The 114040-nt window shown below is 59.1% G+C and carries 109 protein-coding genes and 1 pseudogene (2 of these 110 cut by a window edge); 65 read left to right on the top strand and 45 right to left on the bottom strand.

Features of this window, described 5'->3' with window-relative positions; all coding sequences use genetic code 11:
- From ctaD to ACZZ0G_RS12160, 3 genes are all read left to right on the top strand, one after another.
- A protein-coding gene (gene ctaD / locus ACZZ0G_RS12170) for a cytochrome c oxidase subunit I (protein ID WP_463556284.1) crosses the window boundary here: on the top strand, positions 1–362 show its end. 1225 nt of this gene lie to the left of the window's left edge; only the last 362 of its 1587 coding nucleotides appear in the window; the start codon falls outside the window, past its left edge; it ends in the stop codon at positions 360–362.
- A gap of 114 nt (positions 363–476) precedes the next feature.
- Complete coding sequence (locus ACZZ0G_RS12165; RefSeq protein ID WP_180698126.1) at positions 477–1028, top strand: cytochrome c oxidase assembly protein; 552 nt, start codon at positions 477–479, stop codon at positions 1026–1028.
- Positions 1029–1053: 25 nt separating this feature from the next.
- Positions 1054–1941: a cytochrome c oxidase subunit 3 gene (locus ACZZ0G_RS12160; RefSeq protein WP_064389743.1), complete on the top strand. Its 888-nt coding sequence runs from the start codon at positions 1054–1056 to the stop codon at positions 1939–1941.
- Positions 1942–1996: 55 nt separating this feature from the next.
- On the opposite strand, the gene ACZZ0G_RS12155 is transcribed toward ACZZ0G_RS12160, so the two are convergent.
- Complete coding sequence (locus ACZZ0G_RS12155; RefSeq protein WP_034152251.1) at positions 1997–2200, bottom strand: twin transmembrane helix small protein; 204 nt, start codon at positions 2198–2200, stop codon at positions 1997–1999.
- A 71-nt stretch (positions 2201–2271) separates the two neighbouring features.
- On the opposite strand from ACZZ0G_RS12155, the gene ACZZ0G_RS12150 reads away from it, so the two are divergent.
- The 5 genes from ACZZ0G_RS12150 to ACZZ0G_RS12130 are packed head-to-tail and all read left to right on the top strand — an operon-like array spanning position 2272 to position 6180.
- Positions 2272–3012 carry an SURF1 family protein gene (locus ACZZ0G_RS12150; RefSeq protein WP_463556283.1) on the top strand — a complete coding sequence of 247 codons (741 nt, stop codon included), beginning with the start codon at positions 2272–2274 and terminating at the stop codon, positions 3010–3012.
- A complete protein-coding gene (locus ACZZ0G_RS12145) occupies positions 2978–3571 on the top strand; it encodes a hypothetical protein (RefSeq protein WP_463556282.1) in 594 nt (197 codons plus the stop codon). Before ACZZ0G_RS12150 ends, ACZZ0G_RS12145 begins: the two co-directional genes overlap by 35 nt.
- Positions 3572–3581: 10 nt before the next feature.
- Positions 3582–4661: a COX15/CtaA family protein gene (locus ACZZ0G_RS12140; RefSeq protein ID WP_095113101.1), complete on the top strand. Its 1080-nt coding sequence runs from the start codon at positions 3582–3584 to the stop codon at positions 4659–4661.
- Positions 4649–5548 carry a heme o synthase gene (cyoE, locus tag ACZZ0G_RS12135; RefSeq protein WP_463556281.1) on the top strand — a complete coding sequence of 300 codons (900 nt, stop codon included), beginning with the start codon at positions 4649–4651 and terminating at the stop codon, positions 5546–5548. Before ACZZ0G_RS12140 ends, cyoE begins: the two co-directional genes overlap by 13 nt.
- Positions 5545–6180, top strand: coding sequence for an SCO family protein (locus tag ACZZ0G_RS12130; RefSeq protein ID WP_007911741.1), 636 nt, complete (start codon positions 5545–5547; stop codon positions 6178–6180). The genes cyoE and ACZZ0G_RS12130 overlap by 4 nt, the downstream gene beginning before the upstream one ends.
- An 826-nt stretch (positions 6181–7006) precedes the next feature.
- Here the strand turns inward: ACZZ0G_RS12130 and ACZZ0G_RS12125 are convergent.
- From ACZZ0G_RS12125 to ACZZ0G_RS12115, 3 genes are all read right to left on the bottom strand, one after another.
- Entirely contained in the window at positions 7007–7777 is a 771-nt protein-coding gene (locus ACZZ0G_RS12125; RefSeq protein ID WP_463556280.1) for a MetQ/NlpA family ABC transporter substrate-binding protein, read from the bottom strand.
- A 76-nt stretch (positions 7778–7853) separates the two neighbouring features.
- Positions 7854–8528, bottom strand: coding sequence for a methionine ABC transporter permease (locus ACZZ0G_RS12120; protein WP_008081214.1), 675 nt, complete (start codon positions 8526–8528; stop codon positions 7854–7856).
- On the bottom strand, positions 8528–9535 hold the full coding sequence (locus ACZZ0G_RS12115) for a methionine ABC transporter ATP-binding protein (protein ID WP_463556279.1): 1008 nt from the start codon (positions 9533–9535) through the stop codon (positions 8528–8530). The genes ACZZ0G_RS12120 and ACZZ0G_RS12115 overlap by 1 nt, the downstream gene beginning before the upstream one ends.
- 260 nt (positions 9536–9795) lie before the next feature.
- Here ACZZ0G_RS12115 and katE point away from each other — a divergent pair, with 260 nt between their 5' ends.
- Positions 9796–11937 carry a catalase HPII gene (gene katE / locus ACZZ0G_RS12110; RefSeq protein ID WP_463558848.1) on the top strand — a complete coding sequence of 714 codons (2142 nt, stop codon included), beginning with the start codon at positions 9796–9798 and terminating at the stop codon, positions 11935–11937.
- Between the two features lie 82 nt (positions 11938–12019).
- On the opposite strand, the gene ACZZ0G_RS12105 is transcribed toward katE, so the two are convergent.
- From ACZZ0G_RS12105 to ACZZ0G_RS12090, 4 genes are read right to left on the bottom strand one after another with little or no spacing between them, the layout of a single operon-like run.
- Complete coding sequence (locus ACZZ0G_RS12105) at positions 12020–12733, bottom strand: PA5502 family lipoprotein (RefSeq protein WP_463556278.1); 714 nt, start codon at positions 12731–12733, stop codon at positions 12020–12022.
- A gap of 37 nt (positions 12734–12770) precedes the next feature.
- The gene (gene znuB, locus ACZZ0G_RS12100) at positions 12771–13559 is read right to left on the bottom strand and encodes a zinc ABC transporter permease subunit ZnuB (protein ID WP_016986450.1); all 789 of its coding nucleotides are present in this window, start codon (positions 13557–13559) and stop codon (positions 12771–12773) included.
- Positions 13552–14337, bottom strand: a complete 786-nt coding sequence (gene znuC / locus ACZZ0G_RS12095; RefSeq protein WP_007911759.1) for a zinc ABC transporter ATP-binding protein ZnuC — start codon at positions 14335–14337, stop codon at positions 13552–13554. The genes znuB and znuC overlap by 8 nt, the downstream gene beginning before the upstream one ends.
- The gene (locus ACZZ0G_RS12090; RefSeq protein WP_007911760.1) at positions 14337–14819 is read right to left on the bottom strand and encodes a Fur family transcriptional regulator; all 483 of its coding nucleotides are present in this window, start codon (positions 14817–14819) and stop codon (positions 14337–14339) included. Before ACZZ0G_RS12090 ends, znuC begins: the two co-directional genes overlap by 1 nt.
- A gap of 66 nt (positions 14820–14885) precedes the next feature.
- On the opposite strand from ACZZ0G_RS12090, the gene ACZZ0G_RS12085 reads away from it, so the two are divergent.
- Entirely contained in the window at positions 14886–15806 is a 921-nt protein-coding gene (locus tag ACZZ0G_RS12085) for a zinc ABC transporter substrate-binding protein (protein WP_463556277.1), read from the top strand.
- Positions 15807–15934: 128 nt separating this feature from the next.
- Here ACZZ0G_RS12085 and ACZZ0G_RS12080 read toward each other — a convergent pair whose 3' ends face one another.
- Both ACZZ0G_RS12080 and ACZZ0G_RS12075 read right to left on the bottom strand, forming a co-directional pair.
- Positions 15935–16888: a homoserine kinase gene (locus tag ACZZ0G_RS12080; protein WP_463556276.1), complete on the bottom strand. Its 954-nt coding sequence runs from the start codon at positions 16886–16888 to the stop codon at positions 15935–15937.
- A 61-nt stretch (positions 16889–16949) separates the two neighbouring features.
- Positions 16950–17246, bottom strand: a complete 297-nt coding sequence (locus tag ACZZ0G_RS12075) for a DUF2782 domain-containing protein (protein ID WP_008081231.1) — start codon at positions 17244–17246, stop codon at positions 16950–16952.
- A 74-nt stretch (positions 17247–17320) separates the two neighbouring features.
- Between ACZZ0G_RS12075 and polA the strand changes: the two genes are divergently transcribed.
- Positions 17321–20125 (top strand): DNA polymerase I, encoded by a 2805-nt coding sequence (polA, locus tag ACZZ0G_RS12070; protein WP_463556275.1) that lies wholly within the window; start codon positions 17321–17323, stop codon positions 20123–20125.
- Positions 20126–20532: 407 nt separating this feature from the next.
- On the opposite strand, the gene yihA is transcribed toward polA, so the two are convergent.
- A complete protein-coding gene (gene yihA, locus ACZZ0G_RS12065) occupies positions 20533–21177 on the bottom strand; it encodes a ribosome biogenesis GTP-binding protein YihA/YsxC (protein ID WP_122604724.1) in 645 nt (214 codons plus the stop codon).
- Between the two features lie 191 nt (positions 21178–21368).
- On the opposite strand from yihA, the gene ACZZ0G_RS12060 reads away from it, so the two are divergent.
- From ACZZ0G_RS12060 to ACZZ0G_RS12030, 7 genes are all read left to right on the top strand, one after another.
- A complete protein-coding gene (locus tag ACZZ0G_RS12060; RefSeq protein WP_038365005.1) occupies positions 21369–21659 on the top strand; it encodes a c-type cytochrome in 291 nt (96 codons plus the stop codon).
- 43 nt (positions 21660–21702) lie between these two features.
- A complete protein-coding gene (locus ACZZ0G_RS12055; protein ID WP_008081240.1) occupies positions 21703–22314 on the top strand; it encodes a c-type cytochrome in 612 nt (203 codons plus the stop codon).
- Between the two features lie 187 nt (positions 22315–22501).
- Positions 22502–23143, top strand: coding sequence for a thiol:disulfide interchange protein DsbA/DsbL (locus ACZZ0G_RS12050; protein WP_034152237.1), 642 nt, complete (start codon positions 22502–22504; stop codon positions 23141–23143).
- Positions 23144–23157: 14 nt separating this feature from the next.
- Positions 23158–24036: an endonuclease/exonuclease/phosphatase family protein gene (locus ACZZ0G_RS12045; RefSeq protein WP_339453894.1), complete on the top strand. Its 879-nt coding sequence runs from the start codon at positions 23158–23160 to the stop codon at positions 24034–24036.
- Positions 24033–26108, top strand: a complete 2076-nt coding sequence (locus ACZZ0G_RS12040) for a GGDEF domain-containing protein (protein WP_463556274.1) — start codon at positions 24033–24035, stop codon at positions 26106–26108. Before ACZZ0G_RS12045 ends, ACZZ0G_RS12040 begins: the two co-directional genes overlap by 4 nt.
- 101 nt (positions 26109–26209) lie before the next feature.
- Complete coding sequence (locus tag ACZZ0G_RS12035) at positions 26210–26992, top strand: N-acetylmuramoyl-L-alanine amidase (RefSeq protein ID WP_463556273.1); 783 nt, start codon at positions 26210–26212, stop codon at positions 26990–26992.
- A 76-nt stretch (positions 26993–27068) separates the two neighbouring features.
- Positions 27069–28682, top strand: coding sequence for an EAL domain-containing protein (locus tag ACZZ0G_RS12030; protein ID WP_463558847.1), 1614 nt, complete (start codon positions 27069–27071; stop codon positions 28680–28682).
- Here ACZZ0G_RS12030 and ACZZ0G_RS12025 read toward each other — a convergent pair.
- Both ACZZ0G_RS12025 and algB read right to left on the bottom strand, forming a co-directional pair.
- The gene (locus tag ACZZ0G_RS12025) at positions 28679–30469 is read right to left on the bottom strand and encodes a KinB sensor domain-containing domain (RefSeq protein ID WP_463556272.1); all 1791 of its coding nucleotides are present in this window, start codon (positions 30467–30469) and stop codon (positions 28679–28681) included. The genes ACZZ0G_RS12030 and ACZZ0G_RS12025 overlap by 4 nt on opposite strands.
- A gap of 10 nt (positions 30470–30479) precedes the next feature.
- A complete protein-coding gene (algB, locus tag ACZZ0G_RS12020; protein ID WP_007954049.1) occupies positions 30480–31826 on the bottom strand; it encodes a sigma-54-dependent response regulator transcription factor AlgB in 1347 nt (448 codons plus the stop codon).
- 427 nt (positions 31827–32253) lie between these two features.
- Between algB and ACZZ0G_RS12015 the strand changes: the two genes are divergently transcribed.
- From ACZZ0G_RS12015 to ACZZ0G_RS11990, 6 genes and pseudogenes are all read left to right on the top strand, one after another.
- On the top strand, positions 32254–32538 hold the full coding sequence (locus ACZZ0G_RS12015) for a hypothetical protein (RefSeq protein WP_463556271.1): 285 nt from the start codon (positions 32254–32256) through the stop codon (positions 32536–32538).
- 73 nt (positions 32539–32611) lie between these two features.
- On the top strand, positions 32612–32776 hold the full coding sequence (locus ACZZ0G_RS12010; RefSeq protein ID WP_003177151.1) for a DUF1328 domain-containing protein: 165 nt from the start codon (positions 32612–32614) through the stop codon (positions 32774–32776).
- A gap of 2 nt (positions 32777–32778) precedes the next feature.
- Positions 32779–33243, top strand: a complete 465-nt coding sequence (locus tag ACZZ0G_RS12005) for an inhibitor of vertebrate lysozyme family protein (protein WP_122842092.1) — start codon at positions 32779–32781, stop codon at positions 33241–33243.
- Between the two features lie 702 nt (positions 33244–33945).
- The gene (gene gltP, locus ACZZ0G_RS12000; protein WP_463398204.1) at positions 33946–35277 is read left to right on the top strand and encodes a glutamate/aspartate:proton symporter GltP; all 1332 of its coding nucleotides are present in this window, start codon (positions 33946–33948) and stop codon (positions 35275–35277) included.
- 201 nt (positions 35278–35478) lie between these two features.
- Positions 35479–36708, top strand: coding sequence for a nucleoside recognition domain-containing protein (locus ACZZ0G_RS11995; protein ID WP_463556270.1), 1230 nt, complete (start codon positions 35479–35481; stop codon positions 36706–36708).
- Positions 36687–36806: pseudogene (locus ACZZ0G_RS11990) on the top strand (metal ABC transporter ATP-binding protein); the annotation flags it as partial. The gene ACZZ0G_RS11995 and the pseudogene ACZZ0G_RS11990, both read left to right, overlap by 22 nt.
- Before the next feature lie 17 nt (positions 36807–36823).
- Here ACZZ0G_RS11990 and ACZZ0G_RS11985 read toward each other — a convergent pair.
- The 9 genes from ACZZ0G_RS11985 to ACZZ0G_RS11945 all read right to left on the bottom strand — a co-directional run bounded on the left by ACZZ0G_RS11985 (position 36824) and on the right by ACZZ0G_RS11945 (position 47320).
- Positions 36824–37447 (bottom strand): ABC-type transport auxiliary lipoprotein family protein, encoded by a 624-nt coding sequence (locus ACZZ0G_RS11985; RefSeq protein WP_463556269.1) that lies wholly within the window; start codon positions 37445–37447, stop codon positions 36824–36826.
- Positions 37444–38382: an MlaD family protein gene (locus ACZZ0G_RS11980; RefSeq protein WP_016986431.1), complete on the bottom strand. Its 939-nt coding sequence runs from the start codon at positions 38380–38382 to the stop codon at positions 37444–37446. Before ACZZ0G_RS11980 ends, ACZZ0G_RS11985 begins: the two co-directional genes overlap by 4 nt.
- Position 38383: 1 nt before the next feature.
- Positions 38384–39187 (bottom strand): ABC transporter ATP-binding protein, encoded by an 804-nt coding sequence (locus tag ACZZ0G_RS11975; RefSeq protein WP_463556268.1) that lies wholly within the window; start codon positions 39185–39187, stop codon positions 38384–38386.
- The gene (locus tag ACZZ0G_RS11970; protein ID WP_463556267.1) at positions 39184–40332 is read right to left on the bottom strand and encodes an ABC transporter permease; all 1149 of its coding nucleotides are present in this window, start codon (positions 40330–40332) and stop codon (positions 39184–39186) included. Before ACZZ0G_RS11970 ends, ACZZ0G_RS11975 begins: the two co-directional genes overlap by 4 nt.
- A gap of 54 nt (positions 40333–40386) precedes the next feature.
- Positions 40387–41415 (bottom strand): DUF5924 family protein, encoded by a 1029-nt coding sequence (locus ACZZ0G_RS11965; protein ID WP_463556266.1) that lies wholly within the window; start codon positions 41413–41415, stop codon positions 40387–40389.
- A gap of 190 nt (positions 41416–41605) precedes the next feature.
- The gene (locus tag ACZZ0G_RS11960) at positions 41606–42997 is read right to left on the bottom strand and encodes a M16 family metallopeptidase (RefSeq protein ID WP_463556265.1); all 1392 of its coding nucleotides are present in this window, start codon (positions 42995–42997) and stop codon (positions 41606–41608) included.
- A 176-nt stretch (positions 42998–43173) separates the two neighbouring features.
- The gene (locus tag ACZZ0G_RS11955; RefSeq protein WP_122596873.1) at positions 43174–44832 is read right to left on the bottom strand and encodes a Na/Pi cotransporter family protein; all 1659 of its coding nucleotides are present in this window, start codon (positions 44830–44832) and stop codon (positions 43174–43176) included.
- 327 nt (positions 44833–45159) lie between these two features.
- Positions 45160–45927, bottom strand: a complete 768-nt coding sequence (locus tag ACZZ0G_RS11950) for a TerC family protein (RefSeq protein ID WP_034152222.1) — start codon at positions 45925–45927, stop codon at positions 45160–45162.
- A gap of 85 nt (positions 45928–46012) precedes the next feature.
- On the bottom strand, positions 46013–47320 hold the full coding sequence (locus ACZZ0G_RS11945; protein WP_034152221.1) for a CitMHS family transporter: 1308 nt from the start codon (positions 47318–47320) through the stop codon (positions 46013–46015).
- A gap of 321 nt (positions 47321–47641) precedes the next feature.
- Here ACZZ0G_RS11945 and ACZZ0G_RS11940 point away from each other — a divergent pair, with 321 nt between their 5' ends.
- A complete protein-coding gene (locus ACZZ0G_RS11940; protein ID WP_463556264.1) occupies positions 47642–48043 on the top strand; it encodes a GFA family protein in 402 nt (133 codons plus the stop codon).
- Here ACZZ0G_RS11940 and ACZZ0G_RS11935 read toward each other — a convergent pair whose 3' ends face one another.
- On the bottom strand, positions 48044–48370 hold the full coding sequence (locus ACZZ0G_RS11935) for a DOPA 4,5-dioxygenase family protein (protein WP_463556263.1): 327 nt from the start codon (positions 48368–48370) through the stop codon (positions 48044–48046).
- Positions 48371–48453: 83 nt separating this feature from the next.
- Here ACZZ0G_RS11935 and ACZZ0G_RS11930 point away from each other — a divergent pair, with 83 nt between their 5' ends.
- On the top strand, positions 48454–49116 hold the full coding sequence (locus ACZZ0G_RS11930) for an NAD(P)-dependent oxidoreductase (RefSeq protein WP_463556262.1): 663 nt from the start codon (positions 48454–48456) through the stop codon (positions 49114–49116).
- A gap of 4 nt (positions 49117–49120) precedes the next feature.
- Here ACZZ0G_RS11930 and ACZZ0G_RS11925 read toward each other — a convergent pair whose 3' ends face one another.
- Positions 49121–50071: a choline sulfate utilization transcriptional regulator gene (locus ACZZ0G_RS11925; RefSeq protein ID WP_463556261.1), complete on the bottom strand. Its 951-nt coding sequence runs from the start codon at positions 50069–50071 to the stop codon at positions 49121–49123.
- A gap of 114 nt (positions 50072–50185) precedes the next feature.
- Between ACZZ0G_RS11925 and betC the strand changes: the two genes are divergently transcribed.
- From betC to ACZZ0G_RS11910, 3 genes are all read left to right on the top strand, one after another.
- A complete protein-coding gene (betC, locus tag ACZZ0G_RS11920) occupies positions 50186–51700 on the top strand; it encodes a choline-sulfatase (protein ID WP_463556260.1) in 1515 nt (504 codons plus the stop codon).
- 16 nt (positions 51701–51716) lie between these two features.
- On the top strand, positions 51717–52637 hold the full coding sequence (choX, locus tag ACZZ0G_RS11915) for a choline ABC transporter substrate-binding protein (protein ID WP_463556259.1): 921 nt from the start codon (positions 51717–51719) through the stop codon (positions 52635–52637).
- Between the two features lie 255 nt (positions 52638–52892).
- On the top strand, positions 52893–54461 hold the full coding sequence (locus tag ACZZ0G_RS11910; RefSeq protein WP_463556258.1) for a SulP family inorganic anion transporter: 1569 nt from the start codon (positions 52893–52895) through the stop codon (positions 54459–54461).
- A 90-nt stretch (positions 54462–54551) separates the two neighbouring features.
- Here the strand turns inward: ACZZ0G_RS11910 and aroE are convergent, their stop codons facing one another.
- On the bottom strand, positions 54552–55373 hold the full coding sequence (gene aroE, locus ACZZ0G_RS11905; protein WP_463556257.1) for a shikimate dehydrogenase: 822 nt from the start codon (positions 55371–55373) through the stop codon (positions 54552–54554).
- A 9-nt stretch (positions 55374–55382) separates the two neighbouring features.
- Entirely contained in the window at positions 55383–56297 is a 915-nt protein-coding gene (hemF, locus tag ACZZ0G_RS11900) for an oxygen-dependent coproporphyrinogen oxidase (RefSeq protein WP_463556256.1), read from the bottom strand.
- 149 nt (positions 56298–56446) lie between these two features.
- On the opposite strand from hemF, the gene ACZZ0G_RS11895 reads away from it, so the two are divergent.
- Entirely contained in the window at positions 56447–57424 is a 978-nt protein-coding gene (locus ACZZ0G_RS11895; RefSeq protein ID WP_463398220.1) for an NADPH:quinone reductase, read from the top strand.
- A gap of 35 nt (positions 57425–57459) precedes the next feature.
- Here ACZZ0G_RS11895 and ACZZ0G_RS11890 read toward each other — a convergent pair whose 3' ends face one another.
- From ACZZ0G_RS11890 to ACZZ0G_RS11855, 8 genes are all read right to left on the bottom strand, one after another.
- On the bottom strand, positions 57460–58782 hold the full coding sequence (locus ACZZ0G_RS11890) for a phenylacetate--CoA ligase family protein (protein WP_463556255.1): 1323 nt from the start codon (positions 58780–58782) through the stop codon (positions 57460–57462).
- A complete protein-coding gene (locus tag ACZZ0G_RS11885) occupies positions 58772–60040 on the bottom strand; it encodes an aminotransferase class I/II-fold pyridoxal phosphate-dependent enzyme (RefSeq protein ID WP_463556254.1) in 1269 nt (422 codons plus the stop codon). The genes ACZZ0G_RS11890 and ACZZ0G_RS11885 overlap by 11 nt, the downstream gene beginning before the upstream one ends.
- Positions 60037–61131: a DUF3419 family protein gene (locus ACZZ0G_RS11880; protein WP_463556253.1), complete on the bottom strand. Its 1095-nt coding sequence runs from the start codon at positions 61129–61131 to the stop codon at positions 60037–60039. The genes ACZZ0G_RS11885 and ACZZ0G_RS11880 overlap by 4 nt, the downstream gene beginning before the upstream one ends.
- A 42-nt stretch (positions 61132–61173) precedes the next feature.
- Positions 61174–61908, bottom strand: coding sequence for an iron-containing redox enzyme family protein (locus ACZZ0G_RS11875; RefSeq protein WP_463556252.1), 735 nt, complete (start codon positions 61906–61908; stop codon positions 61174–61176).
- Positions 61886–62554 carry a hypothetical protein gene (locus ACZZ0G_RS11870; protein ID WP_463556251.1) on the bottom strand — a complete coding sequence of 223 codons (669 nt, stop codon included), beginning with the start codon at positions 62552–62554 and terminating at the stop codon, positions 61886–61888. The genes ACZZ0G_RS11875 and ACZZ0G_RS11870 overlap by 23 nt, the downstream gene beginning before the upstream one ends.
- Before the next feature lie 268 nt (positions 62555–62822).
- Positions 62823–63380: an L-threonylcarbamoyladenylate synthase type 1 TsaC gene (gene tsaC / locus ACZZ0G_RS11865; protein ID WP_127925283.1), complete on the bottom strand. Its 558-nt coding sequence runs from the start codon at positions 63378–63380 to the stop codon at positions 62823–62825.
- A gap of 55 nt (positions 63381–63435) precedes the next feature.
- Entirely contained in the window at positions 63436–64533 is a 1098-nt protein-coding gene (gene dprA, locus ACZZ0G_RS11860; protein ID WP_463556250.1) for a DNA-processing protein DprA, read from the bottom strand.
- A gap of 83 nt (positions 64534–64616) precedes the next feature.
- Entirely contained in the window at positions 64617–65642 is a 1026-nt protein-coding gene (locus ACZZ0G_RS11855) for a LysM peptidoglycan-binding domain-containing protein (RefSeq protein WP_463556249.1), read from the bottom strand.
- Between the two features lie 160 nt (positions 65643–65802).
- On the opposite strand from ACZZ0G_RS11855, the gene def reads away from it, so the two are divergent.
- From def to ACZZ0G_RS11830, 5 genes are all read left to right on the top strand, one after another.
- Positions 65803–66309: a peptide deformylase gene (gene def / locus ACZZ0G_RS11850; protein WP_122855361.1), complete on the top strand. Its 507-nt coding sequence runs from the start codon at positions 65803–65805 to the stop codon at positions 66307–66309.
- Positions 66310–66367: 58 nt separating this feature from the next.
- The gene (fmt, locus tag ACZZ0G_RS11845; protein WP_463556248.1) at positions 66368–67327 is read left to right on the top strand and encodes a methionyl-tRNA formyltransferase; all 960 of its coding nucleotides are present in this window, start codon (positions 66368–66370) and stop codon (positions 67325–67327) included.
- Positions 67324–68634 (top strand): 16S rRNA (cytosine(967)-C(5))-methyltransferase RsmB, encoded by a 1311-nt coding sequence (gene rsmB, locus ACZZ0G_RS11840; protein ID WP_463556247.1) that lies wholly within the window; start codon positions 67324–67326, stop codon positions 68632–68634. The genes fmt and rsmB overlap by 4 nt, the downstream gene beginning before the upstream one ends.
- Before the next feature lie 22 nt (positions 68635–68656).
- A complete protein-coding gene (gene trkA / locus ACZZ0G_RS11835) occupies positions 68657–70033 on the top strand; it encodes a Trk system potassium transporter TrkA (RefSeq protein ID WP_007911861.1) in 1377 nt (458 codons plus the stop codon).
- Between the two features lie 135 nt (positions 70034–70168).
- Positions 70169–70483 (top strand): tetratricopeptide repeat protein, encoded by a 315-nt coding sequence (locus ACZZ0G_RS11830; protein ID WP_463398230.1) that lies wholly within the window; start codon positions 70169–70171, stop codon positions 70481–70483.
- A 1-nt stretch (position 70484) separates the two neighbouring features.
- On the opposite strand, the gene ACZZ0G_RS11825 is transcribed toward ACZZ0G_RS11830, so the two are convergent.
- From ACZZ0G_RS11825 to ACZZ0G_RS11815, 3 genes are all read right to left on the bottom strand, one after another.
- The gene (locus ACZZ0G_RS11825; RefSeq protein ID WP_127925277.1) at positions 70485–70724 is read right to left on the bottom strand and encodes a PilZ domain-containing protein; all 240 of its coding nucleotides are present in this window, start codon (positions 70722–70724) and stop codon (positions 70485–70487) included.
- 73 nt (positions 70725–70797) lie between these two features.
- On the bottom strand, positions 70798–71685 hold the full coding sequence (locus ACZZ0G_RS11820; protein WP_008084359.1) for a lysophospholipid acyltransferase: 888 nt from the start codon (positions 71683–71685) through the stop codon (positions 70798–70800).
- Between the two features lie 40 nt (positions 71686–71725).
- Positions 71726–72283 (bottom strand): DNA-3-methyladenine glycosylase I, encoded by a 558-nt coding sequence (locus tag ACZZ0G_RS11815; RefSeq protein ID WP_053125317.1) that lies wholly within the window; start codon positions 72281–72283, stop codon positions 71726–71728.
- Between the two features lie 81 nt (positions 72284–72364).
- Between ACZZ0G_RS11815 and glyQ the strand changes: the two genes are divergently transcribed.
- The 4 genes from glyQ to ACZZ0G_RS11795 all read left to right on the top strand — a co-directional run bounded on the left by glyQ (position 72365) and on the right by ACZZ0G_RS11795 (position 76776).
- The gene (gene glyQ, locus ACZZ0G_RS11810; protein WP_025112261.1) at positions 72365–73318 is read left to right on the top strand and encodes a glycine--tRNA ligase subunit alpha; all 954 of its coding nucleotides are present in this window, start codon (positions 72365–72367) and stop codon (positions 73316–73318) included.
- Entirely contained in the window at positions 73315–75369 is a 2055-nt protein-coding gene (glyS, locus tag ACZZ0G_RS11805; protein WP_463556246.1) for a glycine--tRNA ligase subunit beta, read from the top strand. The genes glyQ and glyS overlap by 4 nt, the downstream gene beginning before the upstream one ends.
- A 4-nt stretch (positions 75370–75373) precedes the next feature.
- Entirely contained in the window at positions 75374–75913 is a 540-nt protein-coding gene (gmhB, locus tag ACZZ0G_RS11800; RefSeq protein ID WP_463556245.1) for a D-glycero-beta-D-manno-heptose 1,7-bisphosphate 7-phosphatase, read from the top strand.
- 83 nt (positions 75914–75996) lie between these two features.
- Positions 75997–76776 carry a lysophospholipid acyltransferase family protein gene (locus ACZZ0G_RS11795; protein ID WP_463556244.1) on the top strand — a complete coding sequence of 260 codons (780 nt, stop codon included), beginning with the start codon at positions 75997–75999 and terminating at the stop codon, positions 76774–76776.
- Positions 76777–76944: 168 nt separating this feature from the next.
- On the opposite strand, the gene ACZZ0G_RS11790 is transcribed toward ACZZ0G_RS11795, so the two are convergent.
- A complete protein-coding gene (locus tag ACZZ0G_RS11790) occupies positions 76945–78477 on the bottom strand; it encodes a sensor histidine kinase (protein ID WP_463556243.1) in 1533 nt (510 codons plus the stop codon).
- Positions 78478–78646: 169 nt separating this feature from the next.
- Between ACZZ0G_RS11790 and ACZZ0G_RS11785 the strand changes: the two genes are divergently transcribed.
- On the top strand, positions 78647–79366 hold the full coding sequence (locus ACZZ0G_RS11785; RefSeq protein WP_463556242.1) for a response regulator transcription factor: 720 nt from the start codon (positions 78647–78649) through the stop codon (positions 79364–79366).
- Between the two features lie 96 nt (positions 79367–79462).
- On the opposite strand, the gene gyrB is transcribed toward ACZZ0G_RS11785, so the two are convergent.
- Genes gyrB through dnaA form a run of 4 tightly spaced genes read right to left on the bottom strand, consistent with a single transcriptional unit; the run spans position 79463 to position 85673 of the window.
- Positions 79463–81880, bottom strand: a complete 2418-nt coding sequence (gene gyrB / locus ACZZ0G_RS11780) for a DNA topoisomerase (ATP-hydrolyzing) subunit B (RefSeq protein ID WP_007911885.1) — start codon at positions 81878–81880, stop codon at positions 79463–79465.
- Between the two features lie 5 nt (positions 81881–81885).
- Positions 81886–82989, bottom strand: a complete 1104-nt coding sequence (gene recF, locus ACZZ0G_RS11775) for a DNA replication/repair protein RecF (protein ID WP_463556241.1) — start codon at positions 82987–82989, stop codon at positions 81886–81888.
- Positions 82990–83003: 14 nt separating this feature from the next.
- Positions 83004–84107 carry a DNA polymerase III subunit beta gene (dnaN, locus tag ACZZ0G_RS11770; RefSeq protein ID WP_007911887.1) on the bottom strand — a complete coding sequence of 368 codons (1104 nt, stop codon included), beginning with the start codon at positions 84105–84107 and terminating at the stop codon, positions 83004–83006.
- Positions 84108–84146: 39 nt separating this feature from the next.
- Positions 84147–85673, bottom strand: a complete 1527-nt coding sequence (gene dnaA, locus ACZZ0G_RS11765; protein WP_463556240.1) for a chromosomal replication initiator protein DnaA — start codon at positions 85671–85673, stop codon at positions 84147–84149.
- 567 nt (positions 85674–86240) lie between these two features.
- Between dnaA and rpmH the strand changes: the two genes are divergently transcribed.
- From rpmH to mnmE, 5 genes are all read left to right on the top strand, one after another.
- Complete coding sequence (rpmH, locus tag ACZZ0G_RS11760) at positions 86241–86375, top strand: 50S ribosomal protein L34 (RefSeq protein WP_003213577.1); 135 nt, start codon at positions 86241–86243, stop codon at positions 86373–86375.
- Between the two features lie 16 nt (positions 86376–86391).
- The gene (gene rnpA / locus ACZZ0G_RS11755) at positions 86392–86793 is read left to right on the top strand and encodes a ribonuclease P protein component (protein ID WP_016984072.1); all 402 of its coding nucleotides are present in this window, start codon (positions 86392–86394) and stop codon (positions 86791–86793) included.
- Complete coding sequence (gene yidD / locus ACZZ0G_RS11750) at positions 86786–87031, top strand: membrane protein insertion efficiency factor YidD (protein ID WP_010465488.1); 246 nt, start codon at positions 86786–86788, stop codon at positions 87029–87031. The genes rnpA and yidD overlap by 8 nt, the downstream gene beginning before the upstream one ends.
- Positions 87032–87033: 2 nt before the next feature.
- Positions 87034–88716: a membrane protein insertase YidC gene (yidC, locus tag ACZZ0G_RS11745; protein WP_463556239.1), complete on the top strand. Its 1683-nt coding sequence runs from the start codon at positions 87034–87036 to the stop codon at positions 88714–88716.
- Between the two features lie 81 nt (positions 88717–88797).
- Complete coding sequence (gene mnmE / locus ACZZ0G_RS11740) at positions 88798–90168, top strand: tRNA uridine-5-carboxymethylaminomethyl(34) synthesis GTPase MnmE (RefSeq protein ID WP_463556238.1); 1371 nt, start codon at positions 88798–88800, stop codon at positions 90166–90168.
- A 43-nt stretch (positions 90169–90211) separates the two neighbouring features.
- On the opposite strand, the gene ACZZ0G_RS11735 is transcribed toward mnmE, so the two are convergent.
- The 3 genes from ACZZ0G_RS11735 to ACZZ0G_RS11725 form a co-directional block, all read right to left on the bottom strand.
- On the bottom strand, positions 90212–92647 hold the full coding sequence (locus ACZZ0G_RS11735; protein WP_463556237.1) for a TonB-dependent siderophore receptor: 2436 nt from the start codon (positions 92645–92647) through the stop codon (positions 90212–90214).
- Positions 92648–92766: 119 nt separating this feature from the next.
- On the bottom strand, positions 92767–93714 hold the full coding sequence (locus ACZZ0G_RS11730; protein WP_463556236.1) for a FecR domain-containing protein: 948 nt from the start codon (positions 93712–93714) through the stop codon (positions 92767–92769).
- Positions 93714–94220 (bottom strand): sigma-70 family RNA polymerase sigma factor, encoded by a 507-nt coding sequence (locus tag ACZZ0G_RS11725; protein ID WP_463556235.1) that lies wholly within the window; start codon positions 94218–94220, stop codon positions 93714–93716. The genes ACZZ0G_RS11730 and ACZZ0G_RS11725 overlap by 1 nt, the downstream gene beginning before the upstream one ends.
- 571 nt (positions 94221–94791) lie before the next feature.
- On the opposite strand from ACZZ0G_RS11725, the gene mnmG reads away from it, so the two are divergent.
- The 20 genes from mnmG to ACZZ0G_RS11625 all read left to right on the top strand — a co-directional run.
- Complete coding sequence (mnmG, locus tag ACZZ0G_RS11720) at positions 94792–96690, top strand: tRNA uridine-5-carboxymethylaminomethyl(34) synthesis enzyme MnmG (RefSeq protein WP_016984066.1); 1899 nt, start codon at positions 94792–94794, stop codon at positions 96688–96690.
- Entirely contained in the window at positions 96687–97331 is a 645-nt protein-coding gene (gene rsmG, locus ACZZ0G_RS11715) for a 16S rRNA (guanine(527)-N(7))-methyltransferase RsmG (RefSeq protein ID WP_463556234.1), read from the top strand. The genes mnmG and rsmG overlap by 4 nt, the downstream gene beginning before the upstream one ends.
- An 18-nt stretch (positions 97332–97349) precedes the next feature.
- On the top strand, positions 97350–98147 hold the full coding sequence (locus tag ACZZ0G_RS11710) for a ParA family protein (RefSeq protein WP_007911909.1): 798 nt from the start codon (positions 97350–97352) through the stop codon (positions 98145–98147).
- 9 nt (positions 98148–98156) lie between these two features.
- On the top strand, positions 98157–99029 hold the full coding sequence (locus ACZZ0G_RS11705; RefSeq protein WP_034152184.1) for a ParB/RepB/Spo0J family partition protein: 873 nt from the start codon (positions 98157–98159) through the stop codon (positions 99027–99029).
- A 148-nt stretch (positions 99030–99177) separates the two neighbouring features.
- Positions 99178–99585 (top strand): F0F1 ATP synthase subunit I, encoded by a 408-nt coding sequence (locus ACZZ0G_RS11700; RefSeq protein WP_003229783.1) that lies wholly within the window; start codon positions 99178–99180, stop codon positions 99583–99585.
- Positions 99586–99601: 16 nt separating this feature from the next.
- Entirely contained in the window at positions 99602–100471 is an 870-nt protein-coding gene (gene atpB / locus ACZZ0G_RS11695) for a F0F1 ATP synthase subunit A (RefSeq protein ID WP_463556233.1), read from the top strand.
- 133 nt (positions 100472–100604) lie between these two features.
- On the top strand, positions 100605–100862 hold the full coding sequence (gene atpE, locus ACZZ0G_RS11690; protein ID WP_003097235.1) for a F0F1 ATP synthase subunit C: 258 nt from the start codon (positions 100605–100607) through the stop codon (positions 100860–100862).
- Positions 100863–100921: 59 nt separating this feature from the next.
- On the top strand, positions 100922–101392 hold the full coding sequence (locus ACZZ0G_RS11685; RefSeq protein WP_003229781.1) for a F0F1 ATP synthase subunit B: 471 nt from the start codon (positions 100922–100924) through the stop codon (positions 101390–101392).
- Between the two features lie 12 nt (positions 101393–101404).
- Complete coding sequence (locus ACZZ0G_RS11680) at positions 101405–101941, top strand: F0F1 ATP synthase subunit delta (RefSeq protein WP_007911956.1); 537 nt, start codon at positions 101405–101407, stop codon at positions 101939–101941.
- Between the two features lie 21 nt (positions 101942–101962).
- Positions 101963–103507 carry a F0F1 ATP synthase subunit alpha gene (gene atpA, locus ACZZ0G_RS11675; RefSeq protein ID WP_016984064.1) on the top strand — a complete coding sequence of 515 codons (1545 nt, stop codon included), beginning with the start codon at positions 101963–101965 and terminating at the stop codon, positions 103505–103507.
- Between the two features lie 50 nt (positions 103508–103557).
- Positions 103558–104418, top strand: a complete 861-nt coding sequence (atpG, locus tag ACZZ0G_RS11670) for a F0F1 ATP synthase subunit gamma (protein ID WP_008084419.1) — start codon at positions 103558–103560, stop codon at positions 104416–104418.
- Positions 104419–104445: 27 nt separating this feature from the next.
- Positions 104446–105825, top strand: a complete 1380-nt coding sequence (gene atpD / locus ACZZ0G_RS11665; protein WP_007911961.1) for a F0F1 ATP synthase subunit beta — start codon at positions 104446–104448, stop codon at positions 105823–105825.
- Positions 105826–105870: 45 nt separating this feature from the next.
- Positions 105871–106296, top strand: a complete 426-nt coding sequence (locus ACZZ0G_RS11660; RefSeq protein ID WP_053125284.1) for a F0F1 ATP synthase subunit epsilon — start codon at positions 105871–105873, stop codon at positions 106294–106296.
- A 118-nt stretch (positions 106297–106414) separates the two neighbouring features.
- Complete coding sequence (gene glmU, locus ACZZ0G_RS11655) at positions 106415–107782, top strand: bifunctional UDP-N-acetylglucosamine diphosphorylase/glucosamine-1-phosphate N-acetyltransferase GlmU (RefSeq protein ID WP_463556232.1); 1368 nt, start codon at positions 106415–106417, stop codon at positions 107780–107782.
- A gap of 229 nt (positions 107783–108011) precedes the next feature.
- Positions 108012–108788 (top strand): DeoR/GlpR family DNA-binding transcription regulator, encoded by a 777-nt coding sequence (locus tag ACZZ0G_RS11650; protein WP_064116539.1) that lies wholly within the window; start codon positions 108012–108014, stop codon positions 108786–108788.
- A gap of 2 nt (positions 108789–108790) precedes the next feature.
- Positions 108791–110623, top strand: coding sequence for a glutamine--fructose-6-phosphate transaminase (isomerizing) (gene glmS, locus ACZZ0G_RS11645; RefSeq protein WP_463556231.1), 1833 nt, complete (start codon positions 108791–108793; stop codon positions 110621–110623).
- 212 nt (positions 110624–110835) lie between these two features.
- Positions 110836–112035, top strand: coding sequence for a Fic family protein (locus ACZZ0G_RS11640; protein WP_463556230.1), 1200 nt, complete (start codon positions 110836–110838; stop codon positions 112033–112035).
- 10 nt (positions 112036–112045) lie between these two features.
- Positions 112046–112972: a LysR family transcriptional regulator gene (locus ACZZ0G_RS11635; protein ID WP_463556229.1), complete on the top strand. Its 927-nt coding sequence runs from the start codon at positions 112046–112048 to the stop codon at positions 112970–112972.
- Positions 112973–113077: 105 nt separating this feature from the next.
- A complete protein-coding gene (locus ACZZ0G_RS11630) occupies positions 113078–113704 on the top strand; it encodes a glutathione S-transferase family protein (protein ID WP_463556228.1) in 627 nt (208 codons plus the stop codon).
- A gap of 45 nt (positions 113705–113749) precedes the next feature.
- Positions 113750–114040, top strand: the 5' end (the start) of a protein-coding gene (locus tag ACZZ0G_RS11625; protein WP_463556227.1) for a pyridoxamine 5'-phosphate oxidase family protein. Its footprint extends 1740 nt past the window's final position; 291 of the gene's 2031 nt are visible here — the first part of the coding sequence; its start codon is at positions 113750–113752; its stop codon lies off the right edge, out of view.

Genomic DNA, 114040 nt, shown 5'->3' with positions numbered 1-114040 from the left:
ATTACTGGTTGCCGAAATGGACCGGGCACATGTACGACGAAACCCTCGGCAAACTGCATTTCTGGCTGTCATTCGTCGGCATGAACCTGACCTTTTTCCCGATGCACTTCGTCGGTCTTGCGGGGATGCCGCGACGGATTCCGGACTACAACCTGCAGTTCGCCGACTTCAACATGGTCTCCTCGATTGGTGCGTTCATGTTTGGCGCCACGCAGATCTTCTTCCTGTTTATTGTGATCAAAACCATTCGCGGCGGCCCGCCGGCACCGGCCAAGCCTTGGGATGGTGCGGAAGGTCTGGAGTGGAGCGTGCCGTCGCCGGCGCCGTATCACACCTTTACCACACCGCCGGAAGTGAAATGACTGTGGGAGCGAGCTTGCTCGCGAAGAACGATAACTCGGTTTCACTGAGAAACCGCAGCGCCTGCTTCGCGAGCAAGCTCGCTCCCACAGAGATTCAGGTGGAGGCTGAAAATCATGGCTGATTCGGTATCGATGAAAAAACTCGTCACCCGCCTGCTCGGGGTGGTGGTGGCGATGTTTGTCTTCGGCTTTGCCCTGGTGCCGATCTACGACGTGATGTGCAAAGCCTTCGGCATCAACGGCAAGACCGCCGGGCAGTACGAGGGTGAGCAAGTGGTCGATACCTCGCGCCAGGTGCGCGTGCAGTTTCTGTCGACCAACACCGCCGATATGCCATGGGACTTCTACCCCAAGCACGACGAACTCACCGCCAACCCCGGCGCGGTCAACGAGATGATCTTCATCGCGCGCAATCCGACCGACAAACCGATGAGTGCCCAAGCCGTGCCTAGCATCGCGCCGAGCAACGCGGCGGCTTATTTCCACAAGACCGAATGCTTTTGCTTTACCCAGCAGGTGCTGCAGCCCGGTCAGCAGATCGAGATGCCGGTGCGCTTCATTGTTGACCGCGACATGCCCAAGGATGTGAAGCACCTGACGCTGTCCTACACGCTGTTCGATATCACCGCCCGACATCCGCCGGTGGCTGTAAACACTGGCGGTTGAGCGTGCCCGATAAGGAGAACAATAAATGGCAACTCATGAGCACTATTTCGTTCCGGCCCAGAGCAAATGGCCGATCATTGCCACGGTCGGGATGTTCGTCACCGTGTACGGCCTCGCCACCTGGTTCAACGATCTGAAGGCAGCGCGCCCGGAATCCCACGGCCCGCTGATCTTTTTCGTCGGTGGTCTGCTGGTGGCGTACATGCTGTTCGGCTGGTTCGGCACGGTGATCAAGGAAAGCCGCGCGGGACTTTACAGCGCACAGCTGGATCGCTCGTTCCGCTGGGGCATGAGTTGGTTCATCTTCTCCGAGGTGATGTTCTTCGTCGCCTTCTTCGGCGCGTTGTTTTATGTGCGGCACATCTCCGGTCCGGCGCTCGGCGGCGAAGGGCCGAAAGGCATCGCCCATATGCTCTGGCCGAACTTCCAGTTCACCTGGCCGCTGCTGCATACGCCAGATCCGAAACTGTTCCCGCCGCCGAAAGAAGTGATCAGCCCGTGGGGGCTGCCGCTGATCAACACGATTCTGCTGGTCAGCTCCAGCGTGACCATCACCATCGCCCACCATGCACTGAAGAAAGGCCATCGCGGTGCGCTGAAAATCTGGCTGGCGATCACTGTGCTGCTGGGCTGCGCGTTTCTCGGTTTCCAGGCTGAGGAATACATCCACGCCTATCACGAACTGGGCCTGACCCTCGGCTCGGGCATTTATGGCGCGACGTTCTTCATGCTCACCGGGTTCCACGGCGCCCACGTGACCATCGGCACGATCATTCTGTTTGTGATGCTGATGCGCATCATGAAGGGCCACTTCGACAACGAGCACCAGTTCGGCTTCGAAGCGGCGAGCTGGTATTGGCACTTCGTCGACGTGGTGTGGATCGGCCTGTTTATCTTCGTTTATGTGCTCTAAAAACAGCCGCGAGCTTCAAGCTCCAAGCTTGCAGCTCAAAGCTAGAAGCTCGTAGCTACCATGTCACGTGCGACACCAATTGGCCGCTGTAGAAACCCCAGGCGATCAAGCCGACGGTGACTGCGGCCAATGCCACCCGAACACTCAAGGCGATGACCAGGCGATTGGAACTGCTGTCGTCCTTGACCAGGAAAAACAGGCCGCTGAACAGGCTGATCACCGTGGCAATCAGCATCAGGACGATCGCTGTTTTGAGCATGGGAAGAACTCCGGGGGACAGGCGATGCAGTTGAGTATAGCGAGCGCAACGACTGACTTTGTGGCGCAGCCATGAAGCGCTTTCGTCCGGGCGTGATACCGACCGTGGTGGTCGCGTTATTGCTGCCGTTGCTGGTGTCTTTGGGCTTCTGGCAACTGAGCCGTGGCGCCGAGAAAACTGCGCTGCTCGCCAGTTACGATGAACGCCGCGCCGCTGAACCGATGGCCAGCAACGAGTTGCTTAACAGTGCCGATCCGGCTTATCGCCGCGTGCACCTGCACGGCCAGTTCGATGCCGCGCACAGTCTGTTGCTGGATAACCGCCAACGCAACGGCAAGGTTGGCGTCGAGCTACTGCAACCGTTTCAGGATCAACGCAGCGGTTTGTGGCTACTGGTCAATCGCGGCTGGTTGCCATGGCCGGATCGCCGCGTACCGCCGCAATTCACTACGCCCACTGAGGCGTTGAATATCGATGCCTGGGTCTACGTCGCCCCCGGCGCGACGTTCCAGTTGCACGCCGACCCGGTCAGCAGCACCTGGCCGCAAACCATCACCGCTGTCGACCCAGCCAGACTGTGGCAAACCCTCGAACGCGACGGCTTCGCCTACGAATTACGCGCCGAATCCGGCCCGGCCAGCTACGAGGCCGATTGGCCGGTGGTCGCCATGGGCCCGGAAAAACACCTCGGTTACGCCGTGCAGTGGTTCGCCATGGCCACCGCCCTGCTCGGCCTCTACATCTATTTGGGCTTGCACAACGCAAAGGAGAAACACCATGGGAACGGCCATGAATCCACCCAGCATGTCTGAGGCGAAACCTGCTGCCAGCCGCCGTCGCGGGCGCATTCAGTTGTTGCTGATTGTGCTCGGCGTGGTCGGCCCGATGCTGCTCGCCACCGGCATGTACAAATTGCAGTTCTGGGTGCCCGAAGGTCGCAGTTATCACGGCGAACTGATCGGCAACGGCCAGACCCGCGCCGACCTCGGTGTGCAGGCCGATGAACAACGCTGGCAGATGCTGGTGACCGCGCCGAAGGACTGCGCGGTGGATTGCCAGCAATTGGTTTATCTGGCGCGGCAGATCCAGATCGGTCTCGGTCGCGAGGCCGGCCGCGCCAGCCATGCCCTCGCCGTCGCGCAACCAGTGAGCGCCGATTACGAGGCCAAGCTGACCCGTGAATATCCACAGCTGCAACGCTATCCACTGGACGCTGGTGTGTTCAGCAAAACCACTGGCGACAAAGCCACACCACAACTGTGGATCATCGACCCCCACGGCAATCTCGTGCTGCGTTACGAGCCAAATGTGAAAGGCAAGGAACTGCTCAACGACCTGCGTCACCTGCTGAAACTGTCGAACATCGGATAAGGGCATCGTCATGGCCAAACCTGGATTTCGCCTCGCGCTGTTTGCCACCCTGCTGGCCCTGATTGTGGTGCTGCTCGGCGCGTATACGCGCCTGACCCACGCCGGCCTCGGTTGTCCGGACTGGCCGGGCTGCTACGGTTTTATCAGCGTGCCGAAAAGCGAAGCCCAACTGGCCCATGCCGAACTGCATTACCCCGACTCGCCGGTGGAGGCGCACAAGGGCTGGAACGAGATGATCCACCGCTACTTCGCCGGCACCCTCGGCCTGCTCATTTCAATTCTAGCCGGGCGTGCTTGGGTCAATCGTCGTCATCCGGGGCAGCCGTTGAAGCTGCCGCTGTTCCTGCTGGCGGTGGTGTTTGCGCAAGCGGCGTTCGGCATGTGGACGGTGACGCTCAAGCTCTGGCCTCAGGTGGTCACCGGGCATTTGCTCGGCGGTTTTGCGACGTTGAGTTTGTTGTTTTTGCTGACGCTTAGATTGTCCGGCGTGCTACCGGCGCTGACCGTGCCCAAGCGTTTGCAATATTGGGCGACGGCGGGATTGCTGCTGGTGATTGGTCAGATCGCGCTGGGGGGCTGGGTCAGTTCCAACTACGCAGCGGTGGCGTGCATCGACTTCCCCACCTGTCACGGCCAATGGCTGCCGCCGGCAGATTTCGCCAATGGGTTTCATCTGACTCAACACATCGGTCCGAATTATCTGGGCGGGCAACTCGACAGTGATGCGCGCACGGCGATTCACTTGACCCACCGGATCGGCGCTTTGCTGGTGACGTTGGTTCTGCTCGGTCTGGCGTGGCAATTGAAAGTGGTCGGCATGACACGGCTGGCCGGTCTGGTGCTGATTGCCCTCGCGGCGCAGATCACCCTCGGCATCAGCAACGTGCTGTTTCATCTGCCGCTGCCCGTGGCGGTCGCGCATAACGCTGGCGGTGCGGCGCTGCTACTGACGATGGTGCTGGTCAACTATCACGCGCGCACCAGTCTCGTTCGGGTGAAACAACCGGTGCTCGCACGCTGGCGCTTGAGCCCGCGCAAACACGCCGCCGCGCCCATCACAATAAAAGGAGAAACGCCGTGGCGATTCTGATTGGCGAACGTCCCGCCCAAGCGCTGTGGCGTGACTATCTGGAGCTGACCAAACCGAAAGTCGTGGTGCTGATGCTGATCACCTCGCTGGTCGGCATGTTCCTCGCCACCCGCGCCGGGGTGCCGTGGACGGTGCTGGTGTTTGGCAATCTGGGGATTGCCCTGTGTGCGGGCGGCGCAGCGGCGGTCAATCATGTGGTGGATCGGCGCATCGATGCAGTGATGGCGCGCACGCACAAGCGGCCGCTCGCCGAGGGCCGGGTTTCGCCGGCGGCGGCACTGACGTTTGCACTGGTGTTGGCGCTGCTCGGCCAGGCCCTGCTGCTGACGTTCACCAATCCGCTGACCGCATGGCTGACCTTGGCTTCGCTTCTTGGTTACGCCGTCATCTACACCGGATTCCTCAAACGCGCGACGCCGCAGAACATCGTCATCGGAGGCCTCGCCGGCGCCGCCCCGCCGCTGCTCGGCTGGACCGCTGCCACCGGCCACGTCAGCGCCGAACCGTTGTTGCTGGTGCTGATCATCTTCGCCTGGACGCCGCCGCACTTTTGGGCGCTGGCGATCCATCGCAAAGAGGAATACGCCAAGGCCGACATCCCGATGCTGCCGGTCACCCACGGCGAGCACTACACCAAAGTGCACATTCTGCTGTACACCTTCGCGCTGCTGGCGGTGAGTCTGCTGCCGTACGTGATTCATATGAGCGGCGTGCTCTACCTGATTTGCGCACTGGGTCTGGGCGCTAGGTTTCTGCAATGGGCCGTGGTGCTGTACCGTGGCACTCGGCCGCACGCGGCGATCAACACCTTCAAGTACTCTATTTGGTACTTGTTCCTGTTGTTCATCGCCCTGCTCGTAGACCACTACTTACTGTTGAACCTATGACTCGAACCCAGAAAACCGTCTTCATCCTCGTCGCCGTGATCGCGCTGATCCTGGGACTTACCGTCAACAAAGTGCTAAGCGGCAAGGGCCAGGGCGACCCCACCGCGCTGATCGACGCCGGCATCATCCTGCTGCCGCAGAGCCGTAATTTGCCGGACGTGACGATGACCGATCAGGACGGCAAACCGGTGGCGATCAACGAGCTGAAAGGTAAGTGGAGTCTGCTGTTCTTCGGCTACACCTTCTGCCCGGACATCTGCCCGACCACGTTGGCGCAGCTGCGTCAGATCAAGAGCGAGTTGCCCAAAGACGCTGTGGACAAGTTACAGATCGTGCTGGTCAGCGTTGACCCGAACCGCGATAACCCCAAGCAGTTGAAGCAGTATCTGGGTTACTTTGATCCGCAGTTTGTCGGCCTGACGCCGACTTCGATTGAAGAGCTGCAGAAGGTGGCGAATGCGGTGAGTATTCCGTTTATTCCGGCGGATACGAGTAAGCCGAATTACACGGTGGACCATAGTGGGAATCTGGCGGTGATCGGGCCGGACGGGACGCAGCGTGGGTTTATTCGGGCGCCGTTGAATAACGCCAAACTGGTTGCGCAACTCCCGGTGATGCTTAACCGCAAGTAATTTTTTTCAAAGGCAAAAGCCCCTCACCCTAGCCCTCTCCCAGAGGGAGAGGGGACTGATTGGGGGATATTCGAGAGTTACGCCGACCTGAAAGTTATCCGCTGAATCCATAATCAACTCGGTCTGTCAGGTCGATGTAGAACGCCAGACACCTCGGTCGGCCCCTAAAAGCCCTCACCCTAGCCCTTTCCCCAGAGGGAGAGGGAACTGATTGGGGGATATTCAAGAGTTACGCCGACCTGAAAGCTATCCGCTGAATCCATAATCAACTCGGTCTGTCAGGTCGATGTAGAACGCCAGACACCTCGGTCGGCCCCTAAAAGCCCCTCACCCTAGCCCTCTCCCAGAGGGAGAGGGAACTGATTGGGGGATATTCAAGAGTTACGCCGACCTGAAAGCTATCCGCTGAATCCATAATCAACTCGGTCTGTCAGGTCGATGTAGAACGCCAGACAGCTCGGTCGGCCCCTAAAAGCCCCTCACCCTAGCCCTCTCCCAGAGGGAGAGGGAACTGATTGGGAGATATTCGAGAGTTACGCCGACCTGAAAGTTATCCGCTGAATCCATAATCAACTCGGTCTGCCAGGTCGATGTATGACGCCAGACAGCTCGGTCGGCCCCCTCTCCCTCGGGGAGAGGGCTGGGGTGAGGGGCGGCTTCACAGCAGGTCCAAAGCCAAACACCCGACACAAAAAAGGGGACGCTCATGGCGTCCCCTTTTTCTTTGATCGTTCCCACGCTCTGCGTGGGAATGCAGCAAGGGACGCTCTGCGTCCTAGGATGCATGCCCACGCGGAGCATGGGCACGATCAAGCCGAAAGAGCGATCAGAACGCCGGCAATACCGCGCCTTTGTACTTCTCGGTAATGAATTTCTTCACTTCCGGACTGTGCAGCGCAGCGGCCAGTTTCTGCATCGCGTCGCTGTCCTTGTTGTCCGCACGGGACACGAGGATGTTCACATACGGCGAGTCGTTGCCTTCGATTACCAGCGCATCCTTGGACGGATCGAGCTTGGCTTCCAGCGCGTAGTTGGTGTTGATCAGCGCCAGATCGACCTGGGTCAGCACGCGCGGGATAGTCGCGGCTTCCAGTTCACGGATTTTCAGTTCTTTCGGGTTTGTCGCGATGTCTTTGACGGTCGACAGGATGTTGGTCGGATCCTTCAGCGTAATCACGCCAGCCTTGGCCAGCAGCAACAGCGCACGGCCGCCGTTGGTGGCGTCGTTCGGGATCACCACGTTGGCACCGCTTGGCAGATCCTTCAGATCCTTGAGCTTGCTCGAGTAGGCGCCCAGTGGCTCCAAATGCACGCCGGTCACGGCGACCAGGCTGGTGCCTTTGGCTTTGTTGAACTCATCGAGGTACGGCTGGTGCTGGAAGAAGTTGGCGTCCAGACGCTTTTCAGCGACCTGTACGTTCGGCTGAATGTAGTCGGTGAAGACCTTGACCTTCAGATCCACGCCTTCTTTGGCCAGGGCTGGCTTCACGAACTCGAGGATTTCTGCGTGCGGCACCGGAGTGGCGGCAACGGTCAGGGTTTCGGCGTGGGCCGAGAATGCTGCAACGGCAGCGAAAGCAGCGATCAGTTTTTTCATTCAGCTAACTCCTTATGAGGCGCCCGTCTGGCGCCTGCCAGCGAATGGCCGGCTCATCTGTTCAATACAAAACCGCTTATTTGCGCGAGAAATGCACGACCAAACGGTCGCCCACCATCTGCAGCACTTGCACCAGAATCAGCAGCAACACCACGGTGACGATCATCACGTCAGTCTGGAAACGCTGGTAACCGAAACGGATCGCCAGGTCACCCAGACCACCGGCGCCAACCACACCGGCCATTGCCGTGTAGGACACCAGTGTAATCGCCGTCACCGTAATCGCCGCGAAGATGCCCGGACGGGCCTCCGGCAGCAAGGCGTTCATGATGATCTGCCGGGTGGTCGCGCCCATCGACTGGGTTGCTTCGATAATGCCGCGGTCGACTTCACGCAACGCCGTTTCCACCAGCCGCGCGAAGAACGGCGTGGCACCGACGACCAACGGCGGAATCGCACCGGCCACGCCCAGCGACGTGCCGGTAATCAGCACGGTGAACGGGATCATCACGATCAACAGAATAATGAACGGCAGCGAACGCAGGATGTTCACCGCCAGCGACATGAACGCGTACAGGCCACGGCTTTCCAGGAGTTGACGCGGACTGCAGAGGAACAGCAACACGCCCAACGGCAGGCCGAGCAACACGGTGAACAGCAGCGAACCGCCGAGCATCAGCATCGTGTCGCCGGTGGCCAGCCAGATTTCGTACCAGTCGATGTTGGTGAAGAAACTGATCAGGTCTTCCATTAGCGCAATACCTCCATGTGAACGTCAGCGGCGGTGAAGCGGGCGAACGCCGCTTCCATGTCGCCACCGGTGACGGCGAGGGTCAATTGCCCGTACGGAATGTCTTTGATGCGGTCGATGCGACCGGCGAGGATGCTGTAGTCGACGCCGGTTTCGCGGGCGACGGTACCGAGCAGCGGCGCGTAGGTCGCTTCGCCCTGGAACGTCAGACGGACGATGCGGCCCGGCACGTGAGCGAAGTCATCGCGCTGCTCGCTCTCGTCGACCTGCTCGCTTTCCTGAACGAAGCGCTTGGTGGTCGGGTGCTGCGGATGCAGGAACACATCGGCCACTGAACCTTGCTCAACAATCACGCCAGCATCCATCACCGCCACTTGGTCGCAGACGCGACGGATCACATCCATCTCGTGGGTGATCAGGACGATGGTCAGTTTCAGTTCGCGGTTGATCTCGGCCAGCAGTTGCAGCACCGAGGCCGTGGTCTGTGGGTCGAGGGCACTGGTGGCTTCGTCGCACAGCAGAATTTTTGGCTTGGTCGCCAGAGCGCGGGCGATGCCGACGCGCTGCTTCTGACCGCCGGACAATTGCGCCGGGTACTTCTTGGCGTGGTCGGACAAACCGACGCGCGCCAGCAGTTCAGCCACACGCTGATTGATCTCGCTGGTCGACAATTCACCAGCCAGGGTCAGCGGCAACGCAACGTTGTCGGCCACGGTTTTGGAGGCGAGCAGGTTGAAGTGCTGGAAGATCATCCCGACTTGCTGGCGGAAACGGCGCAGGCCGTTGGCGTCCAGCGCGGTGACTTCTTCGCCGTCGACGATGATCTTGCCGCCGCTGGAGTTCTCCAGGCGATTGATCAGACGCAGCAGGGTACTTTTACCCGCGCCGGAATGGCCGATCAGGCCGAACACCTGCCCGTTCTCGATGGAGAGACTGGTCGGGTGCAGCGCGGGAATGTCCTTACCGGCGACGCGGTAAGTCTTGTGGACGTTTTGAAACTCGATCACGTAGCGAACCTTGTGGGGCGCGTTAGAAAAGGATCAGCGGTTAGCCGGGCGCGCATTTTAGCCTGTCCGTATAGAGGTTCTTAGCATTTATTTCGCAATTAACCTTCGATTTGGCAATAACAAGATCAAAGGTCATAAAAAAGGAACGCCCCGAGTGCCTCATCAGTCACTAAGTAAGCGACTTGAAAACCCTGGGTGCCGTGCCTGGGAACCACTCAAGAGTCCCCGGCAAACATCGGGGTCAACCGAGGAGTTTACGACTGATGAGCAAGAAGCCTACGACCGATAAAAGCCAGATGGCCGGAACCGATACCCCGGATCGCGCCAACACCAACGCCAAACTCGACAGCCTGGAAAAATTTCGCTCCGATGCCACCGGCCAGGCCCTGCGTACCAATCAGGGGGTCAAGGTTGCTGACAACCAGAACACCCTCAAGGCCGGGCCGCGTGGGCCATCGCTGCTTGAAGACTTCATCATGCGTGAAAAAATCACGCACTTTGACCATGAACGCATCCCGGAACGCATCGTCCACGCACGCGGCACTGGCGCGCACGGTTTCTTTCAGGCCTACGAGAACCATTCGACGCTGACCAAGGCGGGTTTCCTACAGGATCCGGGGAAAAAGACGCCGGTGTTCGTACGCTTTTCCACGGTACAGGGGCCGCGGGGTTCCGGTGATACCGTGCGAGACGTGCGTGGTTTCGCGGTGAAGTTCTTCACCGATGAAGGCAACTTCGATCTGGTCGGCAACAACATGCCGGTGTTCTTCATTCAGGACGCGATCAAGTTTCCCGACTTCGTCCACGCGGTGAAACCCGAGCCACACAACGAAATCCCTACCGGCGGCTCGGCGCACGATACCTTCTGGGACTTCGTCTCACTGGTGCCGGAATCGGCACACATGGTCATCTGGGCGATGTCCGACCGGGCGATCCCGAAAAGCCTGCGCAGCATGCAAGGCTTCGGCGTGCACACCTTCCGGCTGATCAACGCCGAAGGCAAATCGCGCTTCGTCAAATTCCACTGGCGCCCTACTGCCGGCACTTGCTCGCTGGTGTGGGACGAGGCGCAGAAGCTCGCCGGTAAAGACACCGATTACCACCGTCGCGACCTCTGGGAAGCGATCGAGATGGGCGACTACCCGGAATGGGAACTCGGCGTACAGATCATCGAGGAGGAAAACGAGCACGACTTCGATTTCGACATCCTCGACCCGACCAAGCTGATCCCCGAAGAAATCGTGCCAATCACGCCGCTGGGCAAAATGACCTTGAACCGCAACCCGGACAACTTCTTCGCCGAGACCGAGCAGGTTGCGTTCTGCCCTGGCCACATCGTGCCGGGCATCGACTTCTCCAACGACCCGCTGCTGCAAGGTCGACTGTTTTCCTACACCGATACGCAAATCAGCCGACTCGGTGGGCCGAACTTTCATGAGCTGCCGATCAACCGTCCGGTTGCGCCGTTCCACAACGGCCAGCGCGATGCGCAGCACCGTACGGTGATCGACAAGGGTCGCGCTTCTTATGAGCCGAACTCGATTGATGGCGGCTGGCCGAAAGAAACCCCACCTGCCGCGCAGGACGGTGGTTTCGAGAGTTATCCAGAGCGCATCGATGCGAACAAGATCCGCCAGCGCAGCGAATCGTTCAGCGATCACTTCTCTCAGGCGACGTTGTTCTTCAACAGCATGAGCCCGCACGAGAAGGAGCACATCATCGCGGCCTACAGCTTCGAGTTGGGCAAGGTGGAGCGTGAATTTATTCGCGCGCGCGAGGTGAACGAGATTCTGGCCAACATCGATCTGGAACTGGCCAAGCGTGTAGCGGCCAACCTGGGTCTGCCTGCGCCTACCAAAGGCACGGTGGATGCGCGCAAGGTGTCGTTCGATCACTCGCCAGCGCTGAGCCAGGCGAATCTGCTGCCAGAGAACATCAAAACCCGCAAAGTGGCGATTCTTGCTGCCAACGGTGTCGATGGTGCGGCGATTGATGCGATGAAGAAGGCATTGGCGGCGGAAGGTGCGCATGCCAAGTTGCTCGGCCCGACTTCGGCGCCGGTGAAAACTGCGGACGGCAAAATGTTGCCAATGGACGCTTCGATGGAAGGCATGCCGTCGGTGATTTTCGATGCGGTGTTTGTGCCGGGCGGCGCGGCGTCGGTCAAGGCCTTGAGCGGTGACGGCGTGGCGTTGCACTACGTGCTGGAGGCTTACAAGCATTTGAAGGCGATTGCGTTGCAGGGTGATGCCAAGCAATTGCAGGATCTGCTGAAACTGGAAGCTGATGCCGGGTTGTTGCAAGGCAAGGATGTACCGGGGCTGACCAAGCCGTTCTTCGCTGCGATTGGGCAGCATCGGGTTTGGGATCGTGAGCCTAAGGCGAAAGCGATTCCAGCTTAAAAAGCAAAAGATCGCAGCCTTCGGCAGCTCCTACAGGGTGTACCTCAATCCCATGTAGGAGCTGCCGCAGGCTGCGATCTTTTTACGGTTTACGCGGACTCAAAACCATCTGCGCCGGCACCGTGCGCACGATCTGCTTCTCGATTTTCAGATCAAAATCCGGGTTGAGCTTCTTGACCCGCTTGGTCAGCAACGTCGACAACCAAGGATAGTCATTCGTCCGTGGTGCCTGAATCGTCACCCCACACTCATAATTCACCACATCGGCGGCGATCGCATCCAGTTGGCGGCGAAGTTTGTGGCTATCGGTGATATTCAGCGCAACCGTGGTGCTCTCGGCGGTCGGATCGATCACCTTGGCTTTCGGCTTGGCCTCAGCGGCCAGCAGCGCTGCTTCGGCCTTCTCCAGCTCAGCCTTGCGCGCTTCAGTAATCGCGCCGTTGACGCCACCGGTCAGCGCCGGGGCTTTCGGCATCAGTGCGCGGGCACGGCTCAACGCTGTGGCGGCCGCATTCACATCTCCCTTCTGCAGCACGATCTGGCTGCGACGCAGATACGCTTCGGCCAATTGCCGCTGGTATTGCTCAAGGGATTGATCGTTTGGAGTTTCTTTCTGCAAAGCGGCCAATTGGTCTTCAGCGGTGGCCAGTTCGCTGCTGGCCAGGCTTTGCTCCAGCTGTGCGATGGCCGTAGCCCGCGCATCGGGGGTTTCAACCACCGGTGGGGTACTTTGGCAGGCGCCCAGTAGCACTGAAAATGCGACAAGGAGCAGATAACGGGAGGCGAACGGCTTCATTCCTGCGACTCTCTATTTGCGCAAAAAGCGGCCAAGTCTACACCCCGCGACGGGGCAGAACAAAACTCAGCAGAAACAGTGCGGCCGCCGTCACAACGATTGACGGCCCGGCCGGGGTGTCCTTGAACCACGACAGCGCCAGCCCGCCACACACAGCGAGCATGCCCAGCAGGCTCGCGCCGAGAGCCATCTGCTCCGGCGAACGGGCGTGACGCTGTGCCGCAGCCGCCGGAATGATCAACAGCGAAGTAATCAGCAACACACCGACGATTTTCATCGCCACCGCGATCACCACTGCAATCAACAGCATCAGCGCCATACGCAGGCCCGCCACCGGCAGGCCTTCGACTTTGGCCAGTTCCTCGTGCACGGTGATCGCCAGCAATGGCCGCCACAGCGTCACCAGCAACACCAGCACCGCCGCGCTGCCGCCGAGGATCCACGCCAGATCGGTCGGGCTGATCGCCAGCAGGTCGCCGAACAGATAGGCCATCAGGTCGATCCGCACTTCATGCATGAAGCTTAGTACCACCAGCCCAAGAGAGAGCGTGCTCGGTGCGAGAATTCCCAAAAGCGTGTCAGAGGCCAGCGGTTGGCGCTGTTGCAGCGTGACCAGCAGCACCGCCAGCAGCAGACAGCCTACGGTGACCGCGACCGTCGGGCTGACATCCAGCAAAAAGCCCAGCGCCACACCGAGCAACGCGGCATGGGACAAGGTGTCGCCGAAATAAGCCATGCGTCGCCAGACCACAAACGAACCGAGCGGCCCGGCCACCAAGGCCAGCGCCAGACCTGCAAGCAGGGCATACAACAGAAAATCAGCCATGCTTGCAGTTGTCTCCGTGAACGTGAGGTTGGCCAATAACCGGCCCTTTGACCACCGAACCGTGCAGGTCGTGAGCGTGGTCGTGATGGTGGTGATAGACCGCGAGGCTCTGCGCGTTCTTGCCGAACAACTCGACGAACGCCGGATCGCCGCTGACCTGCTCGGGATGCCCGGAGCAGCAGACGTGACGATTGAGGCAGACCACCTGGTCGGTGGTGCTCATCACCAGATGCAGATCGTGGGACACCATCAGCACGCCGCAACCATGGCGGTCGCGCAGCCGGGTGATCAGGCTGTACAACTCGGCCTGGCCGGCGACGTCGACGCCTTGGACCGGTTCGTCGAGAACCAGCAATTCCGGTTCACGCAACAGTGCGCGAGCCAGCAGCACACGCTGCATTTCACCGCCGGAAACACTTTGCACCGGGCTGTCGATGACGTGTTCGGCGCCGACTTCTTTCAGCGCTGCCAATGCACGCGGACGATCCACGCCCGGCACCAGCCGCAGAAAGCGCAGCACCGAAAGCGGCAACGTCGGATCGACATGGAGTTTTTGCGGCATGTAGCCGACGCGCAGTTTCGGCTTGCGCCAAACGCTGCCGCTGTCCGGCTTGAGCAAGCCAAGCACGGCGCGCACCAGTGTGGTTTTGCCGGCGCCGTTGGGGCCGATCAGGGTGACGATCTGCCCCGGCTCGACGCTCAGTTCGATGTTGTCCAGCACAGCCTGCCCGGCAAATGTGACGGCGACCTGTTCCAGACGGATCAGCGCATTGCTCATCAAGCCCCCTGGCAACCGGAGCACAGGCCGACGACTTCGACGGTCTGCGCTTCGACGATGAAGCCAACGTCTTTGGCGCTGTTGATGATCGCGTCGCTGATCACTTTTTGCTCAAGTTCGATGGCGGCGTGGCAATCACGGCAAATCAGGAACTGACCCTGATGCGCGTGTTCCGGGTGCACGCAGCCGACGAAGGCGTTGAGCGAGGAGATGCGGTGTACCAAGCCGTTTTCCAAGAGGAAATCCAGCGCGCGGTACACGGTTGGCGGCGCGGCGCGGCGGCCGTCCTGCTCGCTGAGCACGGCAAGAATGTCGTAGGCGCCCAGCGGCTTGTGGCTCTGCCACACCAATTCCAGCACCCGGCGGCGCAACGCGGTCAGGCGCAAGCCTTTCTGGGCGCACAAGGTATCGGCCTCGGACAAAGCGCTGTGCACGCAATGAGAGTGGTCGTGGGGACGGCTGGCAATCGGTGTAATAGGCATGGGCGGCGACGAGTTTTGATAGAGACGTTATTATGTTACCCGTTCTCGCCTCCTTGAGTGGTCATCGTGTCCCGACTTTTTTCTGTTTTTGTGGCTTTTGTCGCCAGTTTTCTGCTGATCGGTTCGGCTCAGGCCGAGGTCAAAGTCCTCACCAGCATCAAGCCGTTGCAGCTGATTGCAGCGGCCGTGCAGGACGGCGTGGCGATTCCCGAAGTGCTGCTGCCACCGGGTGCCTCGCCGCACAATTACGCCCTGCGCCCATCCGACGTACGGAAGGTGCAGTCGGTCGATCTGCTCTACTGGATCGGCCCGGACATGGAGGGTTTCCTGCCGCGCGTGCTGAACGGCCGTACACTGCCGAGCGTTGCCGTGCAGGATCTGCCGGGCATGAAACTGCGGCGCTTTGCTGAAGACAGCCACTCCCACGCCGAAGACGCTGACGAGCATGACCACGATCATCGTCCGGGCACGCTGGACGCGCATTTGTGGTTATCGCCGGTGAATGCGCGGGTAATCGCCGACAAAATGGCCGCAGACTTGAGCGCCGCAGATCCGGCGAATGCCGGACGCTATCAGAGCAACGCCAAGGCATTTGATGAGCGTCTGGACGCGCTGGATCAGCGTTTGAAGCAGCGTCTGGCCAGTGTTGAAGGCAAGCCGTACTTCGTCTTCCACGAGGCGTTTGATTATTTTGAAGAGGCTTACGGCCTGAAGCACACCGGGGTGTTCAGCGTGGCTGCCGAAGTGCAGCCGGGCGCGCAGCATGTCGCGGCGATGCGCAAGCGTTTGCAGGAAGTGGGCAGGACTTGTGTGTTCAGCGAGCCGCCATTGCGTCCGCGTCTGGCCGAAACCTTGGTTGCAGGTTTGCCGGTGAAACTGGCGGAGCTGGACGCGTTGGGCGGGTACACCCCGGCGACGGCTCAGGGCTATGAGCAGGTGCTGGAGAAGTTGGGTAATGATTTGGCCGGGTGCCTGGAATCGTTGTAACAACTCAAACCCTGTGGGAGCGAGCTTGCTCGCGAAAGCGGTGGGCCAGTCAACGAATATGCTGAATGTGCCGTCGCATTCGCGAGCAAGCTCGCTCCCACAGGTTCGAGGTAGCGTCCAGAATTAACTCAGAGGGCGAAAGGTAGCGGTGTGTGTACCTGCTGCCGCTGCGCCAAGCGCTGCTCGAACTCTTTCGGATCGTGAATCAACACGTCCTGCCCGGCAAACTGCTCCGCCGCGATCAATCGCGACAGCCAGAACCGCACACACGCCACGCGCAGCATCGTCGGCCACAACTCGGCCTCTGCCGCCGTGAACGGTCGCAGCGCCGCATAGGCGCCGAGAAACGCGCGAGCACGCGGGCCATCGATCAAACCGTCCTCGTCCGAACACCAGTCGTTCAAGGCAATCGCCACGTCGTACAGCATCGGCCCCGAGCAGGCGTTGTAGAAGTCGATCAGCCCGGTCAGGTGCGTACCTTCGAACATCGCGTTATCGCGAAACAGGTCGGCATGAATGTTCGCCCGGGGCAGCGCAAGAATCTTGTCTTTGCGCTCGGTGATTTCATTCAGTGCCTTTTGCAGCAAGGCACGCGGCTCATCGCTCAGGTGCGAGAGCAACTCGTTGCCCTCCTCCAGCATCCAGTCCAGACCACGATCAGTCTTGCGCTTGATCATGCGCTCGCCCTGGGTCGCCAGGTGCAGATGCGCCTGCAATTCGCCGACCTGCACGCAATGCTGAGCATTGGCGACCTTGATGTGCTTGCCGGACAGGCGCGGCTGCAGCAGCGCCGGTTTGCCTTTCAGCTCACGCAACGCCACGCCGTCAGTGGTGCGCAGTGCGTACGGCACCGGCAGATCGGCTTCGTGGAGCACGTCGAGCAGGTCGATGAAGAACGGCATCTCCTGCACCGGGCCGCGCTCGACCAGGGTCAGGACAAATTCGCCCTGCTCCAGGCTGATGAAGAAGTTGGTGTTTTCGCTGCCGGCGGCGATCCCCTGGAAATCAAGCAGACGGCCAAGCCCGTAAGGGGCGAGAAAGGTTTCCAGCTCGGGCCGAGCCAGGGGAGTGAACACAGACATGGTTAAAAACTGCTCAGTTCAGGCGTCGCGCTCAGGCGACGCCGATTAAAAGTCGGGAATCTTACTTCCAGGTAAAGATTTCCCACGACGGAATCAGCATATCCGGCTGGTCGGATCGAATGTAGTTCGCGTCCGTACCATCAGCGCGCACCAGGAAATACGGTTTGCCACCCTTCGGCGTGACCTTGATCGCATAGACGAAGCCACTGCGACTGTATTCCTGAATGACCTTGTCGCCTTCCGTGTGAGTGTTGATCGTAACTTCCGGCTCCGAAGCGGGCGCATCATCCGCCGCCATCGCGGCCAACGGTGAGGCAGCAATCAGACCGACCAGCAGCAAGCGATTTAACGTACGCATGATAACCTTGTCCCTTTGTCGTCAACGGTCCCGCTATTCTAGCGCCGGACCCGCCGAAAAGGTTGATCCTGCTCATGAGCCAAGCCCCCCTCGTCCTGGTGGACGGTTCGTCTTACCTGTACCGCGCCTTTCACGCGCTGCCACCACTGACCACCTCCAAAGGCCTGCCGACCGGTGCGGTCAAAGGCGTGCTGAACATGCTCAAGAGTCTGCGCAAGCAGTACCCGGACAGCCCGTTCGCCGTGGTGTTCGACGCCAAGGGCGGGACATTTCGCGATGAGATGTACGCCGAATACAAAGCCAACCGCCCAAGCATGCCCGACGACATGCGCGTGCAGATCGAGCCGCTGCACCAGAGCGTGATCGCCCTCGGCTTCCCGCTGCTGTGCGTGGAAGGCGTCGAAGCCGACGACGTCATCGGCACCCTCGCCCGCAGCAGCGCGGCGGCGGATCGCCCGGTGATCATCTCCACCGGCGACAAGGACATGGCGCAACTGGTCGATGGCCACATTACCTTGGTCAACACCATGTCCGGTAGCTCGATGGACGTTGAGGGCGTGAAGGAGAAATTTGGCGTCGCTCCGGAGCAGATCATCGATTATCTGGCGTTGATGGGCGATTCGTCCGACAACATTCCGGGCGTTCCGGGCATCGGCCCGAAAACCGCGTCCGGCCTGTTGGTCGGGGTCAACGGCGGCCTCACCGAGCTGTACGCCAATCTCGACATCGTCCCGACCCTGCCGATTCGCGGCGCGAAAACCCTGCCGGCCAAGCTCGAAGAGCACAAGGAGATGGCTTTCCTCTCCTATCAACTGGCGACGATCAAGATCGACGTGCCGCTGGACATCGAACTCGATGACTTGCAGATGGGCGCAGAAGACCCGGCCAAGCTCTATGAGCTGTACTCGCTGCTGGAATTCAAAAGCTGGATCAATGATCTGGATCGCGACGCCAAGCGTCTGGAATTGAGCGCAGCCGCCGAGCCTGCGCCGGCCGGCGATCTGTTCAGCGCGCCAGCGGACGAAGCGCCCGCCACTCCTGCTGAAGCCGCTTACGAAACCATCCTTGATCAGGCGCGGTTCGACGTCTGGCTGGAAAAGTTGAACAACGCCAAGCTGTTCGCTTTCGACACCGAAACCACTGGCATCGACGCGCAGCAGGCGCAACTGGTCGGCCTGTCGTTCGCCGTGCAGGCCAACGAGGCCGCGTACATTCCGCTGACCCACTCCTACATCGGCGTGCCGGAGCAGCTGGATCGCGACACCGTGCTGCGCGCACTCAAGCCGATTCTCGAAGACCCGAGCAAGCTCAAGGTAGGCCAGCACGCCAAGTTCGACATGAATATCCTGGCCAACTGCGCCATCGGTGGCGATCAGAGCCAAGGCATCACCGTGCGCGGCATCGCTTTCGACACGATGCTTGAGTCCTACGTGCTCAACTCCACCGCCACCCGCCACGACATGGACAGCCTCGCGCAGAAGTACCTGGATCACACCACCGTGAGCTTCCAGGACATCGCCGGCAAAGGCGCCAAGCAGCTGACCTTCGACCAGATCGCCCTGGAACAGGCAGGCCCGTACGCCGCCGAAGACGCTGACATCACGTTGCGTCTGCACCAGACCCTGTTCGAAAAACTCAGCGCCATCCCGAGTCTGGCCAGCGTGCTGACCGACATCGAAATCCCGCTGGTGCCGGTGCTGGCGCGCATCGAGCGCCAAGGCGCGTACGTTGATGCGGCACTGCTGGGCGTGCAGAGCATCGAGTTGGGCGACAAAATGGTCGCGCTGGAGCGCGAAGCGTTCGAGATCGCCGGCGAAGAATTCAACCTCGGCTCGCCGAAGCAGTTGGGCGTGATTCTCTACGAGAAACTCGGCCTGCCGGTGCTGAAAAAGACCGCCAAAGGTCAGCCGTCCACTGCTGAAGAAGTGTTGGCGAAACTCGCCGAAGACGATCACCGCTTGCCGAAGGTGCTGATGGAGCACCGTTCGATGAGCAAGCTGAAAAGCACCTACACCGATCGCCTGCCGGAGCAGATCAACCCGCGCACCGGGCGTATCCACACTTCGTATCACCAGGCTGTGGCATCGACCGGTCGCTTGTCTTCCAGCGATCCGAACCTGCAGAACATTCCGGTGCGTACCGCTGAAGGCCGGCGTATCCGCCAAGCGTTCGTCGCGCCGAAGGGCTACAAACTGCTGGCGGCGGACTATTCGCAGATCGAACTGCGGATCATGGCGCACCTGTCCAAGGACGAAGGCCTGATGAACGCCTTCCGCAACAACCTCGACGTGCACACCGCCACCGCTGCCGAAGTGTTCAAGGTCGAGCTCAACGAAGTGAGCTCGGACCAGCGCCGTGGCGCCAAGGCGATCAACTTCGGTCTGATCTACGGCATGGGCGCGCAGAAGCTCGGCAAGGACATTGGCGTCGATACCAAGACAGCCAAGGCTTACATCGACACCTACTTCGCCCGCTATCCAGGCGTGCGTGAGTACATGGATCGCACCCGCGCGCAGGCGGCGGATCAGGGTTATGTCGAGACGTTCTTCGGGCGTCGTCTGTACCTGCCGGAGATCAACTCGAACAAGCCGCAGGAACGCGCCGCCGCCGAACGCACGGCGATCAACGCGCCGATGCAGGGTACGGCTGCCGACATCATCAAGAAAGCCATGGTCGCGGTGGATAATTGGCTGGCGACATCCGGGCTGGACGCCAAAGTCATTTTGCAGGTGCACGATGAATTGGTGCTGGAGGTTCGTGAGGATCTGGTCGAACAGGTCAGCGCCGAGATTCGCGTACACATGAGCGAAGCGGCGAAACTGGATGTGCCGCTGCTGGTCGAAGTCGGTGTGGGCAACAATTGGGATGAGGCTCACTGAGCCATTGATCTCGGTCTGCCGCGACCCGTTGTCGCGGCAACGCCGGTAATACCTGCTTATTTCGAAAAACGCTGGAGATTATTCCAAAGCTTTTTGAAAAAAATCTGAACTAATCTGGAAGGACACCACTCAGAGATACTGAATGGCTGGTGAAGCCCTTCGATGCTCCTATGTTGTGTTAAGTGTTGGCAGATATCTGAACCCCGCCCTAGCGGTTCGGAACTTAAACCCCGGAACTTCTCCCTCCCCAATGAAGTCCGGGGCTTTTTTTGCCCCAAAACTGTCTGTGATGCCGTCATGCTGCGTTAAAAGCACCGCTAAAAATGCTCATTTAGGTACCCTAAACTCCGCTTTTTAGCGGTGCTTTCGCCTTGCCTGACAGCACCACAGACAGTTTTGAAATTGTCTTACTCGGCTGCCGCCTCGGCGCCTTTGTCTGCGAGTTCCATCCAGCCTGCCAATACAGTGTAGGCCTCTTCCAGGCCCATGCGTTTTGGCGCGGAGAACAGCTGGATGGTGACTTGGTCGCCCCAGCCTTTGCGAATTTCCGACTGCACTTTGAGCAGGGTGTTCTTGGCTGCGCCGTAGGTCAGTTTGTCGGCCTTGGTCAGCAGGATGTGCATCGGCATGCCGGCGGCAACGGCCCAGTCGAGCATCAGCAGGTCGAAGTCGGTCATTGGATGACGGATGTCCATCATCAGAATCAAGCCCTTCAAACTCTCGCGGCCACCGAGGTAAGCCTCAAGGTGACGCTGCCAGTGCATCTTCAGCGGGATCGGTACTTTTGCGTAACCGTAGCCCGGCAGGTCGACCAGACGCCGATCTTCGTCTAGCTTGAAGAAGTTCAACAGCTGTGTGCGCCCCGGAGTTTTCGAGGTGCGCGCCAGGCTGGCGTGAGTCAGGGTGTTCAGCGCGCTGGATTTGCCGGCGTTGGAACGGCCGGCAAACGCTACTTCAAAGCCTTCGTCGTCAGGGCATTGATCGACTTTGGCGGCACTGAGCATGAACGTGGACTGTTGGCACAGGCCGAGGATGGGATTCTTGAGTTGCATGGGATTTCCGATGTGGGCGGCGCCGGGATTGGGCGCGGAACGCGGTGTCGCTTCCGTTTCAGTGACGCCAGTATATAATGCCGCAGATTTTGTGTGTGCTTTGTCCCAGCGTAGGATGAAGTTCACGAGAGCGACAGACCTTGATTGCGCATTAGAACGCAGAACGCTCTCAACCCTGAAAAGGTCGTTTTATGACGAAATGGCTGCTGGCTGCCGGAGTCTTGATGCCGCTTTACAGCGCACAGGCTACACAGGATCCGGAAGCTGTGTACAACCGTGTTTGTGGTGCCTGTCATTCCGGCCAACTACCCATGGCGCCCAAAAGAGGCGATCAGGAAGCTTGGACGCCGAGGTTGGCGAAAGGTATGGGGACGCTGGTGCAACACGTGACCCAGGGTTTCAAGGCGATGCCGCCGCGTGGTTTGTGCATGGACTGCAGTGCCGAGGATTACCAAGCCATCATCCTTTGGATGAGCGAGTAAGCCCGGTCCATAACTTAACCCTTAGCCGTAGTTGGATTAGCTGATGAACAAATTGATCGTGAGTCTGCTGTTGACCGTGGGAATCTCAGGCTTCGCCCATGCTGCCGGTGATGCCGCAGCGGGCCAGGCAAAAGCCGCCGTTTGTGGAGCCTGCCATGGCCCGGACGGCAACAGCATGGCGCCAAACTTTCCAAAACTGGCCGGTCAAGGTGAACGCTACCTGACCAAGCAGTTGCACGACATCAAGTCGGGCAAGCGCACCGTTCTGGAAATGACCGGGCTGCTGACCAACCTGAGCGATCAGGACCTGGCCGACATCGCCGCCTACTTCGCCAGCCAGAAAGGCAGCGTCGGCGCCGCCGATCCGAAGATCGTCGCACGCGGTGAAGCACTGTTCCGTGGCGGCAACCTCGCCAAAGGTCTGCCCGCCTGCACCGGCTGCCATTCGCCAAATGGCGCCGGCAACGCCGCTGCCGGCTTCCCGCATCTGGGTGGCCAACACGCTCAATACATCGCCAAGCAGTTGACCGATTTCCGCAAGGAAGAAGGCGGCCGCACCAACGACGGCGATACCATGACCATGCAGACCATCGCCAAGCGCTTGAGCGACGAAGACATCGCAGCGGTCTCCAGCTACATTCAGGGTCTGCACTAAGCGCACTTTGCAGCGATAGATCTCGCGCAACGTTAACGCTCGATTAATCCGTCGCAGCAAGTATAAAAAGGGTGGCTTTAGCCGCCCTTTTTTGTGGCCGCTACCGTTACACTACAGAACTCATGCCCGCCAGGATCTGTCTGAAAACAGGTCGCGCGAGGCGACCAAAATTGTCCAGGAGTAAAGCATGCGTAATCTGATCATCAGCGCCGCTCTCGTCGCTGCCAGCCTGTTCGGCGTCACCGCCCAAGCCGCCGAAGCCCCAGCCGCCCCTTACGTGGAACTGGCCAACCCGGTACCGGTTGCAGAGCCTGGCAAGATCGAAGTGGTCGAGCTGTTCTGGTACGGCTGCCCGCACTGCTACGCCTTTGAGCCCGTGATCAATCCATGGGTTGAGAAACTGCCTTCGGACGTCAACTTCGTGCGTATCCCGGCCATGTTCGGCGGCCCGTGGGACGCTCACGGTCAAATGTTCCTGACCCTCGAAGCCATGGGTGTCGAGCACAAGGTTCACGCTGCCGTATTCAACGCGATCCAGAAAGAACACAAGAAGCTGACCGACAAGAACGACATGGCTGACTTCCTCGCCACCCAAGGCGTGGACAAGGACAAATTCCTCGCCACTTTCGACTCGTTCGCTATCAAGGGTCAGATCGTAAAAGCTCGCGAACTGGCCAAGAAGTACGAAATCACTGGCGTGCCAACCATGATCGTCAACGGCAAGTACCGCTTTGACATCGGCTCTGCCGGTGGTGCCGAGCAAGCGCTGCAACTGGCTGATCAACTGGTCGCCAAAGAGCGAGCGGCAACCAAGGCTGCTGCCAACTAAGCGCGGCAACCGCCATGCGCCGCTGGAAGTCTGAACGCATCGTTGGCCTGCATGATCCGCAGGTCAACGAGCATCACCTGGCATCCACGGGCTTGCCCGCAGACCAGCGTCTGCGCTTGCTCAGTTTCAATATCCAGGTCGGCATCAGCACCGAGCGCTATCGGCATTACCTGACCCGCAGTTGGCAGCATCTGCTGCCGCACACCGGGCGCTCAGGCAATCTGCAAAAGATCGGCGACCTGCTGGGCGATTTCGATCTGGTCGCTCTGCAGGAAGCCGATGGCGGCAGCCTGCGCTCAGGCTACGTCAATCAAGTCGAACACCTGGCGCACCTCGGCGCCTTCCCCTACTGGTATCAACAACTCAATCGCAACCTCGGTCGACTGGCCCAGCACAGCAATGGCGTGCTCAGTCGCCTGAAACCGTGGGCGATCGAAGATCATCCGCTGCCCGGTCCGAAAGGTCGCGGCGCGATCCTGCTGCGCTTCGGCGAAGGCCCGGAAGCGCTGGTGGTGGTGATGATGCACCTGGCCCTCGGCGCGCGTACGCGCAGTCTGCAACTGGGCTACATTCGAGAGCTGATCGGCGGCTATAAACATCAAATATTGATGGGTGACATGAACACCCACGCCAGCGATCTGCTACAACAGTCACCGTTACGCGATCTCGGTTTGCTGGCCCCGCAGGTGGAAGCGACATTCCCCAGCTGGCGCCCTCAGCGTTGCCTTGATCATATTTTGCTCAGCCCGACCCTGACCCTGGAAAAGGTCGAAGTGCTGGCCCAACCGATTTCCGATCACCTGCCGGTCGCGGTAGAGATTCGTCTGCCGGGTTCGCTCACGGCCGATGCATTGCCCGCGTTGAGTCCTGCCCCTCGCGGAACCCCTGAATGAGCGACGACGCCCAGCGCTGGAAAGAGAAGTACCTCAAAAGCATCGAACAGCAGGACAAACTCGAACGCCGCTGGGCCGCCAGGCTCGACTTGCTGCGGCGCGGTCTGGTGCGCAGCACACTGGCAGCCGAGGGCACCGATAAAGTCGTCGATCAGTGCATGAAAGAGATGCGCGATGTGGTGCGCACCGACGACATGGACGCTGGGCTCGCCGCCCTGTTGCCGCGCCTGGAAAAAGCCGTGCTCGATTCCGAGCAGCGCCGCGAAACCCGCATCGATCAGGTCAGTACCGCGCTGACGTCGCTGGTCAGCCAGTTGCAGGCGTTGCCGCTGCCGCGTGAAGTCGCCCAGCCGCTGAAAAAATTCGCCAAGCAACTGGATAGCCGCGTCGGTTCGGCGCGGGAAATGCCATTGCTGCTGAGTGAGCTCAGCGGCTTGCAAGGCAAGGCGTTGAGTCAGCTGGAAACGCCCGCCGAACCGGGACGCCCGGGCTTGCTGCAGCGTTTGTTTGGGACTCGTGACAACGAAGAAGCGCCAGCTCCGAACGCAGAAACGCCCGTGCTGGCGCCGGTAACGCGTGAAGTGCAAACGCCAGCCGCGTCAGAAGCCGAGCCAGAACCAGCGCCCGCGCAGACTGCCGCTGTTGCAGAGCCGGTCATCGCCGCTGCCGTTATCAAACAGCCCGAGCCCGCGACTGAGGCGCCCTCGCCGCTCTCAGAGCCCCAGGCGGAACCTGACGTGGCTGCGTTTGAACCACCCGCCAGCGCCCGCGAAGCAACGGATGTTGCGGCTGAAGCAACGACCGACGAGGCCGAGACTGCAGCCGTCAGTGCGCCAACTGCCGCCCCGACGCCGACTGTAGCCGCCAGCTTCAACCCCGACGAATTGATCCACCCCGGCGACCCGACGCCGCTGATTCTCGACAGCCTGCCCCTACCCGAACCGATGGCACAGGCCTTGGCAGCCATCGACCCGGAACAATCCGAGCACGACATCCTCTTCGCCCTGCCGGATTCCCCGGAGCCGTCCTACAGCTCCGTGGCCAAACACATCGAAGACACCCTGATCGGCCTGCTCGACGACCTGACCCTGCCCGAGCGTCACCGTCCGCAAGCCGAAGCGATGCGCGAGCGCCTCAAACACGGTTTGAACTGGTACGAACTGATCCCGATCCTCGACGATCTCGCAACGTTGATGCTGGCGATCACCGACAGCGGTCAGCATGAATTTGAAGCCTATCTGCAACAGCTCAACGAACGCCTCGAAGCGTTCCAGAGCAATCTGCAAGCCGCCAGTGAAGGTCACGCCGACAACAGCTCGGCAGCGCGGGCGATGGACACACAGATCCGTGAGCAGGTCGACGGTTTGCAGACCAGCGTCCAGGAAGCGGCGGATCTGGATGACCTCAAGCAAGTGCTTGAGAATCATCTCGAGGGCCTGCTCGGCACCATGGATCAGCACCAGAAGCAGCGCGACGCTCGCGAGCAGGAAGTGGCGACACGGCTCAAAAGCCTGTCCGAGCGCGTGTCGCATATGGAACAGGAAGCCCAGGGTTTCCGTGAACACCTGGAAGTCCAGCGCCAGAAAGCCATGATCGACCCGCTCACCGGCCTGCCCAACCGCGCCGCGTGGAGCGAACGCCTCGAACAAGAAATCCAGCAGTGGCAACAACACGGCAACACCCTGAGCCTGGCCATGCTCGACCTCGATCACTTCAAACGGATCAACGACAACTATGGCCATCTGGCCGGCGACAAAGTGCTGAAGATCATCGCCACCGTGCTGCGCAAACGCCTGCGCGGTTCCGATTTCATTGCTCGTTTTGGCGGCGAAGAATTCGTGTTGTTGTTGCCGGCCACGCCGCCAGCAGTCGGCGCAAAACTGTTGGAAACGTTGCGCGCGGCCATCGAAGCCTGCCCCTTCCACTTCAAGGGCGAGCGCGTGACCATCACCATTTCCATGGGACTGGCCTCGTTCCGTGCCGGAGAACACAGTGATCTGGTGCTGAAAAGAGCCGATCAGGCGCTATATAGGGCAAAAAACGCGGGACGCAACCGGGTCGAACTGGGCTAAGCAAATTGTTCCATTTTGTTTAAATCCGCCCGCTGACCGTCGAGACGCAAGGCAGTACGTTACACTGTTGCATTACTGTCTTGCGTGTACTCTCCTCTGCCATGAAATTCTTTGCCCTCCTCGCTTCGCTGCTCGTTCTGGCTGGTTGTGCCAGCGGCCCGCGTTACGACACCAGCCATCCTTCGGCCAATTACGACAGTCGTATTCAGTTCGTGATCGTCCACTACACCTCGACATCGCTGGAGCGCTCGCTGCAATTACTGACTCACGGCGAAGTCAGCAGCCATTACCTGATCGGCGACGACAACAGCGGCACCATTTACAAGCTGATGGACGAAAACCAGCGCGCCTGGCACGCCGGCGAAAGCCAATGGCAGGGCCGCACCTGGCTCAATTCCAGCTCGATCGGCATTGAAATCGTCAATCCGGGTTTCAAGGACACACCGACCGGGCGCCTGTGGTATCCGTACAGCGAAGCGCAGATTCAATCGCTGATCGTCCTGCTCAAGGACATCAGCAAACGCAACGGCATCAGCCCGCGTCACATCATTGGCCATAGCGACATCGCGCCGTTGCGCAAACTCGATCCGGGTCCGTTGTTCCCATGGAAGCGTCTCGCCGCCGAAGGCTTGGGCCTGTGGCCAAACGAACAGGCGGTAGCGCGTCAGCAAATGCTGTTCAACAGCAGCGAATTGCCGAGCATCAGCTGGTTCCAGGCACAGTTGGCGCACTTGGGCTATGACACACCGCAAACCGGCGAACTGGACGTTGCGACGCGCCACGTCCTCGCCGCGTTCCAGATGCACTTCCGGCCTTCGCGCTTTGACGGCACGCCGGATGCGCAAACCGCAGCGTTGTTGCTGGTGCTCAATCAGACAAAATAATGACGCCCGCCCGACGGTCAGGGCGAAATTGCAATCAGCAGCTATAACTCATTGGTAATTCTTCGGATATTCCATGATGGTTGCTACCCGAGCGACGCTGCGTAGCTGGTTTTATCGCCCCTGGTTTTTGGCGATGATCGCGGCTGTCCTCAGTGCCAGCCTGCTGATCGCCGGTGGTATGTTCGTGGCGATGCGTCAGGTCGAGCAAAGCGAAAGTCAGGAAATGAACGCGCAAGGCGAGCGTTTCCTCGCCCGCCTCGAACAATTGTTCGGCCAGTTACGCGAAAGTCTCGACGATCTTGAAGCGCAGCCATTGCGCAGTTGTGACGATGAAATGATCGCCACCCTGCAGCAAGTCACCTTCAACTATCGCTTCGTCTACGAAGCAGCCTATATGGACGCCTCGCGGATCTGTTCCAACCGCCCGCGCCAGGAAGGCCTGTCGGTGGTCCGCGCCCCCGATATCAAAGGCCCGACTTACAGTTATTGGCTAAACACCACTACCGAACCCGATGAAAACCGCGCAGCGCTGATGCTCGGGCGCGGCAATTTCCGCGTCGCGACCTCACGCGGGCACCTGACCGACATGGTTGATCTGTCGCCCGGCAGCAGCCTTTTGGTGGTGCTTGACCACGGCACCCGAGCCATCCCGGTGCTGGGCACGGAACAGGCCTGGCCGCCCACGGAACATTGGCCACCGAAAAGTCGTGAGGCCTTGCAGGTGACGCAAACCCGGCTGATCTATCGCATGCCCACCGACAATCCCGAATACCAACTGGTGCTCATCACCCCGCGCAGCGGCATGCACATCCCCGCTGTCTGGTGGTGGATGATCCCGGTCTGCCTGATCGCCGGTGCCATTGTCGGCTTTCTGGTGTTCGTGCTGGTACGTCAACGCCAGTCACTGGATGCCGAACTGCAGGGCGCGATTCGTCGCGGTGAGTTGCAGGTGCTCTATCAGCCGATCTTCGATCTCGACAGCCGCAACTGCGTCGGTGCCGAAGCCCTGCTGCGCTGGCGTCGCCCGGACGGCACGTTGACCAGCCCAGATCTGTTTATCCCCATGGCGGAAAATACCGGGCAGATCCGGCAGATGACCGATTTCGTCCTGCAGCGCCTGCTGGAGCAACTCGGCCAATTGCTGCGCGCCAATCCGCAGTTGTACATCTCGGTCAACCTTGCAGCGTGCGACGTGATGGTGCCGCGCATTGGTCAGGTCATGGCGCGCCTGCTCACGCTCCATCGGGTGGCCGCGCGGCAGATTGCCTTCGAGGTCACCGAGCGTGGCTTGATTGACGTGGTGGTGGCGCGGGAAAACCTGCAAGCCTTGCGCGATGTCGGCCATCAGGTGTTGATCGACGATTTCGGCACCGGCTATTGCAGCCTCGCCTACTTGCAAACCTTGCCTGTGGACTGCTTGAAGATCGACAAAGCGTTCATCGATGCGCTGGGCCATGACGCGGCCAGCAGCGGCGTCGCCCCGCACATCATTCACATGGCCCAGGCGCTGGATCTGAAGGTGATTGCCGAAGGCATCGAACTCGAATCCCAAGCGCAATTGCTCAGCAGTGAAGGGGTGAAGTTCGGTCAGGGCTGGTTGTTCGCCCATGCGCTGAGCGCGGTGCAGTTCATTGAGTTGATCACCCGTGGCCGGCGCCTGGCCGGTCGGCGCATGGACGACGAAGCCTAAACGGCGAGCGCCATGTAGAACTGCGTGCCCTGCCCCGGCCGCGAATAAACGCCCATACGTCCGCCATGCAACTGGACGATTTCCTTGCACAGCGCCAGACCCAGCCCGGCGCCGCCCTTTTTGCGTCCGACCTGCACAAACGGTTCGAAGATTCGTCCTTGCTGACCGTAGGCAATGCCTTCGCCGTTGTCCTCGACGCTAATGATCACTCGCTCGCCATGTCGGCGCGCCTGCAAACGGATCTGACCGTCGCGGGCGGTGTGGCGCAGTGCGTTGTCGATCAGGTTGTCGAGCACGCGATCGAGTTGCGCCTGATCGGCCTGCAAACGTGGCAACGGCCCCTGCACTTCAACATTCAGGGCGATGCCCCTGGCCGCCGCCGAATCGGCAAAACGCAATTGCGCCTGTTCCAGCAAATCTTCGATTGAGCATGGCGCCAGGGTGAGTTTCTGCAAGCCGTTCTGATAACGCGAGAAGTTGAGCAAGTCATTGATCAACTGCATCAGGCGCTGCATTTCCTCGTTCACGGTGTCGAGCAGATCAGCCTCGCGTGACTCCGCTGGAAACTTCGCCCGCTCGCGGAACAAGCCGAACGCCATGTGCATGCCGGTGACCGGCGTGCGTAGCTCGTGGGAGGCGCGCAAGACGAATTCGCTGCGTACCCGTTCAAAGGCGCGCTGCTCGGTGACATCGTGCAACACCATCACCGCGCCGACGATATGGCCCTGCGTGTGGCTGACCGGGGTCAGGCTATACGTCAGCAAGCGTGATTCGCCATCGACCTCGATACTCAAATCTTCCGGCGCCCGCTCCAGCGTGCCGCCGCGTAGCACCAGTTGCAGCTGCGCATCCAGCTCTGGGCGTTCCAGCGCAGTGCCCAGCCCCTGGCCGAGACGGTCATCCTCCCAGCCCAATTGTCGCTGAGCCACTGGATTGAGGTGCTCCAGATGTCCCTGACGGTCGATCATCAGCAAGCCGTCATCGATGCTGTCGAGCACTGCTTGCAAGCGTTGCTGGCCGGCAAGCAATTCATCGACGTTGGTCGCCTGATGCTCGCGGAGCGCCTCGGCCATCAGGCCGAAACGTTTGGTCAGCAGGTTCATTTCCATCGCCGAGGAAATCGGCAGGGTCACTTCGAAATTGCCCTGGCCGATATTGTCCGCCGCTTTCGCCAGCGCCTCGATCGGTGCGCCGAAACGCCGGGCAATGCCGTGGGCCGTGATGAAACCGATGATCAGCACCGCCAATCCGACGAAACCAAGCAGACCGGCGATCAACAAGGCACGGTCGCGCGCCTCATGCTGTACCGCGTTGATGTTGTCCAGCGCATGTTTGTGTTCGGCGATCAGCCCGTTGCGCAGTGTATTGAAGCGCTCTCTGAAGTCTGCACTGCTGCTCATCGAACTGGCAGGTTCACGGGACAGATCGAATGATTGCAGGAAGTTCAGGTAATCCGCTTTGGCCTGACTGAACCCGTATTGGCGGCCATCCCCCTCCCGTTCTTGGGCGATGCCCTCATCCAGCAGCTGGAAGTAATGCTGCTTTGACGCTTCGAACGCTACCGGGTCGGGCTTTTCCGCGAGCATGATGATCAGTTGATCACCCAAGGTCTGGCGCAGCTTGAGACCCAGATCAAGGGTGATGAAGTTGCTGCGTACCAAGGCTTCCTGAGTACCGGTCATCTGCATCACGCTGACCAGCCCGAGCAGCAGCCCGAGCAAGGCCACGGTGATCAGCGCGGAAATACTCAAGAACAAACGGGTCCGCAACTTCATCGCCAGTTTCATCGCCGGGCGCTCACAGGTTGTACTGCTTGCGCTTGCGGTACAGGGTCGATGCGTCGATGCCCAGGGTTTTGGCTGCCTGGTCCAGGGTGCCGGCGGTGGCGAGCACCGCGCCGATGTGAGCTTTCTCCAATTCGTCGAGACTCAACGCCGCACCGACTCGAGGTGCGTTGTTGGCCGGTTGTTCGGCCATGCCGAGGTGGCTGATTTCCACGCGTTCCTGCGGGCAGATGATGCTCGCCCGCTCGACCACGTTACGCAGCTCACGAATGTTGCCCGGCCAGCGGTAGCCAAGCAGCGCCTCACGTGCCTCATCGCTGAAGCCCCGCGCCGGACGTGCGTACTCTTTGACGAAGCGCGCGAGGAAGCGGTCAGCGAGGGTCAGGATGTCCTCGGCACGTTCGCGCAACGGCGGCAGGTGCAGGGTGATGACGTTCAGACGGTAAAGCAGGTCTTCACGGAAACGCCCGTCACGGACCATGTCTTCCAGATTGAGGTTGGTCGCCGCGAGGATGCGTACATCAGCACGACGCGTGACCGGATCGCCTACCCGCTCGTATTCCTTGTCTTGAATGAAACGCAGCAACTTTGGTTGCAACGTCAGGGGAAAATCGCCGATCTCGTCGAGAAACAGCGTACCGCCATCGGCCTGATTGACTCGACCCAGCGTACTTTCGCTAGCACCGGTGAAAGCGCCCCGACTGTGGCCGAACAATTCGCTTTCCATCAATTCCGCCGTCAGCGACGGGCAGTTGATGGTCACGCAGGATTTCTTCTCGCGCTTGCTCCAGCCATGAATCGCTCGGGCCAGCTCACCTTTACCGGTACCGGACTCGCCGAGGATAAGAATGTTGGCGTCGGTGCCGGCAACCTGGCGTGCTGTTTCCAGTACTACTTTCATTGCCGGGCTGTGGGAGTCGAGACCGTCCTTCGGTTTACGGATCTCGCCTTCAAGCGCTTCGAGACGGGCCGACAGTTGACGCACCTCCAGTTGCTTGGCGGTGGCCAGACGCAATTGATCCGGGCTGCATGGCTTGACCAGATAATCGGCGGCGCCGGCCTGAATCGCATCAACCGCAGTATCGACAGCCGAATGCGCGGTGACGATGACCACACGCATCCACGGCGCCTGAATGCGCATCTGCGCCAGTACGTCTAGACCGTTGTCTTCGCCCAGACGCAGGTCAAGGAAGCACAGGTCAAAGACCTGACGTTGCAGCAAGGCGTCGGCCTGAGCCGCGCTGTTGGCTGTGGCAACCGTATAGCCCTCGTCTTCGAGGCAATAACGGAAAGTACGCAGGATGGCAGATTCGTCGTCCACCAGCAGAATGCGGCCTTGATGCTCAGTGGCAGATTCCATTTTTCCTACGCTCCATAGTGATTGGTCTTGGTTTAGTCCCGGAAAAATCGGGCAAGTTGCATGGTTGATTCTGAACGATGCCAGCCATAGGAGGGTAGCCCTCTCCTGCCTTTACGGCCAATACGTTGATTTTGTTGGTTTTTTAAACAATCACCGATTTGCAGGGCATTCCCTGCGTACTTTTCTGACATCTGCGCCCTGCTCTCAATTCCATAAGAATGAAATCTCCTACGAAAAAATCGTGCATTGCGCACGATCCCAAATGACCCATCGTGCAGGATGCGTCGCCAACGATTTTCTCATCACTTTTAAACCATTGATTTTATTGAATATTTTTCAATTAAAAAACTGGCATGCAGGCTGCAATACCTCACTCAGCCCGGGCAGATACGAACTGCCCCAACCGAATAAGAGTGAGGAACCCAGGATGACTCGCCCACGTGCCGCCCAAGTGCGTATCTCGCCACTGCACATCCAGCAAGGTCTGTTTGGCGTATTGGCGCTGTTGATCACCCTGATTGCTTGCCAGCAATACCTGCGCTGGGAAAACAGCCAGCAGGTTGAGCCGCTGATTTCGATCCAGCACAACACGCAAACGCACTTCAGCGCCGTCAGCAGCAGCCAGGCCGAGAGCACCTCGATGCGCATGATGGATGTTGATCAGCCGCAGCCGCTGGACCAGGTGCCACGTGAAGAGCGTTGGGTTTTCTGACTGATTGAATGAATTCGGGCGCGCAGCGCCGGAACACGCAACACCCCTAAATAGAGAAGTAAGGAGAATCACCATGTTGAGCTGGGCAATTACATTCTTGATCATTGCCATCATCGCTGCAGTACTGGGCTTCGGTGGTATCGCGGGCACCGCCACGGGTATCGCCAAGATTCTCTTTGTCGTGTTCCTGGTGATGTTCATCGCTTCCTTCTTCTTTGGCCGTCGCGGCCGAGGTTAACGATGAGTGCTTTAAAGACACTGGCAGCCGCCCTGCTTCTGGGCGGTAGTGCCATGGCGATGGCGGCCAATGACGGCCAGGCGCGGGTCAACGAATTGCTCGCCTCTGACGAGCAGTACCGTGAAACCTGGGAAGGCGTGATCAAGAAGGAAGAGCGTGTACCGGAATGGGTGATCAACCTGTCCGGAACTTCTGAACAACAGATGAACGCGGTTACTGAAGACGGCGACAAGTACTTGGTCGGCCCGCTCTGCGAGAATCAGGACAAGTGCCTGAACCACCGTTTGATCGTCGCATTCAGTTTCGACAAGGATGACGCCTACGCCATGCTGGTTGATGTGCCTGAAGGCCTGCCGCAAGACAAGTCGCCGACGCGACATGCGACCTATCGCTTCTTCGGCAAACCCGATCAGGGCATGCAGGATCTGCTGATGGAAACCCTGAAGAAAGATCCGAAGTGGTACTGATTTGAACATGAAGGCAGCAGCCCTGCTGCCTTCCATTGCGCCCACCTGAGGAAGGCAGGCGCATGACCAAGGGGCCGGGATGTTCTGACTGTTTCAGGGTCGGAGTGACCTACGGGTACAGGGAGTGCCTGCGCAAGGGCCGGGTCAGGGTAAAAGCTGCGTCGCAGGTTCGCCGGCCCCCAGTGGCTCGACGGACCTGCGCTGAGCTTTCAAACACGCAAAACATTGATCCAGAGCGTCCAGCTCATCCTTTTTATCGCTGACACTGCGCGCGAAAACATTACGCGGTGTTTCACGGCGACCGTATATCGACAAAGAGACCGTTTAAACAGTAGGACTTCTAGTCTTCCTGCGTAGGCTTTTTCCTAAGATTTTTGTCGATTTTTCTCGTTCAAAAAATAACCAACCTACGCTGCAATGGCCGGTTCACGGCACTTATGCCGGCCGAAATGTCACAATCGAACCGGTTGGGACGCCAGTTTCATTTAAAAAAGCTCATGCCGATTCGGCATAGGGTAGGCGTTTACGGCATTAGACGGCGCAACCTTGCATCGGAATAGTTGCGCCTTTTTTCGCCTGCCGAAGAGCCGTAAATACGCGCTTCGGGGCACCTTATACGGAGGCAGATGCACAGACTTTTCCGCTAAAGAGCGTTCCAGTTCCTGCATGTGCCTGAGTCAAACGCAAGTAAGGGTAAAGATAATGAAGAAGGCAAAAATTAGCCTCGCCTGGCAGATCCTCATCGGTCTGGTTTTGGGTATTGCAATTGGTGCGTTGCTCAACCACTTCAGTGCCGAGAAGGCCTGGTGGATCAGCAACGTCCTGCAACCGGCAGGCGATATCTTTATCCGTCTGATCAAGATGATCGTGATCCCGATCGTCATCTCTTCCCTGATCGTCGGCATCGCCGGCGTGGGCGACGCCAAGAAGCTCGGGCGTATCGGCCTGAAGACGATCATCTATTTTGAAATCGTCACCACCATCGCCATCGTTGTCGGCCTGCTGCTGGCCAACCTGTTCCACCCGGGCACCGGCATCGACATGAGCACGCTGGGCACTGTGGACATCTCCAAGTACCAGGCGACCGCCGCCGAGGTACAGCATGAACACGCGTTCATCGAGACCATCCTCAACCTGATCCCGTCGAACATCTTCGCGGCCATGGCCCGCGGCGAAATGCTGCCGATCATCTTCTTCTCCGTGCTGTTCGGTCTCGGTCTGTCGAGCCTGCAGTCGGACCTGCGCGAGCCGCTGGTGAAGATGTTCCAGGGCGTCTCGGAAAGCATGTTCAAAGTCACCCACATGATCATGAACTACGCGCCGATCGGCGTATTCGCACTGATCGCGGTGACCGTGGCCAACTTCGGTTTCGCCTCGCTGCTGCCGCTGGCCAAGCTGGTGATCCTGGTTTACGTCGCCATTGCCTTCTTCGCCTTCGTGGTGCTGGGCCTGATCGCCAAGCTGTTCGGTTTTTCGGTGATCAAGCTGATGCGCATCTTCAAGGATGAGCTGGTGCTGGCCTACTCCACCGCTTCTTCGGAAACCGTGCTGCCGCGCGTGATAGAGAAGATGGAAGCCTACGGCGCACCGAAAGCCATCTGCAGCTTCGTGGTGCCGACCGGTTACTCGTTCAACCTCGACGGTTCGACCCTGTACCAGTCCATTGCGGCAATCTTCATCGCTCAGCTGTACGGCATCGATCTGTCGATCAGCCAGCAACTGCTGCTGGTGCTGACCCTGATGGTCACGTCCAAAGGCATCGCCGGTGTACCGGGCGTGTCCTTCGTGGTGCTGTTGGCGACTCTGGGCAGCGTGGGTATTCCGCTGGAAGGCCTGGCGTTCATCGCCGGTGTCGATCGCATCATGGACATGGCGCGTACCGCTCTGAACGTGATCGGTAACGCGCTGGCCGTACTGGTTATCTCGCGCTGGGAAGGCATGTACGACGATGCCAAAGGCCAGCGCTACTGGAACTCCTTGCCGCACTGGCGCAGCAAGGAAAAACTGCCAGCGGGCGAAATTTCCAAGAACTGACACAAATCCTGTGGGAGCGAGCTTGCTCGCGAAGAGGCCGGCACATTCAACAACTATGTTGATTGACACACCGCCTTCGCGAGCAAGCTCGCTCCCACAGTGATTGATGCAAGGCCTACCAACAAACCCCGGAGAAATCCGGGGTTTGTCGTTTCTGACGACCCCGCTATCATTCGCCGCATTCTTCGGGGGATTTGACTGATGCTTAATGGCCTGTGGCTTGGCTTCTTCATCGTGGCAGCCGTGTCGGCGCTGGCGCAGTGGCTGATCGGCGGTAACGCCGGGATTTTCGCGGCGATGGTGGAAAGCATTTTCGCCATGGCCAAGCTCTCGGTCGAAGTCATGGTGCTGCTATTCGGCACCCTCACCCTCTGGCTGGGTTTTTTGCGCATTGCCGAGAAGGCCGGGATCGTCGAATGGCTGGCGAAAGTCCTCGGCCCGCTGTTCCTGCGGCTGATGCCGGAAGTCCCGCCCGGCCACCCTGCCCTTGGCCTGATTACCCTGAACTTCGCCGCCAACGGCCTCGGTCTCGATAACGCAGCCACGCCCATCGGCCTGAAAGCCATGAAGGCGCTGCAAGAGCTCAATCCCAGCTCCACCATCGCCAGTAACGCGCAAATCCTCTTCCTGGTGCTCAACGCCTCCTCCCTGACCCTGCTGCCGGTGACGATCTTCATGTACCGCGCCCAGCAAGGCGCGCCGGACCCGACGCTGGTGTTCCTGCCGATCCTGCTGGCGACCAGTTGCTCGACGATTGTCGGCTTCCTCTCGGTGGCGTTCATGCAGCGTCTGCGGATCTGGGATCCGGTGGTGCTGGCCTATCTGATTCCCGGTGCGCTGATTCTCGGTGGATTCATGGCGCTGTTGGGTACTCTTTCGGCAACGGCTTTGGCGGGATTGTCGTCGATCCTCGGCAACCTCACGCTGTTCGGGCTGATCATGCTGTTTCTGATCATCGGCGCGTTAAGGAAAGTGAAGGTTTACGAAGCGTTCGTTGAAGGCGCCAAAGAAGGTTTCGACGTTGCGAAGAATCTGCTGCCGTATCTGGTGGCGATGCTCTGCGCGGTCGGCGTGCTGCGTGCGTCCGGGGCGCTGGATTTTGGTCTGGACGGCATTCGTCATCTGGTCGAGTGGGCCGGTTGGGACACACGCTTTGTCGATGCGCTGCCGACGGCGATGGTCAAACCGTTTTCCGGCAGCGCGGCGCGGGCGATGTTGATCGAGACGATGCAGACATCGGGCGTCGACAGCTTCCCGGCGCTGGTTGCGGCGACGGTGCAGGGCAGTACCGAAACGACGTTCTATGTGCTGGCGGTGTATTTCGGCGCGGTGGGGATTCAGCGGGCGCGGCATGCGGTGGGGTGTGCGTTGCTGGCGGAGTTTGCTGGTGTCGTGGGTGCTATCGCGGTCTGCTACTGGTTCTTCGGCTAAGCACACACCCTGTGGGAGCGAGCTTGCTCGCGAAGGCGTCCGGTCAGTCAACATCATCGCTGAATGACCCGCCGCATTCGCGAGCAAGCTCGCTCCCATAGGGTCTTGCGTGGGTTCAGGGTTTTTGGGGGGCCAGTTTCTGGCCTTGATCGACGACCCAGGCGACGACTTTCGCGGTCAGGCGATCACTGGCCTGGCCAAAACCTGCGACCACCGCCGGCACCTGCACATCGCTCAACGACTGGCGCTCTTCAAAGCGGCGACTGGCCAGAATTCGCTGGTCATAGCCACGCACCAGCAACGCATCAACCCGCACCACAACGCTGGCCTGCGTGCCTTGGTACTCGGTCTGAAACGCCTGCAAACTCCCGCCCAATTCCAGATCCGCGGCAAAGTTGCTGTCATCGGTACTGAGCAACGTCACCCGACCATCACGCTGAAATCCGTCCAACAAGCGATTACGCACCAGCACTGGCGCCGGATCGCTCCATCGCGAGCCCTTGTAGCTGCTGATCACATCGCCCTGCGGAATCACCGCAATTGTCGGCCGGTTCAATGCTTCACTGGCCTGCAACTTGTTCAGCCGCAACGACCAGGACTGAGTCGCCGCCGAACTGGCCGAGGCGGGCGCCTGTGCGGTCGGCAGGCGATAGACATCCGACGGCTCGGATTTGGGCAGAATCGAACAGGCGCTGATCAGCGTGAAGCCGGCGAGGAGGGCGAGTCGAGTCAGCTTCATGGCGTGAATTCCTTGTTCTTGTCACGGCCCAACAGGTAGCCGCTGGGGTTGGCCTCAAGGCGTTGCGAGATGGCCCGCAGTGAAGTCAGCGTCTCACGCAGTTCGCGGATCGCCGGGGCAAGGCCATTGAGGCCCTGCATGCCGTTGTCGAGGGAGTTTTCGTTTTTGCTGAGCAAGGTGCTGATGGTCGTTGTGCTTTGTTCCAGCGACTTCATCGCTTGCTCGGCGCTGCCCAGTGCCTGTTTGCCTTGGTCGTTGATCAAACCGTTGGCGTTGCGCATCAGCAACGACGTCTGTTCGAGCATGCTGCCGGCCTGTTTACCGACGGTCGCCAGTTGCTGCATGGCCTGTTTGATGTCGCCGCGCTGATCGTTGATGGTGCCAGTGGTTTGCTCCAGATGGGCGAGGGTTTTGCTCACACGCTCGACGTTCTCGGCAGAGAACATCTGGTTGGCGTTCTGCAGCAGCGCAGTGATGCCGGTCATCAAATCGTTGGAGTCATTGAGCAAGCGTGAAATAGGCGAGGGCGAGGCGACAATAGTCGGCAGATTACCGTCATGCCCGCGCAGTTTCGGGCTCTCGGGTGTACCACCGCTGAGCTGGATGATCGACGTCCCGGTGATCCCGGCCAGCGCCAGTTTGGCCTGGGTGTCTTCCTTCACCGGCGTGTCACCGGCCAGACGAATCCGCGCCAGCACCCGTCGAGGGTCTTTCGGATCAAGGCGCAGGTTGATCACATCGCCAACCTTGATCCCGCTGTACTGCACCGGGCTGCCCTTGGACAAGCCACTGACCGCCTCGCTGAAGACAATCTCGTAATCCTTGAACTCGGTGTCGACGCTGGACTTGGCCAGAAACAGACCGAAGAGCAGGGCGCCTGCCACCACAATTACGGTGAACAGGCCGATCAACACATGATGCGCTCGGGTTTCCATGTCAGACCTCGTTGAGCAATTTGGCGGCGTCCAGCGCCGAGCGGCCGCGCGGGCCGTGGAAGTATTCGTGAATCCAGGCGTCGTCGGTCTCCGAAACGACGTCGATCGGGCCGGCGACCAGCACTTTCTTCTGCGCCAGCACCGCCACGCGGTCGGTGATGGTGTAGAGCGTGTCGAGGTCGTGGGTCACCAGAAACACGCTGAGGCCGAGCGCATCGCGCAGGGTCAGGATCAATTGATCGAACTGCGCCGCGCCAATCGGATCGAGGCCAGCGGTGGGTTCATCGAGAAACAGAATATCCGGATCCAGCGCCAGCGCCCGGGCCAGCGCGGCGCGCTTGATCATGCCGCCGGACAGCGACGCCGGGTATTTGTCCGCCGCCGACAGCGGCAACCCGGCCAGCGCCAGCTTCACCGCCGCCAGGTGCTCGGCGTCGTTGCGGCTCAATCCGGCGTGTTCGATAAGGGGCAGGGCAACGTTCTCGGTGACCGTCAGCGAGGAGAACAGCGCGCCTTTCTGAAACAACACACCGAAGCGTCGCTCGACCAGCGAGCGCTCGTGCTCGGACAGGTTCGGCAGGTTCTTGCCGAAGACCTTGACCATGCCTTCGCTGGGCCGGTTCAGGCCGACAATGCTGCGTAGCAGCACCGACTTGCCAGTGCCGGAACCGCCGACCACAGCAAGGATTTCGCCTTTGTACACATCCAGATCGAGGTTCTCGTGCACGCTCTGGCTGCCGAAGCGATTGCACAGGCCGCGGACTTCGATCACCGCCTCCGAGGGCGCGCGGGGTAGACGACTCACCAGCCCATCTCCATGAAGAACAGCGCAGCCACCGCGTCGAGCACGATTACCACGAAAATCGACTGCACCACGGCGGACGTGGTGTGGGCGCCGACCGACTCGGCACTGCCGCTGACCTTGAAGCCTTCCAGGCAACCAATCGCGGCAATGATGAAGGCGAAGATCGGCGCCTTCACCAAGCCTACGAGAAAGTGCTGCACGCCGATGTCCGACTGCAACAGCGTCAGGAACATCGCCGGCGAGATGTCCAGCGACACCGCGCAGACCACACCGCCGCCGATGATCCCGCAGAGCATCGCCAGAAACGTCAGCATCGGCAGCGCCACCAGCATCGCCAGCACACGCGGCACCACCAGCAGCTCCATCGGGTCGAGGCCGAGGGTGCGGATCGCGTCGATTTCTTCGTTGGCCTTCATCGAGCCGATCTGCGCGGTGAAGGCACTGGCGGTGCGCCCGGCCATCAGAATCGCCGTGAGCAGCACGCCGAATTCGCGCAGGAACGAGAACCCGACCAGGTCCACAGTAAAAATCGTCGCGCCGAAACTGGCCAGCACCGTGGCGCCGAGGAACGCCACCACCGCGCCCACCAGAAAAGTCAGCAACGCCACGATCGGCGCGGCGTCGAGGCCGGTCTGTTCGATGTGCGCGATCATCGGCGTAATGCGCCAGCGCTTGGGCCGGAACAGGCTGCGAGCGATGGTTTCCATGATCAGGCCGACGAAGCCGAGCAGTTGCAGGGTGTCTTGCCAGACCGTGTCGACGGCGCGGCCGATGCGCGTGAGCAATTGCACGCTGACGCTGATTTCCGGCTCCTTGATCGGCACGCAGAAGTCGGTCATCGAGCAGTACACGGTTTGCAGCAGCGCGCGATCGGCGGAGGTCAGCGTGCAATCGGGGTGTTCAGCGGATTGGCCGAGGCGCTCGGAGCCGAGCAGTTCGACCAGCAACGAAGCGCCAGCGGTATCGAGGGCGCCGAGGCTGTTCAGATCGATCGGCGTGTTGGCGTCGTACTGGCCGTGGAGCTTTTCGCTCAGTTGCTTGAGCTCGGCGTAATGGGCAAGCGTCCAGTCCCCGGTGACCCGCAGGCGGGCAGGGCTGATGGACGTGTCCAGTTGGGCATTCCCGCTGATCGAGCTGCTGGTCATAAGCTCCGTGCTTGTTCGGCCTTTATGCGAACTAACGTAATAGCACGAACCGGGTTACTTTTCTTTGATCGCTGTGCTGTCCGTGATTTCGAAACGCAGCACGCCGATCACCTGGCCATCTTCAGTCAGTACCCGCACCTGCCATTTGCCCGCCGGGTTGCCAGGGAAGTTCTGCTTGTGCGTCCACGCGCGGTAGCCTTCCTTGCGCCCACCATGAATGTCGAGGGGAATGCGGTCGACCTCTTTGCCGTTGAACTGCCAGACGTGATAGATCCGCTCATCCAGCCCGCGCGGCGCGTTGATGGCGGTGTAGGCGTACAGGCCATCGCCACGAATCTGCTCGGCGCTGACCGTGTCGAGGCTGGCGCCGGGGGTGCGATCCTGCATTTGCGTGCTGATCGCCACGTCGGTCATCCACAGCGTCGCCGGCGGCACCCACGAACGCAGCGCCCAGCCAACGCCACCGATGCCGACGGTGATGCACAGAATGGCCAAAGCGTTGCGCACCGTGCGGATCGGGAAGATCGACGCCAGACTCGGGAACGACAACAGCACGGCAATCCCCAGCGCCCATTTGAAGCTCTGCGCGGTGGTCAGGTGCATGATCACCGGCAACGCGGTGAGCAGGGCGGCGAACAGGGTCAGCGTGTGCAACGCGAGGAACGCCCAGCGCCGTGGCGCCAGCCATTTGTAGTAGAGCGGATCGACGATGGAGATCAGCGCCGCGACGCTGAGCAGGCCGGTGAAGAACAACTGGCCGCTGTTCCACGTCGTGGTGATAAAGAAAAACGGCAGAACGAAGAACAGACTCTCCTGATGGATCATCTGCGTCGCATAACGCAGCAGCGGCTGGGGAATCTCGCGTTTGAACACGCGGGTGAAGAGGCCGGTCAGGGTGTTTTCCAGCATCAGCCAGATCCAGCTGAGCAGCATGATCACGGTGATCCAGCTCGCCAGGCCCTGCTGACGATCGACCATGATGAAACTGCCGACCCCGGAGATGAAACCGCCAAGCGCAATGACCCCGGGATAGCGCTTCATCAGTTCGAGGATGCGCTGGATCAGGAGCTGTATTTTCGGCATTTGGACGGTTCACGACTGGATAGGAAAAAACCTCGACAGAGTAGCGCCCACCGGGCGCTGTGGCGAGGCTGCCGGTCAGTAAATTCACCACCTTCCCTGAGGGAGCGAGCTTGCTCGCGAAGGCGGCGGGTCAGTCAGCACATTTGTTGAATGACACACCGCTTTCGCGAGCAAGCTCGCTCCCACAGGGTCAGTGTTCGGCGGGTTTTCGGCGGTGATGCACGCGCCAGCCGATCAGGATCAGCAGCAGTAAGCCCAACCCACCCGCGCTCAACCACAACACCTGATCATCACTGAGCAACGGCTTTTCAATCCGCAAATACCCCGGCTGCAGCAACAACTCGCGCATGGCTTTGTTCGCCGCCTCCAGCGTCACCCCTTGCAGCTCCCGCGCCGGGTTGGCGAAGCGGCCGTCCTGGTAATCACTCAGGGCACTCCAGTAGTAATCCGCCATCGCGCTATTGCCCTGCACCGCCCACGCCTGATGGGCGATCGAAGCCTGTTTGATCCGCGCAAAGGTGTCCGGGTCGAGGCCGTTTTTCAGCAGATCGGCCTTGAGGTCTTCGAGCACCTGAATGGCTTCGTCGATGTCATCGCGATCAAGGTCGGCGTTCAGGCTCATGAAGCCGACGCCGCCAAACACTTCACGTTCGGCCCACGGCCCGTAGGACAAGCCGTGGTTGAGGCGGATCTGTCGGTACAACGCCCAGTCGAGGTAGTCCTTGAGAATGTCGAAGGTCTGGTCGTACTGATCATCGATCACCGGCTCCGGCACCAGCCAATGCAGCTTGGCGCTGTCGCCGATGAATCCACGGGTGAGGGTGCGCTCATGGGCGGCGCTGGTGCGGATATCCGGCAGCGGCCGATGCTCGCTTGGATCAACCGCTTCGAGGGCGCCCCAGGTACGTTCCAGATAGGCCGGCAGCAGTTTGTCGAGTTCGCCGACGACAATCAGGGTCATGTTGTTCGGCGCGTACCAGGCCTTGCGTACCTTCTCCAGTTGCTCCTGAGTCAGGTGGCCGACCTCGGCCCGCTGCGGGCATTTCAGGCCCAGTTCGACGGCGAGCTGATTGCTAGCGGTATGGCCGAGATCCTGGCGGTCGAGGAAGCGTTGCAGACGAGTGTAGTGACCGCCATCCTCGCGTTCGACCACACGTTTGGCGGCGTTGATCGCGTTTTCGTCGATGCGCGTTTGCGTGAGCAGGTCGAGCAGCAGGTCGAGCACCTTGCGCTGATTCTTCGCCGGGGCTTCGATGACGAACGTAGTGTCGGCATTGCTGGTGAAGGCGTTCCAGTCACCGCCCAGCGCTTGCATGCGTTCTTCCAAACCGCCTTCGCCCGTGGCGTCGATGCCGCTGAACAACAAGTGCTCAAGCAGGTGCGGCAACTCTTTGTCATCGCAATCGAAATCATCGAGGCCGACACCGACCACCAGCCGGATCGCCACATGCCCGCGCTCGGTGCCGGGTTTTAGCATCAGCTGCAAACCGTTGGGCAGCGCATAGCCTTCGACCTGAAAGCGATCCAGGGCAAAGGCGGGCAGGGAACCGAGCAACAGACAGGCGAACAACAGGCAACGCATAACAGGCTTCCATACGGCTGATTTGGAGATCCGTGTCGTCAGTCAGATCGCTTCGCGAGCAAGCTCGCTCCCACAGTGATTTTCGCCGAACACAAAACCCTGTGGGAGCGAGCTTGCTCGCGAAGGCGCCCCTGAGGCCGAACTCTGAGTTACTGACTGGCCCCAGCCCCAGACGTTCAAGGCGAATGCGTTATATCGGCAATATCATCCGCCGCCAGCGCCCCGGTATCTGCCGTTTCCAGCACCACATAGGCACTGCCGCAAAACAGCGAATTGAGCCGCTTCATGTCGGCAATCAACTCCAGATGCAGCGAACTGGTCTCGATACTCTGGACGATCTTGCGTTGCAAACGACTGACATGCGCGTGGGCCAACCGCCGTTCCTGCGCGCGAAAGCGGCGCTTTTCGCGCAACAACTGGCGGGCACTTTCGCGGTCACCGCTAAGAAACACCGACAAGCCCAAACGCAGGTTAGAAATCAATTGCTGCTGCAGCCCGGCCAGATCCTCCAGACCTTCCTCGGAAAACGAACGGCGCTGCGAGGTCTTCTGCTGCTGGATCTTGCGCAGCATGCGTTCGATCAGGTCGCTGGCCAGTTTCAGGTTGATCGAAAGCTCGATGATTTCGGCCCAGCGGCGACTGTCCTGCTCGCCGAGGTCTTCGCGGGGCATCTGCGCCAGGTACAGCTTGATCGCGCTGTACAAGGATTCGATGTCATCGGTCAACCGCCGTATTTCCTGGGTGACGGCGGTCTGCTTACCGCGCAGCACATCTAGCGTGGCGTCGAGCATGTTCTCCAGCAGATCGCCCATGCGCAGGGTTTCCCGCGCGGCGTTGGCCAGCGCCAGACTCGGCGTGACCAGTGCAGTGGCGTCGAGGTGGCGCGGCTTGGCCGTACCGTTGACCTCCGGCCGCTCCGGCAGCAGCCACGCGCAGAGCCGCGCCATCGGCCCGACGCTTGGTAGCAGAATCAGGCAGCGTGCGGTGTTGTAGAGCAGGTGGAAGCCGATGACCATTTCCTGCGGGCTGAAATCGAGGCTGTCGATCCAGTGCACCAGCGGATCGAGCACCGGGATGATCAGCAGCAGGCCGATCAGTTTGTACAACAGACTGCCCAGCGCCACTTGCCGGCCGGCGGCGTTCTGCATGCTGGTGCTCATGAACGCGAGAATGCCGCTGCCGATGTTGGCGCCGATTACCAGACCGATAGCCACCGGCAGGCTGATCACACTGGCGCCGGCGAGGGTCGCAGTGAGCAGCACGGCGGCGAGGCTGGAATAGGAAATCATCGCGAACAGCGCGCCGACCAAGGCGTCGAGGAGGATGTCGCCGGTCAGCGAAGCGAAAATTACTTTTACGCCTTGGGCGTGGGTGATCGGCGCGGCGGCCTCGACGATCAATTGCAGCGCAAGAATGATCAGCCCGAGACCGATGGACACCCGGCCCATCTGCCCGAGACGCGTCTGTTTGCGCGACAGAAAGAAAATCACCCCGAGGAAAATCAGCAGCGGCGACAGCCACGACAGATCGAACGTCAGCACCCGCGCCATCAGCGCGGTACCGACGTCGGCACCGAGCATGGTCGCCAGTGCCGGGGTCAGCGCCATCAGGCCCTGACCGACGAAGGAAGTGACGAGCATCGCGGTGGCGTTGCTGCTCTGCACCATCGCGGTCACGACGATACCGGCCACAAAGGCCAGCCAGCGCTTGGACATGTTCTGGCCGATCACATGGCGCAGGTTGGTGCCGTACACCCGCAGGATGCCGGTTCGGACAATGTGCGTGCCCCAGATCAGCAGGGCCACGGCGGAAAGCAGATTGAGCAGGGTGAGCATGCAGACCCCCTGTATTAGCAGTGCCTCAGAGAGGCAAGTTGACGGTACCGCGCGGTTTCTACGTTTTTGATACTTAAGCTGTAGTTGGCTAACGGTCTGGGCGCCAGCATTGCACAGCTAAAGTGTGGATTGAAACAAAAGTGTCATGAAAACGGGTTCATTCACCCATTCGAATCCGACACGTTTCTCCTGTGTTACCCAAAACAAATGTGGGAGCGAGCCTGCTCGCGAAAGCGGTGGGCCAGCCAACATTTCTGTCGACTGACACTCCGTCTTCGCGAGCAGGCTCGCTCCCACAGGGGTACTGCGTATTGCCGGAATAGCGGATTACTGGCCCGGGATGTCCTTGCGCAGTTTCACCGGGTCTTGCTGCTGTTTTTTCTTGGCCATTGCGCCGCGCAGCTTGATGTTGATCGCTTCCACCGCCAGCGAGAACGCCATGGCGAAGTAGACGTAGCCCTTCGGCACATGCACGTCGAACGACTCGGCAATCAGTACGGTACCGACCACCAGCAGGAACGACAGCGCGAGCATCTTCAGCGACGGGTGCTTGTCGATGAACTCGCTGATCTTGCCCGAAGCCAGCATCATCACCAGCACCGCGACAACGATCGCCGCGACCATCACTGGCACGTGGGAAACCATGCCGACAGCGGTTATCACCGAATCCAGCGAGAAGACGATGTCGATGATCGCGATCTGGATGATGGTGTAGAGGAAGTTGCCGCCCTTGCCGCCGGGGGTGTCGTCGCTTTCGTCTTCGCCTTCCAGCGCGTGGTACATCTCTTGCGAGCTCTTCCACAGCAGGAACAGACCACCGAAAAACAGGATCAGGTCGCGACCGGAAATGCCTTGGCCGAACACTTCGAACAGGTCGGCGGTGAGGCGCATGACCCAGGTGATCGACAGCAGCAACAGGATGCGGGTGATCATGGCCAGGCCAAGACCGAAGATCCGGGTGCGCTGCTGCATGTGTTTAGGCATGCGGCTGACCAGGATCGAAATCATGATGATGTTATCGATGCCCAGAACGATTTCCAGGGCGGTCAGGGTAAAGAAGGCAACCCAGATTTCGGGGTTGGTCAGCCATTCCATGTGTATTCCTTTGAGCAATTGTTAAACCGAAAAAGGTCCGGGCTTCAAACCGCGAAGCCAGGACCCGAAACGGTGAGTCTTGGGCTTATAGAGTGCTGAACACCGGGAAAGTCCCCAACAGCAGTGCAGCAATCAGAATGCAGATGCACACCAGGATCGCCCATTTCAGGGTGAAACGCTGGTGGTCACCGAAATCAATACCGGCCAGGGCCACCAACAGATAGGTCGATGGCACCAACGGGCTCAGCAAGTGGACGGGCTGACCGACGATCGAGGCACGGGCCATTTCCACTGCGGTGATTCCATAGTGGCTGGCGGCTTCGGCCAACACCGGCAACACGCCATAGTAGAACGCATCGTTGGACATGAAGAAGGTGAACGGCATGCTCACCAGCGCCGTAATCACCGCTAGGTACGGGCCGAGGAAATCCGGAATCACCGCCAACAGGCTCTTCGACATCGCATCGACCATGCCGGTGCCGCTCAGGATACCGGTGAAGATACCGGCGGCAAAGATCAGTCCGACCACTGCCAGCACACTGCCAGCGTGAGCGGCGACGCGATCCTTCTGCATTTGCAGGCAAGGGTAGTTGACGATCATGGCGATACTGAACGCCACCATGAACAGCACCGGCAGCGGCAGCAGGCCAGCGATCAGGGTGCACATCAGGCCGAAGGTCAGCGCGCCGTTGAACCAGATCAGTTTCGGACGTCGGGCATCCGGGAATTGCGAGACGCTGATTTCGCTGTGATCGATTTCGTCGCCGGCCAGGTGCAGCTCACCGAGACGCGCACGCTCACGTTTACCGTAGAAGTAGGCAATCAGCAAGATCGCCACGACACCGGCAGCCATGGCCGGGATCATCGGTACGAAAATGTCCGACGGATCGACATGCAGCGCACTCGCCGCACGGGCGGTCGGGCCACCCCACGGGGTCATGTTCATCACGCCACCGGCGAGGATGATCAGACCGGCCATGATCCGCGGGCTCATGCCGATGCGGCTGTACAGCGGCAGCATGGCGGCCACGCAGATCATGTAAGTGGTCGCGCCGTCACCATCGAGGGAAACGACGAGCGCCAGTACGGCGGTGCCGACCGAAACCTTCAGCGGATCACCCTTGACCAGTTTGAGAATCTTGCGCACGGCCGGGTCGAACAGACCGGAGTCGATCATCAAGGCGAAATAGAGAATGGCGAACATCAGCATCACGCCGGTCGGCGCAAGCTTGGTGATGCCTTCGAGCATCATCGGGCCGATCTTCGGTGCAAAACCGCCGAACAGGGCGAAGACGATCGGGATAATGATCAGGGCGATCAGCGCGGACAGGCGCTTGGTCATGATCAGGAACATGAACGTGATGACCATGGCGAAGCCAAGGAAAGTCAGCATGGGAATACTCCAGGCGTAGCGCGGCTAGTTGAGTGAGCGGATCGGGTCGATCAGCGCAGAACGGGAAGCACGAGACGTACGGGCGGAGTCAGAGCGAGGAGGCGGGCTACAGAGGACATCAGAATCACCATTGTTGTTGTTAATTGGGCCGTTCGTGCGCGGTATCACACGCATTGGCCAACCGGTCTGTTGCCGGAAGTGAGGCGATCCTAATCGCGGAAGCTTTCAGCTACCTTTCGCTGCAGAAAGCTTTGAATGAACGGTCAACCGACCGTCGGATGCGAACTAGAGTCAATGGATACGGGAAGGAGGAGCTTGGCCATGAGCGAACTGCACAGCGGCGGCTGCCACTGCGGACACATTCGTTATCAGTTCAGCGGGGCGTTGCAGGATATCGCCCATTGCCATTGTTCGATTTGCCGCAAGGTCAGTGGCGGGATCGTCACGACGTGGATCACCGTACCGGCGGCGAATTTCCAATGGCTGGCCGGCACGCCGGCGCGTTATGACTCATCGCAGAGTTGCGCGCGGTTCTTCTGCCCTGACTGCGGCGCGCAACTAGCGCTGGTGACATTGCTCAGTCCCGAGAGCATCGACGTAACCATTGCTACGCTGGATCACCCGGAACTCGCGCCCGCCGAACGCCACATCTGGACTGACAGCCAATTGCCCTGGCTGCATCTGGACGAACATTTGCCGGGCGAAGCCGAAGAAACGATCTGATTAAAAAACAGACAGATCCAGCGGTCGCATCGCGCCCATCCAGATCGCGTGTGCAGTGTGGTCGAGCAGGTCATCGCCCGTATCCGGGTGCAGAAACACCACCAGGCCTTGGCGATTGAGCGCCAGCCACGGCAACACATCGCCGATCAACTCAGGGCCGAAAGCCAACTGGCAACTCCAGTCCGGATGCGGCCCGACCAGGCGCTCGTGAACGCGGCCCATTTTCAATGGAAACAACTGCGCGGCCCGCTCGCACAAGGTCCGCGCCTGCTCGATGGTGCTGGCATCGAAATAGACGTGGGCGTGGTAGCCCTTGATCGCTTGCATCTGAAACCCTCGGAAATCGGTTCGAACCCTCGGCGTTGCCCGTGTGTCACACGCCATATAAGGGATAACAAAAAGGATCAGCCATGAAAAATGCCGAAACCCCGGCGGTAAAAGTGGTGCTCTATGGTGCCATGAGTAGCCTGGGCAGCGCGTTGATGGCTGAGTTGCTGCGCCGTCAGCATGAAGTCATCGCCATTCTCGACGATCTGACCGCACTTGCGCCGCGTCCGGGATTGCGTACCAAAACCGGTGATTTGTTCGACCTGGAACGGATCAATCAGAGTGTGGCCGGCAGTTCGGCGGTGATCTGCCTATTGGATGCGCCGGGTTTACCGTTCAGTAGCGATCACGTTGAACGTTCGGTGGTGCTCGGGCCAGTCGAGCAAGTGCTGGCCGTCGACGCTCTGGTCGATGGGTTGCAATTGGCCAACGTTTCGCGGCTGTTTCTGGTGGGGGACTTTGCCGTGCTCGATGAGCCGGATGTCGATGATCGTCTGCAGCGCCATGCCGCCGAGGAAATTCGTGAAGCCGTGCAAAGCAGCCCGCTGCACTGGACGCTGGTCAACGCACCGCACGGCGTGGCCGGGCTGACCATTGAGCATTTCAGTCAGGTCGGCGGCAATCTCGAACCAGGCCTGGCCGAACCGTTGGAACGTCTGAATCGCGTGGCGGTGGGCATAGCCGATGAGCTGCGGCTGAATTTGCATGTGGGGCAGCATGTGAATTTCGTTGCGGCCGGCGAGTAGGCTTCTATACAGCTAAAGAAGGCAGTGCGAGTCCATTGAGGGATTCAGCGCTGCTTGCCTGTTCTGCCATCAACCAATCGACAAACTGTTGAATCAACGCGCCTCGACGTTTTCGCTGCGGCAACACCACGTAGTAACCCAAGCGCGACAGCGTCGTTTCAGCGATCGGCCGGCACAATAACCCTTGGCTCAGCAAGTTATCCACAAGGTGGCGCCACCCGATCGCCACGCCTTGACCGCCAATCGCCGCTTGAATCAATAGCGTGTAATTGTCGAAACGCAATTGCCCCGGTGCCGGTGGGGTGGTGATGCCCAACTCGCGAAACAGACCGCTCCAGTCGAACCAGTTGCTGCTGTTCTCCCCGCGCAGGTGCAGCAGGGGCAAATCCAACAGCGCTTGAGCGGGCAGGGGCGCCGGACGATCCTTGAGCAATTGCGGACTGCACACGGGAAACACTTCTTCGCTGAACAGCCAATGGCTTTCACCCTGTTTAAAACGCCCGTCGCCAAACAGGATTGCCACGTCGATATCCGTACGCAGCATGTTGTGATTGCGCTCACTGGTGACAAGGCTGACATCGACGTGGGGATTGGCCTCATGGAAGCGGTGCAAACGCGGCATCAGCCAATACGCAGCGAAGGCAAAATCGGTGGCGACTTGCAACACCTCGTGTTGCTGCTGTGCGCTGATCGCGCTCAATCCGGCGTCGATATTCTGCAAACCGAGGGTAACTTGTTCAAACAGGATCACACCGACCTCGGTCAGCTCGATTCCCCGGTAGATGCGATCAAACAAGCGCGTACCGAGTTGTTCTTCCAGCCGTTTGATCTGCTGACTGATCGCCGGTTGCGTGGTGCCCAGCTCTACAGACGCGGCAGTAAAGCTGCGGTGCCGTGCCGCCGCTTCGAAGGCGCGCAACAGGTCGAGCGACAGATCACCCAAAGCTTCATACATAAGCTGTGCTTATCCTAGTCATTGTCCAGCGCGGGCTTTACCTGATAGAGCATGGACTCCATGCTCGATCGCAGCAATGTCGCATAAATATTCACTATGGAATGCCGCGATCACATGAAGCGCAAGAATATTCTTTTCATCATGGCCGATCAGATGGCCGCGCCAATGTTGCCGTTCTACGGCCCTTCGCCGATCAAATTGCCGAACCTTTCCCGCCTCGCCGCTCAAGGCGTGGTGTTCGACGCCGCTTACTGCAACAGTCCGCTGTGTGCACCGTCGCGGTTTACCCTGGTCAGCGGCCAATTGCCGAGGAAGATCGGCGCCTATGACAACGCCGCCGATTTTCCTGCCGATGTGCCAACTTACGCGCACTACCTGCGCCGCCTCGGCTACCGCACCGCACTGTCCGGCAAGATGCACTTCTGCGGCCCCGATCAGCTACATGGCTATGAAGAACGTTTGACCAGCGACATCTATCCCGCCGACTACGGTTGGGCGGTGAACTGGGATGAGCCTGATGTGCGGCCGACCTGGTATCACAATATGTCTTCGGTGCTGCAGGCCGGGCCGTGCGTGCGCACCAACCAGCTCGATTTCGATGAAGAAGTGGTGTTCAAGGCGCAGCAATACTTGTTCGATCACATTCGCGAGGATGGCGACCAGCCGTTCTGCCTGACCGTGTCGATGACCCATCCACACGATCCGTACACAATTCCCAAGGCGTTCTGGGATTTGTACGACGATGCCGATATCCCGTTGCCTACAACCCCGGATCAACACGAACTCGATCCGCACTCCCAGCGCCTGCTCAAGGTTTACGACCTGTGGGACAAGCCGCTGCCAGTGGATAAGATTCGCGATGCGCGTCGGGCGTACTTCGGAGCGTGCAGCTATATCGATTCCAACGTCGGCAAACTTCTGCAAACCCTCGAGGAAACCGGGTTGATCGATGACACCATCATCGTCTTCTCCGGGGATCACGGCGACATGCTCGGCGAGAAAGGCCTCTGGTACAAAATGCACTGGTACGAAATGGCCGCCCGCGTGCCACTGTTGATCAGTGCGCCGGGCCAGTTCGAGTCAGGCCGGGTCAGCGCTGCCGTGTCGACCGCCGACCTGTTGCCGACCTTCGTTGAACTGGCCGGTGGCACGTTGGAGCCAGGCTTGCCGCTGGATGGCCGCTCACTGGTATCGCACCTGCAAGGGCAGGGCGGTCATGACGAAGTGTTTGGCGAATACATGGCCGAAGGCACCGTCAGCCCGTTGATGATGATCCGGCGCGGCGCCTACAAATTTATCTACAGTGAAAGCGACCCTTGCCTACTCTTCGATGTAAGCAACGATCCGCGTGAACTGGAAGAACTCAGTCAATCGCCGCAACATCGCCAGCTGTTCGACGATTTTTTCATCGAAGCGCGGGCCAAGTGGGACATTCCGGCGATCCACCGGGAAGTGCTGGCCAGCCAGCGCCGCCGCCGATTTGTCGCCGACGCTTTAACTATCGGCAAGCTGAAGAGCTGGGATCACCAGCCGCTGGTGGACGCCAGTCAGCAGTACATGCGCAACCACATCGACCTCGATGATCTGGAACGCAAAGCACGTTATCCACAACCCTGCCAAAACCAATAATGTTAAGGGGAAGTTCATGCGTAAGTTATCCACAGTAGTGACGGTTGGCCTGCTCGCGCTGAGCAGCGCCTCGGCTTTCGCCGAGCAGAGTTGCGACACGGTGAAAATGGCCGACCCGGGCTGGAGCGACATCGCCGCGACCAACGCGATCACCGGGTTTCTGCTGGACGGCATGGGCTATAAAGCCAAGGTCGACACCCTTGCGGTGCCGATCACCTTTGGCGGTTTGAAGGACGGCCAGGTGGATGTCTTTCTCGGCAACTGGATGCCGGCGCAGCAGGGCTTCTACGATAAGTTCGTCGCCACCGGTGATGTCACGCAATTGGCGAAAAACCTCGACGGCACCGAGTTCACCCTCGCCGTGCCGGACTACGTGTGGGACGCGGGTGTGCATAACTTTGCCGACCTGAACAAATACGCCGACAAGTTCGACAAGAAGATCTACGGCATCGGCTCCGGCGCGCCGGCAAATATCTCGTTGCAGGAAATCATCAAGAAAAACGATTTCGACATGGGCCAGTGGAAGCTGATCGAGTCCAGCGAACAGGCGATGCTCGCGGAAGTGTCGCGGGCGGTGAAGAAGCAGAAATTCGTCACCTTCCTTGGCTGGACGCCGCACCCGATGAACGTGCAGTTGAAGATGCATTACCTGAAGGGTGGCGAGAAATACTTCGGCGACACCGGCAGCGTGTTTACGTTGACGCGTAAGGGCTATGCGCAGGCGTGTCCGAATGTGGGTAAATTGCTGACCAATCTTTCGTTCACTCAGGAGATGGAGAACAGCATCATGGCCGAGGTGGTGAACAAGAAGGTCAGCAATGCCGAGGCGGCGAAGGCGTGGATCAAGGCGAATCCGGCGGTGCTGGAGAAGTGGCTGGAGGGGGTGAAGACGGCTGACGGGAAGGATGCGTTGGCGGCGGTGAAGGCGAAGCTTTGACTGTGGGGTTGTTTTGAATTTTGCTCGGCTTGAGATTTTTGCCCCCTCACCCCAGCCCTCTCCCCCAAGGGGGCGAGGGGAAAGGGGGCCGATCTTTGTTGGATTCTAAACTTGCGCTTAACTCCGAAATTGCAGGTCGATGCATCTCCATCAAACACCTCGGTCAGTTCCCTGTCCCCCTGGGAGAGGGCTAGGGTGAGGGCCCTTTCCCTGACACCCTGATAACCTTGAACAAAACCCCAGCCGCGAGGACCCATGGCCTTCCCCAGCCGCCACTCTCTCTTCCCCTTCCTGACCTGGCTACCGCGACAAACCCGCGCCAGCGTCGGACGGGATCTGATCGTCGGCCTCAGCGGTGCGATTCTCGCGTTACCTCAGTCGATTGCCTACGCACTGATCGCCGGTCTGCCACCTGAATACGGCCTCTACGCTGCGATCATTCCAGTGCTGATCGCCTGCCTATGGGGTTCGTCGTGGCACCTGATCTGCGGCCCGACGGCGGCGATTTCGATTGTACTGTACGCCAGCGTCAGTCCCTTGGCCGTACCAGCATCGCAGGACTACATCACGCTGATCCTGCTGCTGACCTTGCTCGCCGGGATTTTCCAGTGGCTGCTCGGTTTGCTGCGCTTCGGCGCTTTGGTGAATTTCGTCTCGCACTCGGTAGTGCTGGGGTTCACCCTCGGCGCGGCGGTGGTGATTGCCATCGGGCAGTTGCCGAACCTGTTGGGCTTGGAGTTGCCGGCCAAAGCCACAGCGCTGGCGAGTCTGATGGATCTGCTGCAACATCTGAAGGCTGTGGATAAACCTTCGCTGGTGCTGGGTTTGGCCACGGTGGTCATCGGTCTGCTGCTCAAACAATGGCTGCCACGCTGGCCGACGCTGCTGATCACACTGGTACTGGCCAGCCTGCTGGTGTGGCTGTGGCCGGCGATGTTCGGCCATGTGCATCTGGTCAGCGCATTCGTCGGGCGTTTGCCGCCGTTCAGTGGGTTGCCGCTGGATCTGGACTTGATTCTGCGTTTGCTGCCAAGCGCCGTGGCGGTGGGCATGCTCGGGCTGGTCACCAGTCTGTCGATTGCCCGCTCGATTTCGGCACGGTCGCAACAGTTGCTCGATGCCAATCAGGAAGTCCGCGCACAGGGTTTATCCAATGTTGTCGGCGCGTTCTTTTCCGGGTCGTTGTCGGCGGGATCGTTTACCCGCTCGGGCTTGAGCTACGAGGCGGGCGCCTGTTCGCCATTGGCCGGAGTGTTTTCGGCGATCTGGGTGGCGTTGTTTGCGATTTTCGGGGCCGGGCTGATTGCGCACATTCCGATTCCGGCGATGGCGGGGAGTATCCTGCTGATTGCCTGGGGACTGGTTGATCATCGCGGCATTCGTGCGTTGCTGCGGGTCAGCCGCGCCGAGTTCGTGGTGATGGCGCTGACGTGTCTGGCGACGTTGCTGCTGGAGTTGCAGACGGCGATTTATGCCGGCGTGCTGGCGTCGCTGTTTTTCTACCTCAAGCGCACCTCGCAACCTCGGGTGCAGCACTGGCGCGATGGCGAGGACGATGTTTTGCGTGTCGGCGGGTCGATCTTTTTCGGCGCCAGCCATTACCTGCAAGTGCGTCTGCAACGGATGCATGGCGCACGGGTGGTGATCGAGGCGCAGCAGATCAACTTCATCGATTATTCGGGGGTGGAGATGCTGCATCAGGAGGCGCGGCGGTTGTTGAGCCAGGATCGCAGTTTGACCTTGCGCCGGGCGCGGCCGCAGGTGGTGGAGGAACTGAGGAAGCTGGAAGGGCCGGAGAAATGCCCGATCAGGTTTGAGGATTGATCCAGGATTGGCGGTGCGGCCGTTCGCGAGCAAGCTCGCTCCCACATTTGATCGCATTCCACTGTGGGAGCGAGCTTGCTCGCGAAGCTCTTAAACGGCTAGTTGTCGACGCAACTCTTCGAGTACTGGCGCCGTATCGGGGCGCACGCCGCGCCACAAGAAGAACGCCTCAGCCGCTTGCTCAGCAAGCATTCCCAAGCCATCCATCGACACCGCGGCGCCGTGCTCACTGGCCCAACGGCAGAACGCCGTCGGCTCTTTGCCGTACATCATGTCGTAGCACAGAGTCTTGCCCGGTTCGATCAAGCTAGGTGCAATCGGCGGTACATCACCGGTCAGGCTCGCGGACGTGGCGTTGATGATCACGTCCACCGGCTCACGCAACCAATCGAAACCACTTGCCGAGACCGGCCCGAGGTCGCAGAACAGTTCGGCCAGCAACTCAGCCTTGTCCACCGTGCGGTTGGCGATGATCACCGACGCGGGTTTCTCCGCCAGCAACGGCTCCAGCGCACCGCGCACGGCGCCACCGGCACCGAGCAGCAGGATGCGTTTGCCGGTCAGGCTGAACCCGGCGTTCACCGTCAGATCACGCACCAGCCCGGCGCCGTCGGTGTTGTCGCCGAGCAGCGAGCCGTCGGCCAGTTTGCTCAAGGTGTTCACCGCGCCGGCCCGTTGCGCACGAGCAGTCAGGCTGTTGGCCAGACGGTAAGCGTCTTCCTTGAATGGCACGGTGACGTTGGCGCCGCGACCCTCCTGGAAAAACGCCCTGGCGCAGCCTGCGAAATCATCAAGCGGCGCCAGCAGCGTGCTGTAGTCGAGCTGCTGACCCGTCTGCTCGGCGAACAGTTTGTGAATCATCGGCGATTTGCTGTGGCCGATCGGGTTACCGAAAACGACGTAACGATCCATCAGAAATCCTCAGGCTTCGGCCAGCCAGTCGCGGTCTTGCAGGAAGTAATCGGTCAGACGTGCTTCTTCGCTGCCCGGCTCCGCCTTCCAGTCGTAACCCCAGCGCACTTGCGGCGGCAGCGACATCAGGATCGATTCGGTACGCCCGCCCGATTGCAGGCCGAACAGCGTGCCACGGTCGTAAACCAGGTTGAACTCGACGTAGCGACCACGGCGGAATTCCTGGAACTCACGCTGTTGAACGGTGAAGGCATCGTTCTTGCGGCGCTGCACGATCGGCAGATAGGCGTCGATGTATGCGTCACCGATGGCGCGCATGAAGGCGAAGCTGGTGTCGAAGTCCCACTCGTTCAGGTCATCGAAGAACAGACCACCAATGCCGCGCGGCTCGTGGCGATGCTTGATGTGGAAGTAGGTGTCGCACCAGGCTTTGTAACGCGGATAGACGTCCGCCCCGAACGGCGCACAGGCCTGCTCGGCGACGCGGTGCCAGTGGATGCAGTCTTCTTCATTGCCGTAGTAAGGGGTCAGGTCGAAGCCGCCGCCGAACCACCAGACCGGCTCCTCACCTTCCTTCTCGGCGATGAAAAAGCGCACGTTGGCGTGGGACGTCGGCACATGTGGGTTGTGCGGGTGGATCACCAGAGACACGCCGAGAGCTTCGAAACCGCGACCGGCCAGTTCCGGACGATGGGCACTCGCGGAGGGTGGCAGGCCGCTGCCGAAGACATGGGAAAAGTTGACGCCGCCCTTTTCGATCAGCGTGCCGTTCTCGATCACGCGGGTACGACCGCCACCGCCGGCGGGCCGGGTCCAGGCGTCTTCGACGAAGCGCGTGCCGCCGTCCTCGGTTTCGAGAGCCGCGCAGATGCGGTCTTGCAGGTCGAGCAGATAGGCCTTTACGGCGTCGGTGCGGGTCGTCATGGCTTCACCTTGAATCGGGCGGCGCCCCGCAGGCGGGCGACGCAAATGGGCGCGTAGCATACCACCGCAGACTGGCGCGCCGCAGTTGACGAAGATCAAGCATGGGAGTTGGATAGGGGGTTCACAAAAGACCCAAGGAGAGCAGGCAGATGGCAAAGCGTATCCAGTTCCGCGCCCACGGCGGCCCCGAAGTGCTCGAATATGTTGATTACCAACCCGCCGCACCCGGCCCGAATCAAGTGCGCGTGGCCAACAAGGCAATCGGCCTGAACTTCATCGACACCTATTTCCGCAGCGGCCTGTACGCGCCACCTGCCTTGCCGTCCGGCCTGGGAGCTGAAGGTGCGGGCATCGTCGATGCGGTGGGCAGCGACGTTACCCGGTTCAAGGTCGGTGATCGCGTTGCCTATGGCAGCGGCCCATTGGGCGCTTACAGCGAGTTGCATGTGCTGCCCCAGGACAATCTGGTGCATCTGCCCGACGAAATCAGTTTCGAAACGGCTGCCGGGGTCATGCTCAAGGGCCTGACCGTGCAGTACCTGCTACGCCAGACCTATGAACTCAAGGGCGGCGAAACCATTCTGTTTCATGCCGCTGCCGGGGGCGTCGGTTCGCTGGCCTGCCAATGGGCCAAGGCACTGGGCGTGAAGCTGATCGGCACCGTCAGCTCCAAAGAGAAAGCTGAACTGGCCAAGGCCAACGGCGCGTGGGCGACTATCGATTACAGCCACGAAAACGTTGCGCAGCGCGTGCTGGAATTGACCGACGGCAAGAAAGTCCCGGTGGTTTATGACGGTGTCGGCAAGGACACTTGGCTGACGTCCCTCGACAGCGTTTCGCCGCGTGGCCTGGTCGTGAGCTTCGGCAATGCCTCCGGCGCGGTGGACGGTGTGAATCTGGGGATTCTGGCCGCCAAAGGCTCGCTGTACGTGACCCGACCGACCCTGGCGACTTATGCCAACAATGCCGAGAATCTGCAGCGGATGGCCGATGAATTGTTCGAGATGATCATCAGCGGCAAATTGAAGGTGGACATCAGCCAGCGTTACCCACTGGCTGATGCGGCGAAGGCGCAAACCGAGCTGTCGGCGCGGCGCACCACCGGCTCCACCGTTCTGCTGCCCTGACACGTAGCCAGCAAACGAAGCACCCGGACGAGTCTTCATGACTTGCCCGGGGCGCCTCGCAACGCAACAAAAAACGGTGCTTTGCCGGCCACGGTGGTTTCGAACTCACCCCGAGGCAGACGCCGTACCTGCAAGCCCAGCACACCGGGCAATCCAAGCAATGCACTCGCCTGAACCCCGTTGCGCAAAGCCTCTTCGATAATGCGCTCTGCACCGGCTGGCAATCGCTCTCGAGCAATGACAAGCCGCATGTGCGCACCGTCAGCCTGCCGATCAATTTGCACCTGCACATCCGAAGCATGCAGTTCGGGCAACGCCTCTGAGAGCACACTCAGAACCTGGCGCTGAGTGATGATCGCGCCGCCCAGCTTGATCGAAGTCTCGACTCGCCCCTCCAGTTCCAGAATTGGCAGAGCGCTGCCACAGGCACACGTTGACTGCCTGCCCAGGACTCGCCCACGGTCGCCAATACGATACCGCAGCAACGGCACGTGATCGGGCAGCAAAGGCGTCAGCAGAAACTCGCCGGTTTCACCGTCGGCCAGCGCTCGCAGGCTGACGGGTTCAACCACTTCCAGCAGCATCGCGTCCGCGTGCAGATGGTAGTAACCATGCTCGAGGTGCGCACACTGGAAGCCGATCGGTCCTGTCTCCGTCGAGCTATAACCCAATGACCGCAGGCTCAAGGACGGCCAGTCTCGGGCCAGTTGCTCGCGCAGGGGCTGATGGCAAGGTTCACCAATGTAGTAAAGCCATCTCAAACTGCTCAACTGCGCCTTATCGCCATCGGCATGATTGAACAGCGCTGCCGCAAAAGAGGGGGTGCAGATCAGGGCATCGGCCGCCTGTGAATGAATCAGGCCCGCTATGCGCTGAACGCCCATCAGTGCGCCAGCAGGCAGCAGGCGCGCGCCAATGTACTGGACGATAGCCGCCGCGTATTGAAAGGCACCCTGCATTTCACCGGGCGTGAGGCAATTGATGACGACACGGGGATGCTCATCGGTCGCCGCGAACATCCGCGCGCCCAAAGGCACGATGCTTTCGTTGAATGCCCAGGAATGGGTGATGTGCTTGCGGTTTCCGGTGCTGCCCCCCGAGATCAGGGTCAACCCGCCACCCGGCGCACGGTGTGACGCTTCGCCGAGTTGGGTAAACAGCAATCCACCCTGCTCGTCCTCCACAGCCAGAACCGGCAGACGATGCAGATCCTCTGCAGTCTGCACGTGCCGAATCTGCGGACACATCGTGCAGAACCATGGCAGAGACCGCGCATGCGTCAGTTTACGCGCGAAGGCTTCTGTCGCTGCCACGTGCACGGCCGTCGAACTGGCGTGCCCCATCGGGTTATTGCGCATGCCGCGGCTCTCCCTGACGGATGCCAAGTTCAGCAAATCCATCATTGACGGCACTGGCCAGATGTTCCAACTGGGCCTGGCTGTGATTCGCGCTGATGGCCAGTCGCAGAATGGCTTCACCCTTGGCCACCACCGGAAACAAGGCAGTGGTGACCGCGATGGCGTGCCGACGCAGGTGCAACGCCAGGTTGATGGCGTCACGCTCGGCGCCAATCCGGACGAAACGTATCGGTGAAGCAATCTGGTGATTGCCCAGCACCGGCCCGAGCAGATCATCAATGACCGCCACATTTCGCCAGAGCGAGGCCTGCAACAGGCCCAGCTGCGCAGAAAGATGAATCCTGGCCGAGGCGACGGCCGCGCCGACACCGCCCATGGACAAAGGTCCACCGAAGGTATAAGTCGACGCGTGGCGCCGGATCAGCTCGGCATCCGCCGCCGTCAGCACAGTAATCGCACCGCCCGTTGCACCGAAGGCCTTGGACAATGACGACAGCAGGAGCAAACGAGTGCGAAGCGGCTCAGTGGCATCAACAAGGGCATAGCCACCTCCGGCATGGCCATGGATCGAAGTACCGTGAGCGTCATCCGCATACACATAGCCCTCAAAGCGCTCAGCCAGCTGCAGCAATCGATTGACGGGATAAAGCCCGCGCATCGAGCCAATGCTGTCAGTCAGAATAATGGGCGTATTGCCGACAGCGACAGCAGCGGAGCAGGCGTCCTCAACTTGCTGAAGATCACTGCAATCGCAGCGCTGCACGGGGCCGAACTGCCACAGAATGCCTTGCAGCACTTGCATCGAGGCGTGGGCGGCGCGGTCAACGATCCAGCCTGGTCCCCGCCGTAAGGGATACGACGGCAATTCGCCGGAACCCAGCAACGGCAGACATCCCAGATGGGCACTGCCCACTGAGTTGAACGTGACCGTATGCCCCTGGAATATTCGGTTCAAATGCTCATCGAGCTCGCGCATCGGCGGCAGCAACGCTCGGGTCCGGGCCGCCGCGAATTGCACACCGAAAGACTCGACCGCTTGTACTGCGCCTCGAATCAGACGGGGGTCGCTCTCAAGTCCCAGATAGGAGCACGAGAGAAACTCGGTCAACTGCTCGCCATTGCCCAACTCTATGACTTTGCCCTCGCGCTTGACCAGATTCAGACCATTGAGCCCGGCATCGACCAACCGCTGCTGATCGTCGCGCGCCTGGCGCACGCGGTTCTTGACCCAATTGACGGTCGGATGAGGTGTGTTCATCGAGATACCTGCACAGGTGGAGTCTGGCGGTACACCTGTACGCGCCAGAGTTGGGTTTTTTCACGCGCGATTGCGTCCTGAAACTGCGTGGTGACGTCGCAGAAGCCGTGGCAATCGGGCTGGACCACATGCAAATGACCGCGAATGACCGACAGAGCATGCTCGGCCAAGGCAGGCCGCAGCCGCTGCAGGACCTTGCCGCCATCCGCCGGGGGGAGAAATGACGGCACGTCGGACAACGATACAAAATCGACATCCCGGCACGTGGCAACGCAGTCAAAAATATCGCCCTGAACCACGGCCAATTCGCACCCCTGGAGTGCCTTGCGAGCCTGTTGGAAAACCCGCGCATCACACTCAAGCGGCAAGCCTTGCGGATAACGCAGTTCACCGAAAAACAGCATTTGCAGGAAAAAGCTTTCGCGCACGACCTGAGTGGTAAACAAGGTATGGAAAATACCCAGATACACTTCGCGGGAGCTGATCCCCAGGTTGTTGCGAGGAAACGCCCCGCGGTACAGCAGCGAGTTCAGCACCGCTGCATTTCCCAACAATGCGACCACGGCCTTCCAGCGCTTTAGAGGGAAGCGGCTTGAGTAATAAGCCGCTTGTTCGCCCAGGTCGCCGCACTGGAAAATCGCTCGGCCGGCCTTGCCGGTGAACAGTCTGTTGACCTTTGCCAGTCGCTGCAGGGTCTGCTCGAAGGCGCCCATGTAGACAGGTGCCTGCCAATGACGGGAGTGAAACAGGTCCGCCAGCCAGCGGCGATCCGGCGGGGGCAGGTCCAGATGCTGGAAAATGGACTGGCGCCTGATCGCCGAGGTCCCCGATCGGTAACCCATGAAGTCCATGAATGAATGGTGATCAGTCTGCGCCAGCAAGGCAAAGCGCAAGCGGGTAAAGGCCAGTTGCGGCGCACTGATATCTGCGCAAGTCATGCGGGCCGGACTTCGCGCCAGCAACGGCAGAACGCGACCGCCGCAACCGGCAACGCCCACCACGTGCCTGGCGCGCTCGGGCAGAATGGCATGCTCGAGCGCCGTGTCTTCATCCCCCAGCGCGTAGTTCAATCGCTCGAAGTATTCAGCCATCACGACCTCCGCGTGCCCGTTCCGGGAACGCACTTGAGGGCGTCATGATTTATCCAGGGCATGGAGGAATCCATACCGCGGCGCGAGGCCGTTTTGCCAGGCCTCATACTGCCCATACACAGCCTCAAGCATGTTGCCGGTCAGGCGCAGGCTGGTTTCCATCACGGTGGCAATGGCATCCCAGTCAGCCTGCTGCTTGCAGGTACGCTGCAGGATGATTTTGATCTCGTTGAAGTGTTCGACATCGATATCTGAGTGAGCGATGAAGAACGTCAGTTGTGCAGGCTTCAGCGCCAGTGTTTCACTCAGTTTGTCGATCAGCGGAGTAATGAAGTGATAGGCGTTTTCCGCCCAGTAACTGTATCCCAGCCGCTGTAACGGATTACCGCTAAAAGAAATCCAGTACAAGTAAGCGATGAGTACCTCAGTTTCAGGAAGTGCCGGCGGCATATCAAATTTTTCATTTTTCAAACCCAGGCTCATGACATCATGCAAAGCCATTTTTTCGTGACCGACTTCTTCCGCCGCATGTTCAAAACAGAACTTTGCATAAACCGGGTTATCGGCATGTCGTACACCGACCAGACCCTGGTTTCGTGCATTGTGCGCGGTGTAATGAAAAGTCTCGATCATATAAATCGCATATAACGCTTTGGAAACACTGCCCTCGCGGATGGCCTTGACCAGCCGGGAATTATCCAGAATATCGACCCACGCCTTTTCGATTCGCTGATCGAGCACAAGCAACTGTTGTTCAAAACTGACGGACGCATTCATCGCGACTCTCCGGGTAATTGGCGTTGATGGGAAAGGGCTGTTGAAGCGCCAAGAGGATTTGCCGCCACTCGGCAGACAACAGCCAGTAATCACCACGAGCGCGTTGTTCGATATGCAGTGAACTGGAGGTGATTGGAGTCAAGCCGAAACGCTGGAACAGACGCCGTTGTGGAGATCTGCACAACGCGGTAACGCCTTGATAGCCGCGATCGATCGCCCATTCGGTGGCGGCGGCCAGCAGCGCATTGATCGGTACCGGCCGATGTTGCTGCGAATGGGTAATCAGGCGACTGAACTCGACATGACGCGCCAGCGCCACGGTCGGCGAGACATATTGATGGGCCAGCGATGCCCATTCGAACGGCGAGGGGGTCACTCTTAATACCGCCGTCAGTTGATCGCGCTGGTACAAGAGAAAATGCGTGCTGCGCGATGAAATCGCCAGCCTCGTTTCAAGTGCCCGCGCTCTGGAAGTCAGCATGTAATGCTTTAACCGCAGGCGAAACTGGCGGCCGATGAATCGTTCAAACTCTGTTGTGTCAGCTCCCGTTTCGAGAATAGCGATTCGATAATCAGCATACTGCTTGTTCAGTGTTTCCTGAAGCCCCTGCAGATAATCCTTGAGCTGTAAGTTCGTAGTATCCATTCCTTCTCCGCAGACGGTAACTTATCGAAATTTTCTGAGCGCATTGAAATAATGGATGCTTTTGGAAATATCGCCACTGCGCGACTTCTGATAATGACGTGGGAAAAGTTACTGAAACTTTAAACTTATAGATTTATCTGACACACAGCAGAACAACATAAACAACAGATTGTTTAAGTTATAGAGATTTACCCAGCAGATCGCAGACAGAAAAAACTCCTCGCCAATCAAGCCGAGGAGTTCAAAAGCAAATGAAGCAGTAATCAGGTCAGTCGGGGCGAATGACCTTCCCCGTCGCCAGATCGCGGATGACGCTAGGGTTTTTCCGTCCGCCGAGGCTGCCGCCCAGCACCAGATCAACCTGACCACGGAAGTATTGCTCAACGCGCAACCGGGTGCGCGCTGCCGGGCGACCCTGCGGGTTGGCCGAGGTTGAAATCAACGGCCCGACCATCGAGCACAGATCGCGTACTTGCGGATGATCACTGACCCGCAGCGCCACGGTGTCGTGCACGCCGGTCACCCATTCCGGGAGCAAACCCTGATGCGGCACCAGCCAGGTGTTCGGCCCCGGCCAGGTGCTGGCCATGCGGTCGATCCATTCTTGCGGGAAGTCTTCGAACAGGAAGTCGAACTGGCGAATGTTGTCGGCGACCAGAATCAGCCCTTTGACCACCGAGCGATTCTTGATCGCCAGCAAACGATCCACGGCCTCTTCATTCCACGGATCGCAACCCAGCCCCCAGACGGCTTCGGTTGGATAGGCAATTACCGCCCCGGCGCGAATCTCTCGTGCGGCTTGTTGCACACGCCAACTGTTAACCATGAAAAAACTCTCCGCAAACAGGTTTCGCGCAGTTTACCGATCTTCCTTGTAAAACCTAGCGTGTCCTGGCCAGCCAGCGACCGTTTTCGCACACCGCGCGGCCATCCATTTCCAGTTCGGTGAGCGCCGCCAGCACTTTGGGCAACGCCCAGCCGCTGCTGTCGGCCAGACCTTCACTGGTGTGCGGGGCGGCGTGGAGCAGAGAGAGCAATGGGTGATCGACGTTGGCCGTGTCAGTGGATAGCGGCAGATGCTGCCAACCGCGCAGGGCCTCAAGGATGTGATCAATGGTTTCCACCAGCACCGCGCCATCGCGGATCAGCTGATGGCAACCGCGCGCACCGGGATGATGAATCGAACCGGGAATGGCATAAACCTCGCGCCCCTGTTCCGCCGCCAGCCGCGCGGTGATCAATGAACCACTGGCGACGCTGGCCTCGACCACCAACACGCCAAGGGACAAACCGCTGATGATCCGGTTACGCCGCGGGAAGTTGCTCGCCGTCGGCCCGGCATCCAGCGGGAACTCCGAAAGCACCGCGCTGCCCGAGGCAATCATCGCGTCAGCCAGGCGTCGATTGCGCTGTGGATAAAAATTTTCCAGCCCCGTGCCGAGCACACCCACCGTCAAGCCACCAACATCCAGCGCGGCCTGATGCGCCGCAGCATCGATACCCAAGGCCAATCCGCTGTTGATGACAAAACCGGCACCGGCGAGGCTGCGGGAAAATGCTGCGGCAGTATCCATTCCTGGACGCGATGCCCGGCGACTGCCAACCATCGCCAGTTGCGGTTTTTCCAGAATCAGCGGGTCACCGGCTACGAATATCAATGGCGGCGGATCGGAAATCTGCGCCAGCAGCGCCGGGTAATCCGCCTGATCCCACATCAGCAGATGATGTTCCGGCCGCTCTAGCCAGCGCATTGCGTGGCTGGCGCCATCGCGAACCTCGGGACAACGCCGCGCCTCGGCGCACGCCGCCGGTAAACCCAGCGAACGCCAGGCGCTGGCCGGCGCGCTGATGGCTTTGGACGCCGAGCCAAAGGCTTCGAGCAATTTGGCAAAACGCTTCGGGCCGATATCCGGCAAGCGGTGCAGGCGCAAACGCGCTTCCAGTTCCGCCGGGGAAACCGACGTAGAGACAGGTGACATGCTGGATCATCCTTGATCGTTATAAGCCCCGAACCATTCGGAACAAGCTGTGGATAACTCTGTTGGTAACTTGTGAAGCAAGCTTACGGATTTCGCACCTTGTCGAGGACCGCCAATGAGCGCGATGCGTTAAGGACGAGGCCGTAACTGAGTTTGTCGTAAGTACGGAACACCATCAGTAACCCGGCGCGCTCATCGGGAATTTTCAGCGGCTGGCCAGTAATGCGGTCGCGTACGGTTTCGCCGGTTTTCATCACCACCAGCACATTGCCTTCGGCGAGACCGTCGCGCTTGCCCTTGTTCAGGGTGACCACGTCCATCACGCCGATCTGAGTGACGCCGCGCGGCACGTCAATGATCACGCCGTTGATGTTGGTCGTCGGTGCGCTGGGCATGAAGGTCGAGTTGATCGAACGCTCTTCGCCGCTGAACAAGCGGTCGCCGAGGCGCACCTCCTGAGTGGTACGTTGCAGAGCGAGGGTGGCAACGTCGCCTTCGGTGGCGACGATCTCACCGCCGCCGATGTCGTCAGCGTTGATCCCGAGGAACTCCTTGGTCTGCGGATCGGTGTAGACCTTGCCCTGACGGAAAATGCCGTAGACCGGCTGATCCGGATCGAAATGGCCGCGCGCGAAAATCCGGTCACCGGTGCCGCTGAGCACGCGCTCGGCATCGCCGGCGACGATATACGGCGCCTTGTCGAAGTCCTCAGCCTTGTCGACGATGCGGTTGCTCAGCAAAAAGCTGTTGATGGATTTCAGCGGAATGCTCGGAATCGCCTCTGCCACCGGGCTGGTGCGAATACGCGGCGAGAGCTTGATGGTGCCGCGCGACTCACCGCGATTCAGGGTCAGGCGCGGCTGACCGTTGACGTAACTGAGCGTCAGCGTGTCGCCGGGGTAGATCAGGTTGGGGTTTTCGATTTGCGGATTGGCCCGCCACAGCTGTGGCCACTGCCAGGGCTCGCGCAGGTATTTGCCGGATATGTCCCAGAGTGTATCCCCCGAAACCACCGTGTATTGCTGTGGAAAACCTTCCCTGAGTTGCACTTGCCCTTGTGCCACGCCAGCCGAAGCCAACAGCAGCAGGGCGAGTAGTGTTTTCCTCATGCAGTGAATCCCTTTATCATGTGCATTCGCGTGAACCGTCAGAGCCCCCGTGGCTCGCTTGTGCAAAATGCACAAGCTACGCTTCACAACGGTAGCCTGCATCTTCGGACCTGCCAGGCCATCGCCCGACTTTACTCAACGTGTGCAGCAATCAAAGCCTATGGCCATTTTAAACATCCTCGAATTCCCGGACCCGCGTCTGCGCACTATCGCCAAGCCTGTGGCTGTAGTGGACGACGAAGTGCGTCAGTTGGTCGATGACATGTTTGAAACAATGTATGAAGCGCCGGGCATCGGCCTCGCCGCGACCCAGGTCAACGTGCACAAACGTATCGTCGTGATGGACCTTTCCGAAGACCGCACCGAACCACGGGTGTTCATCAACCCCGAGTTCGAATCGCTGACCGAAGAAATGGAGCAATATCAGGAAGGCTGCCTGTCGGTGCCGGGTTTCTACGAAAACGTCGATCGCCCGCAAAAGGTCAGGATCAAGGCGCTGGACCGCGACGGCAAGCCCTATGAACTGATCGCCGAAGGCCTGCTCGCGGTGTGCATCCAGCACGAATGCGACCACCTCAACGGCAAATTGTTCGTCGATTACTTGTCCACGCTCAAACGCGACCGGATCAAGAAGAAACTGGAAAAGCAGCACCGCCAGAACGCTTGATGCCCCTCCTTCAAAGGCTTGCTGCGGCAAGCCTTTTTCTTTTTATGAGACGCCCTTCATGACTGAGCCACTGCGCATCGTTTTTGCCGGCACCCCGGAATTCGCCGCCGAACACCTCAAGGCCCTGCTGAACAGCCCTTACGAGATCGTTGCGGTCTACACCCAACCGGATCGTCCGGCCGGTCGCGGGCAAAAACTGATGCCGAGCCCGGTCAAACAGCTCGCCCTGGAAAATAATATCCAGGTGTTGCAGCCGCCGACTTTGCGCAATCCTGAGGCTCAAGCTGAACTGGCTGCGCTGAAACCGGATTTGCTGGTGGTGGTCGCCTATGGCCTGATCCTGCCGCAAGTGGTGCTGGATATTCCGCGTCTGGGCTGCATCAACAGCCACGCCTCGTTGCTGCCGCGCTGGCGCGGTGCGGCGCCGATTCAACGCGCCGTGGAACACGGTGACGCGGAAAGCGGCGTGACCGTGATGCGCATGGAGGCCGGCCTCGACACCGGGCCGATGCTGCTCAAGGTCGTCACCCCGATCAGCGCTGAAGACACTGGCGGCAGTCTGCACGACCGTCTCGCCGAAATGGGCCCGCCAGCCGTGGTGCAAGCAATTGCCGGTCTGGCCGCTGGCACGCTTGAAGGCGAAGTGCAGAACGATGAACTCGCCACTTATGCACACAAGCTGAACAAAGACGAAGCACGCATCGACTGGAGCCGTCCGGCGGTTGAGCTGGAGCGACTGGTGCGCGCCTTCAACCCATGGCCGATCACCCACAGCACCCTCAACGGTGAAGCGCTGAAAGTGCTGGCAGCGACACTCGCCGACGGTAAAGGCGCGCCGGGTGAAATCCTCAGCGCCAGCAAGGACGGCCTGGTCGTCGCCTGCGGTGAACAGGCGCTATGCCTGACCCGCCTGCAATTGCCCGGCGGCAAGGCGCTGAACTTCAGCGACCTGTTCAACAGCCGCCGGGAGAAATTCGCGGTCGGCACGGTGCTCGGCGCAGCGGTAGACGCGCAATGAATCCGCGTCTGGCCGCCGCCAAGGCACTCGCCGCCGTGCTCAGCGGCAAAGCCTCGCTGAACAGCTCCCTGCCGACGCAACTGGACAAGGTCGAAGATCGCGATCGCGGCTTCACTCAGGATCTGGCCTTCGGCACCGCGCGCTGGCAGCCACGTCTCTCGGCGCTGGCGGAAAAGCTGCTGCAGAAACCGTTCAAAGCTGCTGACGCCGATGTTGAAGCGCTGCTGCTGGTCGGTCTCTACCAATTGCTCTACACCCGCGTGCCGGCCCACGCCGCCATCGGCGAAACCGTCGGTTGCGCCGAGAAGCTGAAAAAGCCGTGGGCCAAGGGTCTGCTCAACGCCGTATTGCGCAATGCCCAGCGCGAAAGCGAAACGATTTTCGCCGAGCTGGAACGTGATCCAGTGGTGCGCACCGCTCACCCGCGCTGGCTGCAAAAATCCCTCAAGGCGTTCTGGCCGGAACAGTGGGAGGCCATTTGTGAGGCGAACAACGCGCATCCGCCGATGATCCTGCGGGTCAACCGCCGTCATCACAGCCGCGATGTTTACCTCGGTTTGTTGACCGAGGCAGGGATTGCCGCGACGCCGTGCGTTTACAGTCGCGACGGCATCATTCTCGAAGCCGCTGCCGACGTGCGCAGCCTGCCGGGTTTCGCCGAAGGCTGGATCAGCGTGCAGGACGAGGCCGCGCAACTGGCTGCCGACCTGCTTGATCTGGCGCCGGGGCAACGCGTGCTCGACGCTTGCTGCGCGCCCGGCGGCAAGACCTGCCACATCCTCGAAGCCGAACCGGCATTGGCCGGCGTGGTCGCGGTGGATCTGGAAGCCAAACGTCTGGTGCGCGTGAAGGAAAACCTCGAGCGCCTCGGCCTCAGCGCCGAACTGATCGCCGCCGACGGTCGCGATACCGGGAAATGGTGGGACGGCAAACCATTCCAGCGCATCCTCCTCGACGCGCCATGCTCGGCCACTGGCGTGATCCGCCGCCATCCGGACATCAAGCTGACCCGTCAGCCGGACGACATCGTCGCCCTCGCGCAACTGCAAGGCGAGTTGCTCGACGCCATGTGGAAAACCCTCGAAGTCGGCGGCATCCTGCTGTACGCCACCTGCTCGACGTTGCCGACCGAGAACACCGAAGTCATCGCCGCGTTCCTTGAGCGCACCCCCGGTGCCCGCGAGCTGGATCTGGCTACCAGCGCCGGGATCAAACAGCCCCATGGTCGCCAACTGCTGGCCCAGCAGGGCGGGCATGACGGGTTCTACTACGCCAAGCTGATCAAGATCGCTGCCGCGCGCGGCTAAACGGATTCAACGGAGTGACTGGATGAAAATCATCATCCTCGGTGCGGGACAGGTTGGCGGTTCGCTGGCCGAGCATTTGGCCAGCGAGGCCAACGACATCACCGTGGTCGACACCGACGGCGAGCGCCTGCGCGACCTCGGCGACCGCCTCGATATTCGTACCGTGCAGGGCCGTGGTTCGCTGCCGTCGGTGCTGCGCCAGGCCGGTGCCGACGACGCCGATATGCTGGTAGCGGTGACCAACAGCGACGAGACCAATATGGTCGCCTGCCAGGTTGCCCACACGCTGTTCCACACCCCGACCAAAATCGCCCGGGTGCGCGAAGCGTCCTATTTGAATCGCGAGGAACAGCTGTTCCAGAACGAAGCGATTCCGGTCGACGTGCTGATCAGCCCCGAGCAAGTGGTGACCAACTACATCAAGCGTCTGATCCAGCATCCGGGCGCCTTGCAGGTAATCGACTTCGCTGAAGGTGCGGCGCAACTGGTGGCGGTGCGCGCTTATTACGGCGGGCCGCTGGTGGGTCAGCAATTGCGTCAGTTGCGCGAGCACATGCCGAATGTCGAAACCCGCGTGGCAGCGATTTTCCGTCGTGACCGGCCGATCTTGCCGCAAGGTGACACGGTGATCGAGGCCGATGACGAAGTCTTCTTCATCGCCGCCCGTGAGAATATTCGCGCGGTGATGAGCGAAATGCGCCGTCTCGACGAAACCTACAAACGCATCGTCATTGCTGGCGGCGGGCAGATCGGCGAGCGTCTGGCCGAGGCCATCGAAAGCCGTTATCAGGTGAAGATCATCGAGATGAGCCCGGCGCGTTGCCGTTATCTCTCCGACACCCTCGACAGCACCGTAGTGTTGCAGGGCAGCGCTTCAGATCGCGACTTGCTGCTGGAAGAGAACATCGCCGACGCTGATATTTTCCTTGCGCTGACCAACGACGACGAAGCCAACATCATGTCGTCGCTGCTGGCGAAACGGCTGGGGGCGAAGAAGGTCATGACGATCATCAACAACCCGGCCTACGTCGATCTGATTCAGGGCGGCGATATCGACATCGCCATCAGCCCGCAACTGGCAACCATCGGCACCCTGCTGGCGCACGTGCGCCGTGGCGATATCGTCAGCGTGCACTCACTGCGTCGTGGTGCCGCCGAAGCGATCGAGGCGATTGCCCACGGTGATGCGAAATCGAGCAAGGTCATCGGCAAACCGATCGAGAAGATCGGCCTGCCGCCGGGCACCACAATTGGCGCGGTGATCCGCAATGAACAAGTGATCATCGCACATGACGACACGGTGATCGAAGCGGGCGACCATGTGATTCTGTTCCTTGTGGATAAGAAGCATATTCGCGATGTGGAGAAGCTGTTTCATGTGGGATTGAGCTTCTTCTGATCCTGATTGATCGTTCCCATGCTCCGCGTGGGAATGCAGCCCGGGACGCTCTGCGTCCCAAGAGCGGACGCAGAGCGTCCATTGAGGCGTTCCCACGCGGAGCGTGGGAACGATCACATTAACGAGGGTGCATAAATGCTCGAATCCCTGGAAAAAATGCTCGCCAAGGGTGTGGATAACTCCCTGCTGCGCTTCGGCTTGGGCAAGGGTTATCTGGATCTGGGCGAAAACGCCAAAGCCGCCGAGCATTTCCAGCGCTGTGTCGGTTTTGATCCGAAGTATTCGGCGGCATGGAAACTATTGGGTAAAGCGCAATTGGCGCTGGGCGATAGCGCCGCCGCACGTCAGGCGTGGGAGCAAGGTCTGGAGGCAGCCCGCGCCCATGGCGATAAGCAAGCCGAGAAGGAAATGACGGTTTTCATTAAGAAGCTTGATCGTCAAGCGCAGTAATTCAAAGGTAGCGAAGGCCGATACCGTCGGCATCCACCGTCACCACTTCCATCCGCACCCGCGGCGCGCCTGTGGGTAAATCCTGCACCTGGCCGTAAACCACTGCGCCTTTGGGCAAAGAAGCCAAAACCGGATGCTGTACAAACACGCCGGTAGGCGACAGGTTGCGCGTCTGCCCGAGGCATTCGCCAAAGCTGTCGTGGGTGATCTTGATGCGGAAAGATTTGCGTTGTTCGGACATCTTGTTGCGCCCTTTGATGAACGGTTGTGGATAACCTTACCAGTGAGGTTATCCACAGAGTGTGCCAACTTCTTTAGTACCAGCGCTCTTCGCCCGGCGGACGTTTCTTGAAGCGCTTCATGCTCCACATGTACTGGCTCGGATACGCCGCCACATAACGCTCGACCACTTTGCTCATCGCCGCACAGGACTCAGCTGTATCGGTGCTGTACATGGCTTCCGGCGCCGCTTCGAGGATGACTTTGTAGCCGGAACCGTCGGGCAGACGCAGCGCATGCAGGAACACACCGACCGCTTTACCGCCGGCCAACATGTTCGGCACGAATTTGCTGGTCAGCGCTTGCGTGGCGAAGAACGGCACGAAGATTCCGGCGGATTCGGCCGGTTCCGGGTCAGCGGGAATGCCCACTGCACCACCTTTGCGCACTTCTTTGATCACGCTGAGAATGCCTTCCTTGGTCGAGGCGGCGACCTTGTTGCCCAGTTGCACGCGCTGTTTGCGCAGCAATTCATCCACAGCCTTGAGCTTCGGCGGGCGATAGAAAATGATCGGTTTGCACTGACTGCAATAGAAGTGGTTGAGCACTTCCCAGTTGCCGAGGTGGCTGGTGATGCCGACCACGCCTTTGCCCGAAGCCAAAGCGTCTTTCAGCACGTCGAGGCCTTCGACTTCGCGCACCAGATCGATCGAACGCTGCGCCGGCCAGATCCACGCGCAGGCGCTTTCGGTCAGCGACTTGCCGATGTCTTTCAGGCTCTGCCCGACCAGACGCTCACGTTCGGCCGGATCCATCTGTGGAAAACATTTGGCGAGGTTGATCCGCACCACGTCGCGTGAGCGGTTGGGGGTTTTCCACATGATCCAGCCGATCGCCGAACCCACGGCCTGCACGGCCCGCCATGGCAGCAGGGCAAACAGCCGCAGAGCGCCTACCAGCAAGGCGCCTTTAAACTTTTCCACAGGTCACTCCTGATCTTGTGCGGTGCGCGAGGCGGCCATTCTAACCGGCGTTGACGAGCTGCGCGTAGCGGTCGCAGTCGCGGGTGTGATCCATGACCATGCCCGAGGCCTGCATCAGCGCGTAGCAAATGGTCGGGCCGACGAACGTGAAACCGGCCTTTTTCAGGGCTTTGCTCATCGCCAACGCTTCGGGGGTGATCGCCGGGACTTCGCTGCGATCCTTGAAATGATTGATGATCGGTTGGTCGTTAACGAACGACCAAAGGAAGGTCACCGGATCCTCCAGCGCCAGCCAGGCCTGGGCATTGCGGCGGGCGGCGTTGAGTTTGAGGCGGTTGCGGATGATCCCCGGATCGAGCATCAATTCGTCGATTTCGGCGTCGCTCATCTGCGCCACGCGCTGTACGTCGAAGCCGAATAACACTTCGCGATAACGCTCGCGTTTGCGCAGCACGGTGATCCACGACAGGCCAGCCTGGAACCCTTCGAGCAAAAGCAACTCGAACAAACCCTGCGCATCGCGTAGCGGCGTGCCCCACTCCTGATCGTGATAAGCCATGTACAGCGGATCTTCGGTACACCAAAAGCAGCGTGGCATAAGGCTCCAGGGGGTGGAGGTGCGACTGAATCGGGTATACTCCCGCTCTTTAAATCGCAGCCCAAGAAACAGGTGAATTTCGTGAGCCAGCCTACGCCAGCCGTGCGTACCTTCCAAGACTTGATCCTCGCGCTCCAGCAATACTGGGCCGAGCAAGGTTGCGTGGTACTTCAGCCCTACGATATGGAAGTAGGCGCCGGCACTTTCCACACCGCGACCTTCCTCCGTGCCATCGGCCCGGAAACCTGGAACGCCGCTTACGTGCAGCCAAGCCGTCGTCCGACTGACGGCCGTTACGGCGAAAACCCGAACCGTCTGCAGCACTACTATCAGTTCCAGGTCGTGCTCAAGCCGAACCCGGACAACTTCCAGGAACTGTACCTGGGCTCCCTCAAGCATGTCGGCCTGGACCCGTTGGTTCACGACATTCGCTTCGTCGAAGACAACTGGGAATCGCCGACCCTCGGCGCCTGGGGTCTGGGCTGGGAAGTCTGGCTGAACGGCATGGAAGTGACTCAGTTCACTTACTTCCAGCAGGCGGGCGGCATCGAGTGCTACCCGGTGACCGGCGAGATCACTTACGGTCTCGAGCGCCTGGCCATGTACCTGCAAGGCGTGGATTCGGTCTACGACCTGGTCTGGGCTGACGGCCCGATGGGCAAAGTCACCTACGGCGACGTGTTCCACCAGAACGAAGTGGAGCAGTCCACTTACAACTTCGAACACGCCAACGTCGACAAGCTGTTCGAACTGTTCGACTTTTATGAAAGCGAAGCCAAGCGCCTGATCGAACTCGACCAGCCGCTGCCGTTGCCGAGCTACGAAATGGTGTTGAAGGCTTCGCACACCTTCAACTTGCTGGATGCGCGCCGGGCGATCTCGGTGACCGCGCGTCAGCAATACATTCTGCGCGTACGCACCCTGGCGCGTTCCGTTGCGCAAGCCTACCTGCTGGCCCGCGCCAAGCTGGGCTTCCCGATGGCGACCCCGGACCTGCGTGACGAAGTACTGGCCAAGCTGGAGGCTGCACAATGAGTGCGCAAGATTTTCTGGTTGAACTGGGCACCGAAGAACTGCCACCGAAAGCCCTGAACACCTTGGCTGAAGCGTTCCTCGCCGGTATCGACAAGGGCCTGCAAGCCGCTGGCCTGAGCTACGAGACTAAAACCGTCTACGCCGCACCGCGTCGTCTGGCTGTGCTGATCACCGCGCTGGCTACCCAGCAACCGGATCGCTGCATCAACCTCGACGGCCCGCCACGTCAGGCGGCGTTCGACGCTGACGGCAATCCAACACAAGCAGCACTGGGCTTCGCCAAGAAGTGCGGCGTCGATCTGAGCGAAATTGATCAGAGCGGCCCGAAACTGCGTTACAGCCAGAGCATCGCCGGCAAGCCGACCGCGAGCCTGCTGCCGACCATCGTTGAAGATTCGCTGAACGACCTGCCGATCCCGAAACGCATGCGTTGGGGTGCGCGCAAGGAAGAGTTCGTGCGTCCGACCCAATGGCTGGTGATGCTGCTCGGTGACCAAGTCATCGACTGCACCATCCTCGCGCAGAAGGCGGGCCGTGATTCCCGTGGTCACCGCTTCCATCACCCGCAAAGCGTGCGCATCGGTTCGCCGTCGAGCTACCTCGCTGACCTGCGTGCCGCTTATGTGCTGGCCGACGCTAACGAGCGTCGCGAGATCATCAGCAAGCGCACCGAAGAGCTGGCCACCCGTCAGGAAGGCACGGCAATCGTTCCGCCGGCGCTGCTCGACGAAGTGACCGCGCTGGTTGAATGGCCGGTGCCGCTGGTGTGCTCGTTCGAGGAACGTTTCCTCGACGTGCCGCAAGAAGCGCTGATCACCACCATGCAGGACAACCAGAAGTACTTCTGCCTGCTCGATGCCGACGGCAAGTTGCTGCCACGTTTCATCACTGTGGCCAACATCGAAAGCAAAGATCCGCAACAGATCATCGCCGGTAACGAGAAAGTGGTTCGCCCACGTCTGACCGATGCCGAGTTCTTCTTCAAGCAAGACAAGAAGCAGAAGCTCGAAGCCTTCAACGATCGCCTGAAGAACGTGGTTTTCCAGGAAAAACTCGGCAGCGTCTACGACAAGGCCGAACGCGTATCGAAACTGGCTGCGTACATCGCCGCACGCATTGGCGGCAACGCCTCGTGGGCTGCCCGTGCAGGCCTGCTGTCGAAGTGCGACCTGGCCACCGAAATGGTCGGCGAGTTCCCGGAGATGCAAGGTGTCGCCGGTTACTACTACGCCCTCAATGACGGCGAGCCGGAAGACGTCGCGCTGGCGCTCAACGAGCAATACATGCCACGCGGTGCCGGTGCAGAACTGCCGGTGACCCTGACCGGCGCGGCCGTCGCGATCGCTGACAAGCTCGACACCCTGGTCGGTATCTTCGGTATCGGCATGCTGCCAACCGGCAGCAAAGACCCGTATGCCCTGCGCCGTGCGGCACTCGGCGTGCTGCGTATCCTCATCGAGAAGAAGCTCGATCTCGACCTCAACGACGCTGTGGCTTTCGCCGTGAATGCGTTCGGTGCCAAGGTCAAGGCTGCCGGCCTCAACGAAGCCGTGCTGGAATTCATCTTCGACCGTCTGCGTGCGCGTTACGAAGACGAAGGCGTTGAAGTGGCCACTTACCTGTCGGTACGTGCCCTGAAGCCGGGTTCGGCGCTGGACTTCGATCAGCGTGTGCAAGCGGTGCAAGCCTTCCGCAAACTGCCGGAAGCGGCAGCGCTGGCGGCGGTGAACAAGCGTGTGTCGAACCTGTTGAGCAAACTCGAAGGCGCGGTGCCGACCGAGGTTCAAGCCAAGTACTTCGACAACGCCAACGAGTTCTCGCTGTACTCGGCGATCCAGCAAGCGGATCAGGCGGTGCAGCCGATGGCTGCGGCGCGTCAGTACAACGAATCGCTGGCACGCCTGGCGGCATTGCGTGAGCCGGTCGATGCGTTCTTCGACGCGGTGATGGTCAATGCCGACGACGCCAATGTGCGGGCCAACCGTTACGCGCTGCTGGCGCGTCTGCGTGGCCTGTTCCTCGGTGTTGCCGACATTTCGCTGCTGGGTTGAGGGATTGCTGTTGAAACTGCTGATTCTCGATCGGGACGGAGTGATCAATTACGACTCCGACGCTTACATCAAGTCAGTGGCGGAGTGGATTCCGTTGCCCGGCTCGATCGAGGCGATTGCGCAGTTGAGCAAGGCCGGCTGGACGGTGGCGGTGGCCACCAACCAGTCGGGCATTGCTCGCGGCTATTACGACCTCGCCACCCTCGATGCCATGCACGCGCGCTTGCGTGAGCTGGTCGCGGAGCAGGGCGGTGAAGTGGGGCTGATCGTGTACTGCCCGCATGGGCCGGACGAAGGCTGCGATTGCCGCAAGCCGAAACCGGGGATGTTGAAAACCATCGCGGCGCATTACAACGTCACGCTGGCCAATGTCTGGTTCGTCGGCGACAGCCTTGGTGACCTGGAGGCTGCCAAAGCCGTCGATTCACAGCCAGTTTTGGTAAAGACCGGAAAAGGCGAAAAGACTCAGGGCAAAACCCTGCCGGTTGGCACTCTGATTTTTGACGATCTGGCGGCGATTGCCGCAGAACTTATCCACAACTAGAGTACTTCTGAAATTCCTGACCAGGGATTGATCGGGAGTGCGCTTGAACACTCGGGCATTGCCCCGTCACGGTAAACGTCACTATGTCGATACTGCGGGCCATCAGAATTTTTCTCTTTTACCTGCTGCTGGGCACCACCTCCCTGCTGTGGTGCAGCTTGAGTTTTTTTATCGCGCCGTTTCTGCCGTTCAAGGCGCGTTATCGGTTTATCAACGTGTACTGGTGCCGCTGCGCCTTGTGGTTGACCAAGGTGTTTCTCGGTATCCGTTACGAAATCAAAGGCGCGGAAAACGTGCCTGACCGGCCCTGCGTGATTCAATCGAACCACCAGAGCACCTGGGAGACGTTCTTTCTCTCCGCTTATTTCTCGCCGTTGAGCCAAGTGCTCAAACGCGAACTGCTGTACGTGCCGTTCTTCGGCTGGGCCATGGCCATGCTGCGGCCGATCGCGATTGACCGCGACAACCCGAAAGCTGCTTTGAAACAAGTCGCGGCGAAGGGTGATGAGCTGCTCAAGGACAACGTTTGGGTGCTGATCTTCCCGGAAGGTACGCGTGTTCCCTTTGGCACTGTCGGCAAGTTTTCCCGCAGTGGCAGCGCTTTGGCGGTGAATGCGGCGCTTCCGGTACTGCCGATTGCACACAATGCTGGCAAATTCTGGCCGAAAATCGGCTGGGGCAAGAAGTCCGGCGTCATCACCGTAGTCATCGGCGAACCGATGTATGCCGAGGGCACTGGTCCGCGCGCCATCGCCGAGTTGAACGATCGGGTACAAGCCTGGAACGAGAAGACTCAGCGTGAAATGGGCTCGCTGCCACCGGCCCCGCAGTCACCCATTGCAGATGAACAAGTGCCGGCCTGACATTTTGTGGATAACCTGTGTACGGTTTTGTTGAAAAGGCTTGAATTTTTATCTTAAGTTATTGATCTGCTTATATATTTCTCAAGCTCATAAAACACCGTAAAACGTGCATAAGTTTTTTTCGGATGTAAAAAAACCGGCTGATATAGCCGGTTTTTTTGTGCTTGTTCACTCGGGGATCAGCGGTAATTCGAGCAGGAATGTGGTGCCTTGATCAACCACACTGCGGCATTCGATTTTGCCGCCATGGTGATCAACCACCGCTTTGACCATCGACAGGCCCAGACCCACGCCATCGATACCTTGGGCGGAGGAAAAACGGCGGTACTGACTGAATAGATCTGGCAACTCTTGTTCGGCAATGCCCTTACCCTGATCCGTCAGTTCGCAACGCAGCCATTCTTCGTGACAACTGACCCGCAGTTGAACCGTGGTGTCTGCCGAGCTGTACTTGATCGCATTCTCCAGCAGGTTGAATAACGCACGGGTCAATAATCCCTGATCGGCCATGATCAGACGTTCCTGTGATTGCTCATCCATGTCATGTAGCAATTCGATGCGCTTTTGCTGTGCGATGGGCAATGCCTGATCCAATACATCCAGTACCAACATCGCAAAGAGGCTTGGCTGGAACTGATACGCCTCGGACTCGGCCCGCGCCAGCAGAACGAAGCCATCGGTCAGATCCAGCGCGCGGCGGACCTGGCGTTCAATCTGTTCGAACAGCGGTGAATCCGCCCCGGCCTGATGGCGATGAACATCGAGCAGGGCGAGGATCGCCGAATGCGGAGCACGCAGGTCGTGGGAAAGAAAGCGCAGCAATACCCCGCGTTGTTCCTCGGCGGCACGTTCGGCGCTGAGATCGGTGAGGCTAAGCAGCCAACCAATCGGCGTGTCTCCGTCCACCGGCAGCAGGGCGGCACGCTCCAGGCGCAGGCTGCGTTCCCTGTGATCGCGAAACTCCAACAGCGGTAAGGCCGACAGTGACGGGCGCAACTCTGTGGACAACTCCGGGTAACCAAGGCCGGTCAGTTGATCGAGGACGTCGTCCCCCACCAGGTTGTGATCGAATAGCTGGCGAGCCTTGCGATTGCCCAGCAGGATCTGGCCTTTGGGATCGCTGATCAGCGTGGCGACGGGCAAGTACTCCAGACCATCGGCAATAAAGCGCCGGGTATCACGGGTACGACTCATGGCTTGTTCCAGCGCCATGATCTGGCCCTGCAGACGATCAGCGCCAGTGAATTGGGAACGACGGCGCTCGGGAAAAACTTTCGGCTCGTTGTCTAGCCGCGCCAATTCCCAACCGAAATAGGTCAGCACTACGCTCAAGCGCCGCCAGTTCCAGATCAAATAGCCAAACAACATGCCTAGCACTGCGGGGGTCGGCGACCACCAGCGGTGTATTTCGGCCAGCCCGGCACTGGTCAACAGCACGCAGGCCATGCCGATCAGCGTCACCCAAAGTGCCCATCGTGGGCGCCATAACAGCAACCCGAGCACACAGGCCACCAGCCCCACCGATAACAAAGCCCCAGTGACGGAAGCCGCATCGTGCAAGCTGACCTGCGCTCGATAAGACAACAGCGCAGTCAGCGGCAACAGCACTAGACTTATCCACAACCATTCGCGCACCAACTGTCGAAACAATCGCTGCACCTGGCTCGGTTCACGGCTTTCACGCCGACGCTGATTGTTCATGGGGAAAAAGGGCAGGGCAGTGTGAATGGTTTCATGGGCCACAGGTCTGAGACGTAGACCCGAGGAATCATAGCGGACGTCGACCAACGGCGGGCCGCTTACTTTCACAGCTTGGGCCGAGCGACTATGGTTGTCCGCCAACTGCCCCAGCAACAAGGAATAACCGCGAATGCGCGTTGCGATACTGGACGACGAACCCGCCGAACTGCGCCGGGTCGAGCAAACCCTGCAGCAAATGGCCGATGCCGGCGAGCAGCCGTGGTCATTGCACAGCTTTGAACGCGCAGAGGACCTGCTACGGCAACTGCGCCGGGAAACCTTTGACCTGCTGATCCTCGACTGGCAATTGCCCGACCTCACCGGCCTGGCCCTGCTGCGCTGGACCCGCGAACACATGGAAGCGCCACCGGCAGCGATCATGCTCACCAGCCGCGATGGCGAGAGCGATATCGTTCAGGCGTTGAATGCGGGGGCGGATGATTATGTGAGTAAGCCGTTTCGGCCGAATGAATTGAAGGCGCGGGTGGCTGCGGTATTGCGTCGACACAACCAGCAACGGGCGGCGGCGACGGAAGTGCTGAGCTTCAATGACCTGACGTTTGATGATGCAGAACTGACTGTCACTCGAGAGGGAAAACCGATTGTCATGACTGAACGCGAGTATCGACTGGCGCGGTGTCTGTTCAGCAATTTGGGTCGACCGTTGTCGCGGGATTATCTGTATGAGCGGTTTTGGCCGCATGAGGAGATGGCTTCGTCGCGACCGCTGGATACGCATATATATCGGCTGCGTAACAAGCTCGGGCTGACGGCGGATCGGGGTTGGCAGTTGCTGACGATTTATGGATATGGGTATCGGTTGGAGAGTGTGTCTGCAGCATCCGAGTAAAAGAGCAAAAGATCGTCCGAAGACTGCGATCTTTTGACCTGCCAATGAAAAAGGCCAACGTAATGCGTTGGCCTTTTTGTTTGACGCAAACCGGGATCAGAAATCCAGGTTCGAAACCGCCAACGCATTGCTCTCGATGAAGTCACGGCGAGGTTCGACCGCATCACCCATGAGGGTGTTGAAGATCTGGTCTGCGCCAATGGCGTCTTCGATGGTCACCTTCAGCATGCGGCGCACGCTTGGGTCCATGGTGGTTTCCCACAGCTGATCCGGGTTCATTTCGCCCAGACCTTTGTATCGCTGGATGGTGTGGCGCTTGGTGCTTTCGGCCATCAGCCAGTCAAGGGCCTCCTTGAACTCGGTGACCGCTTTCTTGCGCTCGCCACGCTGGATGTACGCGCCTTCGTCGAGCAGAGTGCTCAATTGAGCGCCAAGGGTGACGACGGTTTTGTAGTCGTTGCTGCCGAAGAAGTCGCGGTTGAAAGTGACGTAGTTCGACAGGCCGTGGGAGATCAGTTCGACCTCTGGCAGCCATACACCACGTTCACGGTCTTCACGCAGGCTGGCCTTGTAGACCAGACCGGATTTTTCAACGGTGCGCAGACGCGCTTCGTACTGGGCCAGCCACTCTTGCATCGCGGCGTGGTCGCCGAGCTTTTCCAGGCTCACGGCCGGCAGGTAGATGAAGTGCTCGGTCAGTTCCTGCGGATACAGGCGCGACAGACGCTTGAGGGTCTTCATTACCATGCGGAAGTCGTTCACCAGACGCTCAAGCGCTTCACCGGAAATGCCCGGGGCTTCTTCGTTCAGGTGCAGGCTCGCATCTTCCAGGGCCGACTGCGTCATGTACTCTTCCATGGCGTCGTCGTCTTTGATGTATTGCTCTTGCTTGCCTTTCTTGACCTTGTACAGCGGCGGCTGAGCGATGTAGATGTAACCGCGCTCGATCAGCTCCGGCAACTGACGGAAGAAGAAGGTCAGCAGCAGGGTACGGATGTGCGAACCGTCGACGTCAGCATCGGTCATGATGATGATGTTGTGATAACGCAGTTTGTCGATGTTGTACTCGTCGCGACCGATACCGCAGCCCAGTGCGGTGATCAAGGTGCCCACTTCCTGGGAAGAGATCATCTTGTCGAAACGGGCTTTCTCGACGTTGAGGATCTTGCCCTTCAACGGCAGGATCGCCTGGGTCTTGCGGTTACGCCCCTGCTTGGCAGAGCCGCCCGCGGAGTCACCTTCCACCAGGTACAGTTCGGACAGCGCAGGGTCTTTTTCCTGGCAGTCAGCGAGCTTGCCCGGCAAACCGGCGATGTCCAGCGCGCCTTTGCGGCGGGTCATCTCACGGGCCTTGCGCGCGGCTTCACGGGCACGCGCAGCGTCGATCATCTTGCCGACGACCAGCTTGGCTTCGTTCGGGTTTTCCAGAAGGAAGTCGGAGAAGTACTTGCCCATCTCCTGCTCGACCGCGGTCTTCACTTCGGAGGAGACCAGCTTGTCTTTGGTCTGCGAACTGAACTTCGGATCCGGCACTTTCACCGAGATGATCGCGGTCAGGCCTTCACGGGCATCGTCACCGGTGGTGGCGACTTTGTGCTTCTTCGCCAGACCTTCCTGCTCGATGTAGTTGTTCAGGTTACGCGTCAGTGCGGAACGGAAACCCACCAGGTGAGTACCGCCGTCGCGCTGCGGAATGTTGTTGGTGAAGCACAACAGGTTCTCGTTGAAGCTGTCGTTCCACTGCAGGGCGATTTCCACGCCGATGCCGTCTTCACGCTGGATGTTGAAGTGGAACACCTGGTTGACCGCAGTCTTGTTGGTATTCAGGTATTCAACGAACGCACGCAGACCGCCTTCGTACTTGAACAGCTCTTCCTTGCCGCTGCGCTCATCCTTGAGGACGATGCCGACACCGGAGTTGAGGAAGGACAGTTCACGAATACGCTTGGCCAGGATGTCCCAGCTGAAGTGGATATTCTTGAAGGTTTCGCTGGAAGCCTTGAAGTGAATCTGGGTACCGGTGGTTTCGCTGTCGCCAACGATGGCCATCGGCGCCTGAGGTACGCCGTGGACGTAGGTCTGTTCCCAGATCTTGCCGCTGCGGCGAACAGTCAGTACCAGTTCTTCGGACAGTGCGTTCACTACCGACACACCTACACCGTGCAGACCGCCGGATACTTTGTAGGAGTTGTCGTCGAACTTACCGCCAGCGTGGAGGACGGTCATGATGACCTCGGCGGCGGAAACGCCTTCCTCTTTGTGCACGTCTACCGGGATGCCACGGCCGTTGTCTTTAACGGTGATGGACTCATCCGGGTGGATGATGATGCTGATGTCGTCGCAGTGGCCGGCGAGGGCTTCGTCGATCGAGTTGTCGACCACCTCGAACACCATGTGGTGCAGACCGCTGCCATCGTCGGTGTCACCAATGTACATACCGGGACGTTTGCGTACGGCATCCAGGCCTTTCAGCACTTTAATGCTCGTTGAGTCGTACGTATTTTCTTCGCTCAATGCCTTCACTCCCGATGGTCGTGGGTCTGGGTGATACGGCCCTGTTCCACGTGGAACAGAGCGACTGGCGTTTCCGTCTGCCAGCCTTCCCTCAATAATTCGTGATCTACACAGGTGATGAACACCTGGCAGCGTAAGTCTTCCAGCAAGCGGCACAGCGCGCGACGGTGGCTCTCGTCCAGCTCGGACGGCAAGTCATCCACCAGATAAATACACTGACCGCGGCGGGCCTGGCTGACCAAGTGCCCTTGGGCAATCCGCAGTGCACACACCACCAACTTCTGCTGACCCCGGGACAAGATGTCCGCGGCGTTATGTGCGCCCAATCTAAGACGCAAGTCAGCTCGTTGCGGTCCGGCCTGGGTATGACCCATTTGCTGGTCCCGTTGCACGGAACCGGCCAGTACGGCGCTCAGTTCCCGGTCTTTGTCCCAGCCTCGGTAATAGCTGAGCGTCAAACCTTCGAGCTCAACCAGTTCGCTCAAGGTTTGTTCAAAGACTGGTTTCAAGGCTTTGATGTATTCGCGGCGGTATTCATCGATTTCAGCGCTGGCCTGGCACAGTTCCCTGTCCCAAACCGCTTGCGAAACGGCGTCAAGTGTACCATGCCGCAGCCAGGAGTTTCTCTGGCGCAAGGCCTTCTGCAAACGCTGCCAAGTGGCCATGAAGCGCGGCTCGACGTGGAACACACCCCAGTCGAGAAACTGTCGACGAATCTTCGGCGCACCCTCAAGCAGGCGGAAGCTGTCGGGGTTGATCAACTGCAGCGGCAGGATCTCCGCCAACTGCGCAGCGCTACGGGCGTTTTGCCCGTCGATACGGATCTGGAACTCGCCCTGACGATCGCGGGAGATGCCCAATGCGCTATGGCCACCCTCGGCCAATTCGACCTGACCGAACACGGTGCAGGCGAGCTGCTCGTACTGGATGACCGGCAACAGCCGCGTGCTACGAAACGAACGGGCAAGCCCCAGCAGATGAACGGCTTCCAGAACACTGGTTTTGCCGCTGCCGTTGGCACCGTAAAGAATGTTGATGCGGGGGGAAGGGGAGAAGGTCACCGGGTGCAGATTGCGCACCGCGGTGACCGAAACACGACTTAAGGACATCCAGGGTCAGCTGATTACAGACGCATCGGCATGACAACGTAAGCCGAATCGTCGTTGTCGGACTCTTGCACCAGCGCACTGCTGTTGGAGTCGGACAGGATCAGACGAACCTGCTCGGTGGTCATCACGCCCAGCACGTCGAGCAAATAGCTCACGTTGAAGCCGATTTCCAGAGAGCCACCGTTGTATTCAACGCCGACTTCTTCTTCCGCTTCTTCCTGCTCCGGGTTGTTGGCCTGGATCTTCAACTGACCGCTGGCCAGTTGCAGACGGATACCACGGTACTTCTCGTTGGACAGAATCGCGGTGCGGCTGAACGCTTCACGCAGGGCCTGACGATCGCCCAGTACCAGCTTGTCGCCGCCCTTCGGCAGCACGCGCTCGTAGTCCGGAAATTTACCGTCGACCAGTTTCGAGGTGAAGGTGAACTCACCAGTGGTCGCGCGGATGTGGTGCTGGCCCAGGACGATGCTGACGTTACCGTCCGGCTCAGTGAGCAGACGCGCCAGTTCGAGAATACCTTTGCGCGGCACGATCACCTGATGGCGATCCGGCTGACCGATATCGGCTTTCATCGAGCACATGGCCAGACGGTGACCGTCGGTGGCCACCGCGCGGATGATGCCTTCGGACACTTCCAGCAGCATACCGTTGAGGTAGTAACGTACGTCCTGCTGGGCCATGGCGAAGCTGGTGCGTTCGATCAGACGACGCAGTTTGCTTTGCTCGAGGCTGCAAGTCAGCGAACCCGGACCTTCTTCAACGGTCGGGAAATCGTTGGCTGGCAGAGTCGACAGGGTGAAACGGCTACGGCCAGCCTTCACCACCAGTTTCTGCTCATCGACCTTGATGTCGATCAGCGCATCGTTAGGCAGGCTTTTGCAGATATCCATCAGCTTGCGCGCGGGCACGGTGATGGATCCTGTTTCAGCCGGCTCCTCGAGTTGCACACGACCGACCAGCTCGACTTCCAGGTCGGTACCGGTCAGCGACAGTTGCTGGCCTTCGACTACCAACAGCACGTTGGACAGTACCGGCAAGGTCTGTCGACGCTCGACGACGCCTGCGACCAGTTGCAGGGGTTTCAACAGGGCTTCGCGTTGAATGGTGAAATGCATGGTCTAGTCCCTTGCCTTAATAAGCTGCGCTGGTGTTCATCAAGTGGTCAGTGTACGCAGCAGGTTCTTGTAGTCCTCGCGGATGTCCGCGTCGGATTCCTTAAGTTCGTTGATCTTGCGGCAGGCGTGCAACACGGTGGTGTGGTCACGGCCGCCGAACACATCGCCGATTTCCGGCAGGCTGTGGTTGGTCAGTTCCTTGGACAACGCCATGGCCACCTGACGCGGACGCGCCACCGAGCGCGAACGGCGCTTGGACAGCAGATCCGAGATCTTGATCTTGTAGTACTCGGCGACGGTGCGCTGAATGTTATCCACAGAGACCAGTTTGTCCTGCAACGCCAGCAGGTCTTTCAGGGATTCGCGAATCAGCTCGATGGTGATGTCGCGGCCCATGAAGTGCGAGTGGGCGATCACGCGTTTCAGCGCGCCTTCCAGCTCGCGGACGTTGGAGCGAATACGCTGGGCGATAAAGAACGCGGCGTCGTGCGGCAAGTCGACTTTGGCCTGGTCGGCCTTCTTCATCAAGATCGCCACGCGGGTTTCCAGTTCGGGCGGCTCGACGGCAACCGTCAGGCCCCAGCCGAAGCGGGATTTAAGGCGCTCTTCAAGGCCTTCGATTTCTTTCGGGTAGCGGTCACTGGTGAGAATGACCTGCTGGCCACCTTCAAGCAAGGCGTTGAAGGTGTGGAAAAACTCTTCCTGCGAGCGCTCTTTGCGAGCGAAGAACTGAATGTCGTCGATCAGCAGCGCATCCACCGAACGGTAGAAGCGCTTGAACTCGTTGATCGCGTTCAGTTGCAGCGCCTTGACCATGTCGGCCACGAAACGCTCGGAATGCAGGTACACAACCTTGGCATTCGGGTTCTTCTTTAATAGATGGTTACCCACCGCGTGCATCAAGTGAGTTTTACCCAGGCCAACGCCACCATAAAGGAAGAGTGGGTTGTAGCCGTGCTTGGGGTTGTCCGCCACTTGCCAGGCCGCCGCGCGGGCGAGCTGGTTGGATTTACCTTCGACGAAGTTTTCGAAAGTGAAGGTGCGGTTCAGGTAACTGGTGTGCTTGAGCGCACCTTCGACCTGCACGGTGCGCTGTTCGGCGCGTACCGGGGCCTGTTGCGAAGCGGCACCGGACATCGGATCGAAACTGTCGCGAGACGGTTCATCGCTGACTTCGGGGCTTTTTTGCGTCGAGCGCTTGGCCGCCGGTGCTGGCGTCTGCGTGGGTGCCGGCGCGCTGACAGGCGCGGCATTTGCCTGGGCCTGGGAAACCTGCGCGGCGGCGAGCGGAGCATTCGGCGCCGCCCGCGGAGCCGAACTGCGCTTGCTGCCTATTAATAAGGAGAGCGCCGGCGCCATGCCGTTGCCATGCTCATCCAGCAGTTCAAGGACGCGGCCCAGGTACTTTTCGTTGACCCAGTCCAGCACAAAACGGTTCGGTGCGTAGACGCGCAACTCGTCGCCTTCGGCTTCGACCTGTAGTGGACGGATCCAGGTGTTGAATTGTTGGGCAGGCAGCTCCTCGCGCAAAAGCTCCACGCACTGCTGCCAAAGTTCCACTGACACGGATATCCCCTAAGTTGAAAGCCGGTGAGGCAAAAACAAGCGGCCATTGTAGCGGCGAGCCGTCCACTTATCCACATGCAGGTTGTTCGGCAAACATGATTTATCAATGCGTTAACCGATGAAAAAGCGACCAACGGTGTGTGAATAAGCTCTGTGGATAACCGCCTCTAAGGACACTGGACAACTGGGGGTTGAACTCGGTGGATAACCCGCCTGTGGATAACAGCCCATTCCACGCACAGGTTATCCGATGGCGCAGCACAGGCTGAACACGGTTTTCCACCGTAGTTGTCATTCTCTGTACATCAGGTAAAACATGGGCTGATGTCACTTATCCACAGAAGAAGGCGGGCCTAGCTTTTATAAGCTTTACAGAAAAGCTTTAAATAATTCCCTTCTTTATTTTTATGTTTGGCAGACAAGGCTTTCAGTCCGAGACAGTGCCGAGATCTATTTATAAGGAAACGCTGGTTGGAAATTGACCTGAAGGCTTGCTTTCTCTAGAATCCCCGGTCTCTTAAAACGGGGGCCATTCCGGCCCGTTGTGGACGAACCAGGTAACACGACATGAAACGTACTTTCCAACCAAGCACTATCAAACGCGCTCGTACCCACGGTTTCCGTGCTCGCATGGCTACCAAGAACGGCCGCGCAGTCCTGTCGCGTCGTCGCGCCAAAGGTCGTGCGCGTCTGGCAGTTTGATAATCCGGTACTGGAGGTGAGTCAGGACTTCAGTCGGGAAAAGCGTCTGCTTACCCCCCGGCATTTCAAGGCAGTCTTTGACTCCCCTACCGGCAAGGTTCCGGGGAAAAATCTCCTGCTCCTTGCACGCAACAACGATCTTGATCACCCCCGTCTCGGGCTGGTTATCGGGAAAAAGAGCGTAAAGCTCTCCGTTGAGCGCAATCGCCTCAAACGTTTGATGCGCGAATCATTCCGTCTGCACCAGGATTCACTGGTCGGCTGGGATATCGTTATCGTCGCGCGCAAAGGTCTTGGCGATGTAGAAAACCCCGAATTGATTCAGCATTTCGGCAAGCTCTGGAAGCGTCTGGCACGCAGCAAGCCAGTTCCAGAAGTCAAAACCGAAACTGTAGGGGTAGACAGTACTGATGCGTAAACTGGCACTCGTTCCGATCCAGTTTTATCGCTACGCCATTAGTCCTTTGATGGCCAGCCACTGTCGTTTCTACCCCAGTTGTTCCTGCTACGCGTATGAAGCCATTGAAAATCATGGCCTTCTGCGCGGTGGCTGGCTGACCTTTCGTCGTTTAGGTCGCTGTCATCCGTGGAATCCCGGTGGTTATGACCCGGTTCCACCTATCCCTACCTCCCGTTCTTCTTCGATGGCCGAGTAATCATGGATATCAAACGCACGATCCTGATCGTCGCCCTGGCAATCGTGGCCTACGTTATGGTTCTTAAATGGAACCAGGACTATGGTCAGGCTGCTTTGCCGACTCAGAATGTTGCTTCCAGTACGACTACATCCGGTTTGCCGGACACCGCCACTGGCAATAATGCTGCCGCCAGTGACGATATTCCGCGCGCCGCTAGCGATACCAGCGCACCTGCCGAAACCCCGGTAGCCGCCAGCAAGGATCTGATCCAGATCAAAACCGACGTGCTCGATCTCGCGATCGATCCACAAGGTGGTGATGTTGCTCAACTGACCTTGCCTCTGTATCCACGTCGTCAGGATCGTCCTGATGTTCCGTTCCAGCTGTTCGATAACGGCGGCGAACGTGTTTATCTGGCACAAAGTGGTCTGATCGGTACCAATGGCCCGGACGCAAATCCGGCCGGTCGTCCGGTTTACTCCGCTGAGAAGAAGACTTATCAACTGGCTGACGGTCAGGATCAACTCGTCGTTGACCTGAAATTCAGCAAGGACGGCGTCAACTACATCAAGCGTTTCACTCTGAAACGCGGCCTGTACGACGTAACCGTTTCCTACCTTGTGGATAACCAGAGCGCTCAGCCTTGGAATGGCGCAATGTTTGCGCAGTTGAAGCGTGATAGCAGCGCCGATCCTTCGTCCACAACCGCTACTGGCACCGCGACTTATCTGGGCGCCGCCCTGTGGACAAGTTCGGAGCCGTACAAGAAAGTGTCCATGAAGGACATGGACAAGGCGCAGCTGAAAGAAACCGTCACCGGTGGGTGGGTAGCCTGGCTGCAACACTACTTCGTGACCGCATGGATTCCGGCCAAGGGCGAAAACAACATCGTCCAGACCCGTAAAGACAGCAAAGGCAACTACATCATCGGTTACACCGGTCCTACATTGACCGCTGCACCGGGTGCCAAAGTTGAAACCAGCGCTGTGCTCTACGCGGGTCCGAAAAGCCAGGCTGTGCTGAAAGAGTTGTCCCCAGGTCTGGAATTGACCGTCGACTACGGCATTCTGTGGTTCATTGCCCAGCCAATCTTCTGGCTGCTGCAACATATCCACGCCATTGTCGGTAACTGGGGCTGGTCGATCATCTTCCTGACCATGCTGATCAAGGGTCTTTTCTTCCCTCTGTCGGCTGCCAGCTACAAATCGATGGCGCGCATGCGTGCCGTTGCGCCGAAACTGGCTGCTCTGAAAGAGCAACATGGCGATGACCGGCAGAAAATGTCGCAAGCCATGATGGAGCTGTACAAGAAAGAGAAGATCAACCCGCTGGGCGGCTGCTTGCCGATCCTCGTGCAGATGCCGGTTTTCCTTTCGCTGTACTGGGTTCTGCTGGAAAGTGTGGAAATGCGCCAGGCGCCGTTCATGCTGTGGATCACTGACCTGTCGATCAAGGATCCGTTCTTCATTCTGCCGATTATCATGGGCGCAACCATGTTCATCCAGCAGCAGCTGAACCCGACACCTCCGGATCCGATGCAGGCGAAGGTCATGAAAATGATGCCAATCATCTTCACCTTCTTCTTCCTGTGGTTCCCGGCTGGTCTGGTGCTGTACTGGGTTGTGAACAACTGCCTGTCGATTGCACAACAGTGGTACATCACGCGTAAGATCGAAGCGGCGACGAAAAAAGCCGAGGCGTAACTTGCACTGTGGATAACACCACTCAAAACGCCCCCTAGTGGGGCGTTTTGCTATCTGCCACTTTTGTCTGGATTCCGGTTTATGAGCACACCTCGTGAAACCATCGCCGCCGTCGCCACCGCTCAAGGTCGCGGGGGGGTGGGCATCGTTCGTATTTCCGGGCCGTTGGCCAGCGTAGCGGCGAAAGCCATCAGCGGCCGCGAACTGAAACCGCGTTACGCCCATTACGGACCGTTCTTCTGTGACGACCAGCAAGTGCTCGATGAAGGTCTGGCGCTGTATTTCCCGGGGCCCAACTCGTTCACTGGCGAAGACGTGCTGGAATTGCAGGGCCACGGTGGCCCGATCGTGCTGGACATGTTGCTCAAGCGTTGCCTGGAATTGGGTTGCCGTTTGGCCCGTCCGGGGGAATTCAGCGAACGCGCCTTCCTCAATGACAAACTCGACCTGGCCCAGGCTGAGGCGATTGCCGATTTGATCGAAGCCAGTTCTGCACAGGCTGCGCGTAATGCTCTGCGTTCCTTGCAGGGTGCGTTTTCCCAGCGTGTGCATAACTTGACCGAACAACTGATCGGTTTGCGCATCTATGTCGAGGCCGCGATCGACTTCCCTGAAGAGGAAATCGACTTCCTCGCCGACGGTCATGTATTGAGCATGCTCGATAAAGTGCGCGATGAGTTATCCACAGTACTGCGCGAGGCCGGGCAGGGTGCCTTGCTGCGTGATGGCATGACCGTGGTAATCGCCGGTCGACCGAACGCCGGCAAATCCAGCCTGTTGAATGCGTTGGCCGGTCGGGAAGCAGCCATCGTCACGGAGATTGCCGGCACCACTCGGGATATCCTGCGCGAACATATCCACATCGACGGCATGCCGTTGCATGTTGTCGATACGGCTGGGCTGCGCGATACCGATGATCAGGTGGAAAAGATCGGTGTTGAACGGGCATTGAAAGCCATTGGGGAAGCCGACCGAGTGTTGCTGGTGGTCGACGCGACCGCTCCGGAAGCGCTGGATCCGTTTGCCTTGTGGCCGGAATTCCTCGAAACCCGGCCAGACCCGGCCAAAGTCACCTTGATCCGCAACAAGGCCGATCTGACCGGCGAAGCCATTGTTCTGGAAACCAGCGAAGACGGGCACGTGACGATCAGTCTCAGCGCCAAGTCGGCCGGTGAAGGTCTGGACTTGCTGCGCGATCATCTCAAGGCCTGCATGGGTTACGAGCAGACGTCGGAAAGCAGTTTCAGTGCACGTCGCCGGCATCTGGAGGCATTGCGCCACGCCAGTGCGGCACTGGAACACGGCCGCGCTCAGCTGACCTTGGCTGGCGCTGGAGAGTTGCTGGCCGAGGATTTGCGCCAGGCTCAGCATTCTCTCGGCGAAATCACCGGGGCTTTCAGCTCTGATGATCTGTTGGGACGAATCTTTTCCAGTTTCTGTATCGGTAAATGACAAAGGGGGTTGTGGATAATTTATCCACAGCCCCTTTTTGGTTTTACCAGTTGTAGGAAACCGTACCGAGCAGGGTGCGATCTTCACCCCAGTAGCAACGGCCAGCGTCGTTGCATCCCGACACATATTCCTTGTCGAACAGGTTCTTCGCATTCAGGTCGACGCTCCAATGCGTATCGATCTGATAACCGATAGCCGCATCCACCAAGGTGACGTCGCCGGCATCCAGCTTCCCGTACAGAGAAGGCGCGGTGTAAGCGAAGGCACTGTCGAAATAACGCACACCGCCACCCACGTACAAACCTTTCAAGTCGCCATCGAGGAAACGGTATTTCGCCCAGACCGAAGCCTGATTACGCGGCACGCCGGTCATTTGATTACCTTTGACCAATGACGTCGCGGCATCCTTGGTGATTCGCGCGTCGGTGTAGGTGTAGGCCGCCGTGACGTTGAGGTTCTGGGTCAGGTTGCTGTTGAGTTCCAGCTCTACACCTTTGGAGCGGCTCTCGCCCACTTGGCGATAGCTCGATGTGGTGGCGTCGAAGTAGGTGTCGTCCTTTTTGCGCAGGTCATACACCGACGCCGTGAACGCGGTGTCCCAGCCGATCGGTTCGTACTTCAGGCCCACTTCATATTGGCTGCTGGTGATCGGATCGAGTGGCGTGCCGGCATTGGAAATCTGCTGCACCGGTACGAACGAGGTGGAATAGCTGACATACGGCGTCATGCCGTTGTCGAACTGGTACATCACCCCGCCCTGATAAGTGAATTTCTTATCCTCGGAGCTGATGTCGCTCGACTGGGCCACCTTGTCGCGGAAATCACTGTCGACCCAATCCTGACGGCCACCGAGCAGGAACAGCCAATGGTCGTACTTGCTCTGGATCTGTGCATAAACACCTTTCATCTGCTGCTCGAGCAAGGTGTTTTGCACCGCGATCGGGGTGGTGGGATCGCGTAGATAAACCGGGTTGTAGATATCGATCGGCCCGACGATGCCGGCATTCCAGTCCTGATTGAACGAAGTGCGGTCGTAGCTGGCGCCGAACAACACGGTGTTCTCAAGACCGCCGACCTGGAATTTGCCTTCCAGTTGGTTATCCAGCGAGTACACCATCGATTTGTTGAAGCGATCGTAGGCAGTCATGTTCAGACGCGTACCGAAGCCGGCGTTATTGAGGTTGCCCGGCCAGGTTTCGTGACGGGTAATGCGCGACTGCATGTAGCGTGAGTTCTGGCGGAACTGCCAGTCGTCGTTGAACGAGTGGCTGAACTCGTAACCGGTGCTCCAGGTTTCCCGCTCGAAGGTATTCCAGTCCGGATCGCCGAGCATGGTGCCTTTGGATAACTTGCCGTTGGGGTTTGTCAGTAAAGTCCCGGCGGCCGGTAGGCCAAGTTCCATGTTGGTGTGATCCTTCTGGTAGTTGGCCAGCAGGGTCAGCGTGTTGTAATCGTCGAAATTCAGGGTCAGCGATGGCGCGATGTAGATTCGGTCATCCGGAACGTGGTCGGTCTGGGTGTCGGACTTGCGGCCAAGCATCACCACGCGCCCGAGAACATTGCCGCTGTCATTGAGCGGGCCGGAGACATCGACGCCGATCTGCCGGCGATTATTCGAGCCATAACCCAATTGCACTTCACCCTGCGGTGCTGCGGTTGGGCGTTTGCTGACAAGATTGACCAGACCGCCGGGGGCGTTTTCCCCATACAGCAGAGAAGACGGGCCACGGAAAATTTCAACGCGTTCCAATCCGTAAGGCTCGGTACTGGTGTCATAGCGGTTGCCCTGTACGCGTAGTCCATCGCGCAACAGACCGTAGCCGTAATCGGTGGCGTTGAAACCGCGAATGTAAAACAGATCCCCGGCCAAGCTATCGCCGGCGGCGAAGGGTGGGGCAAAGATCCCCGGCACGTAACCCAAAACCTCGGTGAGTGTCTGAGATTTCTGATCTTTCATGCGCTGGGCGGTGACGACTGACACTGAACGCGGCGTTTCCGACAAAGGCGTACTGGTTTTCGTACCGATTCGGCTGTTCTGCGCCTTGTAACCGACGTCGGCGGCGTAATCCAGATTCATCGGGTTGGCCAACTGACCATTGATGTTGGTCGGAGCCAGCTCCAGCGAATCACCGTTCGGCAGCGCCTGCAGAATGTAACTGCCCGGCGCTTGGGGGACGGCCTGCAAACCCGAGCCTTGCAGCAGTTGGGCGAATCCCTGGTCGACGGTAAAATTGCCGTTCAACCCGGCACTGCGCAAGCGGCTGGTTTGTTGCGGCGAGAATGACAGAATCACGTTCGCGGCGGAGGCGAACTGGCTCAAAGCATTATCCAGGGGGCCCTCAGCAATGGTGTAGCGCTGGACGGTCGTCGCGGCGAAGGCGTTGCTGGTCATTACCAGGCAGGACGCAGCACTGGTCATCAGTAAGCTGTAGGCAATGCAGTGGTGAGAAAAACGCTGACGAAACGTGGGAAGACGCATGTGTGGATAAGCCCTGAAGGTGGCGAAGAGCCGCGTTTATCGCGATTACCTGTAGGGCCGGGTCAGGGAAAAAAAAGATAACCCCATTGTCGATTTATTTTCCCCAGGTGAAATTTCGTTCAAACGTTGTGGCTGATCGAGACCCAGTAACGGGTGAAATAGCGGACGTTGATCGGTAACGAGGCCTGAAGGTTGGCCAGCACGGCATCTGTGGAATCGAGTCGAAAGGTGCCGGATACCCGCAGATCCCGGGCGCGGCTATCGCAGTGCAGAACGCCGCTGCGATAACGCCCCAGCTCTTCGATCACCTCGCCCAACCGCGCATCGAGCACAATCAACTGGCCGTTCGTCCACGCCACTGCCGAGGATTTAAAGGGATGAAGGCGTCCAATGTGCCGACTATCGAAGTCAGCGCCTTCGCCTTCTTTCAAGATCATCGCGGCCGTTGATGGATCAGCGGGTTGCACGCTGACCCGATCTTCCAGCACGCCGACCCGCGTTGAAACTGACAACTGATGCACAGAAAAACGCGTGCCCAACGCTTGAATCCGGCCATCGCGGGTCTCGACGAAAAACGGCCGCTGATCGCCAAGCTTGCTGGTTTGAATGAGGATCTCACCCGAGCGCAGGCGAATCAGGCGCTGTGCGGCGTCGAAAGACACATCAATGGCAGTATTGGTGTTGAGCTGGAGCTGACTGCCATCAGCCAATGTAATGCTACGACGTTGGCCAACGCCGGTTTTGTAGTCGGCCCAGACATTGCCAAGGGATGTATGTTGCTGAGCATTCCAGCCCAGCAACCCCGTGCCGGTCGCGAGCAGCATCAGCTTCAACACCTGGCGTCGTTGCTGTCCGGTATTCAGCGCGCGACGTTTCAGATCCTGCGGCAGGGTGCCGAGGTGGCGCTGCAGTTGTTCCATCTGGTTCCATGCCGCCAGATGCGCCGGGTCGCTATCTATCCACAACTGCCAAGCCTTTTGTTCGGCGAGCGTTGGCGGATCCGCCTGAAACTGCACATACCAACTGGCGGCCGCTTCGAATATCTGGCGATTGGGGGCAATGGCCATCAACGTTGCGCCATGATCAGGGCACATTCCGTCAGCGCGCGGATCATGTGCTTCTTCACCGTTGTCAGCGAAACCTTCATCTGCAGAGCGATCTGTTGATAAGTCAGGCCATCGATCTGCGAGAGCATGAAGATCTGTTGGCTTCTCGCGCCGAGCCCGGCCAAGGCTTTATCCACAGCGACCAGGGTTTCGATGATCAGCGCCTTGTCTTCCTCGCTGATGGCGGTGGCTTCCGGTCGAGCCGCCAAGGTCTGCAAATAGGCGACTTCGATGGCCTGCCTTCTATAACGATCAATGACCAGACCGCGTGCAATGGTCGCCAGATAATCCCGTGGCTCACGAATTTGTGCGGCATTACGTGCAGCCAGAATACGCACGAACGTGTCATGCGCGACATCGGCGGCATCGCAGGCGTCATGCAATTTTCCCTTGAGCCACCCGTATAGCCACGAATGGTGTTGCTCGTAGATTTGCTCGATCGCAGCAGTGTGGGCGGTTAAGGACATAGGAAAAGTGGGCGAGTTAATGATAATGCCTATTATTAGCCTCTGTTACGTTCCCTCACAATAGCCCTTACACATCCCTCTATTGGCTTTCTGGTTGTCACCGATCTTTCGGTGGCGCTTTTTTTTGCGCCCTGAAAAAGCCATTTGGTCGATTTTCTGTGGATTAAGCCCTGTGAATAACTGCCACTGAGGTCGGTTGATAACAGGGCTTCAAAACTGGATATAACCCCCTCTGTGGATAACCACCCCTTTCATCCACAGGCTTACAGCGGTTATCCAAGGCCCTCATTGGCACATGAACACAGGGTTTTGAATCTCTGTACATATCGAATATAAAGGCTTGTAGCGATCTATCCACAGAAAGTTGCTTCAGTAGAAATAAACATAAAAACAAAGGTTTTATAAATTTCTCTCTTTTTTATTCTTTTAACCTCGAGTTCTCCACAGCTGGTTAAATTTTGTGCAAAGGGTTCTTTAGGAAGGGCGAAGTCCCTATACTTGTCGACCAGGTCCAGAAACCTGATCTCAAACTATTCCTGAATTACCTACTTAAGCAGGCACGAGGTGCGTGGTGGATTTCCCTTCCCGTTTTGAAGTGATCGTCATCGGCGGCGGTCATGCCGGTACCGAGGCAGCACTGGCCTCAGCACGTATGGGGGCAAAAACCCTGTTGCTGACGCATAACGTGGAAACCCTCGGTGCCATGAGTTGCAACCCGGCCATCGGCGGCATTGGCAAAAGCCATCTGGTCAAGGAAATCGATGCCCTCGGCGGCGCGATGGCCACGGCTACCGATTTGGGGGGCATCCAGTTTCGTGTGTTGAACAGCCGTAAAGGCCCGGCCGTGCGTGCTACCCGCGCTCAGGCCGACCGTATTCTTTACAAAGCCGCTGTCCGCGAAATACTGGAAAACCAGCCGAACCTGTGGATATTTCAACAAGCCGCTGATGACTTGATCGTCGAGCAGGAACAAGTCCGTGGTGTTGTCACGCAAATGGGTCTGCGGTTCTTCGCCGATTCCGTGGTGTTGACCACCGGTACGTTCCTCGGCGGACTTATCCACATCGGTTTGCAGAATTTCTCCGGCGGTCGCGCCGGTGATCCGCCGTCAATCGCGCTGGCTCACCGTCTGCGTGAACTGCCATTGCGTGTCGGTCGCCTGAAAACCGGCACACCACCGCGTATTGACGGCAAGTCTGTGGATTTCTCGGTGATGACCGAGCAACCAGGCGATACGCCGATCCCGGTGATGTCGTTTATGGGCAACAAAGAACAGCATCCACGCCAGGTCAGCTGCTGGATTACTCACACCAACGCCCGCACTCATGAAATCATCGCAGCGAACCTCGATCGTTCGCCGATGTATTCGGCTGCCGGTGAAATCGAGGGCATCGGCCCGCGTTATTGCCCGTCGATCGAAGACAAGATCCACCGCTTTGCCGACAAGGAAAGCCATCAGGTGTTTATCGAACCGGAAGGTTTGACTACCCACGAGCTGTATCCCAACGGGATATCCACCAGCTTGCCGTTCGACGTGCAATTGCAGATCGTGCAATCGATCCGCGGCATGGAAAACGCGCACATCGTGCGTCCGGGTTATGCGATCGAGTACGACTACTTCGATCCCCGCGACCTGAAGTACAGCTTGGAAACGAAAGTCATCGGCGGTCTGTTCTTCGCCGGGCAAATCAACGGCACCACCGGTTACGAAGAAGCCGGCGCCCAGGGTTTGCTCGCTGGCGCCAACGCCGCACTGCGCGCCAAGGGCAAAGAAGCCTGGTGTCCGCGTCGCGATGAGGCGTACATCGGCGTGTTGGTCGACGACCTGATCACCCTCGGCACTCAAGAGCCGTACCGCATGTTCACTTCCCGTGCCGAGTACCGCCTGATCCTGCGTGAGGACAACGCCGACCTGCGTCTGACCGAAAAAGGTCGCGAACTCGGTCTGGTCGATGACGCGCGTTGGGCGGCCTTCTGCAAGAAGCGCGAAAGCATCGAGCTGGAAGAGCAACGCCTGAAAAGCACTTGGGTTCGTCCGAACACTCAGCAGGGCGATGCGATCGCGGAAAAATTCGGCACGCCGCTGACTCACGAATACAACTTGCTCAACCTCTTGAGCCGTCCGGAAATCGACTACGCTGGTCTGGTCGAAGTGACGGGCAACGGCGCCGAAGATCCACAGGTCGCCGAGCAGGTTGAGATCAAGACCAAATACGCCGGTTACATCGACCGTCAACAGGACGAAATCGCCCGTCTGCGCGCCAGTGAAGACACGAAATTGCCTGTGGATATCGATTACACCAACATTTCCGGGCTCTCCAAGGAGATCCAGAGCAAGCTCGGCGCGACTCGACCAGAGACGCTAGGCCAGGCTTCGCGGATCCCGGGCGTGACCCCGGCAGCGATTTCGCTGTTGATGATTCATTTGAAAAAACGCGGCGCGGGCCGTCAGTTGGAGCAAAGCGCTTGAGTTCTAAGGTCACTTCGCAACACGCCGAAGAGTTATCCACAGGAGCCCGCGAGCTCGGTGTCAACCTCACTGAAACCCAGCACGAATTGCTGCTGGGTTATCTGGCCCTGTTGATCAAATGGAACCAGGCCTACAACCTGACTGCCGTGCGCGATCCGGACGAAATGGTTTCGCGCCACTTGCTCGATAGTCTGAGCGTGATGTCGTTCATCGAAAACGGCCGCTGGCTCGACGTCGGCAGCGGCGGCGGCATGCCGGGGATCCCGTTGGCGATCCTCTATCCTGACTCGCAAGTGACCTGCCTGGACAGCAACGGCAAGAAAACCCGCTTCCTGACTCAGGTCAAACTCGAACTCAAACTGGATAACCTGCAAGTTATCCACAGTCGTGTCGAAGCCTTCCTGCCCGCGCAACCGTTCAACGGGATCATTTCCCGGGCGTTCAGCAGCATGGAGAACTTCACCAATTGGACTCGCCATCTTGGCGATGCCGATACACGCTGGCTGGCAATGAAGGGCGTTCATCCGGCCGATGAGCTGGTAGCATTGCCGGCAGACTTCAAACTCGATAGCGAACACGCCCTGGCCGTACCCGGTTGCCAAGGCCAACGCCATCTGCTGATACTGCGCCGCACGGCATGATTGGGAACACAAGCAAGAATGGCTAAGGTATTCGCGATAGCGAACCAAAAGGGTGGTGTGGGCAAGACCACCACCTGCATCAACCTCGCAGCATCCCTGGTCGCGACCAAGCGCCGGGTGCTGTTGATCGATCTCGATCCACAGGGCAACGCCACCATGGGTAGCGGTGTGGATAAACACGGCCTGGAAAATTCGGTCTATGACCTGCTGATCGGCGAATGCGATCTGGCCCAGGCCATGCACTACTCCGAACACGGTGGTTATCAACTGCTGCCGGCCAACCGCGACCTGACCGCGGCCGAAGTGGTGCTGCTGGAAATGCAGATGAAGGAAAGCCGCCTGCGCAGTGCGCTGGCGCCGATCCGTGAAAACTACGATTACATTTTGATCGACTGCCCGCCGTCGCTGTCGATGCTCACACTGAACGCACTGGTTGCCGCTGACGGGGTGATTATCCCCATGCAGTGCGAGTATTTTGCGCTCGAAGGTCTCAGCGATCTTGTGGATAACATCAAGCGCATCGCTGAATTGCTCAATCCCAACCTGAAAGTCGAAGGTCTGTTGCGGACCATGTACGACCCGCGTCTGAGCCTGATGAACGATGTTTCGGCGCAGCTCAAGGAACACTTCGGCGAGCAGCTCTACGACACAGTGATCCCGCGCAACATCCGCCTGGCCGAAGCGCCGAGCTATGGCATGCCGGCGCTGGCCTACGACAAGCAATCGCGCGGCGCCCTGGCTTATCTGGCCCTGGCCGGCGAGATGGTTCGCCGTCAGCGCAAAAATTCACGCATCGCCGCCGCTCAGGCAACTTAAGGAATCCCCATGGCCGTCAAGAAACGAGGTCTCGGACGTGGACTGGATGCACTGCTGAGTGGTCCGACCGTCAGCGCGCTGGAAGAACAGGCCGCGCAGGCTGACACCCGTGAATTGCAGCACTTGCCGCTGGATCTGCTCCAGCGCGGCAAATACCAGCCGCGCCGGGACATGGATCCGCAGGCGCTGGAAGAACTGGCCGCGTCGATCAAGGCTCAGGGCGTGATGCAGCCGATCGTGGTGCGCCCGATTGGCGGTGGCCGCTTCGAGATCATCGCCGGTGAACGCCGCTGGCGCGCGAGTCAGCAAGCCGGGCAGGAAACCATCCCTGCGATGGTCCGCGACGTACCGGATGAAACCGCGATCGCCATTGCGCTGATCGAGAACATCCAGCGCGAAGACCTCAACCCGATCGAAGAAGCGGTGGCCCTGCAGCGTTTGCAGCAGGAATTCCAGCTCACTCAGCAACAGGTCGCCGAGGCTGTGGGTAAGTCCCGCGTCACTGTGGCTAACCTGTTGCGGCTTATTGCATTGCCGGAAGTCATCAAGACCATGCTCTCCCACGGCGACCTGGAAATGGGTCATGCCCGTGCATTGCTCGGTCTGCCGGACAATCAGCAGGTGGAAGGGGCGCGACATGTTGTCGCACGCGGCCTGACCGTGCGCCAAACTGAGGCACTGGTTCGCCAGTGGTTGAGTGGCAAACCGGAGCCTGTGGAAGCGACCAAACCCGACCCGGATATCGCCCGCCTCGAACAGCGTCTGGCCGAGCGCCTAGGCTCTGCGGTGCAGATTCGCCACGGGAAGAAGGGAAAGGGTCAGTTGGTGATCGGTTATAACTCCCTCGATGAGCTTCAAGGTGTGCTCGCGCACATTCGCTGAAACATTTCCTCATGTAGCGCGCAGTCGGAAATCACTACCTGACAGTTGAATAGGGGCAGAACCGCCCCTATACTCTGCGCGCATTTTGTCGGCACAAATTATGCCAAGTTATTGAATTCTGGCAGCCGACCATTGGAGAGCAATAGTGATGGAAACCCGCAAGCCAAACCGCCTGCCGTTCCATCGCCTGGCGGTTTTTCCGGTGTTAATGGCTCAATTTGTCATTTTGCTCATTGCCGCTTTGGCGCTCTGGCAATGGCATGGAGTCGTTGCCGGATACTCGGGACTTTGCGGAGGCCTGATAGCCTTGCTGCCCAATGTTTATTTCGCTCACAAGGCATTTCGGTTTTCCGGCGCCCGAGCAGCCCAGTCCATCGTCCGGTCTTTTTATGCCGGCGAGGCAGGCAAACTGATTTTGACGGCAGTGCTCTTTGCACTGGTGTTTGCAGGTGTGAAGCCACTGGCGCCGATAGCTGTATTCGGCGCGTTCGTGCTGACTCAGTCGGTCAGCTGGTTCGCTCCCCTGCTGATGAGAACAAGACTTTCGAGACCTTAGGGCGTTTGAGGCAACCATGGCAGAAACAACCGCTTCGGGCTATATCCAGCACCACTTGCAGAACCTGACCTTCGGTCAGCTACCTAACGGCGGCTGGGGCTTTGCCCACACCGCAGCAGAAGCCAAAGAAATGGGCTTCTGGGCTTTCCACGTCGATACCCTCGGCTGGTCGGTCGCGTTGGGTCTGATCTTCGTACTTCTTTTCCGCATGGCGGCAAAGAAAGCGACTTCGGGTCAGCCGGGTGCTTTGCAGAACTTCGTTGAAGTATTGGTCGAATTCGTCGATGGCAGCGTGAAAGACAGCTTCCATGGCCGTAGCCCGGTGATTGCACCGCTGGCACTGACCATCTTCGTCTGGGTGTTCCTGATGAACGCCGTCGACCTGATCCCGGTCGACTGGATTCCTCAGCTGGCCATCCTGATCTCCGGTGACCACCACATCCCGTTCCGCGCCGTGTCGACCACCGACCCGAACGCAACTCTGGGCATGGCGTTGTCGGTTTTCGCACTGATCATTTTCTACAGCATCAAGGTCAAGGGCATCGGCGGCTTCATCGGCGAACTGACCCTGCACCCGTTCGGCAGCAAGAACATCTTCGTTCAAGCCCTGCTGATCCCGGTGAACTTCCTGCTGGAATTCGTGACCCTGATCGCCAAACCGATCTCTCTGGCTCTGCGTCTGTTCGGCAACATGTATGCCGGAGAGCTGGTGTTCATTCTGATCGCTGTGATGTTCGGCAGCGGTCTGCTCTGGCTGAGCGGCCTGGGCGTTGTTCTGCAGTGGGCTTGGGCTGTGTTCCACATCCTGATCATCACCCTGCAGGCGTTCATCTTCATGATGCTGACCATCGTCTACCTGTCGATGGCGCACGAAGAAAACCATTAAGACCAGTCTCGACTAGTCTGATGTCCTTCCCGGTCAAACGGGAAGGGGCTCTTCACAGGGCACCTGAAACGATTTGTTTTACCGCTTTAATCTAAAAAACCTAAACCATACGACGTAAAAGTCGGGAGGAAAGATGGAAACTGTAGTTGGTCTAACCGCTATCGCTGTTGCACTGTTGATCGGCCTGGGCGCACTGGGTACCGCAATTGGTTTCGGCCTGCTGGGCGGCAAGTTCCTGGAAGGCGCAGCGCGTCAGCCAGAAATGGTTCCAATGCTGCAAGTTAAAATGTTCATCGTTGCCGGTCTGCTCGACGCCGTAACCATGATCGGTGTTGGTATCGCTCTGTTCTTCACCTTTGCGAACCCGTTCGTTGGTCAGATCGCTGGCTAATTACCCGGATTCTTCCGAGTAATTTGATGTGATGGACAACGTAACTGCGAGGTGTTGGCGTGAACATTAATGCGACCCTGATTGGCCAGTCCGTTGCGTTCCTGATTTTTGTACTGTTCTGCATGAAGTATGTATGGCCTCCGGTCATCGCTGCTCTGCACGAACGTCAAAAGAAGATCGCTGATGGTCTGGACGCTGCCAGCCGTGCAGCTCGCGACCTGGAGTTGGCCCAAGAAAAAGCGGGTCAGCAACTGCGCGAAGCGAAAGCTCAGGCAGCTGAAATCATCGAGCAAGCCAAGAAACGCGGTAACCAGATTGTCGAAGAGGCCGTTGAAAAGGCCCGTGTCGACGCTGACCGTGTGAAGGTTCAGGCTCAAGCCGAGATCGAACAGGAACTGAACAGTGTCAAAGACAAGCTGCGTGCCCAAGTGGGCTTGCTGGCTGTCGGCGGCGCCGAGAAGATCCTGGGTGCCACAATCGATCAAAACGCGCACGCAGAGCTGGTTAACCAACTGGCTGCTGAAATCTAAGCGAGGGCGATCATGGCAGAACTGACCACGTTGGCCCGACCTTACGCTAAGGCGGCCTTCGAGCACGCTCAGGCCCACCAGCAACTGGCCAATTGGTCAGCCATGCTCGGCCTGGCTGCAGCGGTGTCGCAAGACGACACCATGCAGCGCGTGCTCAAGGCCCCGCGACTGACGAGCGCAGAAAAGGCCGCCACGTTTATTGACGTGTGCGGCGACAAGTTTGATGCCAAGGCACAGAACTTCATCAATGTCGTTGCCGAAAACGACCGTCTCCCGCTTCTGCCGGAGATTGCCGCTCTTTTCGACCTGTACAAGGCCGAACAAGAGAAGTCGGTAGACGTTGAAGTGACCAGTGCTTTTGCATTGAACCAAGAACAGCAAGACAAACTCGCCAAGGTTCTCAGTGCACGACTCAACCGGGAAGTGCGCCTGCAAGTTGCGGAGGATGCTGCCCTTATAGGTGGTGTCGTTATCCGCGCCGGCGACCTGGTTATCGATGGCTCGATTCGCGGCAAAATCGCGAAACTTGCCGAAGCATTGAAATCTTGAGTTTGAAGGGGCAGCAGAGCAATGCAGCAACTCAATCCTTCCGAAATAAGTGAAATTATCAAGGGCCGCATCGATAAGCTCGATGTGACCTCCCAAGCCCGTAACGAAGGCACTGTCGTCAGCGTATCTGACGGCATCGTGCGGATTCACGGTCTGGCCGACGTCATGTACGGCGAGATGATCGAGTTTCCGGGCGGCGTCTACGGTATGGCCCTCAACCTGGAGCAAGACTCCGTAGGTGCCGTTGTACTGGGCGCTTACCAGTCTCTGGCTGAAGGCATGAGCGCCAAGTGCACCGGCCGCATCCTCGAAGTTCCTGTTGGTAAGGAACTGCTGGGTCGCGTAGTCGACGCACTGGGTAACCCTGTTGACGGCAAAGGTCCACTGGGCAACACCGAGACCGACGCGGTCGAGAAAGTTGCTCCGGGCGTGATCTGGCGTAAGTCGGTAGACCAGCCTGTACAGACTGGCTACAAGGCTGTCGATGCCATGATCCCTGTCGGCCGTGGCCAGCGTGAGCTGATCATCGGTGACCGTCAGATCGGTAAAACCGCTCTGGCGATCGACGCGATCATCAACCAGAAAGACAGCGGCATTTTCTGCGTCTACGTAGCCATCGGTCAGAAACAATCGACCATCGCCAACGTGGTTCGCAAGCTGGAAGAAAACGGGGCCCTGGCCAACACGATCATCGTGGCTGCCAGTGCTTCGGAATCTCCTGCGCTGCAATTCCTGGCACCGTACTCCGGTTGCACCATGGGTGAATTCTTCCGCGACCGCGGTGAAGACGCGCTGATCGTTTATGACGATCTGTCCAAGCAAGCAGTGGCTTACCGCCAGATTTCCCTGCTGCTGCGCCGTCCACCAGGCCGTGAAGCTTACCCAGGCGACGTGTTCTATCTCCACTCCCGTCTGCTGGAGCGCGCATCCCGCGTTTCGGAAGAATACGTAGAGAAGTTCACCAACGGCGCAGTGACCGGCAAAACCGGTTCCCTGACCGCACTGCCGATCATCGAAACCCAGGCTGGCGACGTTTCCGCGTTCGTTCCGACCAACGTGATTTCCATCACCGACGGTCAGATCTTCCTGGAATCGGCCATGTTCAACTCGGGCATCCGTCCTGCAGTGAACGCCGGTGTTTCGGTATCCCGTGTGGGTGGTGCCGCTCAGACCAAGATCATCAAGAAGCTGTCCGGTGGTATCCGTACCGCTCTGGCTCAGTACCGTGAACTGGCGGCATTCGCCCAGTTCGCTTCTGACCTGGACGAAGCGACCCGTAAGCAACTTGAGCATGGTCAGCGCGTTACCGAGCTGATGAAGCAGAAGCAATACGCACCAATGTCGATCGCTGACATGGCGCTGTCGCTGTATGCCGCTGAGCGTGGGTTCCTGACTGACATTGAAATCGCCAAGATCGGCAGCTTCGAACAAGCGCTGATCGCTTTCTTCAACCGCGATCACGCCGATTTGATGGCCAAGATCAACGTTAAAGGTGACTTCAATGACGAAATCGACGCTGGCATGAAAGCCGGTATCGAGAAGTTCAAGGCCACCCAAACCTGGTAAGCCGCAGCGGGAGCCGCGAGGCTCCCGCTTGCTAACCTGATAGGTGTTACATGGCAGGCGCAAAAGAGATTCGCAGTAAGATTGCGAGCATCAAAAGCACGCAAAAGATTACCAGCGCCATGGAAAAAGTGGCGGTCAGCAAAATGCGCAAGGCACAAATGCGCATGGCTGCTAGCCGTCCTTATGCGGAGCGTATCCGCCAGGTTATTGGGCATCTGGCCAACGCCAACCCGGAATACCGCCACCCGTTCATGATCGACCGCGCTATCAAGCGCGTTGGTTATGTTGTGGTGAGCAGTGACCGTGGTCTGTGCGGCGGCTTGAACACCAACCTGTTCAAGGCCCTGGTCAAGGACATGGCGGTAAACCGCGAAAACGGCGTCGAGATTGATCTGTGTGTCGTTGGTAGCAAGGGTGCGGCCTTTTTCCGCAACTTCGGCGGTAACGTCGTTGCAGCTATCAGCCACCTGGGTGAAGAGCCGTCGATCAATGATCTGATCGGCAGCGTCAAGGTGATGCTGGATGCCTACCTGGACGGCCGTATTGACCGCCTGTCCGTGGTGTCCAACAAGTTCATCAACACCATGACGCAACAGCCTACCGTGGAGCAGTTGATTCCACTGGTGGCCACCCCGGATCAGGATCTCAAGCACCACTGGGACTATCTCTACGAACCGGATGCCAAAGAGCTGCTTGACGGCTTGATGGTCCGCTACGTTGAGTCGCAGGTCTATCAGGCGGTGGTCGAGAACAACGCGGCTGAACAAGCTGCGCGGATGATCGCGATGAAGAACGCTACCGACAACGCCGGTGATTTGATCAGCGATTTGCAGCTGATCTACAACAAGGCGCGTCAGGCTGCGATCACCCAAGAGATCTCGGAAATCGTCGGCGGCGCTGCCGCGGTTTAACGGTTCAAATATTCAGAGGATCCAGCTATGAGTAGCGGACGTATCGTTCAAATCATCGGCGCCGTTATCGACGTGGAATTTCCACGCGACAGCGTACCGAGCATCTACAACGCGCTGAAAGTAGTGAGCGCGGCTGAAACCACCCTGGAAGTTCAGCAACAGCTGGGCGACGGCGTGGTTCGCACCATTGCGATGGGTTCCACCGAAGGCTTGAAGCGCGGTCTGGAAGTTACCGACTCTGGCGCAGCCATCTCCGTACCGGTCGGTAAAGCGACCCTGGGCCGGATCATGGACGTCCTCGGTAACCCGATCGACGAAGCTGGCCCGATCGACACCGAAGAGCGCTGGGGCATTCACCGTCCAGCACCTTCGTTCGCCGAGCAAGCAGGCGGCAACGATCTGCTGGAAACCGGCATCAAGGTTATCGACCTGGTTTGCCCGTTCGCCAAAGGCGGTAAAGTCGGTCTGTTCGGTGGTGCCGGTGTAGGCAAAACCGTAAACATGATGGAACTGATCCGTAACATCGCCATCGAGCACAGCGGTTATTCCGTGTTCGCCGGTGTGGGTGAGCGTACTCGTGAGGGTAACGACTTCTACCACGAGATGAAGGACTCCAACGTTCTGGACAAAGTGGCACTGGTTTACGGTCAGATGAACGAGCCGCCGGGTAACCGTCTGCGCGTAGCACTGACCGGCCTGACCATGGCCGAGAAGTTCCGTGACGAAGGTAACGACGTTCTGCTGTTCGTCGACAACATCTATCGTTACACCCTGGCCGGTACTGAAGTATCCGCACTGCTGGGCCGTATGCCTTCGGCAGTAGGTTACCAGCCGACCCTGGCTGAAGAGATGGGCGTTCTGCAAGAACGTATCACTTCGACCAAGGAAGGTTCGATCACTTCGATCCAAGCGGTATACGTACCTGCGGATGACTTGACCGACCCGTCGCCAGCGACCACCTTCGCCCACTTGGACGCCACCGTCGTTCTGTCCCGTGACATCGCCTCCCTGGGTATCTACCCAGCGGTAGATCCACTGGATTCGACTTCGCGCCAGCTGGACCCGAACGTAATTGGCCAGGACCACTACGACACCGCTCGCGGCGTTCAGTACGTTCTGCAACGTTACAAAGAGCTGAAGGACATCATCGCGATCCTGGGTATGGACGAGCTGTCGGAAGCCGACAAGCAGTTGGTAAACCGTGCTCGTAAGATCCAGCGCTTCTTGTCGCAGCCGTTCTTCGTGGCTGAAGTCTTCACCGGTGCTTCGGGTAAATACGTTTCCCTGAAAGACACCATTGCTGGCTTCAAAGGCATCCTCAACGGTGACTACGACCACCTGCCAGAACAAGCGTTCTACATGGTTGGCGGCATCGAAGAAGCGATCGAGAAAGCCAAGAAACTGTAATCCCGGCGCCCGGCAACGGGCGCTCATTTAGGTTGAGGCAATCAGATGGCTATGACAGTCCATTGCGATATCGTCAGCGCGGAAGGGGAAATCTTTTCCGGCCTGGTCGAGATGGTGATTGCGCACGGTGCACTGGGTGATCTTGGTATCGCTCTGGGTCACGCGCCGCTGATCACTAATCTGAAGCCAGGTCCGATCCGCCTGATCAAGCAAGGCGGGGAAGCCGAGGTGTTCTACATCTCCGGTGGTTTCCTCGAGGTTCAGCCGAACATGGTCAAGGTGCTTGCCGATACCGTGCAACGTGCCGCCGACCTGGATGAAGCTCAGGCTCAAGCAGCTCTCAAGGCTGCCGAGCATGCTCTGCATGAAAAAGGCGCTGATTTCGACTACAGCGCTGCGTCAGCACGTCTGGCCGAGGCTGCAGCTCAGCTGCGCACTGTCCAGCAGATCCGCAAGAAGTTTGGCGGTTAATCCGTCAGCCGCTTGTTGTGCGATTGATAAAAAAGGGTAGCCTCGGCTACCCTTTTTTCTTTTCCGAATTCCCGAAACCCGGTCGCAGTTGCTGACCACCCAGGATTGGTAGCCAGTCATGTCTCTTGAAATCGTTATCCTCGCGGCCGGTCAAGGCACCCGTATGCGTTCGGCTCTGCCGAAAGTGCTGCACCCGATTGCCGGCAATTCCATGCTGGGTCATGTTATCCACAGCGCCCGGCAACTTGATCCGCAACGCATTCATGTGGTGATTGGCCATGGCGCCGATGTGGTGCGTGAACGTCTGGCCGCTGATGATCTGAATTTCGTCCTGCAGGACAAGCAACTGGGCACCGGTCACGCCACTGCCCAAGCGGTGCCGTTCATTACCGCCGACACCGTGCTGATCCTTTACGGTGACGTGCCGCTGATCGAAGTCGAAACCCTGAAACGTTTGCTCAAGCATGTTGTTCCGGGACAAATGGGCTTGTTGACCGTCGAGCTCGACGATCCAACCGGTTACGGCCGTATTGTGCGCGATGCTGATGGCAAGGTTGCCGCAATCGTTGAGCACAAAGATGCCAGCGAAGCGCAACGCGCAATCACCGAAGGCAACACCGGCATTCTCGCTGTCCCGGCCAATCGTCTGGCTGACTGGATGAGCCGCCTCTCGAACAATAACGCTCAAGGCGAGTACTACCTGACCGACGTGATCGAAATGGCGGTCAACGATGGACTGGTCGTAGCCACCGAACAGCCGCACGACCCGATGGAAGTGCAGGGCGCCAACGATCGCAAGCAGCTCTCCGAACTGGAGCGCCATTACCAGTTGCGCGCCGGCCGTCGATTGATGGCGCAAGGCGTGACCCTGCGGGATCCGGCACGTTTCGACGTGCGTGGCGAAGTCACCGTGGGTCGCGATGTGCTGATCGACATCAACGTGATCCTCGAAGGCAACGTCGTCATTGAGGACGATGTGGTGATCGGCCCGAACTGCGTGATCAAGGACAGCACCCTGCGCAAAGGCGTGGTGATCAAGGCCAACAGTCATATCGACGGTGCCATTCTGGGCGAGGGCAGCGATGCCGGCCCGTTCGCGCGACTGCGTCCGGGCACCGTGCTCGAAGCACGCGCACATGTGGGTAACTTCGTTGAGCTGAAAAATGCCCACATGGGCGAAGGCGCCAAGGCCGGTCACCTCACGTATTTGGGCGATGCCGAAATCGGTGCACGCACCAACATCGGTGCCGGCACCATCACCTGCAACTACGATGGCGCCAACAAGTGGAAAACCGTGTTGGGTGCCGACGTGTTCATTGGCTCCAATAACTCGTTGGTCGCGCCTGTGGATATCTCTGACGGTGCGACCACGGCGGCCGGTTCGACGATTACGCAGAATGTGGATAACGCGCAGTTGGCCGTGGGTCGAGCGCGGCAGAAGAACATCGATGGCTGGAAGCGGCCAGAGAAGATCAAGAAGAGCTGAGTTATCCACAGTTTCTTTTAGCGTCGAAAATCCAATGTGGGAGCGAGCTTGCTCGCGAATGCGGTAGATCATTCAACATTGATGTTGACTGACACGAAGCCTTCGCGAGCAGGCTCGCTCTCACATTTTTTATGTGTAGTTTTCAAAAAAGGCTGACTGTCGCTTGACGATTTAGGGCCGATAGGTTTTGATTGCTTCCGTTATCTTTCGAATCGAAACTTAAGTTGCCATGTCGAAACGCAATACGCCGCAACGCCGTCACAATATTCTCGCCTTGCTCAACGAGCAGGGCGAAGTCAGTGTGGATGAACTGGCCAAGCGCTTCGAAACCTCCGAAGTTACGATTCGCAAGGACCTCGCCGCGCTGGAAAGCCATGGCCTGTTGCTGCGCCGTTACGGTGGGGCGATCACCATGCCGCAGGAACTGGTCGCGGAAACCGCGCAGAGCGTTTCCAAATACAAGCAGGCAATCGCTCGTGCGGCGGTAAAACGCATCCGCGAGCATGCGCGCATCATCATCGACAGTGGCAGCACCACCGCCGCGATGATCCCCGAACTTGGCCAGCAGCCAGGACTGGTGGTGATGACCAACTCCCTGCACGTCGCCAACGCCCTGAGCGAACTCGAACACGAACCGGTGCTGTTGATGACCGGCGGCACCTGGGATCCGCATTCGGAATCCTTTCAGGGCCAGGTTGCCGAGCAAGTACTACGCTCTTACGACTTCGACCAGTTGTTCATTGGCGCCGATGGCATTGATCTGGTGCGCGGCACCACCACCTTCAATGAACTGCTCGGTCTGAGCCGAGTGATGGCGGAAGTCGCGCGGGAAGTCATTGTCATGGTCGAGGCCGACAAGATCGGTCGCAAGATTCCCAATCTGGAACTGCCGTGGAGCAGCGTCCATACCCTAATTACCGATGATCGCCTGCCTATCGATGCGCGCGATCAGATACAAGCCCGCGGTATCACCGTGATTTGCGCGGCTGTCAGTCAGGAGAAATAAGCATGTGTGGAATTGTCGGCGCAGTTGCTGAACGTAATATCACCGCCATCCTGCTCGAAGGCCTCAAGCGCCTGGAATACCGCGGCTATGACAGCGCCGGTGTCGCGGTCTTCACCAACGACGAAACACTTGAGCGTATGCGTCGCCCGGGCAAAGTCAGCGAACTCGAAGCAGCGCTGGCCGAACACCCGCTGGTTGGCCGTCTCGGCATTGCTCACACCCGTTGGGCCACGCACGGCGCGCCTTGCGAGCGTAACGCTCACCCCCATTTCTCCGGCGACATCGCGGTGGTGCACAACGGCATCATCGAAAACCACGAAGCCCTGCGTGAACAACTGAAAGCGCTGGGTTACGTGTTTACGTCGGACACCGACACAGAAGTCATCGCCCACCTGCTCAGCCACAAACTCAAGGATCAGCCAGACCTGAGCGTCGCTCTCAAGGCGACGGTCAAGGAACTGCACGGTGCTTACGGTCTGGCCGTGATCAATGCCAAACAACCGGATCGTCTGGTCGCCGCACGCAGTGGCAGCCCGTTGGTGATTGGTCTGGGTCTGGGCGAGAACTTCCTCGCGTCTGACCAGTTGGCGCTGCGTCAGGTCACCGACCGCTTCATGTACCTGGAAGAAGGCGATATCGCCGAAATTCGCCGCGACAACGTGCAGATCTGGGACGTCAACGGCAACGTTGTCGAGCGCCAGACCGTGCAGTACAGCGACGGTGCCGAAGCCGCCGACAAGGGTGAATTCCGCCACTACATGCTCAAGGAAATCCACGAGCAACCGGCCGTTGTACAGCGCACCCTCGAAGGTCGCCTGAGCAACGATCAGGTGTTGGTGCAAGCCTTCGGCCCGCAAGCCGCCGAGCTGTTCGCCAAAGTGCGCAATGTACAAATCGTCGCCTGCGGCACCAGTTATCACGCCGGTATGGTTGCCCGTTACTGGCTGGAAGAACTGGCCGGCATCCCATGCCAGGTCGAAGTCGCCAGTGAATTCCGCTACCGCAAAGTGGTGGTGCAGCCGGACACCCTGTTCGTGACCATCTCGCAGTCCGGCGAAACCGCCGACACCCTGGCTGCCCTGCGCAACGCCAAAGAGCTGGGCTTCTTGGCCAGCCTGGCGATCTGCAACGTCGGCATCAGCTCGCTGGTACGCGAATCCGATCTGACCCTGCTGACCCAGGCCGGCCGCGAAATCGGCGTCGCCTCGACCAAAGCCTTCACCACGCAATTGGTTGGTCTATTGCTGCTGACCCTGTCGCTGGGTCAGGTGCGCGGCACCTTGGCCGACGGCGTTGAAGCGCGTCTGGTCGAAGAACTGCGTCGCCTGCCAACTCGTCTCGGTGAAGCACTGGCCATGGACAGCACCGTGGAAAAAATCGCCGAGCTGTTCGCCGAGAAAAACCACACCCTGTTTCTCGGTCGTGGTGCGCAATTCCCGGTGGCGATGGAAGGTGCCCTGAAACTCAAGGAAATCTCCTACATCCACGCCGAAGCCTACCCGGCCGGCGAACTGAAACACGGCCCGCTGGCGCTTGTTGATAACGACATGCCGGTGGTCACCGTGGCGCCGAACAACGAACTGCTGGAAAAGCTCAAATCCAACCTGCAGGAAGTCCGCGCACGTGGCGGCGAACTGATCGTGTTCGCCGACGAAAAAGCCGGGATGACCAACGGCGAAGGCACCCACGTGGTGCAGATGCCGCACATCCACGACATCCTCTCGCCGATCCTCTACACGGTTCCGCTGCAGTTGCTGTCGTACTACGTTGCGGTGCTCAAGGGCACGGATGTGGATCAGCCGCGTAATTTGGCGAAGTCGGTGACGGTGGAGTAACGGTTTTTGCACGAGAGCGCGAGATTTCGCGCTCTCGTGTAGGACATTGGAATCAGACTCTCACTTCTGCGTTTTCCTCTCGCAAAAAATTCGCAAAATAATCCGCGAATTACCTCAGTATGGGAAACCTCCTACAGGACTACAAGCTAGGTAAATATAGGCCTTGAGCGTATTCTTGAATCCGCAGATAAATCCGCGATTCAGGAGGTTGAATGTGTGCTGAAACAGTCTTGGGAACCCATTGGCTTGAGCCGCTTATGCCGGTATTTCCGAATGAAATACTGCATTTGGCTGAGCAGGTGCCGTTTCAGACTGGGAAGCTCAGTGCGATGGTTTCTCCCCCTATGCTGCAGCGGGTCGGCGGGTTACTTCGGGTAACCAGCAGTTTTTACAGTAACTTGATTGAAGGCCAGTTCACCGAGCCGGTGACTCTCGCCCCGACGTCTCCCAAACGGCAACGCAAGGAACTGACCGAACTGGCGATGACGCACATCGGTACGCAGCAGGCTTTCGAGCGCGCGTTGTCAATGCATAAGAGCCTTTCTTGGGAAGCTCTCTTCAGTCCGGCGTTCGTTACGCGTTTGCACAAAAGACTCTTCTACGGAACCCGCGAAGATCAATTGATGTTGAGCGACGGTGGCCACTTGGTGCCCGGCGAATTGCGCGATGTGAGCGGACGAGACGTTCTGGTCGACGATCATGCTGCACCACCCTGCCAATCCGTGGGTCCGATGCTCGCTCGAATGCAGAACGTGTACGGGCGTTTGCCGGATGCGCGGAGTCGATTGCTTTCGGTGATGGCGTATCACCAACGACTGGCTTGGGTACATCCATTTATCGATGGCAACGGGCGAACCATCAGGTTACTTACTCATCTTCAACTGCAAAAACTTGGGCTGGTCTCACCTCTCTGGTCGTTATCTCGCGGTCTCGCTCGACAGCAGGGAACGTATTACGCCCGATTAGCCAATGCCGACAAATCCCGCCGCGGAGATCTTGACGGTCGTGGTCAGCTGACTCAAGCAGGCTTGTTCGAGTTTGTCGGCTTCATGTTGGAAACCTGTCTCGACCAGATGCGTTATACCGAACGGGCGCTGAACATATCGAATATGCGCGAAAGGTTGCACAGCATTTTTGTGTGGCACGAGCGAATCAAAATCGCCGGAATCAAGCCTGAGGCTGCGCGGGCATTGCATGTTCTGCTGACTCAGGGAACGTTGAGTCGAGCCGACTTCAAGATTTTCACCGGACTGTCGGATCGCGTAGCCACGGATCAGTTGAAAGGCTTGGTTCAGTTGGGGTTGGTCGAAAGTGCGACACCGAAAGCGCGTGATCTTTATCCAGGTTTACCGATCTGGTTTGCTCAGTTGTTGTTCCCGGATTTGCACCAGCGGATGAACGCTGCGACGTAGGAGTCAAGGAATGGACCGCTTCCAGGAAATGCACATCTTCACCACCGTCGCCCAGGAGCAAGGCTTCTCTGCTGCCGCGCGGCGCTTGGGTTTGTCTGCGGCCAGCGTCACCCGGGCGGTGGCGGCGCTGGAGTTGCGCATCGGTACGCAGTTGCTGATTCGCACCACGCGCAGTGTGCATTTGAGCGAAGCGGGGCAGCGTTACCTGGAAGACTGTCGGCGGATCCTCGCCGAGGTGCAGGAAGCGGAGGATTCGGCGGCGGGCAGCCATGCCCAGCCGCGTGGGCAATTGACGGTGACGGCGCCGGTGTTGTTCGGTGATTTGTTTGTGACGCCGGTGATGGCGAGTTATCTCGCGCAGTATCCGGATGTCACGATCAATGCCGTCCTGGTCGATCGGATCGTCAACATGGTCGAGGAGGGCATCGATGTCGCGGTGCGCATCGGCGATCTGCCGGACAGCAATCAGCATGCGATTCGGGTCGGTGAGGTGCGTCGGGTCATTTGCGGCTCGCCGAAATACTTTGCCGAGTATGGTCGACCGCTGCATCCCCACGCGTTGGCGGGGGCGCCAGTGGTGGCGACTTCAGCGATCGGGCAGCAACGCAACTGGCCGTTTCTCGACGGTGGCGAACCGCTCAGTGTGCGTCCTGAGCCGCGTCTGATCGTGACCGCCAATCAGGCTGCGATTACAGCAGCTTGCACGGGCTTGGGTTTGACCCGGGTGTTGTCCTATCAAGTGGCGAGTCAGGTTGCCGCCGGCACACTGGAAATAGTGCTCGCCGAATTTGAACTGCCGCCGCTGCCGATCCACGTCGTGTATCAGGGCGGGCGCAAGGCGCCAGCGCGGATCCGCAGTTTTGTCGATTTCACGACAGAGGCTTTGCGCGAACATCCGGCCTTGAAAAATGCGGCGTTATTGCACTCAGTGAAATAATCGATTGCGTTTGCTGGTTATTCTGTTGTTTTCGCGATCAGCGCAAGATGGCCTCCATCGGCGCTCTCATCCCCGCAGCGGCGCCACTGTTCAGCGGAGTCGACCATGCAAGCGATCAAACTCTACAACTTTCCACGTTCCGGCCACGCCCACCGTGTCGAGCTGATGTTGTCCCTGCTGCAATTGCCGACCGAGCTGATCTTCGTCGATCTGGCCAAGGGTGAGCACAAGCAGCCGGCGTATCTGGCGATCAACAGTTTTGGCCAGGTGCCGGCCATTGATGACGACGGTGTGGTGCTGGCCGACTCCAACGCGATTCTGGTGTACCTGGCGCAGAAATACGGCCACGGTCGTTGGCTGCCAGCCGACCCGGTCGGCGCCGCGCGGGTACAGCGCTGGTTGTCGGCCGCCGCCGGGCCGATCGCTTTTGGTCCCGCCGCTGCGCGATTGGTCACGGTGTTCGGCGCACAACTGAATGCCGAAGAGGCGATCACCCGTGCGCACAACCTGCTCAAGGTGATGGATATCGAGTTGGGCAAAACTTCGTTTCTTGCCAGTGACGAACCGAGCATTGCCGATGTTTCCGCCTACAGTTACATCGCCCATGCACCGGAAGGCAACGTGTCGCTGGACGACTACGGCAACGTTCGCGCCTGGCTGGCCCGGGTTGAAGCCTTGCCCGGCTTCGTCGGCATGCCGCGCACTGTCGCCGGTCTGCAAACCACCGCCTGATTTTCGCAATCCACACTGTGCCGACGGTGCAGGGGAGAAGTCGTGATGGAACGTTCACCGTGGCACGCTGGCGAGCAACAGTTACAGGCCCATGTCGGCGTTGCCGAACGTATGGAAGCCTTCGGGCGTAAGGTGATTCGCACCTGGATGCCGGATCAGCACCGTGAGTTCTATCAGCAATTGCCCTTCATGCTGTACGGCGCAGTCGATGCAGATGGGCGGCCGTGGGCCAGTGTGCTCGAAGGCGCGCCGGGATTTGCCCATTCGCCGGATCCCGAGCATCTGCATTTCGCCAGCCAGATCGCTGCCGATGACCCGGCGCAACTGCGCAATGGC

The sequence above is a fragment of the Pseudomonas sp. AC169 genome, from assembly GCF_979258515.1.
The sequence above is the reverse complement of the archived record's forward strand: the minus strand, read 5'-3'. Positions and strand labels throughout refer to the sequence as shown.

Bases quoted from the DNA above. Each gene is read 5' to 3' on its own strand.
- ACZZ0G_RS12165 (WP_180698126.1), top strand. From the start codon at position 477: ATGGCTGATTCGGTATCGATGAAAAAACTCGTCACCCGCCTGCTCGGG.
- ACZZ0G_RS12160 (WP_064389743.1), top strand. From the start codon at position 1,054: ATGGCAACTCATGAGCACTATTTCGTTCCGGCCCAGAGCAAATGGCCG.
- ACZZ0G_RS12155 (WP_034152251.1), bottom strand. From the start codon at position 2,200: ATGCTCAAAACAGCGATCGTCCTGATGCTGATTGCCACGGTGATCAGC.
- ACZZ0G_RS12150 (WP_463556283.1), top strand. From the start codon at position 2,272: ATGAAGCGCTTTCGTCCGGGCGTGATACCGACCGTGGTGGTCGCGTTA.
- ACZZ0G_RS12145 (WP_463556282.1), top strand. From the start codon at position 2,978: ATGGGAACGGCCATGAATCCACCCAGCATGTCTGAGGCGAAACCTGCT.
- ACZZ0G_RS12140 (WP_095113101.1), top strand. From the start codon at position 3,582: ATGGCCAAACCTGGATTTCGCCTCGCGCTGTTTGCCACCCTGCTGGCC.
- ACZZ0G_RS12130 (WP_007911741.1), top strand. From the start codon at position 5,545: ATGACTCGAACCCAGAAAACCGTCTTCATCCTCGTCGCCGTGATCGCG.
- ACZZ0G_RS12125 (WP_463556280.1), bottom strand. From the start codon at position 7,777: ATGAAAAAACTGATCGCTGCTTTCGCTGCCGTTGCAGCATTCTCGGCC.
- ACZZ0G_RS12120 (WP_008081214.1), bottom strand. From the start codon at position 8,528: ATGGAAGACCTGATCAGTTTCTTCACCAACATCGACTGGTACGAAATC.
- ACZZ0G_RS12105 (WP_463556278.1), bottom strand. From the start codon at position 12,733: ATGAAGCCGTTCGCCTCCCGTTATCTGCTCCTTGTCGCATTTTCAGTG.
- znuB (WP_016986450.1), bottom strand. From the start codon at position 13,559: ATGGCTGATTTTCTGTTGTATGCCCTGCTTGCAGGTCTGGCGCTGGCC.
- znuC (WP_007911759.1), bottom strand. From the start codon at position 14,337: ATGAGCAATGCGCTGATCCGTCTGGAACAGGTCGCCGTCACATTTGCC.
- ACZZ0G_RS12090 (WP_007911760.1), bottom strand. From the start codon at position 14,819: ATGCCTATTACACCGATTGCCAGCCGTCCCCACGACCACTCTCATTGC.
- ACZZ0G_RS12080 (WP_463556276.1), bottom strand. From the start codon at position 16,888: ATGTCTGTGTTCACTCCCCTGGCTCGGCCCGAGCTGGAAACCTTTCTC.
- ACZZ0G_RS12075 (WP_008081231.1), bottom strand. From the start codon at position 17,246: ATGCGTACGTTAAATCGCTTGCTGCTGGTCGGTCTGATTGCTGCCTCA.
- polA (WP_463556275.1), top strand. From the start codon at position 17,321: ATGAGCCAAGCCCCCCTCGTCCTGGTGGACGGTTCGTCTTACCTGTAC.
- yihA (WP_122604724.1), bottom strand. From the start codon at position 21,177: ATGCAACTCAAGAATCCCATCCTCGGCCTGTGCCAACAGTCCACGTTC.
- ACZZ0G_RS12060 (WP_038365005.1), top strand. From the start codon at position 21,369: ATGACGAAATGGCTGCTGGCTGCCGGAGTCTTGATGCCGCTTTACAGC.
- ACZZ0G_RS12055 (WP_008081240.1), top strand. From the start codon at position 21,703: ATGAACAAATTGATCGTGAGTCTGCTGTTGACCGTGGGAATCTCAGGC.
- ACZZ0G_RS12050 (WP_034152237.1), top strand. From the start codon at position 22,502: ATGCGTAATCTGATCATCAGCGCCGCTCTCGTCGCTGCCAGCCTGTTC.
- ACZZ0G_RS12045 (WP_339453894.1), top strand. From the start codon at position 23,158: ATGCGCCGCTGGAAGTCTGAACGCATCGTTGGCCTGCATGATCCGCAG.
- ACZZ0G_RS12040 (WP_463556274.1), top strand. From the start codon at position 24,033: ATGAGCGACGACGCCCAGCGCTGGAAAGAGAAGTACCTCAAAAGCATC.
- ACZZ0G_RS12035 (WP_463556273.1), top strand. From the start codon at position 26,210: ATGAAATTCTTTGCCCTCCTCGCTTCGCTGCTCGTTCTGGCTGGTTGT.
- ACZZ0G_RS12030 (WP_463558847.1), top strand. From the start codon at position 27,069: ATGGTTGCTACCCGAGCGACGCTGCGTAGCTGGTTTTATCGCCCCTGG.
- ACZZ0G_RS12025 (WP_463556272.1), bottom strand. From the start codon at position 30,469: ATGAAACTGGCGATGAAGTTGCGGACCCGTTTGTTCTTGAGTATTTCC.
- algB (WP_007954049.1), bottom strand. From the start codon at position 31,826: ATGGAATCTGCCACTGAGCATCAAGGCCGCATTCTGCTGGTGGACGAC.
- ACZZ0G_RS12015 (WP_463556271.1), top strand. From the start codon at position 32,254: ATGACTCGCCCACGTGCCGCCCAAGTGCGTATCTCGCCACTGCACATC.
- ACZZ0G_RS12010 (WP_003177151.1), top strand. From the start codon at position 32,612: ATGTTGAGCTGGGCAATTACATTCTTGATCATTGCCATCATCGCTGCA.
- ACZZ0G_RS12005 (WP_122842092.1), top strand. From the start codon at position 32,779: ATGAGTGCTTTAAAGACACTGGCAGCCGCCCTGCTTCTGGGCGGTAGT.
- gltP (WP_463398204.1), top strand. From the start codon at position 33,946: ATGAAGAAGGCAAAAATTAGCCTCGCCTGGCAGATCCTCATCGGTCTG.
- ACZZ0G_RS11995 (WP_463556270.1), top strand. From the start codon at position 35,479: ATGCTTAATGGCCTGTGGCTTGGCTTCTTCATCGTGGCAGCCGTGTCG.
- ACZZ0G_RS11985 (WP_463556269.1), bottom strand. From the start codon at position 37,447: ATGAAGCTGACTCGACTCGCCCTCCTCGCCGGCTTCACGCTGATCAGC.
- ACZZ0G_RS11980 (WP_016986431.1), bottom strand. From the start codon at position 38,382: ATGGAAACCCGAGCGCATCATGTGTTGATCGGCCTGTTCACCGTAATT.
- ACZZ0G_RS11970 (WP_463556267.1), bottom strand. From the start codon at position 40,332: ATGACCAGCAGCTCGATCAGCGGGAATGCCCAACTGGACACGTCCATC.
- ACZZ0G_RS11965 (WP_463556266.1), bottom strand. From the start codon at position 41,415: ATGCCGAAAATACAGCTCCTGATCCAGCGCATCCTCGAACTGATGAAG.
- ACZZ0G_RS11960 (WP_463556265.1), bottom strand. From the start codon at position 42,997: ATGCGTTGCCTGTTGTTCGCCTGTCTGTTGCTCGGTTCCCTGCCCGCC.
- ACZZ0G_RS11955 (WP_122596873.1), bottom strand. From the start codon at position 44,832: ATGCTCACCCTGCTCAATCTGCTTTCCGCCGTGGCCCTGCTGATCTGG.
- ACZZ0G_RS11950 (WP_034152222.1), bottom strand. From the start codon at position 45,927: ATGGAATGGCTGACCAACCCCGAAATCTGGGTTGCCTTCTTTACCCTG.
- ACZZ0G_RS11945 (WP_034152221.1), bottom strand. From the start codon at position 47,320: ATGCTGACTTTCCTTGGCTTCGCCATGGTCATCACGTTCATGTTCCTG.
- ACZZ0G_RS11940 (WP_463556264.1), top strand. From the start codon at position 47,642: ATGAGCGAACTGCACAGCGGCGGCTGCCACTGCGGACACATTCGTTAT.
- ACZZ0G_RS11935 (WP_463556263.1), bottom strand. From the start codon at position 48,370: ATGCAAGCGATCAAGGGCTACCACGCCCACGTCTATTTCGATGCCAGC.
- ACZZ0G_RS11930 (WP_463556262.1), top strand. From the start codon at position 48,454: ATGAAAAATGCCGAAACCCCGGCGGTAAAAGTGGTGCTCTATGGTGCC.
- ACZZ0G_RS11925 (WP_463556261.1), bottom strand. From the start codon at position 50,071: ATGTATGAAGCTTTGGGTGATCTGTCGCTCGACCTGTTGCGCGCCTTC.
- betC (WP_463556260.1), top strand. From the start codon at position 50,186: ATGAAGCGCAAGAATATTCTTTTCATCATGGCCGATCAGATGGCCGCG.
- choX (WP_463556259.1), top strand. From the start codon at position 51,717: ATGCGTAAGTTATCCACAGTAGTGACGGTTGGCCTGCTCGCGCTGAGC.
- ACZZ0G_RS11910 (WP_463556258.1), top strand. From the start codon at position 52,893: ATGGCCTTCCCCAGCCGCCACTCTCTCTTCCCCTTCCTGACCTGGCTA.
- aroE (WP_463556257.1), bottom strand. From the start codon at position 55,373: ATGGATCGTTACGTCGTTTTCGGTAACCCGATCGGCCACAGCAAATCG.
- hemF (WP_463556256.1), bottom strand. From the start codon at position 56,297: ATGACGACCCGCACCGACGCCGTAAAGGCCTATCTGCTCGACCTGCAA.
- ACZZ0G_RS11895 (WP_463398220.1), top strand. From the start codon at position 56,447: ATGGCAAAGCGTATCCAGTTCCGCGCCCACGGCGGCCCCGAAGTGCTC.
- ACZZ0G_RS11890 (WP_463556255.1), bottom strand. From the start codon at position 58,782: ATGCGCAATAACCCGATGGGGCACGCCAGTTCGACGGCCGTGCACGTG.
- ACZZ0G_RS11885 (WP_463556254.1), bottom strand. From the start codon at position 60,040: ATGAACACACCTCATCCGACCGTCAATTGGGTCAAGAACCGCGTGCGC.
- ACZZ0G_RS11880 (WP_463556253.1), bottom strand. From the start codon at position 61,131: ATGGCTGAATACTTCGAGCGATTGAACTACGCGCTGGGGGATGAAGAC.
- ACZZ0G_RS11875 (WP_463556252.1), bottom strand. From the start codon at position 61,908: ATGAATGCGTCCGTCAGTTTTGAACAACAGTTGCTTGTGCTCGATCAG.
- ACZZ0G_RS11870 (WP_463556251.1), bottom strand. From the start codon at position 62,554: ATGGATACTACGAACTTACAGCTCAAGGATTATCTGCAGGGGCTTCAG.
- tsaC (WP_127925283.1), bottom strand. From the start codon at position 63,380: ATGGTTAACAGTTGGCGTGTGCAACAAGCCGCACGAGAGATTCGCGCC.
- dprA (WP_463556250.1), bottom strand. From the start codon at position 64,533: ATGTCACCTGTCTCTACGTCGGTTTCCCCGGCGGAACTGGAAGCGCGT.
- ACZZ0G_RS11855 (WP_463556249.1), bottom strand. From the start codon at position 65,642: ATGAGGAAAACACTACTCGCCCTGCTGCTGTTGGCTTCGGCTGGCGTG.
- def (WP_122855361.1), top strand. From the start codon at position 65,803: ATGGCCATTTTAAACATCCTCGAATTCCCGGACCCGCGTCTGCGCACT.
- fmt (WP_463556248.1), top strand. From the start codon at position 66,368: ATGACTGAGCCACTGCGCATCGTTTTTGCCGGCACCCCGGAATTCGCC.
- rsmB (WP_463556247.1), top strand. From the start codon at position 67,324: ATGAATCCGCGTCTGGCCGCCGCCAAGGCACTCGCCGCCGTGCTCAGC.
- trkA (WP_007911861.1), top strand. From the start codon at position 68,657: ATGAAAATCATCATCCTCGGTGCGGGACAGGTTGGCGGTTCGCTGGCC.
- ACZZ0G_RS11830 (WP_463398230.1), top strand. From the start codon at position 70,169: ATGCTCGAATCCCTGGAAAAAATGCTCGCCAAGGGTGTGGATAACTCC.
- ACZZ0G_RS11825 (WP_127925277.1), bottom strand. From the start codon at position 70,724: ATGTCCGAACAACGCAAATCTTTCCGCATCAAGATCACCCACGACAGC.
- ACZZ0G_RS11815 (WP_053125317.1), bottom strand. From the start codon at position 72,283: ATGCCACGCTGCTTTTGGTGTACCGAAGATCCGCTGTACATGGCTTAT.
- glyS (WP_463556246.1), top strand. From the start codon at position 73,315: ATGAGTGCGCAAGATTTTCTGGTTGAACTGGGCACCGAAGAACTGCCA.
- ACZZ0G_RS11795 (WP_463556244.1), top strand. From the start codon at position 75,997: ATGTCGATACTGCGGGCCATCAGAATTTTTCTCTTTTACCTGCTGCTG.
- ACZZ0G_RS11790 (WP_463556243.1), bottom strand. From the start codon at position 78,477: ATGAACAATCAGCGTCGGCGTGAAAGCCGTGAACCGAGCCAGGTGCAG.
- ACZZ0G_RS11785 (WP_463556242.1), top strand. From the start codon at position 78,647: ATGCGCGTTGCGATACTGGACGACGAACCCGCCGAACTGCGCCGGGTC.
- recF (WP_463556241.1), bottom strand. From the start codon at position 82,989: ATGTCCTTAAGTCGTGTTTCGGTCACCGCGGTGCGCAATCTGCACCCG.
- dnaN (WP_007911887.1), bottom strand. From the start codon at position 84,107: ATGCATTTCACCATTCAACGCGAAGCCCTGTTGAAACCCCTGCAACTG.
- rpmH (WP_003213577.1), top strand. From the start codon at position 86,241: ATGAAACGTACTTTCCAACCAAGCACTATCAAACGCGCTCGTACCCAC.
- yidD (WP_010465488.1), top strand. From the start codon at position 86,786: ATGCGTAAACTGGCACTCGTTCCGATCCAGTTTTATCGCTACGCCATT.
- yidC (WP_463556239.1), top strand. From the start codon at position 87,034: ATGGATATCAAACGCACGATCCTGATCGTCGCCCTGGCAATCGTGGCC.
- mnmE (WP_463556238.1), top strand. From the start codon at position 88,798: ATGAGCACACCTCGTGAAACCATCGCCGCCGTCGCCACCGCTCAAGGT.
- ACZZ0G_RS11735 (WP_463556237.1), bottom strand. From the start codon at position 92,647: ATGCGTCTTCCCACGTTTCGTCAGCGTTTTTCTCACCACTGCATTGCC.
- ACZZ0G_RS11730 (WP_463556236.1), bottom strand. From the start codon at position 93,714: ATGGCCATTGCCCCCAATCGCCAGATATTCGAAGCGGCCGCCAGTTGG.
- ACZZ0G_RS11725 (WP_463556235.1), bottom strand. From the start codon at position 94,220: ATGTCCTTAACCGCCCACACTGCTGCGATCGAGCAAATCTACGAGCAA.
- ACZZ0G_RS11710 (WP_007911909.1), top strand. From the start codon at position 97,350: ATGGCTAAGGTATTCGCGATAGCGAACCAAAAGGGTGGTGTGGGCAAG.
- ACZZ0G_RS11705 (WP_034152184.1), top strand. From the start codon at position 98,157: ATGGCCGTCAAGAAACGAGGTCTCGGACGTGGACTGGATGCACTGCTG.
- ACZZ0G_RS11700 (WP_003229783.1), top strand. From the start codon at position 99,178: ATGGAAACCCGCAAGCCAAACCGCCTGCCGTTCCATCGCCTGGCGGTT.
- atpB (WP_463556233.1), top strand. From the start codon at position 99,602: ATGGCAGAAACAACCGCTTCGGGCTATATCCAGCACCACTTGCAGAAC.
- atpE (WP_003097235.1), top strand. From the start codon at position 100,605: ATGGAAACTGTAGTTGGTCTAACCGCTATCGCTGTTGCACTGTTGATC.
- ACZZ0G_RS11680 (WP_007911956.1), top strand. From the start codon at position 101,405: ATGGCAGAACTGACCACGTTGGCCCGACCTTACGCTAAGGCGGCCTTC.
- atpA (WP_016984064.1), top strand. From the start codon at position 101,963: ATGCAGCAACTCAATCCTTCCGAAATAAGTGAAATTATCAAGGGCCGC.
- atpG (WP_008084419.1), top strand. From the start codon at position 103,558: ATGGCAGGCGCAAAAGAGATTCGCAGTAAGATTGCGAGCATCAAAAGC.
- atpD (WP_007911961.1), top strand. From the start codon at position 104,446: ATGAGTAGCGGACGTATCGTTCAAATCATCGGCGCCGTTATCGACGTG.
- ACZZ0G_RS11660 (WP_053125284.1), top strand. From the start codon at position 105,871: ATGGCTATGACAGTCCATTGCGATATCGTCAGCGCGGAAGGGGAAATC.
- glmU (WP_463556232.1), top strand. From the start codon at position 106,415: ATGTCTCTTGAAATCGTTATCCTCGCGGCCGGTCAAGGCACCCGTATG.
- ACZZ0G_RS11650 (WP_064116539.1), top strand. From the start codon at position 108,012: ATGTCGAAACGCAATACGCCGCAACGCCGTCACAATATTCTCGCCTTG.
- glmS (WP_463556231.1), top strand. From the start codon at position 108,791: ATGTGTGGAATTGTCGGCGCAGTTGCTGAACGTAATATCACCGCCATC.
- ACZZ0G_RS11640 (WP_463556230.1), top strand. From the start codon at position 110,836: ATGTGTGCTGAAACAGTCTTGGGAACCCATTGGCTTGAGCCGCTTATG.
- ACZZ0G_RS11635 (WP_463556229.1), top strand. From the start codon at position 112,046: ATGGACCGCTTCCAGGAAATGCACATCTTCACCACCGTCGCCCAGGAG.
- ACZZ0G_RS11630 (WP_463556228.1), top strand. From the start codon at position 113,078: ATGCAAGCGATCAAACTCTACAACTTTCCACGTTCCGGCCACGCCCAC.